The 104,642-nt window shown below is 36.5% G+C and carries 93 protein-coding genes and 1 other RNA gene; 47 read left to right on the forward strand and 47 right to left on the reverse strand.

Annotation, left to right across the window (positions count from 1 at the left end):
• Positions 1 to 50: 50 nt before the first annotated feature.
• Complete coding sequence (gene pyrR / locus B3C16_RS11740) at positions 51 to 584, reverse strand: bifunctional pyr operon transcriptional regulator/uracil phosphoribosyltransferase PyrR (RefSeq protein WP_291131891.1); 534 nt, start codon at positions 582 to 584, stop codon at positions 51 to 53.
• Between the two features lie 350 nt (positions 585 to 934).
• Between pyrR and B3C16_RS11745 the strand changes: the two genes are divergently transcribed.
• The gene (locus B3C16_RS11745) at positions 935 to 3,157 is read left to right on the forward strand and encodes a S41 family peptidase (protein WP_291131893.1); all 2,223 of its coding nucleotides are present in this window, start codon (positions 935 to 937) and stop codon (positions 3,155 to 3,157) included.
• 79 nt (positions 3,158 to 3,236) lie between these two features.
• On the opposite strand, the gene B3C16_RS11750 is transcribed toward B3C16_RS11745, so the two are convergent.
• Positions 3,237 to 3,488: a DUF6266 family protein gene (locus tag B3C16_RS11750; RefSeq protein WP_291131895.1), complete on the reverse strand. Its 252-nt coding sequence runs from the start codon at positions 3,486 to 3,488 to the stop codon at positions 3,237 to 3,239.
• 283 nt (positions 3,489 to 3,771) lie between these two features.
• On the reverse strand, positions 3,772 to 4,056 hold the full coding sequence (locus B3C16_RS11755; protein WP_291131897.1) for a helix-turn-helix domain-containing protein: 285 nt from the start codon (positions 4,054 to 4,056) through the stop codon (positions 3,772 to 3,774).
• Positions 4,057 to 4,355: 299 nt separating this feature from the next.
• Here B3C16_RS11755 and B3C16_RS11760 point away from each other — a divergent pair, with 299 nt between their 5' ends.
• From B3C16_RS11760 to B3C16_RS11795, 8 genes are all read left to right on the forward strand, one after another.
• Positions 4,356 to 4,766, forward strand: coding sequence for a helix-turn-helix domain-containing protein (locus B3C16_RS11760; RefSeq protein WP_291131899.1), 411 nt, complete (start codon positions 4,356 to 4,358; stop codon positions 4,764 to 4,766).
• Between the two features lie 243 nt (positions 4,767 to 5,009).
• Positions 5,010 to 6,017, forward strand: a complete 1,008-nt coding sequence (locus B3C16_RS11765; RefSeq protein WP_291131901.1) for a toll/interleukin-1 receptor domain-containing protein — start codon at positions 5,010 to 5,012, stop codon at positions 6,015 to 6,017.
• A gap of 210 nt (positions 6,018 to 6,227) precedes the next feature.
• On the forward strand, positions 6,228 to 7,211 hold the full coding sequence (locus B3C16_RS11770; RefSeq protein ID WP_291131902.1) for a hypothetical protein: 984 nt from the start codon (positions 6,228 to 6,230) through the stop codon (positions 7,209 to 7,211).
• Positions 7,212 to 7,332: 121 nt separating this feature from the next.
• Positions 7,333 to 8,640, forward strand: a complete 1,308-nt coding sequence (locus B3C16_RS11775; RefSeq protein ID WP_291131904.1) for an AbiH family protein — start codon at positions 7,333 to 7,335, stop codon at positions 8,638 to 8,640.
• A 247-nt stretch (positions 8,641 to 8,887) separates the two neighbouring features.
• Entirely contained in the window at positions 8,888 to 9,943 is a 1,056-nt protein-coding gene (locus B3C16_RS11780; RefSeq protein WP_291131906.1) for an ABC-three component system protein, read from the forward strand.
• The gene (locus B3C16_RS11785; protein WP_291131908.1) at positions 9,940 to 10,404 is read left to right on the forward strand and encodes an ABC-three component system middle component 2; all 465 of its coding nucleotides are present in this window, start codon (positions 9,940 to 9,942) and stop codon (positions 10,402 to 10,404) included. Before B3C16_RS11780 ends, B3C16_RS11785 begins: the two co-directional genes overlap by 4 nt.
• Positions 10,401 to 12,257 (forward strand): hypothetical protein, encoded by a 1,857-nt coding sequence (locus B3C16_RS11790; RefSeq protein ID WP_291131910.1) that lies wholly within the window; start codon positions 10,401 to 10,403, stop codon positions 12,255 to 12,257. Before B3C16_RS11785 ends, B3C16_RS11790 begins: the two co-directional genes overlap by 4 nt.
• A 133-nt stretch (positions 12,258 to 12,390) precedes the next feature.
• Complete coding sequence (locus tag B3C16_RS11795; protein WP_291131912.1) at positions 12,391 to 13,224, forward strand: hypothetical protein; 834 nt, start codon at positions 12,391 to 12,393, stop codon at positions 13,222 to 13,224.
• 119 nt (positions 13,225 to 13,343) lie between these two features.
• Here B3C16_RS11795 and B3C16_RS11800 read toward each other — a convergent pair whose 3' ends face one another.
• Complete coding sequence (locus B3C16_RS11800; protein WP_291131914.1) at positions 13,344 to 14,963, reverse strand: ABC-F family ATP-binding cassette domain-containing protein; 1,620 nt, start codon at positions 14,961 to 14,963, stop codon at positions 13,344 to 13,346.
• 239 nt (positions 14,964 to 15,202) lie between these two features.
• Here B3C16_RS11800 and B3C16_RS11805 point away from each other — a divergent pair, with 239 nt between their 5' ends.
• On the forward strand, positions 15,203 to 16,612 hold the full coding sequence (locus B3C16_RS11805; RefSeq protein WP_291131916.1) for a TlpA family protein disulfide reductase: 1,410 nt from the start codon (positions 15,203 to 15,205) through the stop codon (positions 16,610 to 16,612).
• A gap of 114 nt (positions 16,613 to 16,726) precedes the next feature.
• Here B3C16_RS11805 and fsa read toward each other — a convergent pair whose 3' ends face one another.
• From fsa to ffs, 5 genes are all read right to left on the reverse strand, one after another.
• Positions 16,727 to 17,383, reverse strand: coding sequence for a fructose-6-phosphate aldolase (gene fsa, locus B3C16_RS11810; RefSeq protein ID WP_121313461.1), 657 nt, complete (start codon positions 17,381 to 17,383; stop codon positions 16,727 to 16,729).
• Between the two features lie 244 nt (positions 17,384 to 17,627).
• Positions 17,628 to 17,834, reverse strand: coding sequence for a hypothetical protein (locus B3C16_RS11815; RefSeq protein WP_121313460.1), 207 nt, complete (start codon positions 17,832 to 17,834; stop codon positions 17,628 to 17,630).
• Between the two features lie 3 nt (positions 17,835 to 17,837).
• Positions 17,838 to 18,641, reverse strand: coding sequence for an SDR family oxidoreductase (locus B3C16_RS11820; protein WP_291131918.1), 804 nt, complete (start codon positions 18,639 to 18,641; stop codon positions 17,838 to 17,840).
• Between the two features lie 45 nt (positions 18,642 to 18,686).
• A complete protein-coding gene (locus B3C16_RS11825) occupies positions 18,687 to 19,685 on the reverse strand; it encodes an enolase C-terminal domain-like protein (RefSeq protein ID WP_291131920.1) in 999 nt (332 codons plus the stop codon).
• A gap of 49 nt (positions 19,686 to 19,734) precedes the next feature.
• Positions 19,735 to 19,832: signal recognition particle sRNA small type (gene ffs / locus B3C16_RS11830), an RNA gene on the reverse strand.
• 85 nt (positions 19,833 to 19,917) lie between these two features.
• On the opposite strand from ffs, the gene B3C16_RS11835 reads away from it, so the two are divergent.
• The 3 genes from B3C16_RS11835 to B3C16_RS11845 all read left to right on the forward strand — a co-directional run bounded on the left by B3C16_RS11835 (position 19,918) and on the right by B3C16_RS11845 (position 22,404).
• On the forward strand, positions 19,918 to 20,967 hold the full coding sequence (locus B3C16_RS11835) for a glutaminyl-peptide cyclotransferase (protein ID WP_291131922.1): 1,050 nt from the start codon (positions 19,918 to 19,920) through the stop codon (positions 20,965 to 20,967).
• Positions 20,968 to 21,030: 63 nt separating this feature from the next.
• Positions 21,031 to 21,714, forward strand: a complete 684-nt coding sequence (locus tag B3C16_RS11840) for a carboxypeptidase-like regulatory domain-containing protein (protein ID WP_291131924.1) — start codon at positions 21,031 to 21,033, stop codon at positions 21,712 to 21,714.
• Positions 21,715 to 21,720: 6 nt separating this feature from the next.
• Positions 21,721 to 22,404, forward strand: a complete 684-nt coding sequence (locus B3C16_RS11845; RefSeq protein WP_291131927.1) for a carboxypeptidase-like regulatory domain-containing protein — start codon at positions 21,721 to 21,723, stop codon at positions 22,402 to 22,404.
• A gap of 34 nt (positions 22,405 to 22,438) precedes the next feature.
• Here B3C16_RS11845 and B3C16_RS11850 read toward each other — a convergent pair whose 3' ends face one another.
• The 5 genes from B3C16_RS11850 to rho all read right to left on the reverse strand — a co-directional run bounded on the left by B3C16_RS11850 (position 22,439) and on the right by rho (position 28,867).
• Positions 22,439 to 23,053 (reverse strand): hypothetical protein, encoded by a 615-nt coding sequence (locus B3C16_RS11850; protein ID WP_291131929.1) that lies wholly within the window; start codon positions 23,051 to 23,053, stop codon positions 22,439 to 22,441.
• Between the two features lie 147 nt (positions 23,054 to 23,200).
• Positions 23,201 to 25,087, reverse strand: a complete 1,887-nt coding sequence (dnaK, locus tag B3C16_RS11855; RefSeq protein ID WP_291131931.1) for a molecular chaperone DnaK — start codon at positions 25,085 to 25,087, stop codon at positions 23,201 to 23,203.
• 186 nt (positions 25,088 to 25,273) lie between these two features.
• Positions 25,274 to 25,909 carry a hypothetical protein gene (locus B3C16_RS11860; protein WP_291131933.1) on the reverse strand — a complete coding sequence of 212 codons (636 nt, stop codon included), beginning with the start codon at positions 25,907 to 25,909 and terminating at the stop codon, positions 25,274 to 25,276.
• Between the two features lie 85 nt (positions 25,910 to 25,994).
• Positions 25,995 to 26,894, reverse strand: coding sequence for an EamA family transporter (locus tag B3C16_RS11865; protein WP_291131935.1), 900 nt, complete (start codon positions 26,892 to 26,894; stop codon positions 25,995 to 25,997).
• A gap of 128 nt (positions 26,895 to 27,022) precedes the next feature.
• On the reverse strand, positions 27,023 to 28,867 hold the full coding sequence (gene rho / locus B3C16_RS11870; RefSeq protein ID WP_291131937.1) for a transcription termination factor Rho: 1,845 nt from the start codon (positions 28,865 to 28,867) through the stop codon (positions 27,023 to 27,025).
• Positions 28,868 to 29,054: 187 nt separating this feature from the next.
• Here rho and B3C16_RS11875 point away from each other — a divergent pair, with 187 nt between their 5' ends.
• Positions 29,055 to 29,462: a DUF4293 family protein gene (locus B3C16_RS11875; RefSeq protein ID WP_121313450.1), complete on the forward strand. Its 408-nt coding sequence runs from the start codon at positions 29,055 to 29,057 to the stop codon at positions 29,460 to 29,462.
• A gap of 173 nt (positions 29,463 to 29,635) precedes the next feature.
• On the opposite strand, the gene B3C16_RS11880 is transcribed toward B3C16_RS11875, so the two are convergent.
• Complete coding sequence (locus B3C16_RS11880) at positions 29,636 to 30,130, reverse strand: metallophosphoesterase family protein (protein ID WP_291131939.1); 495 nt, start codon at positions 30,128 to 30,130, stop codon at positions 29,636 to 29,638.
• Positions 30,131 to 30,264: 134 nt separating this feature from the next.
• Here B3C16_RS11880 and truA point away from each other — a divergent pair, with 134 nt between their 5' ends.
• The 3 genes from truA to lpdA all read left to right on the forward strand — a co-directional run bounded on the left by truA (position 30,265) and on the right by lpdA (position 34,290).
• Positions 30,265 to 31,032 carry a tRNA pseudouridine(38-40) synthase TruA gene (truA, locus tag B3C16_RS11885; RefSeq protein ID WP_291131941.1) on the forward strand — a complete coding sequence of 256 codons (768 nt, stop codon included), beginning with the start codon at positions 30,265 to 30,267 and terminating at the stop codon, positions 31,030 to 31,032.
• 1 nt (position 31,033) lies between these two features.
• The gene (locus tag B3C16_RS11890; RefSeq protein ID WP_291131943.1) at positions 31,034 to 32,788 is read left to right on the forward strand and encodes an ABC transporter ATP-binding protein; all 1,755 of its coding nucleotides are present in this window, start codon (positions 31,034 to 31,036) and stop codon (positions 32,786 to 32,788) included.
• Positions 32,789 to 32,901: 113 nt separating this feature from the next.
• On the forward strand, positions 32,902 to 34,290 hold the full coding sequence (gene lpdA / locus B3C16_RS11895) for a dihydrolipoyl dehydrogenase (protein WP_291131945.1): 1,389 nt from the start codon (positions 32,902 to 32,904) through the stop codon (positions 34,288 to 34,290).
• Between the two features lie 70 nt (positions 34,291 to 34,360).
• Here lpdA and B3C16_RS11900 read toward each other — a convergent pair whose 3' ends face one another.
• Together B3C16_RS11900 and gyrA are read right to left on the reverse strand one after the other, a co-directional pair.
• On the reverse strand, positions 34,361 to 35,677 hold the full coding sequence (locus B3C16_RS11900; protein ID WP_291131947.1) for a tetratricopeptide repeat protein: 1,317 nt from the start codon (positions 35,675 to 35,677) through the stop codon (positions 34,361 to 34,363).
• A gap of 16 nt (positions 35,678 to 35,693) precedes the next feature.
• Complete coding sequence (gyrA, locus tag B3C16_RS11905; RefSeq protein ID WP_121313438.1) at positions 35,694 to 38,261, reverse strand: DNA gyrase subunit A; 2,568 nt, start codon at positions 38,259 to 38,261, stop codon at positions 35,694 to 35,696.
• 267 nt (positions 38,262 to 38,528) lie between these two features.
• Here gyrA and B3C16_RS11910 point away from each other — a divergent pair, with 267 nt between their 5' ends.
• The 4 genes from B3C16_RS11910 to B3C16_RS11925 all read left to right on the forward strand — a co-directional run bounded on the left by B3C16_RS11910 (position 38,529) and on the right by B3C16_RS11925 (position 43,527).
• A complete protein-coding gene (locus tag B3C16_RS11910; protein WP_121313437.1) occupies positions 38,529 to 41,072 on the forward strand; it encodes an ATP-dependent Clp protease ATP-binding subunit in 2,544 nt (847 codons plus the stop codon).
• 94 nt (positions 41,073 to 41,166) lie between these two features.
• Positions 41,167 to 42,534, forward strand: coding sequence for a 30S ribosomal protein S6--L-glutamate ligase (gene rimK, locus B3C16_RS11915; RefSeq protein ID WP_121313435.1), 1,368 nt, complete (start codon positions 41,167 to 41,169; stop codon positions 42,532 to 42,534).
• 37 nt (positions 42,535 to 42,571) lie between these two features.
• Positions 42,572 to 43,153 (forward strand): TMEM175 family protein, encoded by a 582-nt coding sequence (locus B3C16_RS11920; protein WP_291131952.1) that lies wholly within the window; start codon positions 42,572 to 42,574, stop codon positions 43,151 to 43,153.
• A gap of 2 nt (positions 43,154 to 43,155) precedes the next feature.
• Positions 43,156 to 43,527 (forward strand): DUF1304 domain-containing protein, encoded by a 372-nt coding sequence (locus tag B3C16_RS11925; protein ID WP_291131954.1) that lies wholly within the window; start codon positions 43,156 to 43,158, stop codon positions 43,525 to 43,527.
• Between the two features lie 86 nt (positions 43,528 to 43,613).
• Here the strand turns inward: B3C16_RS11925 and B3C16_RS11930 are convergent, their stop codons facing one another.
• The 9 genes from B3C16_RS11930 to B3C16_RS11970 form a co-directional block, all read right to left on the reverse strand.
• Positions 43,614 to 43,844: a YdcH family protein gene (locus B3C16_RS11930; RefSeq protein WP_121313433.1), complete on the reverse strand. Its 231-nt coding sequence runs from the start codon at positions 43,842 to 43,844 to the stop codon at positions 43,614 to 43,616.
• Positions 43,845 to 43,890: 46 nt separating this feature from the next.
• Positions 43,891 to 44,592 (reverse strand): sulfite exporter TauE/SafE family protein, encoded by a 702-nt coding sequence (locus B3C16_RS11935; protein WP_291131956.1) that lies wholly within the window; start codon positions 44,590 to 44,592, stop codon positions 43,891 to 43,893.
• A 37-nt stretch (positions 44,593 to 44,629) separates the two neighbouring features.
• Positions 44,630 to 45,076, reverse strand: coding sequence for a FixH family protein (locus B3C16_RS11940; protein ID WP_121313429.1), 447 nt, complete (start codon positions 45,074 to 45,076; stop codon positions 44,630 to 44,632).
• An 11-nt stretch (positions 45,077 to 45,087) separates the two neighbouring features.
• Entirely contained in the window at positions 45,088 to 46,509 is a 1,422-nt protein-coding gene (gene ccoG / locus B3C16_RS11945; RefSeq protein WP_291131958.1) for a cytochrome c oxidase accessory protein CcoG, read from the reverse strand.
• Between the two features lie 30 nt (positions 46,510 to 46,539).
• On the reverse strand, positions 46,540 to 47,478 hold the full coding sequence (locus B3C16_RS11950) for a cbb3-type cytochrome c oxidase N-terminal domain-containing protein (protein ID WP_121313426.1): 939 nt from the start codon (positions 47,476 to 47,478) through the stop codon (positions 46,540 to 46,542).
• 25 nt (positions 47,479 to 47,503) lie between these two features.
• The gene (locus tag B3C16_RS11955; protein ID WP_121313425.1) at positions 47,504 to 47,671 is read right to left on the reverse strand and encodes a CcoQ/FixQ family Cbb3-type cytochrome c oxidase assembly chaperone; all 168 of its coding nucleotides are present in this window, start codon (positions 47,669 to 47,671) and stop codon (positions 47,504 to 47,506) included.
• Between the two features lie 5 nt (positions 47,672 to 47,676).
• Positions 47,677 to 49,848 carry a cytochrome-c oxidase, cbb3-type subunit I gene (ccoN, locus tag B3C16_RS11960; protein ID WP_121313423.1) on the reverse strand — a complete coding sequence of 724 codons (2,172 nt, stop codon included), beginning with the start codon at positions 49,846 to 49,848 and terminating at the stop codon, positions 47,677 to 47,679.
• A gap of 2 nt (positions 49,849 to 49,850) precedes the next feature.
• Entirely contained in the window at positions 49,851 to 50,045 is a 195-nt protein-coding gene (ccoS, locus tag B3C16_RS11965; protein WP_121313422.1) for a cbb3-type cytochrome oxidase assembly protein CcoS, read from the reverse strand.
• 73 nt (positions 50,046 to 50,118) lie between these two features.
• On the reverse strand, positions 50,119 to 52,494 hold the full coding sequence (locus B3C16_RS11970) for a heavy metal translocating P-type ATPase (RefSeq protein ID WP_291131963.1): 2,376 nt from the start codon (positions 52,492 to 52,494) through the stop codon (positions 50,119 to 50,121).
• A gap of 105 nt (positions 52,495 to 52,599) precedes the next feature.
• Between B3C16_RS11970 and B3C16_RS11975 the strand changes: the two genes are divergently transcribed.
• Positions 52,600 to 53,280, forward strand: coding sequence for a Crp/Fnr family transcriptional regulator (locus B3C16_RS11975; RefSeq protein ID WP_121313418.1), 681 nt, complete (start codon positions 52,600 to 52,602; stop codon positions 53,278 to 53,280).
• A gap of 22 nt (positions 53,281 to 53,302) precedes the next feature.
• On the opposite strand, the gene B3C16_RS11980 is transcribed toward B3C16_RS11975, so the two are convergent.
• Complete coding sequence (locus B3C16_RS11980; protein ID WP_121313416.1) at positions 53,303 to 53,716, reverse strand: DUF6691 family protein; 414 nt, start codon at positions 53,714 to 53,716, stop codon at positions 53,303 to 53,305.
• A 3-nt stretch (positions 53,717 to 53,719) separates the two neighbouring features.
• Entirely contained in the window at positions 53,720 to 54,277 is a 558-nt protein-coding gene (locus B3C16_RS11985; RefSeq protein ID WP_291131966.1) for a YeeE/YedE family protein, read from the reverse strand.
• A 95-nt stretch (positions 54,278 to 54,372) separates the two neighbouring features.
• On the opposite strand from B3C16_RS11985, the gene B3C16_RS11990 reads away from it, so the two are divergent.
• The 5 genes from B3C16_RS11990 to B3C16_RS12010 all read left to right on the forward strand — a co-directional run bounded on the left by B3C16_RS11990 (position 54,373) and on the right by B3C16_RS12010 (position 65,203).
• Positions 54,373 to 54,864 carry a DUF4199 domain-containing protein gene (locus B3C16_RS11990; protein ID WP_121313412.1) on the forward strand — a complete coding sequence of 164 codons (492 nt, stop codon included), beginning with the start codon at positions 54,373 to 54,375 and terminating at the stop codon, positions 54,862 to 54,864.
• 41 nt (positions 54,865 to 54,905) lie between these two features.
• The gene (locus tag B3C16_RS11995; protein ID WP_370453642.1) at positions 54,906 to 55,439 is read left to right on the forward strand and encodes a 2-dehydro-3-deoxyphosphooctonate aldolase; all 534 of its coding nucleotides are present in this window, start codon (positions 54,906 to 54,908) and stop codon (positions 55,437 to 55,439) included.
• A 66-nt stretch (positions 55,440 to 55,505) separates the two neighbouring features.
• The gene (kdsA, locus tag B3C16_RS12000) at positions 55,506 to 56,324 is read left to right on the forward strand and encodes a 3-deoxy-8-phosphooctulonate synthase (protein WP_121313410.1); all 819 of its coding nucleotides are present in this window, start codon (positions 55,506 to 55,508) and stop codon (positions 56,322 to 56,324) included.
• Positions 56,325 to 56,339: 15 nt separating this feature from the next.
• Positions 56,340 to 57,185 carry a hypothetical protein gene (locus B3C16_RS12005; RefSeq protein ID WP_121313409.1) on the forward strand — a complete coding sequence of 282 codons (846 nt, stop codon included), beginning with the start codon at positions 56,340 to 56,342 and terminating at the stop codon, positions 57,183 to 57,185.
• A 35-nt stretch (positions 57,186 to 57,220) separates the two neighbouring features.
• The gene (locus tag B3C16_RS12010; protein WP_291131972.1) at positions 57,221 to 65,203 is read left to right on the forward strand and encodes a choice-of-anchor L domain-containing protein; all 7,983 of its coding nucleotides are present in this window, start codon (positions 57,221 to 57,223) and stop codon (positions 65,201 to 65,203) included.
• Positions 65,204 to 65,237: 34 nt separating this feature from the next.
• Here the strand turns inward: B3C16_RS12010 and B3C16_RS12015 are convergent, their stop codons facing one another.
• From B3C16_RS12015 to B3C16_RS12025, 3 genes are read right to left on the reverse strand one after another with little or no spacing between them, the layout of a single operon-like run.
• Positions 65,238 to 65,588, reverse strand: coding sequence for a DUF1801 domain-containing protein (locus tag B3C16_RS12015; RefSeq protein WP_291131974.1), 351 nt, complete (start codon positions 65,586 to 65,588; stop codon positions 65,238 to 65,240).
• A 34-nt stretch (positions 65,589 to 65,622) separates the two neighbouring features.
• Positions 65,623 to 65,841 carry a hypothetical protein gene (locus tag B3C16_RS12020; protein ID WP_291131976.1) on the reverse strand — a complete coding sequence of 73 codons (219 nt, stop codon included), beginning with the start codon at positions 65,839 to 65,841 and terminating at the stop codon, positions 65,623 to 65,625.
• A gap of 10 nt (positions 65,842 to 65,851) precedes the next feature.
• A complete protein-coding gene (locus B3C16_RS12025) occupies positions 65,852 to 67,225 on the reverse strand; it encodes a M28 family peptidase (protein ID WP_291131978.1) in 1,374 nt (457 codons plus the stop codon).
• 86 nt (positions 67,226 to 67,311) lie between these two features.
• Between B3C16_RS12025 and B3C16_RS12030 the strand changes: the two genes are divergently transcribed.
• The 7 genes from B3C16_RS12030 to creD are packed head-to-tail and all read left to right on the forward strand — an operon-like array spanning position 67,312 to position 71,765.
• Positions 67,312 to 67,935 carry a hypothetical protein gene (locus B3C16_RS12030; protein WP_291131980.1) on the forward strand — a complete coding sequence of 208 codons (624 nt, stop codon included), beginning with the start codon at positions 67,312 to 67,314 and terminating at the stop codon, positions 67,933 to 67,935.
• 3 nt (positions 67,936 to 67,938) lie between these two features.
• The gene (locus B3C16_RS12035; RefSeq protein ID WP_121313400.1) at positions 67,939 to 68,601 is read left to right on the forward strand and encodes a YiiX family permuted papain-like enzyme; all 663 of its coding nucleotides are present in this window, start codon (positions 67,939 to 67,941) and stop codon (positions 68,599 to 68,601) included.
• 2 nt (positions 68,602 to 68,603) lie between these two features.
• Positions 68,604 to 68,900, forward strand: a complete 297-nt coding sequence (locus B3C16_RS12040) for a winged helix-turn-helix domain-containing protein (RefSeq protein ID WP_121313399.1) — start codon at positions 68,604 to 68,606, stop codon at positions 68,898 to 68,900.
• Between the two features lie 53 nt (positions 68,901 to 68,953).
• Positions 68,954 to 69,409, forward strand: a complete 456-nt coding sequence (locus B3C16_RS12045; RefSeq protein ID WP_291131984.1) for a Coq4 family protein — start codon at positions 68,954 to 68,956, stop codon at positions 69,407 to 69,409.
• Positions 69,410 to 70,054 (forward strand): DUF1361 domain-containing protein, encoded by a 645-nt coding sequence (locus tag B3C16_RS12050; protein WP_291131986.1) that lies wholly within the window; start codon positions 69,410 to 69,412, stop codon positions 70,052 to 70,054.
• Between the two features lie 11 nt (positions 70,055 to 70,065).
• Positions 70,066 to 70,380 carry a hypothetical protein gene (locus B3C16_RS12055; RefSeq protein WP_291131989.1) on the forward strand — a complete coding sequence of 105 codons (315 nt, stop codon included), beginning with the start codon at positions 70,066 to 70,068 and terminating at the stop codon, positions 70,378 to 70,380.
• Between the two features lie 20 nt (positions 70,381 to 70,400).
• Positions 70,401 to 71,765 (forward strand): cell envelope integrity protein CreD, encoded by a 1,365-nt coding sequence (gene creD, locus B3C16_RS12060; RefSeq protein WP_291131991.1) that lies wholly within the window; start codon positions 70,401 to 70,403, stop codon positions 71,763 to 71,765.
• Between the two features lie 41 nt (positions 71,766 to 71,806).
• On the opposite strand, the gene B3C16_RS12065 is transcribed toward creD, so the two are convergent.
• The 7 genes from B3C16_RS12065 to B3C16_RS12095 form a co-directional block, all read right to left on the reverse strand.
• Entirely contained in the window at positions 71,807 to 72,853 is a 1,047-nt protein-coding gene (locus tag B3C16_RS12065) for an o-succinylbenzoate synthase (RefSeq protein WP_291131993.1), read from the reverse strand.
• Positions 72,854 to 72,857: 4 nt separating this feature from the next.
• Positions 72,858 to 74,060: a tetratricopeptide repeat protein gene (locus B3C16_RS12070; protein WP_291131995.1), complete on the reverse strand. Its 1,203-nt coding sequence runs from the start codon at positions 74,058 to 74,060 to the stop codon at positions 72,858 to 72,860.
• A 66-nt stretch (positions 74,061 to 74,126) separates the two neighbouring features.
• Entirely contained in the window at positions 74,127 to 74,804 is a 678-nt protein-coding gene (locus tag B3C16_RS12075) for a metal-dependent hydrolase (RefSeq protein ID WP_291131997.1), read from the reverse strand.
• A gap of 15 nt (positions 74,805 to 74,819) precedes the next feature.
• Positions 74,820 to 75,749 (reverse strand): 1,4-dihydroxy-2-naphthoate octaprenyltransferase, encoded by a 930-nt coding sequence (gene menA / locus B3C16_RS12080; protein WP_291131999.1) that lies wholly within the window; start codon positions 75,747 to 75,749, stop codon positions 74,820 to 74,822.
• A 71-nt stretch (positions 75,750 to 75,820) separates the two neighbouring features.
• Complete coding sequence (locus B3C16_RS12085) at positions 75,821 to 77,323, reverse strand: PH domain-containing protein (RefSeq protein ID WP_291132001.1); 1,503 nt, start codon at positions 77,321 to 77,323, stop codon at positions 75,821 to 75,823.
• On the reverse strand, positions 77,323 to 77,838 hold the full coding sequence (locus tag B3C16_RS12090; protein ID WP_291132003.1) for a PH domain-containing protein: 516 nt from the start codon (positions 77,836 to 77,838) through the stop codon (positions 77,323 to 77,325). The genes B3C16_RS12085 and B3C16_RS12090 overlap by 1 nt, the downstream gene beginning before the upstream one ends.
• A gap of 115 nt (positions 77,839 to 77,953) precedes the next feature.
• Entirely contained in the window at positions 77,954 to 78,796 is an 843-nt protein-coding gene (locus tag B3C16_RS12095; protein ID WP_291132005.1) for a 1,4-dihydroxy-2-naphthoyl-CoA synthase, read from the reverse strand.
• Between the two features lie 125 nt (positions 78,797 to 78,921).
• On the opposite strand from B3C16_RS12095, the gene B3C16_RS12100 reads away from it, so the two are divergent.
• The gene (locus B3C16_RS12100) at positions 78,922 to 80,013 is read left to right on the forward strand and encodes a C1 family peptidase (RefSeq protein WP_291132008.1); all 1,092 of its coding nucleotides are present in this window, start codon (positions 78,922 to 78,924) and stop codon (positions 80,011 to 80,013) included.
• Positions 80,014 to 80,026: 13 nt separating this feature from the next.
• Here B3C16_RS12100 and ygiD read toward each other — a convergent pair whose 3' ends face one another.
• The gene (gene ygiD, locus B3C16_RS12105) at positions 80,027 to 80,905 is read right to left on the reverse strand and encodes a 4,5-DOPA dioxygenase extradiol (RefSeq protein WP_414655265.1); all 879 of its coding nucleotides are present in this window, start codon (positions 80,903 to 80,905) and stop codon (positions 80,027 to 80,029) included.
• A 123-nt stretch (positions 80,906 to 81,028) separates the two neighbouring features.
• On the opposite strand from ygiD, the gene B3C16_RS12110 reads away from it, so the two are divergent.
• The 5 genes from B3C16_RS12110 to B3C16_RS12130 all read left to right on the forward strand — a co-directional run bounded on the left by B3C16_RS12110 (position 81,029) and on the right by B3C16_RS12130 (position 86,511).
• Complete coding sequence (locus B3C16_RS12110) at positions 81,029 to 81,688, forward strand: MFS transporter (protein ID WP_291132010.1); 660 nt, start codon at positions 81,029 to 81,031, stop codon at positions 81,686 to 81,688.
• 78 nt (positions 81,689 to 81,766) lie between these two features.
• Complete coding sequence (locus tag B3C16_RS12115) at positions 81,767 to 82,273, forward strand: hypothetical protein (RefSeq protein ID WP_291132012.1); 507 nt, start codon at positions 81,767 to 81,769, stop codon at positions 82,271 to 82,273.
• Positions 82,274 to 82,362: 89 nt separating this feature from the next.
• Positions 82,363 to 83,232, forward strand: coding sequence for a lipoyl synthase (gene lipA / locus B3C16_RS12120; RefSeq protein WP_121313373.1), 870 nt, complete (start codon positions 82,363 to 82,365; stop codon positions 83,230 to 83,232).
• A gap of 77 nt (positions 83,233 to 83,309) precedes the next feature.
• A complete protein-coding gene (gene gap, locus B3C16_RS12125; protein WP_291132015.1) occupies positions 83,310 to 84,296 on the forward strand; it encodes a type I glyceraldehyde-3-phosphate dehydrogenase in 987 nt (328 codons plus the stop codon).
• Between the two features lie 46 nt (positions 84,297 to 84,342).
• Positions 84,343 to 86,511 (forward strand): tetratricopeptide repeat-containing hybrid sensor histidine kinase/response regulator, encoded by a 2,169-nt coding sequence (locus B3C16_RS12130; RefSeq protein ID WP_291132018.1) that lies wholly within the window; start codon positions 84,343 to 84,345, stop codon positions 86,509 to 86,511.
• Here the strand turns inward: B3C16_RS12130 and B3C16_RS12135 are convergent.
• Complete coding sequence (locus tag B3C16_RS12135; RefSeq protein WP_291132020.1) at positions 86,508 to 87,320, reverse strand: purine-nucleoside phosphorylase; 813 nt, start codon at positions 87,318 to 87,320, stop codon at positions 86,508 to 86,510. The genes B3C16_RS12130 and B3C16_RS12135 overlap by 4 nt on opposite strands.
• Positions 87,292 to 88,311, reverse strand: coding sequence for a tetraacyldisaccharide 4'-kinase (lpxK, locus tag B3C16_RS12140; RefSeq protein WP_291132042.1), 1,020 nt, complete (start codon positions 88,309 to 88,311; stop codon positions 87,292 to 87,294). The genes B3C16_RS12135 and lpxK overlap by 29 nt, the downstream gene beginning before the upstream one ends.
• 57 nt (positions 88,312 to 88,368) lie before the next feature.
• Here lpxK and B3C16_RS12145 point away from each other — a divergent pair, with 57 nt between their 5' ends.
• The 7 genes from B3C16_RS12145 (at position 88,369) to B3C16_RS12175 (ending at position 97,366) form a co-directional block, all read left to right on the forward strand.
• Positions 88,369 to 88,938, forward strand: a complete 570-nt coding sequence (locus B3C16_RS12145) for a hypothetical protein (RefSeq protein WP_121313363.1) — start codon at positions 88,369 to 88,371, stop codon at positions 88,936 to 88,938.
• Positions 88,939 to 88,998: 60 nt separating this feature from the next.
• A complete protein-coding gene (locus B3C16_RS12150; protein WP_291132046.1) occupies positions 88,999 to 90,093 on the forward strand; it encodes a Nif3-like dinuclear metal center hexameric protein in 1,095 nt (364 codons plus the stop codon).
• 3 nt (positions 90,094 to 90,096) lie between these two features.
• Entirely contained in the window at positions 90,097 to 90,876 is a 780-nt protein-coding gene (locus B3C16_RS12155; protein WP_121313359.1) for a zinc ribbon domain-containing protein, read from the forward strand.
• A 31-nt stretch (positions 90,877 to 90,907) separates the two neighbouring features.
• A complete protein-coding gene (locus B3C16_RS12160; RefSeq protein ID WP_121313357.1) occupies positions 90,908 to 91,753 on the forward strand; it encodes an alpha/beta hydrolase in 846 nt (281 codons plus the stop codon).
• Between the two features lie 267 nt (positions 91,754 to 92,020).
• Positions 92,021 to 94,645, forward strand: coding sequence for a cyanophycin synthetase (cphA, locus tag B3C16_RS12165; protein WP_121313355.1), 2,625 nt, complete (start codon positions 92,021 to 92,023; stop codon positions 94,643 to 94,645).
• Positions 94,646 to 94,714: 69 nt separating this feature from the next.
• Positions 94,715 to 95,176 (forward strand): DinB family protein, encoded by a 462-nt coding sequence (locus tag B3C16_RS12170; RefSeq protein ID WP_291132050.1) that lies wholly within the window; start codon positions 94,715 to 94,717, stop codon positions 95,174 to 95,176.
• A gap of 57 nt (positions 95,177 to 95,233) precedes the next feature.
• Positions 95,234 to 97,366 (forward strand): S9 family peptidase, encoded by a 2,133-nt coding sequence (locus tag B3C16_RS12175; RefSeq protein ID WP_291132052.1) that lies wholly within the window; start codon positions 95,234 to 95,236, stop codon positions 97,364 to 97,366.
• A gap of 87 nt (positions 97,367 to 97,453) precedes the next feature.
• Here the strand turns inward: B3C16_RS12175 and B3C16_RS12180 are convergent, their stop codons facing one another.
• The 6 genes from B3C16_RS12180 to tgt form a co-directional block, all read right to left on the reverse strand.
• Positions 97,454 to 98,713, reverse strand: coding sequence for an asparagine synthetase B (locus tag B3C16_RS12180; RefSeq protein ID WP_291132054.1), 1,260 nt, complete (start codon positions 98,711 to 98,713; stop codon positions 97,454 to 97,456).
• 85 nt (positions 98,714 to 98,798) lie between these two features.
• Positions 98,799 to 100,346, reverse strand: coding sequence for a replicative DNA helicase (gene dnaB, locus B3C16_RS12185; protein WP_291132057.1), 1,548 nt, complete (start codon positions 100,344 to 100,346; stop codon positions 98,799 to 98,801).
• A 140-nt stretch (positions 100,347 to 100,486) separates the two neighbouring features.
• Complete coding sequence (locus tag B3C16_RS12190) at positions 100,487 to 101,440, reverse strand: acetyl-CoA carboxylase carboxyltransferase subunit alpha (protein ID WP_121313344.1); 954 nt, start codon at positions 101,438 to 101,440, stop codon at positions 100,487 to 100,489.
• Between the two features lie 101 nt (positions 101,441 to 101,541).
• On the reverse strand, positions 101,542 to 102,477 hold the full coding sequence (locus B3C16_RS12195) for a DMT family transporter (protein ID WP_291132060.1): 936 nt from the start codon (positions 102,475 to 102,477) through the stop codon (positions 101,542 to 101,544).
• Positions 102,464 to 103,549, reverse strand: a complete 1,086-nt coding sequence (locus tag B3C16_RS12200) for an LptF/LptG family permease (protein WP_121313340.1) — start codon at positions 103,547 to 103,549, stop codon at positions 102,464 to 102,466. Before B3C16_RS12200 ends, B3C16_RS12195 begins: the two co-directional genes overlap by 14 nt.
• A gap of 75 nt (positions 103,550 to 103,624) precedes the next feature.
• Positions 103,625 to 104,642 (reverse strand): tRNA guanosine(34) transglycosylase Tgt (gene tgt, locus B3C16_RS12205; RefSeq protein ID WP_291132063.1); only part of this gene is annotated, 1,018 nt, incomplete at its 5' end.

The following is a 104,642-nucleotide window of genomic DNA, read 5'->3' on the forward strand; positions in this document are numbered from 1 at the left end:
CTTATCCCTTTTCCCTTTTCCCTTTTCCCTTATCCCTTATCCCTTATCCCTTATACTAAATAAACCGCATCTTCTCCATCCTTTTCTTTCCAAGACACGATTACTTTTTCATCATTAATGACATCTACCTGACGTCCGCGGTAATCGGGTTGTATCGGTAAATGGCGGCTGAATCTTCTGTCAATCAGTACCAAAAGTTCTACTTCTGAGGGTCTTCCGAAGGATTGAATGGCGGTTAAGGCCGCATTGATACTTCTTCCGGTGAATAGCACATCGTCAATAAAAACCACTTTTTTATCTTCTACCAAAAAATCGATTTGAGTTTTGTTGGCTTCCAATTGTTTTTCGCCCCGACGGAAATCATCGCGGAAAAAAGTGATGTCTAAGAAACCTAATTGAACGTCTTTGATTTGGTAGTCTTTCTCCAACAAAGCCTTGACACGGTTGGCCAAATAAGTGCCTCGCGGTTGTATGCCTATTAAAACGGTATTGGAAAAATCGAGGTGGTTTTCGATTAACTGACAAGCCAAACGATGGAGTATGATATTGACTTCTTTGGAAGTGAGCAATACTTTTTGACTCATGGTAGTGTTGTTTGGGTGGTAAAAGTAGCGTTTTTTTTTAAGCAAGGCAAATTAGTTTTTAGTGGTCAGTGGTCAGTGGTCAGTGGTTAGTGGTCAGTAGTTAGTGTTCAGTGGTCAGTTGCTTAGTTGATAACCGAGAAGCTTTGTTGTATGACAGTTGGGAGTTGCAAGCTTGCAAGTATCTTTGATGCTTTATCCACATTTTGAGACTTTTGCATTAATAGATACTGTGCAAAATGATACCATAAATTAAAATCTTTCCTATTTTTTTGTTAAAGGGAAAACAACTTACCGAGGAAACTCCCAATTTTAAAACCTGAAATACTATCCATTTAAACCCAGTTCCATACATGAAACATTTTTTCTCTTTACTGTTTACTTGTTGCCTCACCTTAGCGATTAACGCGCAAGCACAACCCAAAAACACGATATTAAATTTAGACATTGAAACGGTCGTCGATGGTAAAGCGGTTGGCTGGACGCTATTTGGTAATGAAAAATTCACTGCCGTTGTTGACTCGACCATAGTGCATGGCGGCAAATATTCTTTATCGATTAGCAATGACAGCGATGTTGCCAATTTTAGGGCTTGGAACTTTACTTTACCCGCAAATTATGAAGGCAAAAGAATAAAACTCAGCGGTTATTTAAAAACGGAAAATGTTACTACCGGATTTGCCGGTTTGTGGATGCGAATTGATCCATCGATAGATTTTGACAACATGCAAAACAAAGGCATTAAAGGCACCAACGATTGGCAGAAATTTGAAATAACACTTCAAATGAATCCGCAAGAAACTACACAAATCGTATTAGGCGGTTTATTGGTGGGCAAAGGCAAAATTTGGATTGATGATTTGGAAATCCACATTGACCGAAAGGAATTGAAGAATGCCAAAATCTTTGAAAAGGAAAAATTACCCGCCGATTTAGATACTGAGTTTGCCCAAGGTTCTGCCATCGCCGATTTTACGCCGAATGCTACCCAATTGGAACACCTAAAAACGCTTGGTCTGATTTGGGGTTTCTTAAAATACCATCATCCGGCAATAGCGAAAGGCAATTACAACTGGGACTTTGAGTTGTTTAGAATTACCCCTAAAATACTGGCCGCCAAAACCGCTACAGAAAGAGATATGGCTTTGTTGGAATGGATTAAAAAATTGGGCGAAGTAAAAGAAGGAAAACCCGAAACCTTTAAACCGGACGAAGTCAAAATAAAACCCGATTTAGATTGGCTCACCCAAAGCGGCTTTTCGGCGGAACTGCAAAACCAATTGTTGAAAATCAAGAATGCGGACAGAAGCAACAAGCATTATTATATTGATTTTTATGCCGGTGTTAAAAACCCTATTTTTCAAAACGAAAATGCTTATGATGATAGGGAATATCCTGATGCCGGTTATCGCTTATTGTCGTTGTACCGTTATTGGAACATGATACAATATTATTTTCCATATAAAAACCTAATCGAAGAAGATTGGAAAAATGTATTGCAAGAGTTTATTCCGAAAGCAATAGCCGCCAAAGACAAAACCGACTACACGCTGACGATGTTGGAATTGATTGCCCGCATTCATGATACCCATGCTAATATTTGGGGTGGTAACAAAATCCTGAGTGACTTTTGGGGTAAAAATTATACGGCGTATAAAGTTAAATTTATAGAAGAGCAAGCCGTCGTAATTGATTACTATGATGAGACTTTGGCGAAGGAAAACCCACTGCAAAAAGGAGATGTTATTCTGAAAGTGAATGACAAAGAAGTCACCCAAATAGTCAAAGACCTTTTAAAAAGAACTCCGGCGTCCAATTATCCGACACAGTTGAGAGACATTGGTCCCAAACTTTTGCGCAGTAATGACAGCTTGGTTACTGTGACTTACCAACGCAACAACGAAATCCTGACGCATACCATTAAAACCTATCCGAGGAGCAAAATGAACTTTAACAATGCGGCCGAAAGTACTGAGCATAGTTTTAAATGGTTAGACCAAGACATCCTATACATTCACAACGGCGATTTAAAGAAAAATGAGTTACCTGAAATTGGGAAACAAATGCAAAAGGCCAAAGCAGTGATTATTGATGACCGAAATTACCCTTCGGATTTTCCTATTTTTGAATTGAGCAAACTTTTACTTCCTCAAAGGAATCTCTTTGTCAAGTTCTCTAATAGCAGTTTGAAAACCCCGGGCTTGTTTACCTATTTCGGTGAAGGCACTTACGTAGGCTCCAACAACAGCGATTATTTTAAAGGAAAAGTAATTATACTGGTTGATGAAACCACGCAAAGTTCAGCCGAATACCATGCCATGGCGTACCGAACTGCACCAAACGCCACCGTTATGGGTTCTACCACAGCCGGTGCGGACGGAAACGTATCTTCTATCAAACTTCCGGGCGGTATTATGACTATGATTAGCGGTATTGGGGTGTATTATCCTGACGGCAAAGAAACCCAGCGCATTGGGATAGTTCCTGATATAGTGGTCAAACCTACTATTGAAGGTTTTAACAAGGGCAAAGATGAAGTGCTTGAGAAAGCTTTAGCGTTTATAAGAAAGGATTGATTGGGGTGGATTGTAGTTAGTGGTCAGTGGTCAGTAGTCAGTGGTCAGTTAGTTTGGTTGATAACAGAAACCTTTGCGTTCATTGCGCCTTCTTTGCGTGCTTTGCGGTTAAGTTTTTAGTGGTCAGTTGGTTTAGTTTAAACCGAAATACTTTGTGTTCCCCCGCTACCGTTGTAAAGAGCTGTCGTTTCAGCAGCTGTGTTTCGGTTGGAGTTCTGTTTGTTTTTTTGGGCAGCGAACGCATGATGTCCTTGCCCCTCCAGTTGGCACCAACCACTGTGCCAACCTTTCCTGAAAATGGGCCCAATATGCCCTTGTTGTATGTTCCCATAGTTTTAAGTATTTGGGATTAGTAATTTAATTCCCAGCCCATTAGGTAACTGGTAAAGCAAAACTATTTCCTGTTTTCCAACACGGCAAGCAGCGCGAAGCAAATGATGTAAATTGAGTCTTAATGAATCAAATTGAGTTCCAAAGAGGCTCAATGAGACTGATAGCTACACAAAAAGCCTTTTTTTAACCCTTTGTTCGGGTGTGGTTCGGGTGTTGTTCGCAAGCTGTTCGCAAAATGACCTGTTTTTGCGAACAACACCCGAACATAATACGAAAAAAGGTTATCGATCATCAAACGCTTTTGAGGGGTCATTTGTCTTGATGCTGCTAATTAGTTCCTTTGTAAAAAAGCCTTTGGGATAGTAGTAACTTTTTCCAACCTTGGTGCAGGGAATGCTTCCATTGTCTCTTAATCTTTGCAGCGTTGCGCGGCTACATTTTAACAGTGCCATCATCTGAGCACTGTCGAGCAATACTTCATCTGTTGCTGCTTTAGGCATGGCATCAAATTTGGCATGAAGTGCCTGAATGGCTTCATATAAAATTGTGAACTCTGTGCTTTTCATTGATTGTTATATTTATGGGTTTATAGGCACGAAGTAAAAAAATTAGCGGTTCTATTGGAGACCATCTGCTATGCGATTCTTGAATTGATAGTGTTTAATTCTTGAATCTAACACTACAAAAAACCTTGTAAACCCTTTATTTTATTACCTTTTTTTAAAATGAAACTTTTATGCAATGCCTTTTTCCCGATTTGATTACTACCCAACCATTAAAAAAGTATATTTTTGTGTTGGTACATTACATCCTTTATTGGTGATATACAAACCAACTGACAAACCTTAAACCATTATCTTTACTTATGGAAACCAATAACAAACCAAAACACCTAGGAAGAAACATCAGCCGCATCCGCGAACTCCGTCAAATGAAACAAGAAGCATTGGCGATGGCTATAGGCGTTAGCCAACAAACCATTTCTACCATTGAAAACAGCGAGACTGTTGATGACGATAAATTAAAGCTCATAGCAGAAGCCTTGGGTGTTAGTGTCGTAGCTATTAAAAATTTTACTGAGGATGCAATGATTACATATTTTAATAATTTCAATGACCATAGTGTTAACAATGGACAGTTTAGCCCTACTAACTGTACGTTCAACCCATTGGATAAATTGATGGAAGCTCATGATGAAAATAAACAATTGTATGAACGATTGTTGCAAGCGGAAAAAGATAAAGTAGCTTATTTGGAAAAGTTGCTTGATAAATAAGACCACAATTATAGCACCAATTATGTTTAGGAAGCCTTTCGAAAGAGAGGCTTTTTTTGTTAGCTAAGTTGTTGATAATTACAACTACAAATATTATAAATATTGAATATTTGTAGTATTTTTACATATAGCTGTTTTAATTAAAAGCTATTTAATTAGTCATATTATATATCCAAATTTGGATAGAATGGTACCAAAGAGTGATACAAATAAAACAGTTATGCGCAATTCAAAGCAAACCACATGAAAAAAAAGACTTTCATTTCATATTCTTGGGATAATGAAGAACATACAGAATGGGTTTTAAACTTAGCCGATGCTTTAGTAAAATATGGGCTTGATATCATTCTTGACCAATATGATTTATCTGTTGGACACGAAATGACACACTTTATGGAGAAAGCAATGTTAGCAGATAAAATCATTGTAATAATGACACCAAATTATAAGATTAAGGCAGACAATCGTCAAGGTGGTGTAGGTTACGAATATTCAATGCTTACAAAAGAATTATTTGAACAAGAACCCGACCAAACAAGGATAATTCCAATATTGAAATCTGGCAATAAGGAAAATAGTTGTCCTTCATTCCTTCAAACTCGAATATTTCACGATATGACCATTGATGAAAAATTTGACGCTAAATTTTTTGAGTTGACAAAATTAATTCAGGATAAACCGTTGGTTAAAAAGCCACAATTGGGAATTTTAAAAGAAGATGAAGATTCAATTCCTGACCTTGAGAAAAAAATCACCGACTTTCAGGCAAAAGAAAATCTAATTAGACGTAAAAAGATGTTTTTAAATAGCTCTGAAGGGGTTAATTTATTTACCACGACAGCGGAAGAAATTATTTCAAAAATATTGCAAATCGTAGAAAACTATCGCACAAATTTTGGTTTTCATTTTCATGTTAAAACCAATAATATCAGTAATATTCTTATATCTACTGTTAATTATACTTTCTACTTTCAATCAAATCAAGATGCTTCAAATAGTGCTGAATATGCTTCAATTCAAACAAACTTCTTCCAAGGACCAGTTGGTTTAGATTATGGTATAGATTACCGAGGTCAAACTGAAGTTATTTACAGGCATAAGTACAAATTCTCTTTAGACGAGAATTTAAAACCTATTTTTATTCGTGAAGACAACCCAAATATTATTATTCTACCAGAAGAAGTTTCTACAATTGGTATAAGGGATGTAATTACAAAAGAAATTAATTTGCGTGAAAAAAGATTGGAATGAACTGCGCATAACAGAAGTTTTTAATAATTGCGAGGCTTGGGTTTCTCACCGGATTTTCTGCGAAAATTCAAAGCCAAGTTTAGTACTTGGAATCATTAGTAATAAATCGTCGCAGCTGTTGCAAGCGGTGGAACTTAAAAGGCAATGACTTGAAGAATATTGCACAAAACAATCATCTGAAATTATGAGTTTAATTGGTAACTTAAAAAAATGAAAATAACATATTTATTCGGAGCTGGAGCATCTTGTGAAGCATTACCAATTGTCAATCAAATACCCAAACGATTAGATGGATTAATTGAGAAGATTAAAAAAAATGAGTTTGAATTTACTAATCAAGAAACTTATAATGAAATTAATAAATCTAAAATATTAGAGTTAATAGTAGAAGATTTAAGATGGCTGAGAGACAGTACAGAAAATCACGCAAGCATTGATACACTTGCAAAAAAACTTTACTTAAAAGAAAAACGCAGTGAGTTAAATAAATTAAAATCAGCTCTTTCAATATTTCTTATTTTAGAACAGATTATAAATCCTGCTGATAAAAGATATGATGCTTTTTTTGCATCAATCCTAGATGAGCATTACAGTGAACTTCCTACAAACATTAGAATACTAAGTTGGAATTATGATTCACAATTTGAAAAATCTTATGCAGAATATACCGATTCGCCTGAATGGGATCAGAATAGAACTTCTTTACGTGTAACAACTAAAAGTTCCACACGAAGACCAAGAGCTGACGGATTCAATATTATTAAACTTAATGGTTCACATAATGTTATTGGAGATGCTGGACATAGTGTTTACGAATTTTGTCCAACGGGAAAAGGATATAACAAACAAATAATGGAGTCGATATTAAAGACCTACATGGATTTAAAGAAAACTGAAAATCGATTATATTCTGGATTGTCATTTGCTTGGGAGAAAGAAGAAAATATTATTGAGTTCGCAAAACAGCAAACTATTGATACAGAAATACTTGTTGTTATTGGATATTCATTTCCCTATTTTAATCGAAATGTTGATAGAGCAATTATTAAAAATATGGAAAAACTTAGTAAAGTTTATTTCCAATCACCAGAGGCAGCTGCTTTAAAAGAAAGGTTTGCAACTATAAGGACAGACATTAAAGATTTAGTGTCAATTTCTGATGTAAAACAATTTTATTTACCAGATGAATTATAAAATATAATTTCTTGTTAAAGCAGTTTGCAATAATTGCTAGGCTTGGGTTTCTCACCGAATTTTTCTGAAAATTCAAAGACAAGTTTTGTGCTTGGAAACATTTCACGAACCATAGAGAAAAATGATGAATAGAATTATACTTATTGGAAATGGATTTGATTTAGCTCATAATATTAAAACTAGCTATGATCACTTTATCAATGATTACTGGGAGAAAGTAATGCATAAATTGCGAAATGAAGTTAATGGCAACATTACAACTTACCTAAATATATTCGAAACTGAGGAAATTAAAATTGATGATGTTCCTGGGGGGATTTATAATGCTGGAGATTGGGTTAAAGGAGAAACATATGAAGATTTAATAAATATCTTAGAAAATAAAAATCTTGAATTAATTTTTAAAAATCAATTTTTAGAAATGCTTACAAAGAAGAAAAAAGAACAAAATTGGGTAGATATTGAGATTGAATACTACAATTTATTGAAAGAATCTTTTAAAAATAAAAATTGTTCGTATGGAATAACTAAGCTTAATAAAGATTTTGAAGGAATAAAAATCTTGTTGGAATCATATTTAAAAGAAGTCGAGAACAAATTTGTTGAGGATTTCGGCAAAAAAAATAGCGACTTAAGTTTAAGAAATAAGATTGGATCTAAAATTTATTCACCTTTTAAACTAAAAGATTTTACAGAGAATGCAATTAATAGAAAGGCTCAAAATGAATTTCATATATTTCAAAATAATCTAAATGCGTTAAATTCTAATTTGATAACTTTGGACGAATTAAGCGATGAAAGTCGACAATTAATTTCAAGAATAGGTAAAGATGGAACTGAAAAAGAAATTAGAAAATTACTTATTTCAGATAGCTCAGTTAATTACTTCGAATTGATGCCCGATGAGATTTTATTCTTAAACTTCAATTATACATTTACAGAAACATTGTATTCTAATCACACTTCATATTATTCTCTCACTTCAAAGAAAGATATAACAAAACAATATATACATATTCACGGTACAACAGATAAACATGATAGAAACGATGTTATATTTGGATTTGGTGACGAGATTGACGAAGACTACAAATCAATTGAAAATCTAAACGATAATGTTTATCTCGAAAATATAAAATCAATTAAATATTTAGAAACTGATAATTACAAGCAGCTGTTAGAGTTTTTGAATAGTGCCGAATATCAAATCTTCACTTTTGGACACTCTTGCGGTATTTCAGACAGAACTTTATTAAATACTCTTTTTGAGCATAAAAATTGTTCCTCAATAAAGCCGTTTTATTATAAAAAAGATGATGAAACAGACAATTATAGTGACATAGTTAAGAATATTTCTAGAAACTTTAATAACAAATCCATAATGAGAGACAAGGTTGTGAATAAAGATTATTGCGAGCCATTATCTTAAAAAATGCCAGCAGCTAACAGCCGTATGTAAGTACTGCGCGCTAGCACTATCTCCTAATTTTTTCTAAAAATTTAGAGCCGTGTTCAAGCTAGCTAGAGGAAAGTCATAAAACGACGAAAACCCTAAAAAACCCGATAAGCGGGTTATTTTTATAAGAAATGGAAGGGATTGGTGGGGATTATTTATATTTGGGGGAATGGGAGTTATACTTATCATCCTGTTAGCTGAAATGCAAAAAAAATATCTTATGACAACATACCAAACATCTACACGAATAAATTATGGAAAACAAATTTTACCTATTAAGATGGTTGAACTTTTTTCGGCAGATGATTGGGAAATTTTCATCGAAGAATGGATTGATTTAAAGAAAAGTATTTACGTCACTGTAGATAGGTTTGGTGGAGCTGGTGACAAAGGTCGCGATGTAGTTGGCTACATTACCGATAATAAAAATCCAAATTATGTTTGGGACTGTTATCAATGCAAACATTATGATAATGCCCTGCATCCTACACAAGTGTATGTTGAGTTCGCAAAAATTATATACTATTCATTTTTAAAAGAATATCCTGTTCCAAAATCTTATCACTTTATAGCTCCAAAAGGTTGTGGGACGGCATTATCCAAACTTCTTTCAAGTTCAGTTAGTCTACGAGATAAACTCATAGATAATTGGGACAAATACTGCAAAGATTTCATTACCTCGACACCAATTGAACTAAAAGACGATTTATTAAAGTATTTTATGGATTTTGACTTTTCGATTTTCTCCAAAATTGCTATCAAAGATATTATCGCCGAACATTCTAAGCATCCTAATCATCTTCTATGGTTTGGTGGAGGTCTTCCAGATAGACCAAGACTTGATGAGGACACGATTCCTGTAGATGTCCAAGTAAGTGAAACAGTTTACGTGAATGAGCTTCTAGCGGCATATGGTTCGGAAACTAGTACGGTTTATAAATTCCCATCAGATTTGGCAGGCATAGACAAATACATAAATCATTTTTCTAGAACAAGAATAAATTTCCATTATGCAGAGCAATTGAGGAATTTCTCTAGAGACAGTTTGCCGGTTGGAACTTATAATGATTTCCAAAAAGAAATTTACGATGGCATCGTTGATATAATTGAAGATGATCATGGAAATGGATTTATAAAAGTAAAGGAAGTTGAAAGTGAAGCGCGAAAGATAAATATAGCATCAAATCCGTTGAAAGAAGTCAGCTTAATCAATGATAGAGCAGGAATTTGTCACCAATTAGTAAATGACGGGAAATTTAAATGGCTAAAAAAATGATAGTAAATGCGTTCAACAATAATATTGAAACTGGACTCCGAATCCTTTGTATTCTAAATCAAAATTATCCAAAAACTTTTGATTTACAAACCTTACTGTATCTAGACTATTTTGCAGTTCATTCAGGCGATATCTCAGATATCAAAAGTTTACATGCTCCAGTACCTTACAGAACAGGCGAACTTCTAGTTAAGCGCTCATTAATTAAAGATGCAATTGAATTATTTTGTATTAGAAATTTGATTTCAGTTTCTTATACGCCAAGCGGATTAGAATATTTTGCCTCTGAACTGTCATCTCCATTCATTGAGTCATTACAAGAAGAATACACAATAGAACTTATTAAAAGAATAAATTGGCTAACGGATAACATTAATCTAGAAAAGGAAAATCTTCAATCTCTTTTTGAAAGTAAAATTGAAAGTGTGAACAGAGAATTTAATTTAGGAATTTTAGAATGAAAAATAGTGGATTTTATCTAACAGAACTGAGACTTTCTGGAAATAATCTAGAGAATGCTTCAATCCAATTTGAAAAAGGCTTAAATGTGATTACTGGTCCAACAAATACCGGAAAAAGCTTTATTTATCAATGTATTAATTACATGCTCGGCGGTTCTACACCTCCAAAGAACATTCAAGAAGCTAGAAGTTATAAAGAAATTTACCTAGAGTTACAAAGTAACGACGGTAATTTTTACACTCTTAAAAGTGATCTAATTGGAGGTAAGTTTCAATTATTTAATTCAAAAATTGACAAGATAAGCATAGGTTCTAATCCTAAATATTTAGATCGAAAGCATAGCCCAATTAATGAAGATAATGTGTCGGCCTTTTTACTTTCGCTGAACAAGCTCTCAAACAAAAAAATTAGAGTTAATGAAAGTGGTAAAACAAGAAATGTATCATATCGAGATTTAATCAAATTTCTGATGGTCAGTGAAGAAAGAATAATTACCCAGGAATCCCCTATTGTTTCACATTACACAAAAAAAACAGAAGAATTAAATACATTAAAACTTCTTTTGACTGAAAGAGATGACAGCGGAATAAGCATACCACTTTCATCAAAAGAGATAACTCACAGAAAAGGCAAAATAGAACTGTTGACTGAACTGATAAACAACTCTGAATCTGTTCAAAGTCGTGAAATATCGAATACTCAATTGCTCGAATCTCTAGATAAGGTAAATTCAAGCATTAATGAAATTGCATCAAACTTTAATACAAAAAAACTCTTATACCTATCGATAGAAAAAGAGCATATTACGAAGCTTGAAGTATTACAAAAAAATCTAAGTGAAAAAAATATTTTAGGCGAATTATTGAAAAGATCCAATATTTTAAAACAACAATATGAAACTGATATATCAAGGTTAAATGCTACTATTGAAGCTAGTTATTTGTTATCCAACAATTCAGTGGAAGGCGAATCATGTCCTTTGTGTCATAACAAAATATTGCATAGTTGTAACCAAGAAAGTATAGATGAAATTATTGAATCATGCAAAGCCGAGATTACGAAAATTATCAAGTTACAAAATGAATTGAGTGCGTCTGTAATTTTGATGAATAATGAAATAGGAACTTATAATTCAAAAGTATCCACTCTCGAAATGGAATTAAGCACCTTAAAATATGAGCTTGAATCTGGAATCGGAAAGGAAATCGATCAGCTATTAAATAAAATGACTGAATTGAACAATAGAAAGAGTTACTTAATAGGAATAAAGGACATATCAGAGCGGGTTGCCAGTTACAAAGAACAAAAATCAATAATAGAAAGTTCCATATCGACAAATGCCACCAAAACAGATTTTAGCAAATTTACAACATCAACAGCAACAAAGCTTTGCAGGGAAATGCTCGAAATATTAAATTCTATTAAATATCCAAATGCAAAATCCCTTGAGTATAGCGAATATACAAACGATTTTGTAATTTCAGGAAATGACAGAGGTTTAGCTGGAAAAGGATATCGAGCAATTACATTCGCAACTTTTATTCTTGCTCTTCAAAAGAGAGTTGAATTAAAAGAATATAGTATTGGCATTCCTGTCTTAGATTCGCCATTTGTAACTTACAGGAAGCCTAAAGTCCAAGAAGGTGAAGCTATATCTATCGACTTGGCAATGGATTTTTATCGTCATTTGGCGAATGATGAAAAAATAACGCAATTTATTATTATTGAAAACGAGGAACCGCCAGCAGATATACAATCTAGAATAAATCATATCAACTTTAGTGGTGTTAAAAATATAGGAAGATTTGGTTTCATTCCCACACCAGCCATTAACAGCGGTTATCAGCTATAGCTGGTTTTTCTTGAATTCAACTCTGTTTTTACAAAAATATTTTACTTAGCAAACAGTACGCATTTCGCCGGCATCACAACAGACGAAGACGCGGACCGCTAGCTATCAACCAAAAAAACCGAAGTTAAACAATATGTCAGAAATCTGTCTTCTTTGTAAAGAAAGAAAAGTTTATCAAATCAAATCTCATTTAACTCCTGCTGGTATAACTGAAAATACTTATGGAGAAAGAAATAAAGAGGTTATTTACACTATTGACCCAAAAAATAAAAATGTTGATAAATATTACGGTCGAGAATATCCTCAAGAAGAAACTACTGAAATCAAGGATGAACCAAACGCAAGAAGAGGAATATTTTGTAAAGTTTGTGAAACAGATTTTGGTACATATGAATCTGCAGTACAAAACAAATTAAATGAGTTTATAAACAGCATCGGTCATACAGCAGGAATAAAAAGAACTGGCTTCTATATTAAATATTCAAATCTTGATTTTCACCCAAATGTTTTAATAACATTCTTTCTAAGTATTGTATGGCGTCAATGCATTGAACAAATTCTTGACGAAATGGATAATCCAATCAGTGAAGAAGAACTTGAAAAATTAAGAGTGTTAGTATTACTGAAAATATCGACACCGATAAACGAAATAATAAAACAAGACGTAATCCAAAGTCCCAAAATGTCAATTTTTACGACTTACGATACAAAAATTCAACCTACTTGGGCTAACCCACATCCGAAGGAAACAAATCCGCAGATATTTTTTATCGGTCCAATCGTTTTACTATACTGGGTAAACCAAAATGTAACAGATAATTTTAATAATCTAACACTAATTGATAAAGGTCTATTAGATGATAATATTTCGTTAAAGACATCAAGAATTGGAATAATCCATCCAAATCAATGGACAAAGATTTCCAACAAAATGGCTCAAAATTTAGTACGTGATTTTATGAGATAATTGGAGAATAACCAACAGTCGTTTGGCAAGATTGCGAATTTTGTGATAAATCTAGATTAAATACCACTAAAATAACCAATAAAAAAACCGCCCAATTAGGCGGTTTTTTATTTAGTATATTAATTATACATCTTCTTCCTCAACTCCTTCACCTTCTCATCATCCAAATACTCATCAAAAGTCATGTATCTGTCAATAACACCATTTGGTGTAATTTCTAAAACACGGTTGGCAACGGTTTGTGCAAACTCGTGGTCATGCGTGGTGAATAATACTGAGCCTTTAAAGTTTTTCAACGAGTTGTTGAACGCGGTGATCGATTCCAAATCTAAGTGATTCGTTGGTTCGTCCAACATCAACACATTGGCACGAATCATCATCATGCGCGATAACATACAACGTACTTTTTCGCCTCCTGATAATACCGTACATTTTTTTAACGCTTCTTCTCCTGAGAAAATCATTTTCCCTAAGAAGCCACGAACGTAAACTTCATCTCTTTCTTCTTCGGTTTTTACGAACTGGCGCAACCAATCTACTAAGTTCAAACTGCCATCGGTAAAGAACTGGCTATTGTCATTCGGTAAATATGATTGATTGGTGGTAATTCCCCAATCATAGGTTCCGGCATCGGCCGTTTGGTTACCGTTTAAGATTTCGTAGAAAGCGGTGGTCGCACGGGAATCTTTTGAGAACACTACTACTTTATCGCCTTTGGCCATATTCAAATCGACATTCTTAAACAATACTTCGCCGTCTACTGAAGCGGCTAAGTTTTGCACATGCAGGATTTGGTCTCCGGCTTCTCTTTCTACATCAAATATAATCGCAGGATATCTTCTACTCGACGGTCTGATTTCGTCCAAGTTTAATTTTTCAATCATCTTTTTACGGGAAGTCGCTTGCTTAGACTTGGCCACATTCGCACTAAAACGACGGATAAATTCTTCCAACTCGGCTTTCTTCTCTTCCGCTTTTTTGTTTTGTTGTGCTTTTTGGCGTGCCGCTAACTGACTTGACTCATACCAAAAAGTATAGTTTCCGGAATAGTGATTGATCTTAGAAAAATCGATATCCGAAATATGTGTACAAACCGAATCTAAAAAGTGACGGTCGTGAGACACCACAATTACGGTATTTTCATAATTGGCTAAGAAATTCTCTAACCAAGTGATGGTTTCAAAATCCAAGTCGTTCGTAGGCTCATCCATCACCAAGACATCCGGATTTCCGAAAAGCGCTTGTGCCAAAAGCACACGTACTTTCATCTTTCCTTCCATTTCGCCCATCAACGTATAATGTTGGTCGGCAGAAATGCCTAAATTGGACAACATCGCTCCCGCATCGGATTCTGCGTTCCAACCGTTCATTTCTTCAAACTGCACTTGCAACTCGCCTATTCTGTCGGCATTTTTATCATCATAATCGGCATACAACGCATCCATTTCTGATTTTACGGCAAACAATACTTTGTTCCCCATCATCACGGTTTCTAACACGGTATGCTCATCGAACATATTGTGGTTTTGATTCAACACCGACATACGTTTGCCCGGTTCCAAAAATACTCTTCCTGAAGTTGGGTCGATATCGCCGGCTAAAATTTTAAGAAAAGTAGATTTTCCGGCACCATTGGCACCAATCACACCGTAGCAATTGCCTTGGGTGAAGGTTGTATTTACTTCGTCGAATAAAATTCTTTTACCAAATTGAACCGATAAATTAGAAACTGTAAGCATATTGTAGTTTTATAAAATTTTTGCAAAAGTAGTGAATAGTGTTCAGTGTTCAGTTAATTAGTGGTCAGTTTTTTATCTAACTTAGTTTTCAAGATGAATGAAAAGCATTAGCCAAAACGTCTCAAAAAATATTGGATAATTGATAATAAAGCCACATATTTACGGCGATTTACATTTAACTAATGCTTAACAGTATAATCCAAATCATCTGAATATTTTTGTTTACTAGTTTCTATTCAATGCACAATTACAGAAATTTAAAAGTTTTTGCTTTACTTATCCCTATCCTTACGCTTTTGAGTTCGTGTAAAAACGAATTTAAAGGGAATGACTATGTCGCTTATTTTGGCGGTGAAATTGTAAATCCAAACAGTCCGTATGTACTTTTTTGCAAAGACAATGAAGTAATTGATTCGATAAAATTGGATAAAAACAATCGCTTTTTTGTACAATTTGATTCTTTAGCGCCGGGTTTATACACTTTTAAACACGAACCGGAATACCAATACATTTATTTTGACAAGAATGACAGTTTGATGGTGCGTGTTAATACCCGAGATTTTGACAATTCGGTTGTATTTTGTGGTCGTGGCGATCAGAAAAATAACTTTCTCATGGAGCAATATTTGAAAAATGAGAAAGACAAGAACAGGCTGTTTGAAGCTTTTGATTATGACATTGAAAAATTCACCAAAGCCATCGATTCCTCCTATAAAGTAGCGACGAAATTCTACACCAACAAAAAAGAAGAACTCAAATGGAATGAGAGTTTTGATGTTTATGCCAAAGCGGCCTTAGACTTTCCGTATTATTCGCGTAGAGAGTTGTATCCGATGGTGCATAAAATCAGAACCGGAAATGATGTGTATGAAAAAATCCCAACTGATTATTACAATTTCAGAAAGAGTGTCGATTGTAATAATGTGGCACTTTCCTCCTATTCACCTTTTGTGATGTACTTGTCGCACATGTTGAACAATATGGGTTCCATCAATTACCACAATCATTTTACCGAAGTTGATTTGGAGCTGAAAACCAATGTCAACAAAATGAATATCGCCGATACTTTGATTAAAAACGAAAAGGTTAAAAACACGATTTTAAACAACATCGCCTTTACTTATTTGTTGGAAGATCAAAATATGGTGAACAACCAAACCTTTTTAGACACTTATCACAAGATATCGACAGATAAGAGTCAGAAAAATGAAATCACCAAAATAGGTAACGCCATACAATTGCTAAAAGCCGGAAGCCAACTCCCGGAAGTAACGCTTATAGATCGCAATGGTCATAAAATAAGCTCTACCACTTTTACCAATAAAAAAACAGTGCTTTTCTTTTGGACCGCAAACGCCGTTTCGCATCTTGAAGGAGTTCACAAAAAAATACTAAGCTTTCAAAAAGCCCATCCGGAATATCAGTTTATAGGCATCAATATTAATGATACGCAAGACGAATGGAAAAACTTATTGAAGAAATATAAGTTCGACACCATTACTGAATTGCGCTGTGTTGATTTTGAAGACATCAAAGCCAAATGGGTTATTACGAAAATCCACAGAACTATTATCTTAGGAGATAACGGAGCGATTAAAAACGCTTTTACGAATATATTTGAGTTGAACTTTGAAGAAGAACTCAAATAATAGTGGTCAGTTGGCAGTGGTCAGTGGTCAGTATAAAAAAAGCGTCCCGAAAAAATCGGGACGCTTTTTTTATGGTTATGGTTCAACTGCTCACTGAACACTGAACACTATTAATTACTGGTTTCCTTTAGCGTAATCGGCTAAGAATTGTGCCAAACCTAAATCGGTTAAAGGGTGTTTTAATAATCCTGTGATCGATGATAATGGTCCGGTCATTACGTCGGCACCAATTTTAGCACAGTTTACCACGTGCATGGTGTGACGAATAGAAGCCGCTAAGATTTGTGTTTCAAAAGCGTAGTTGTCATAAATATCACGAATCTCTTGAATCAAAGCCAAACCATCGGTAGAAATATCATCCAATCTTCCTAAGAATGGCGATACATAAGTCGCTCCGGCTTTGGCAGCCAATAAAGCCTGACCTGCAGAGAATACTAAAGTTACATTGGTTTTAACGCCTTTGTCTGAGAAATATTTACAAGCTCTTACACCGTCTTTAGTCATTGGCAATTTCACTACGATTTGCTCGTGTAAATCGGCTAATTCTTCTCCTTCTTTGATCATCCCATCATAATCGGTTGCGATTACTTCGGCACTTACGTCACCGTCAACAATGTTGCAAATGTCAACGTAGTGTTTTAAGATGTTGTTTTTTCCAGTGATTCCTTCTTTAGCCATCAATGACGGATTAGTCGTTACGCCGTCAAGAACGCCAAGTCCTTGTGCTTCTCTGATTTCGTTTAAGTTGGCCGTGTCAATAAAAAATTTCATAGTGTACTGTTTATGTGTGTAAAAAGTTGTGTTTTCAAATGTTGGGCGTTTCCCTCGGCAGTCGGCTTTCAGCCTCGCGTCCCTTCGGGTCAGGCTGTGCGCGGTGCATGATTTGATATTAAGAGGAAAATGTCAGGTGGACATTCGGTTTTTCTGACTTCCTAAAGTAAATACCTGACTGCCGCTGGCAGTCCTCCTTTTAATTTCAAATTTAACGCAAAATCTGTGCAAAAGTACAAATATATTACATCTTTTGGGAGTTGTTTTTATTCAATTCTTTCAGTTCATCACGTATTTCTTTTAACGTTCCAATCATTTCATTGTGCTTGTCATCATAGATAGCCTTGTTAGCCGCTTGCGCTTTCTTAAATATTGTCCTTATAAATATCAATAATGCGATAAAAATAAAAAGGGGTAATAAGCTAATTAAAATTTCTGTCCAGTTTGTCATTGTTTATAGTTTATAATGATTCATCAACATGCTTTCGTAAACTCTATCCGGCAAAATTCTCTTCAAAACGATAGAGAACTTTTGCATAAATGCGCCGATTTTATAATGCAATTTCGGGTTTTTAGCATTGATAATTTGGTATATCGCCATCGCCATTTCGTCGGGATTGCTGCCACTGTCTACGTGTTCATCCATTTGTTTCAACGTATTGCCATAAGTGGTTTCATAAGCTGAACCTGCAACAACGGGCGCGTGATATCTGCCTGAAGCAATATTGGTAGCAAAATCGCCCGGAGCCACATTTACGACATTGATACCGAATGGTTTTACTTCCATACTAATGGCTTCCGTAATAATTTCTAAAGCGCCTTTGGAAGCCGAATAAATCCCACGATAAGGCAATCCCATATAACCGGCTATGGAAGTAATATTGATAATTAAACCCGATTTTTGTTCGCGCATTTGAGGCAAAACCGCTTTGATAACTTCGATTGGGCCAAAGAAATTGGTTTCGAAATTGTTCTTGATTTCCTCAGTTGGAATTTCTTCCAATGGTCCGGTAATGCCAACGCCGGCATTGTTGATGACCACATCAATTCGTTTAGAAATTGAAATCACTTTTTCAACGGCATGTTTGATACTTTCAGTATTGCGAACATCTAAAGCAATTAATGGAAATAACGAATTGGTGATTTTATCAGGATTTCTGCTGGTGCCATAAACGGTAAAACCTTTGTGGAAGAGGAATTCGCCTATGGCTTTGCCTATTCCGGAGGAACCTCCTGTAATCAGTACTACTTTGCTCATTAAATATTAAATTTCAAATATTAGATATAAAACTTATAAAGATAATTAGTTTATTTTGATGCCCAATCCGTGATTTTCGCTTAACTGAATTTTTCCATTCTCAATCTGAGTTCCTTTGGCGATATCATTGGCTATTAAATTGGCTCCGTCTAAATCGGCGTAATCACATAATGGTGCTAAAACGGCTCCGGCAGAAATACCAACCGTTGACTCCGTCATGCAACCAATCATGATTTTGAAACCTAATTCGCGAGCCGCTGAAATCATTTCTAACGCCGGTGTTAATCCGCCACACTTTACTAATTTAATATTGATGCTTTTATAATGTGGAACCAAGTCTTTTAAAACCGAACTCTCCTGACAATCTTCGTCCGCCATCCAATTGGCGAACTGATTGGAATGCAAAGTAGAATACTGCTCTACTCCTGTTTTCATGGGTTGTTCTAAATAGGTGAAGTTTGAAATTGCCTCATTATTTTCCAACCAAAAACATTCTTCAGCAGTAAAACTTCCGTTGGAATCTAAAGCCAAACTTTTATTCAGTTGCAGTAATTTGGTGATGTTGCTTTCGCTAAAATGGTTACATTTCACTTTAAATTTTGTCCAAGCCGATTGTTTAATTTTCTTGATTTGGTTTTCGACTGAATCTACACTTATGGTAATGGATGATTCCGGAAGTTGGTTGTAATTGATTTGGTTGAGTGCTAAAAAACTTTGCTGCTCGAGTTTACCGAATAAATCCCAATAAGCACAATCGAGTGCTGAACGCAGAAAACTTGGAAGATTTAAGCTGACCAAAAAAGAATAAAACTCGAATGGAGGAACTGTTTTTTGGCTTTCTATTTGGGACTTGACTTTGGCTAAGGCAGTTTGAAAATCCTCTAAGTTAATGTGGTAATAATCTATCGAAGTACATTCGCCAAACCCTTTTTCACCATGACTTTGAAGGGTAACAATTAAGGCTTCTCTGAACGTGTAATTTCCATAGGCAATGGCAAAGGTTTCTTTGAGTTGGAACTTTACTATTTGCCAGGATAAAACCATAAGGTGTAAAAATAAAAAATCCCGATACTTTCGGGACACTTTTTGAAAAAAATGGCAAGCGACCTACATCGCACCGCTCAACCACATACCTTTGCTATGTTCCCATCCTGGAGGATTTTGCAGGAGCTGGTCGTGTAGGACTTGCCGGTGCAAATATACAATCTTTTTATTTTTTTGCAAGAATTTAAGAGCAATATAAATATATTTGTGAGTGAAAAATTAATTAAAAAAAATGAGAGTTCATAACCTATTCATAACCACTTTTTTAGCTTTAAACATCGTTGGTTGCGGTGATAGTCAAAAAGACAAAGAAAGCTATTTCGGCTTTGATAAAAGCGCTATAAAATCAATATACAGTGCCACAGATAAAGTAGATTTTACTTTATTGAACAATAATAGCAAAACCATAGACAGTGTGGTTTACTTTGCCAATAACGAGAGAATTACTTCGGTAAAAGGCAATGGTAAATTCAGTTTTGATTTGAACGGAAAAAAATTGGGTTACCAAAACATTAAAGCTTTGGTGTATTTTGAAGGCGATACCATTTCGACCCAAACCCGTATAGAAGTCGCTGCGGCGATTGCTCCCAAACTATTAAAGTATACCGTTGTCAATACTTATGACCATGATGTTAATGCCTTTACGCAAGGTTATGAGTTCTATAAGGATACTTTAATGGAAAGCACAGGACGAGAAGGAACATCGTATGTTGCAAAAACCGATTATAAGACCGGAAAAACATATCAGAAAACGGATTTAAATCAGCAATACTTCGGCGAAGGGATTACGGTTCTTAACGATAAAATTTATCAGTTAACTTGGCAAAATGCTGAAGGCTTTATTTATGATGCCAAAACGTTAAAGCCAATCAAATCATTCCCCTATGACAAAAAAATTGAAGGTTGGGGTTTGACTAATGACGGAAAATATCTTTACCAATCAGATGGTACAGAAAAAATTTGGAAAATGGATCCGGAAAGCCAAAAGCTTATTGATCATGTAAACGTTTATACCAATGACAGTAAAATAAAAAGTGTCAATGAAATAGAATGGATTAACGGAAAAATTTATGGTAATATTTGGCAGAAAGATGCGATTGCTGTAATTAATCCGCAAACCGGTGCTGTGGAAGCAGTATTGGATTTGACAGCTTTGAGAGCGAAAGTAACCAATAAAGAAGCGGAAGTTTTAAACGGAATTGCTTTTCGCAAAACCACTAACACGATATTCGTGACCGGTAAAAACTGGAATAAAGCTTTTGAAATTAAAGTAACTGAATAATTTTTTTATTCCGTTTCCAACCTTTTTGTCAAAAATAGTCTCTTGTAAAGAAAGGCAATTACGATGACAAACAAAATTAACATTTCTATTCCACAACCTTGCCACGAAAATTGGGAAGCAATGACGGCTGTTGACAAAGGAAAATTCTGTGCTTCTTGTCAAAAAAAGGTACATGATTTTAGTAAGGTAAGCGACCGTGAAATCGTAACAGCTTTCCAACAAAATAAAAACCTATGTGGTCGATTTTTGAATACACAACTCGAACGAGATTTGGTTAAACCAAATGAAAAAAGTTCGATTTGGTTAGCCACGACAGTTGCTGTCATTAGTTTGATTGGTATTGGAACGAATGAAGTTAATGCGCAAGAAGCGGTAAAAACGGAGCAAACAGACAGAAGGATTTTAGGAAAATTTATCGTTGAGCCAAAACCAGAAGAAATTGAAGTTTCCGGGATTGTAAGCGATGAGACTGGTCCTTTACCAGGAGCGAATGTTACCATCAAAGGAACAACCTTTTCCACACAAACCGATTTTGACGGAAAATATTCGATTAAGGTTCAAAAAGATAGTACACTAATAATTTCTTTTACAGGTTATGAGCAAACAGAAGTAATCATAGCCGACAAATATGATTACAATACACAATTACACATAGAAACCAAACTCAAATCATATGTTATGGGACTTTTGAAAAGGAGAACCTTCTTCGGACGTACCTTTCACGCTATTGGCAATTGGTTTAGATAAATAATTATGAGTAACAAAATCAATATATCAATTCCACAACCTTGCCACGAAAATTGGGAAGCAATGACGGCTGTTGACAAAGGAAAATTCTGTGCTTCTTGTCAAAAAAAAGTACATGATTTCACCAAAGCCAGCGACCGAGAAATTGTAACTGCTTTTCAGCAAAATCAAAATCTTTGTGGACGATTTTTGAATACACAACTCGACCGTGATCTGGTCAAAACTCATGAAAAGAGTTCGATTTGGTTGGCTACGACTGCTACTATAATTAGTTTAATTGGATTAGGAACACAAGAATCCTTTGCCCAAGGCAGTGCTAAAATAGAACAAACGGATAAAAAAGTTTTGGGAGATAGAGATGTTGTTGCTAAAAATGAAGAAATTGAGATTTCAGGGATTGTTAGCGATAGTATTGGACCATTACCCGGAGCTAATATTGTTGTTAAAGGAACTAAAATCAGTACTCAAGCTGATTTAGAAGGAAAGTATACCATTCTTGCAAAAAAAGGAGATATTTTGATTTTTAGTTTTGTAGGATATACGAATGTAACTTTACCTATTACTGGTGAAATGAAAATCATTAATACAAAAATGAAGGATAGTGTTACTCTTCAAGGAGAAGTAATCTTCATCAAAAAGCGCACTTTCTTCGGACGCATCTTCCATTCTATTGGCAATTGGTTCAGATAAAAAAACCTCTCGTTTTTTTGCGAGAGGTTTTTATTTATTTCTTGGCTACAAACTCCATTTTGGCGGCATCATAAACCAATTTATTTTCCTGCTTCTTACTTTTTTGAGTAACTGAACCATCCGGATTTAGGATCAACTCAAAACCATCTCTTCTCATTTTTTCCTGTGTTTCCGTAGCGGCTGTTCCGCCCAAAGAAACTATTTCAGTAATGTGATTGGTTGTTTGTGTATTCGAAAACACTTGCTTCTTGTTGGTAATTTCGTAAATCACCGAATAAACATTGGTAATGTCTTCTGTTTTTTTGGGGGTTTTAATTTGTGCGGTTTCTGTCCAAGTCAGTAAGTATAATTTGGTTCCTCCAGCGGTGAACGAAGTCAGTTTGCAATTGGTTGGCTTAAAACTAGCATCAACCGCTTTGACAATCATGGCGTCTTTTTCTTTACCGTTTTCATTAATGGTAACTTGAAAACTTCCTTTCTTCACTTCGGCTACCAAGTTATCTACTTTGGCTAATCCTGATGCAGCCGTTGTTGTTGCTTTCTTCACTACGGGTTTAGCGCTCCGTTCGGCTTCGCCTCGGGTCTTCTTCTGACTGTAAGTATTGACACTCAACATAGCGATTAACGCCAATAGAACGATTCTTTTCATTTGATACATTTTTTGGTTTAAACAAGAATCGAATATACAAAATAATCAATTCGATGTGTGTTAAATAAAAAAACCGCTCCAAAAAATGGAACGGTTTTTTTATTCAATTGTAAAGACGCGATTAATCGCGTCTCTACGGGAATTATATTATTTTACCTCTTCGAATTCTACATCCTGAGTATTATCGCCTTGCGCTTCAGCTTGCGGTTGTGCTTCTTGAGCCTGACCAGCGTCACCTTGAGCATACATGGCTTCTGTAGCTGTTTTCCAAGCGGCATTTACATTGTCTAACCCTTTTTGAATAGCTTCTAAATCTTGTGATTGGTGTGCCATTTTCAATTCGGTTAAAGCAAATTCGATAGCGGTTTTGTGATCGTCAGATAATTTCTCACCCAATTCTTTCAATTGACTTTCTGTTTGGAAAATCATACCGTCAGCTTCGTTTAATTTATCTGCTTTTTCTCTGGCTACTCTGTCGCTTTCTGCGTTCATTTCGGCATCTTTTTTCATTCTTTCGATTTCTTCCGGAGTCAATCCTGAAGACGCTTCGATACGAATATCATGAGATTTTCCTGTTCCTTTATCAGTAGCTGAAACTTTGATGATACCATTGGCATCGATGTCAAAAGTTACTTCAATTTGAGGAACACCTCTAGGTGCCGGTGGAATTCCTTCTAAGTGGAAACGACCGATTGTTTTGTTATCTGCAGCCATCGTTCTTTCTCCTTGAATCACGTGGATTTCAACACTTGGTTGGTTGTCCGCAGCCGTAGAGAACACTTGTGACTTTTTAGTTGGAATAGTCGTATTTGACTCGATTAATTTAGTCATTACGTTACCCATAGTTTCAATTCCTAATGATAAAGGCGTAACATCTAACAACAATACATCTTTTACATCACCGGATAAAACGCCACCTTGAATCGCAGCTCCAATCGCTACCACTTCATCAGGATTAACTCCTTTTGATGGTTTTTTACCAAAGAATTTTTCTACTTGATCTTGGATAACCGGGATTCTTGTAGAACCACCAACCAAGATTACTTCGTCGATATCTGAAGTCGTTAAACCTGCATCTTTCAACGCTTTAACAACCGGTTCCATAGAACGTTTTACTAAAGATTCAGCCAATTGCTCGAATTTAGCACGAGTTAAAGTTTTCACTAAGTGTTTTGGTCCTGAAGCCGTAGCCGTAACGTATGGTAAGTTGATTTCTGTTTGTGTTGAAGACGACAACTCGATTTTAGCTTTTTCAGCCGCTTCTTTTAAACGTTGCAATGCCATTGGGTCTTTACGCAAATCAACACCTTCTTCGGTATTGAAATCGTTAGCCATCCAATCGATGATTACTTGGTCAAAGTCATCTCCACCTAAGTGAGTATCTCCGTTTGTAGACAATACTTCGAAAACACCATCGCCTAATTCAAGTACAGAGATATCAAAAGTTCCTCCACCTAAATCGTAAACGGCAATTTTTTGGTCTTTTCCTTGTTTGTCTAATCCGTAAGCTAATGCCGCAGCGGTTGGCTCATTGATGATACGCATTACTTTAAGACCTGCAATTTCTCCTGCTTCTTTCGTAGCCTGACGTTGTGCATCGTTAAAGTAAGCCGGAACAGTAATCACTGCTTCGGTAACCGTATGACCTAAATAGTCTTCAGCAGTTTTTTTCATTTTTTGAAGTGTCATCGCTGACAATTCTTGTGGCGTATACAATCTTCCGTCGATGTCAACACGTGGTGTGTCATTATCGCCTTTCATTACTTTGTACGCAACAGTTGATGCTTCTTTAGCACTTTCTGTGTACTTGTTTCCCATAAAACGTTTGATTGACGCAATGGTTTTTGTTGGGTTTGTCACCGCTTGTCTTTTCGCAGGATCACCTACTTTAATTTCTCCACCTTCTACAAAAGCAATTACAGATGGCGTTGTTCTTTTACCTTCTGCGTTAGCAATTACAACTGGTTCTCCACCTTCCATAACGGCCACACAAGAGTTGGTTGTACCTAAGTCGATACCAATAATTTTTCCCATTTTTATTTTCTCCTTTTAATTTATTCTTTGATTATTCCTCTACGAGTGAATAGTACTTTGTGTTGTACGATTTCGAGAATGACAACTATTGTGCCAAGCGCCCATTAGGAATAAATTGTCAGTTTTGGGTAAATTAGGCTGACAAGATGACATTTTAGTTGGGAGTTTGGAGTTGGAAGTAGGAAGTTATGTCTTGATTTTATTGGGTTTTGAATAATAGAAAAGGAGTAAATTAGTTATGATAAAAGCGTAGTAACCCCATTTGATTTGGCGGATATCTTCGAATAAACCTTCTAGAAAAATACAAATTATAGTAATTGCCAATAAAACTAAGTTTGTAATTGACAATTTATAAATCCAATTTGTCTTTTTGGAAAAGGAAAACAACAAGCCCATTATTGTAACAAGAACAATAAAACTAAAGCACAAATTCTTAAGTTGAAAGAAAATAACTTTATATCCTTCTTTTTTTAGTTCGGTTTTAAATTCATTATAATCAAACTCAAAAAAAGCATTAATATTTGTTTTGGTAAACTCAAAAGCATTTTCAGAATCATCGTCATCTATGAACTCATATGCTTCATAAAAAATAGATGGTTCATAATTCTCAACCGAATTACTTATCGTGTCAATTTGAACTTTACTAATCTCTGTTGTATCAATTTTTACAGTGTCAACTTCTACCACTGTTGTATCAACTGATGCTGCATCCACAGATTCAATTTGCTTCATTCTTTGACCATTGCACGAATCATAAAACGGCGCCAACAATAATAAAAAACCTAATAAGGATAACAAACGGAGTGTTCTGGTAGTTTTCATAAAAGAGCGCAATTGGGGTTCTTAAGCCAATCTTAAGAAAGCTTACCAAAGCTTGTGCCAAAAAATCTAACGCTTAAGTTTAGTATTATCTCTCATCCACCATTTTCCTCTTAAACAAGATTCTTTCATTAAAAATAACGATCGATATCAAAATTAAGCTGAAGGAAATAATATGCGCCGTTGTCATTTTTTCATGGAAATAAAATATACCCAACAAGAAGTTGATTAACGGATTGGTGTACATCAATATTCCAACCGCCGAGGAATTCATGCCTTTTAAAGCATACAAATTCAGAAACAACGGAATGATGGTAAACAATACTACAATTACAATCATCAGTATATAGAATATCGATTCGTTTGGTGTGGTTCCGCTATACAGTGGAAAAAACGGTGCTAACACTACGGAAGCAATGGTCATTTGAATAGACAACACGATGAACTTATCAAACAGGTTATTCTTTCGTTGACTGATTAAATACAAAGCAAACGTAACGGCAATAATCAAGCTGTAAATCAATCCCGTTAAATCACCATAGGATAAAATCGTGCAACTTATTAAACACAAAACCACCGAAAACCATTGCCAGAAACTCAGCTTTTCTTTTAAGATAAAAAAAGCCAAAATAGTAGTGATAATGGGGCAAATCAGGTAAGCAAAAGAAGCCGAATTCAGACTCACATGGTTAAGGGCGAACATAAAAAGATACCAATTCAGCACCAATAAAAATCCGCCTACAACCGTTAAAGTCAAGAACTTTCTTTTATCTTTTTGACTCAATGACCTAAACACTTTTACATTTTCTTTGACAACATCATATCTAAACGAAACATTAATTAACAATAGTAAAGCCGTAGCTAAAAAAACTCTGTAAAATAAGATGTCCAACGACGGATAATCGTGAAGCGGTTTTAGTGCCAAACTAAAAAATCCCCAAATAGTAAAAGCGGATAAAGCAGACAGGTAATATTTATTGATTTGCACGAAGTAAATTTTAATTTCATTCCGTTCGACCTTCGGTCTCGGGTGCTGTAAAAGTAAAGAATGAAAATGTTGCATTATGATAAATATTTGCTAAAAAAAATCCCAACCGTTAAGTTGGGATTCAATATTTAATCGTTCATCGAAATGAGGAACTCATCGTTATTTCGGGTCTTCTTAATCTTATCATTAATGGTATCCATCGCTTCTACCGGATTCATATCAGCTAAGAACTTGCGCAAAATCCACATTCTTTGTAGTGTTTTTTCGTCTAACAATAAATCATCACGACGCGTACTGGATGAAGTCAAATCGATAGCCGGGAAAATTCTGCGGTTCGCAATTTTTCTGTCCAATTGTAACTCCATGTTACCTGTTCCTTTAAATTCTTCGAAAATTACTTCGTCCATCTTAGAACCGGTTTCCGTTAAAGCAGTTGCGATGATACTGAGTGAACCACCGTTTTCTACGTTACGAGCCGCACCGAAGAAACGTTTTGGTTTTTGTAACGCATTCGCATCAACTCCACCCGAAAGTACTTTACCGGATGCCGGTTGCACCGTATTGTATGCTCTGGCCAAACGCGTAATCGAATCCAACAAAATCACTACATCATGACCACATTCTACCAAACGTTTTGATTTCTCTAAAACAATATTGGCAATTTTTACGTGTTCCATCGGTTCTCTGTCGAAAGTAGAAGCAATTACTTCACCACGAACACTACGTTGCATATCGGTAACTTCTTCCGGACGTTCGTCAATTAGTAACACTATCAAATAAACTTCAGGATGATTGGCCGCAATGGCATTGGCAATGTCTTTTAACAACATTGTTTTACCTGTTTTGGGTTGGGCCACAATCATACCGCGTTGTCCTTTACCGATTGGCGAAAACAAATCGATTACTCTGGTGGAAACGCTGGCTTGTTTATCGGCTATATTGAATTTTTCTTTTGGAAAAATTGGCGTTAAGTGTTCGAAGGAAACTCTATCTCTAACGACTTGCGGATCATGTCCATTGATTTTTAAAACGCGAACCAATGGGAAGAATTTTTCACCTTCTTTAGGCGGACGTACTACTCCTTTTACGGTATCACCGGTTTTCAAACCAAATAATCTGATTTGAGAAGTCGATAAATAAATATCATCCGGAGAAGCTAAGTAGTTATAATCAGAAGAGCGCAAGAAACCGTAGCCATCAGGCATCATTTCTAAAACACCTTCACTTTCAATAATGCCGTCAAATTCATAATCTGAATCGCGGAAATTACTATGTTTTTTCCCTTTAAAATTAGGGTTGTTATTGTTTGCATTACCGTTACCGTTACCGTTACCATTTTGGTTTACTTCGTCAGTTCGCTTGCGCTCGTGTGGATTTTGGTTTGGGTTTTTAGGCTTTTGCAGACGGTTACCATCCTTATTTTGGTTTGGATTGGCTTCCGATTGCTGCGCCTGTTCGCTATCGCTTGGGACTTCAACAGCCGGTTGCTTTTCTTCAACTTCACTATCGCTTGATTGCTGTGAAGATATATTACCGGGTTTAGCTTCGTTCTGTTCGGCTCCGCCTCGAGTTTTTTTATCGAAAGGTTTTTTAAACTTAGGGTTTTTGCTTTCAAAAGCCGGCTTTTGCTCCGCCCGTTGGCTATCGCTCGGGGCTTCGGCTACGACCACTATCGGTTCCTCATTGGCAAACAAATCATTTTGATTGGTTTCAGGTGCTTTTTTGGTTTCAGGCGTAATTCGGGCGCGTTTACTTTTATTATCAACTGCTGCTTTTTGCTTAGCCAATTCGCTATCATTCTGGTCTGAAGTAACTTTGGGTTTCTCTTCGGTTACAGTATTGTTTTGGTGTTCCAAAATTTTTGCAATTAGCGTATCTTTTTTGGCACCGGTGACTTTAATGGTTTTTGCCAACTTGGCAATGTCTTGAAGCTCAGAAAGCTTCATTTCTTTTAAGGCGGAAATATCAAACATCAATATTGTTTTGATTTAAATTTGTTTTTTGGAAAATACTACAAATGTGGGTAGAAAATATTGGTATAGAAAAGTCCGAAGATGAAGTACTTGCGGATTTGTTATGCAATAATACAAATAAATTTTTACCATGCAATAGTATTTTTTAAAAAGAAACTATATTTTTGTACAACATTTTTCAAGAACTATGTTTAGAATACAGACTTATTATTTGATAGCTTGCCTAATCGTAACTGGTGTTTTACCATTTGTGTTTCCTTTGTGGAATGACGCATCGGGTAAATCAATCTATTTTATGATGGATATTGCTTACACCGCGCTATTCGGATTGAGCAGCACGCTGTCATTATTGAGCATTTTATCACACGCAAAAAGACAACAACAATTTGTCATGGGCAGATTGAATATCATATTGAATTTAATTTTATTAGGATTATTTGTGTACCGAACACTAACTGCATCTGGAGAAGCTATTGTTTCTGAGAAAGGTGTTGGGATGTTCTTACCTATTCTTTCTATCGTACTTTTGGTTTTGGCCAACAAAGCCATCAAAAAGGATGAAGATCTCGTAAAATCTGTGGATCGATTGCGATAAACCTATAAACTTAGTTTTTTAGTGCTGCGAAAAACCCGTCTCGTTAAACAGACGGGTTTTTTATTGAATCATTTATATTAAACACAGATTACACACCCGAGCGAAGCGAACTGACGAAGTAAATTTTTACAAATTAATAATTAAACAGAAATCTGTGAAATCTGTGTTTAAAACTACTTCTTCCCTATTTCAATAATCTCCAAATTCTGAATTTTATCGCCATCAATTTCGAAACGCAACATCGTTCGCACCTGATGAAATCCATAAATCCCACATGCACCGGGATTCATATGTAATAAATTGAGTTTTTTATCAAATTGGACTTTTAGTATGTGCGAATGCCCACAAATGAATAGCTTCGGTGGATTGGTTTGAATTTCAGTTCGAATGGCCTGATTGTATTTTCCGGGATAACCGCCAATATGAGTTATCCAAACGTCAACACCTTCACAAAAAAAACGATTGTTCAACGGAAATTCCATTCGGGCTTTGTCATCGTCTATGTTGCCGTAAACCGCTCGTAAAGGTTTTATTGCTTTGATGGTATCTGTCACTTTCAAATCACCAATATCTCCGGCATGCCAGACTTCATCAGCTTGGTGAATATATTTCAAAATAGTATCATCAATATGACTATGGGTATCGGAAAGTAATAGGATTTTTTTCAAGGTAAAAGGTACTGAGGTGCTGAGGCACTAAGGTTTTGAGGTTACAAATATAATCAATGAAATTATGAAAACTTTAAACATCCAATTTAAAATCCTTTGTACCTTTGCACCTCATAAAACTAGGAACATCCACATTGAGATATTTTATTGAATTAGCTTATAAAGGAACAAATTACCACGGTTGGCAGTACCAACCCGATGCAAGTTCCGTACAAGAAACACTCAATAAGGCTTTATCCATCATTCTAAAAAAAGAGATTGATATTGTTGGTGCAGGCCGAACCGATACCGGCGTTCATGCCAAAAAAATGTATGCGCATTTTGATTATGAAACCGATATCGACAGTAAACTCATAGTTCACAAACTCAATTCTTTTTTACCCAAAGACATAGTCATTTTTGATATCCTAAAAGTACACGATGATGCTCATGCCCGTTTCGATGCTACGAAACGAACTTATGAATACCACATTCACACTTTCAAAGATGCTTTTGAAAACGACGGGAGTTGGTTGCACCAATTGCCTTTGGATGTAGACAAAATGAACAGAGCGTGCCAAATCCTTTTCAAGTATACTGACTTTGAATGTTTTTCTAAAACCAATACAGACGTCAGAACGTTTAATTGTGTTATTTTTGAAGCACACTGGCAACAACTCGAGCCAAAGGCGAACAGGACGGAGTCAAACGGCAACAAATTAGTTTTCACCATTGCCGCTGATCGCTTTTTACGCAATATGGTTCGTGCCATTGTCGGAACCATGATTAATATCGGTTTGGGCAAAATAAACTTAGAAGATTTTGAAAAAATTATTGAAAGTAAAGACCGAGGTCAAGCGGGATTTTCTGTGCCTGCGCACGGTTTGTACCTAACCCAAATTGATTACGACTATATAAAATAATATGCAAGCAAAAGCATTCGATACTAATTTATTCAAACGCATTTTAAAATACACCAAGCCTTATAAAAAAAGGTATTACGGTGTGATTTTGTTTGCCGTATTGCTTTCCGTTTTTGCAGCACTTCGTCCTTATTTGTTAAAACAAACCGTTGATGAATATATAGCACCGAAGGACGAACACGGTTTATTGTTTTATGTAACCATTATGGGTGTTGTGTTGATTTTAGAAACCCTATCCCAATTCTATTTTGTGTATTGGGCGAATTGGTTAGGACAAGATATTATTAAAGACATTCGAACCAAGTTATTCAAGCACATGCTCAGTTTCAGAATGAAATATTTTGACCATGCACCTGTCGGACAATTGGTAACCCGTTCTGTATCTGATATTGAACAAATTGCTCGTATTTTTAGCCAAGGTTTATTCATGATCATCAGTGACATGTTGAAAATGATTGTGGTACTGATTTTTATGTTTTATATGAACTGGCGACTGACCTGGATAGTGATTTTGGCGATGCCAATTTTAGTCTATATCACTAGAATCTTTCAGCGAAAAATGCAAGTGGCTTTTGAAGATGTTCGAAATCAGGTGGCCAATATGAATACGTTTGTACAAGAGCGCGTTACCGGAATGAAAATCGTTCAGCTTTTCAACCGCGAAGAAATCGAATACGAAAAATTTAAGGAAATCAACCAAAAGCACAACAAAGCTTGGATTAAAACCATTTTATACAACTCCATCTTCTTCCCTATTGCCGATATCATTTCGTCATTAACGTTAGGCGCCGTGGTACTTTATGGCGGTTTTCATATTTTAGATGGTGATAAGTTTACCACTTTTGGTGATTTGTTTTCCTATACAATGTTCATCGGGATGTTGTTTAACCCATTGCGTCAAATTGCAGATAAATTCAACGAGATGCAAATGGGAATGATAGCCGCCAATCGTGTTTTTGACATTTTAGACACCGACAAAGACGTTCAGGAAGACGGAAGTGTTGTGGCCAGCCATTTCAAAGGCAATATCCGATTTGAGAATGTTCGATTTGGTTATAATGATAAAGAAGAAGTATTAAAAGGTATCAATCTAAACGTTAAAGCAGGTGAAACTATCGCTATCGTTGGTGCCACCGGTGCCGGAAAATCTACCATTATCAATTTGCTGAATCGTTTTTATGAAATTAATTCGGGGACAATTTATGTCGATGACCAAAATATTAACGACTTCCAATTGGAAAGCTTACGCCAACAAATTGCCATCGTTTTACAAGATGTTTTTCTTTTTGCCGATACGATTCACAACAACATTACGCTGAACAATCCGAATATTTCACGTGAAGAAGTTGTTGAAGCTGCGAAAAAAATCGGCGTTCATAAATTCATCAAAACACTGCCCGGTGGTTATGATTATGACGTTAAAGAACGAGGTGTGATGTTGTCTTCCGGCCAACGTCAATTGATTGCTTTTCTTAGGGCTTATGTGAGTAATCCGAGTATTTTGATTTTAGACGAAGCGACTTCATCCATTGATACGTATAGCGAGGAGTTAATCCAAAAAGCGACTGAGCGAATCACCCAAGGCAGAACTTCTATCATCATTGCACACCGTTTGGCTACCATTATAAATGCAGATAAAATCATTGTGATGGACAAAGGCCAAATTGTAGAAGAAGGAACACATCAGGAATTGGTCAACAAAGCACAAGGTTATTACAAAAATTTATACGATTCACAGTTTGCCGTAGAAAGCTAAATTTTCAAAATAATTCCGTAAATTCGCAATCTCAAATAATCAAATAAATTTTATAAAAATAGCAAGAACATTAGCGACTGCATTTTTACGTTAAATAAATAATTACAAAAAAAATGAAATACGATATTATTGTTTTAGGAAGTGGTCCGGGCGGTTATGTAACTGCAATCCGTGCATCACAATTAGGCTTTAAAGTAGCCGTTATCGAAAAAGAAAACCTTGGTGGGATTTGTTTGAATTGGGGTTGTATTCCAACGAAAGCACTTTTAAAATCGGCTCAGGTTTTTGATTACCTAAAACATGCTTCAGATTATGGTTTGACCGTAAAGGAATTTGACAAAGATTTCAACGCTGTTATCGCTCGTTCTCGTGGCGTTGCTGACGGCATGAGCAAAGGTGTTCAATTCTTAATGAAGAAAAACAAAATTGATGTAATCGATGGTTTTGGAAAAGTAAAACCGGGTAAAAAAGTTGATGTAACGGCTGCAGACGGAAAAGTAACTGAATATACTGCTGACCATATTATCATTGCCACCGGAGCTCGTTCCAGAGAATTGCCAAATCTTCCGCAGGATGGTGTAAAAGTAATTGGTTACCGTCAAGCAATGACTTTACCAACACAACCAAAGAAAATGATTGTAGTAGGTTCAGGCGCCATTGGTGTTGAATTTGCTCACTTTTATAACTCGATGGGAACCGAAGTTACTATTGTGGAGTTTATGCCCAATGTAGTTCCGGTTGAAGACGAAGACATCTCAAAGCAATTTGAGCGTTCGTTAAAAAAATCGGGCATTACGGTAATGACGAATTCCTCTGTAGAAAGAATTGACACTACAGGAAAAGGTGTAAAAGCCTTTGTAAAAACAGCTAAAGGCGAAGAAGTTTTAGAAGCTGATATTTTACTTTCTGCGGTTGGGATCAAAACCAATATTGAAAACATAGGATTAGAAGAAACCGGAATTAAAACCGATAAAGATAAAATTTTAGTCAACGATTTTTACCAAACTAACGTTCCGGGTTACTATGCTATTGGTGATGTAACGCCAGGACAAGCTTTGGCTCACGTTGCTTCAGCAGAAGGAATTCTTTGTGTGGAAAAAATCAAAGGTTTGCATGTTGAGCCCTTAGATTACGGCAACATTCCGGGTTGTACTTATGCAACGCCTGAAATTGCTTCTGTAGGTATGACTGAAAAACAAGCCAAAGAAAAAGGATACGAATTAAAAATTGGTAAATTCCCTTTCACTGCTTCAGGTAAAGCGAAAGCCGCCGGAACTCCGGATGGTTTTGTCAAAGTAATTTTTGATGCCAAATATGGCGAATGGTTAGGTTGTCACATGATTGGTGCCGGTGTAACCGATATGATTGCGGAAGCAGTTGTAGCTCGTAAATTAGAAACTACAGGACACGAAATTTTAAAAGCGGTTCATCCACATCCAACGATGAGTGAAGCGGTGATGGAAGCGGTAGCCGATGCTTATGGAGAAGTGATTCACTTATAGTATTCGAAAAAATAAAGCATAAAAAAACCATCCGATATTGGATGGTTTTTTTATTAAATCAATTGAAAGATTACATTTTAGCTTTCAAAGCTTTGTACTTATCAGTCATTTCCAAAGCATTGTAAACACTTAACAATGTCTTTTTAGCCGGTTCATTGGTAGGCTCTAATTCTACCGCTTTTTCAAGATGAGGCAAAATCAATTTGAAATTATCTTCTCTTAATTTTTTAATCACTTCGTAACGTTTGTTGTCTTTTTCAGAAGTACCTAATTTGTTTAATTCAGTAACCCATTTTTCGTCAGCTCTTAATTTTAATTCGGCTAAATTCAAATGAGCATTGAAATAATTAGGGTTAATTTCTAAAGCTCTTTTATAGTGTTTTTCAGCTTCGTCTGACTTATTCGCATTGGCACTGATTACGCCTAAATTGAATACCAAATCTACATTATTAGGATTCTTACTAAGTGCTTCATTAGCTAATTTTGAATAGGTTTCAAAATCATTCATTTTTAAATACAAATCGGCTTCCGTCAATATCAAAGATGTGTCTTCCGGATTGGCCTGACGTGCTTCTTGAACTGCAGCTTTAGCTTCTTCTACTTTGCCTTTTTGCACCAATATCAACGCAATATTTTTGAAAATTTCACCACGTTTTGATTCGGTTTTCTCATCTCTAGGTTTTGAATGCGTTTTTGTAGTATTTACAGAAATATCACGAAGGCTTTTGTTATTTCCAAAATTTTCTTCTTGCTTTAAAGAATTGTTAAAGGCATAATAAAGAGTCCCTTCACCAGTATAATTAAGGGCTTTTAATTCACTGTAGTATTGGAAAGCTTTGTCATAATTAGCAGCACTAACAGCATAACTCGCAGCGAAAAATAATTTGTCTGCATCTTTTTTATCTAAAAGGTACAAAGAGTACAATACATCCGAAGCTTCTTGGAATTTTTGTTGTTGACCCAAAGCAATCGCCAAATTGATAATATCAGATTTATACAACTCTACTTTTTTCAAAATATCATCAGTATAAACTTTTTTACCGGTCTTTTTCTCATATTCTAAAGTACCATTCAGTCCTTTCTCAATATCAACAACCGTTTTGGCACTCACTACTTGGGCTTTTTGAGCTTCTGTAACAGTTGGTCCAAAAGACATAATCTCTACCAAAGGCAACATGGCTTTGTAAAATCCGGCTGAAACTTTATCGCCTTCTTCAGTAGCCAATCCTTCAAGTCTTGCCAAAGTACTTTTATACTCTATGACATCACCCGGTTTAGGCGCTTCTTTGGTATAAATTTTCTTTAACGTCTTAAGCTCGTCTTTTTGAGCAAAAGCGGAAACAGAAACTAGTATTGTTGAAGCCAATACAATGTGTTTAATTTTCATGTGGTATTATTTTAAATTATTCTTGAGTTTCTTCCTGACTGTCTTCAGAAGTTTCGGCATCGTTACTTTCTTCGGCCTCAACACCGTCAACGATTTCTCCTTCTACATCTTCCACTTCGTCTTCTTTCATTACTTTGGTTACTGCTGCAATCGAATCATTTCCTTTGATATTAATCAAACGAACTCCTTGTGTAGCTCTTCCCATAACTCTTAAATCAGACACTTCCATTCTGATGGTCAATCCTGATTTGTTGATAATCATCAAATCATCTTCATCAGTCACGGCATTAATAGAAATTAACGCTCCGGTTTTTTCAGTGATGTTTAAGGTTTTAACTCCTTTTCCACCTCTGTTGGTGATACGGTAAACATCTTCTCCATCTTCATCTACCAACTTCGTTCTTTTTCCGTAACCATTTTCAGTTACTACTAAAAGTTGCGTATCATTGATGTCATCTTTGTTGACAGAAACCATACCAATTACTTCATCTTTATCGTCAGCTAAGGTAATTCCACGTACTCCGGAAGCGGTTCTTCCCATTGGACGCGTTTTCCCTTCTTCGAAACGAACCAACTTACCTGATTTCACCGCCACTAAAACTTGGCTTTCTCCATTGGTCAATTTGGCTTCCATTAATTCATCATCTTCTCTAATCGTAATGGCATTGATACCATTTTGACGCGGACGTGAATATTGTTCCAACGGTGTTTTCTTCACTTGACCTTGTTTGGTCGCCATGATTACATAATGACTATTGATGTATTCTTCGTCTTTTAAGTCTTGCGTGCAAATGAAAGCTTTTACTTTATCATCACTTTCGATGTTGATTAAGTTTTGAATCGCACGACCTTTGCTCGTTTTGCTTCCTTCAGGAATTTCGTAAACGCGCATCCAGAAACATTTTCCTTTTTGCGTGAAGAATAACAAGTATTGGTGATTGGTTGCCACGAATAAATGTTCCAAAAAATCTTGGTCACGAGTACCGGCACTTTTTTGTCCAACGCCACCTCTATTCTGCGTTTTGTATTCTGATAAATTAGTACGTTTGATATAACCGGCGTGAGAAATTGTGATTACTACATTTTCATCGGCAATCAAATCCTCGATACTCACATCGCCACCGGAATATTCAATTACAGAACGACGAGCATCACCATATTTATCTCTTATTTCTACTAATTCATCTTTAATCAATTGCATTCTTAATTCTTTACTTGCCAATAAATCTTTCAAGTGTTGAATTAACTTCATGATTTCATCGTATTCCGCTCTTAACTTGTCTTGTTCCAGACCGGTTAATTGACGCAAACGCATTTCAACAATCGCACGCGCTTGGATTTCAGATAAAGTAAAACGCTCAATCAATTTGGTTCTTGCTTCATCACCGTCTTTCGATGAACGAATCAATGCAATTACTTCGTCAATATTATCTGAAGCAATGATTAACCCTTCTAAAATATGCGCTCTTTCTTCCGCTTTGCGCAATTCAAAATTCGTTCTTCTGATGACAACATCATGACGGTGTTCAACGAAATAATGGATTAATTCTTTTACGTTCAACATTTGAGGCCTTCCGTTTACCAATGCGATATTGTTTACACTGAAAGAAGACTGCAATGAGGTAAATTTGTAAAGTGTATTTAAAACCACATTTGGAACCGCGTCACGTTTCAATTCGTAAACGATACGCATTCCGTTTCTATCCGATTCGTCACGAATATTGGAAATACCTTCAATCTTTTTGTCATTGATCAAATCGGCAGTTTTTTTAATCATGTCTGCCTTGTTGACTTGGTATGGAATTTCAGAAACAATAATTGCTTCTCTTCCATTGGATTCTTCAAAAGCAACTTTGGCACGAATCACAATTCTACCACGTCCTGTTTTGAAAGCTTCACGAACACCTTCATAACCATAAATCACACCTCCGGTTGGAAAATCCGGTGCTTTGATATGTGTGATTAATTCGTCAATTTCTATATCATTATTGTCAATGTACGCTAAAGTACCATCAATTACTTCTGTTAAATTGTGCGGCGCCATATTGGTCGCCATACCAACAGCAATACCGGATGCTCCGTTAATCAATAAATTCGGAACTCTGGTTGGCATTACCTTTGGCTCATATAAAGTATCGTCAAAGTTCAATTGGAAATCAACTGTCTCTTTGTCGATATCTGCCATAATGTCCTCTGACATTTTTTTCATTCTGGCTTCCGTGTAACGCATCGCTGCAGGACTATCGCCATCAACAGATCCAAAGTTACCTTGACCGTCAATTAATAAATAACGCAAACTCCATTCTTGTGCCATACGAACCATGGCGTCATAAACTGAAGTATCGCCGTGCGGGTGATATTTACCCAATACTTCTCCAACAATTCTTGCGGATTTTTTGTGAGCTCTATTTGAAAAAACGCCTAAATCATACATTCCATATAACACTCTTCGGTGTACCGGCTTTAAACCGTCACGCACGTCAGGTAGCGCTCTTGAGACAATTACAGACATCGAATAATCGATGTAAGCTGATTTCATTTCATCTTCGATGTTAATAGGAATTAACTTTTCTCCGTCAGACATATTTTATAAATTATTAATAAAAAATTAGTTTAAATTCAAAACGTGCTAATATAGAATATTTATAGCTTTTAGTACTAATTTTAGCCCACAAATTTCAATGATTTATTAACAAAATAGGCTCTTTTTTTGGTTAATAAAATAGTTACACCACTACTTTTATTATTGGCTTTTTTTTTGTCAATTAGCTGACAGTACATTTAGGCGGAATGATTTTTGTTAGAACCATTCATAATAACTAAATTTACATTACCAACAACCCTAATTTATATGGATGATAATTTTTCACCAAGAGTCAAAGATGTTATAACCTACAGCAAGGAAGAAGCATTACGTTTGGGCCATGATTTTATTGGCACTGAACATTTGATGCTGGGTATCCTCAGAGATGGAAATGGTAAAGCAATTGCCATTTTAAATAACCTGTCTATAGATTTAGAGCATTTGCGAAAGAAGGTCGAAATCTTAAGCCCGGCAAATCCAAACGTTGAAATAAGCAACGAAAAAAAGAATTTACACTTGACACGTCAGGCCGAACGTGCCTTAAAAACAACATTCTTAGAGGCAAAGGTATTCCAAGCGACTTCCATAAGTACTGCACATTTGCTTTTGTGTATTCTAAGAAACGAAAATGATCCTACAACCAAACTATTGCATCGTCTGAAAATAGATTATAACGTAGTTAAAGAACAGTATTTGAATATGACACCAAACGAAGAAGATTTTACAGATAACCTGCCTAGAAATGAGTCATTCAATGATGATTCTGGTCAAGATGACAGTTTAAAAGAAGGTAGTTTCAATAATCCGGCTAATAAGACTAATAAAAAATCGAAAACTCCGGTATTGGATAATTTTGGTCGTGACTTAACCGAATTGGCTGAAGAAGGCAAACTCGACCCGGTAGTTGGTCGTGAAAAAGAAATTGAGCGTGTGTCTCAAATTTTAAGCCGAAGAAAGAAAAACAATCCGTTACTCATTGGTGAACCGGGTGTTGGTAAATCTGCCATCGCCGAAGGTTTGGCTTTGCGTATTATTCAAAAGAAAGTATCGCGTATTCTTTTCAACAAAAGAGTCGTAACGCTTGATTTGGCTTCGCTTGTTGCCGGTACAAAATACCGCGGACAATTTGAAGAAAGAATGAAAGCCGTGATGAACGAATTGGAGAAAAACGACGATATCATTTTATTCATTGACGAAATCCATACCATTGTTGGAGCCGGTGGTGCCACAGGTTCGCTAGATGCATCGAATATGTTCAAACCGGCGTTAGCGCGTGGCGAAATACAATGTATCGGTGCTACAACACTTGATGAATACAGACAGTATATTGAAAAAGATGGTGCGTTAGAAAGACGTTTCCAAAAAGTAATTGTAGAGCCTACTTCGGTGGAAGAAACGATTACCATTTTGAACAACATCAAAAACAAATACGAAGACCATCATAACGTGATTTACACCGATGAAGCCATCGAAGCGTGTGTTAAATTGACCAACAGATACATGTCTGAGCGCTTCCTTCCGGACAAAGCGATAGATGCTTTAGACGAAGCCGGTTCGAGAGTTCACATTACTAATATTGATGTTCCGAAACAAATTTTGGATTTGGAACGCCAGTTGGAAGAAGTGCGCGATTTGAAAAATTCTGTCGTTAAAAAACAGAAATACGAAGAAGCAGCAAAATTACGCGATGACGAAAAACGCTTAGAAAAAGACTTAGCCATTGCGCAAGAACAATGGGAAGAAGATTCAAAAAATAACAGAATTCGGGTAACCGAAGACAATGTAGCCGATGTAGTATCGATGATGACCGGAATTCCGGTGAATCGTATTGCCCAAACGGAAAGCAACAAATTGGCTCATTTACCTGAATTGATTCAAGGAAAAGTGATTGGTCAAAACGATGCGGTTTTGAAAATATCCCGTTCTATTCAACGCAATCGCGCCGGATTAAAAGATCCGAATCGCCCGATTGGTTCGTTTATTTTCTTAGGTCAAACCGGTGTTGGTAAAACCCAATTGGCGAAAGTGTTGGCCAAAGAATTATTTGACTCAGAAGATGCTTTGATTAGAATCGACATGAGTGAATACATGGAAAAGTTCGCGATTTCAAGATTAATCGGTGCGCCTCCAGGATACGTTGGTTATGAAGAAGGCGGACAATTGACGGAGAAAGTTAGAAGAAAACCATACTGCGTAGTGCTTTTAGACGAAATCGAAAAAGCGCATCCTGATGTGTTTAATATGATGTTACAAGTGTTAGATGATGGTTATTTGACGGATAGTTTAGGCCGAAAAATCGATTTTAAAAATACGATTATCATCATGACTTCGAATGTTGGAGCACGCCAATTGAAAGACTTCGGACAAGGCGTTGGTTTTGGTACGGCTGCGAAGGTAGCACAAGCCGATGATCATTCGAAAAGTGTCGTAGAAAACGCTTTGAAAAAAACTTTTGCGCCTGAGTTTTTAAACAGAATTGACGACGTAATCGTATTCAACCCGTTAGAAAAACACGACATCGATTTGATTATCGAAATCGAATTGAAAAAATTGTTTGCTCGTGTAGAAGAATTAGGTTATAAATTGAACCTTTCTGATACTGCCAAGGCATTTATCGCTGAAAAAGGTTTCGACAAACAATTTGGAGCTCGTCCATTAAAAAGAGCGATTCAAAAATATGTAGAAGATGCTTTAGCCGAAGAAATTATCACTTCTAAAATAGCGTCAGGCGATGAAATTTTTATGGATTTAGACGAAGCTTCTCAAGAGTTGACCGTTACGATTCAAAAAGCTGAAAAGCCAACAAAATAAGATAATTTTAATCTTTAAAAGCCACAAATTATTCAAATTCACGCCATTTAATCAGTGAGAATTTGAGTAATTTGTGGCTTAAATTTTTTATCAAATGCCAATAAACAAAATCATATTAGGTTCCGAAGAATGGTGTTCTTTTCCCGAACTCGGAATTCCTGCTATCAAAGCCCGTGTTGATTCGGGTGCGAAAACTTCGGCACTACACGCCATCAACATTGCTCCATTCCTGAAAGATGGTGAAAACTGGGTAAAATTTGACATCAACCCTATTCAGAATAACCTCAAAACCGTGATTCATTGTGAAGCCAAATTAGTCGACAAAAGAATTGTCAAAAGCTCGAGTGGCTTTCGCGAACAACGGTATGTAATCAAAACCAATTTATCTATCGGAACCGATATTTGGGAAATCGAAATGACTTTAACCAACCGAGATTCCATGGGTTTCCGAATGTTGTTAGGTCGGGAAGCGATGAGCGGCAGAATATTAGTCGACCCGGAACAAAAATATTTATTGGGACATACCTCAATCGAAAATTTAAAGGATTTATACCAAGATGCTATCGCCATTAAATCAGGTTTGCGTATAGGCGTTTTAGCCAGTAATCCCGAATTGTACAGCAACAAACGTATCATGGAAGCCGGCGAAATGCGTGGTCACGAAATGCGCTTTTTGAACATCAAGGAATGTTATATGAAACTCGATGCTGATAAACCCGAAATACATTATCGCGGCGGAAAAATATTAGACAATTTCGATGCGATAATTCCGAGAATTCGCCCGAGCATTACCTTTTACGGTTGTGCTTTGACACGCCAATTTGAAGCGATGAAAGTCTTTTGTTTAAATTCCGCGGCAGCGATAACCCAATCACGAGACAAACTTTTTTCGCTTCAATTGTTATTACACCACGGCGTAGATATTCCCACAACCGGATTTGCAAATTCACCATTGGATACAGACGATTTGATTAAAATGGTTGGCGGTTCGCCATTAATCGTAAAATTATTGGAAGGCACTCAAGGAAAAGGCGTTGTTTTAGCCGAAACCAAAAAAGCAGCCGAATCGGTAATCAATGCGTTCAAAAGTTTAAATGCCAATATTTTGGTACAAGAATTTATTAAAGAAGCCAACGGAAAAGATTTGCGCTTATTTGTTGTAGATGGCAAAGTCGTAGCCGCAATCCAACGTGAAGCCGCCCCGGGAGAATTTAGAGCCAACATCCATATGGGCGGCACTGCTTCGGTGATTAAACCAACAGTTGAAGAAAAGAAAATAGCCATCAAGGCTGCTAAAGCCATGGATTTGAAAGTGGCCGGTGTTGACATTATTCGTTCGTCCAAAGGTCCGTTATTGTTAGAAGTAAACTCTTCACCCGGATTAGAAGGTATAGAAGGCGCTACTAATAAAGACATTGCCGGAGAAATGATAAAGGCGATTGAGAAGAACTTTAAGAAGTAGGCAGAAATCAGAACACAGACAAAAGAAAGCAGAAATTATGAATAAAAACAGACTCGAAGCCTTTAGCGATGGTGTTTTAGCGATTATCATCACCATTATGGTATTGGAATTTAAAGTTCCGAACAGTGTCAGTTACGAAGCTATAGTTCCGTTACTACATAAATTTTTGAGTTATGTTTTGAGTTTTATATATGTTGGAATTTATTGGAATAACCACCATCACATGATGCATACCGTTAAAAAAGTTAATGGAAAAATTCTTTGGGCCAATTTGCATTTGTTATTCTGGTTGTCATTGATTCCGTTTGCGACAGCTTGGATTGGTGAGCATAAATTTGCTCCTTTCCCGATGATGTTTTACGGATTTATTCTTCTTATGAATGGTTTGGCCTACTTCATTTTACAAAATTTAATCCTAAGTCACCACGGTAAAGACTCTTTATTGTCAAAAGCATTGGGCAAAGATTACAAAGGAAAATCTTCTCCGATTTTGTATTTAATTGCTATGCTTTGCGCTTATAAATTCCCTTCTATCGCCGGTGGAATCTACATTTTTGTAGCATTGATGTGGTTAATACCTGATAAAAGAATTGAACGGATTTTTAACGAAAATGACTAACCATGAATTTACCATCACAGATTATCATTGGATTTATAGCGGCATTACACCTTTACATTCTATGGCTGGAAATGTTTGCTTGGACGACTCGCGGACGCAAAGTTTTTAAAACCATTCCCGCAGACCAATTTGAAAAAACTAAAGTCATGGCTGCCAATCAAGGTTTATACAACGGCTTTCTCGCCGCCGGTTTGATTTGGTCACTAATAATTACTAATGCTGATTGGAGTAAAAATATAGCATTATTTTTCTTAAGTTGTGTACTTGTAGCCGGAATTTACGGAGCATTAACCGCTTCTAAAAGAATTTTTTACGTACAAGCGGTTCCTGCGATATTAGGATTAGCGAGTTTATTTTTATGGGGAAGTTTTTGAGTTTAAAGTTGGTGTTAGGAAAAGAAAAATCAACATAAAAAAACCACGTCTTTCAACGTGGCTAACAACTCAATTAACTTATCAATCTATTTATTCAAATGGGCGTAAAGTTCGTCTTTGAGGAATAACAATTTGGCCTTTAATTCATGCACAAAATTGTCGTTGGCTATTTCCGAACCCATATTGATTCGGTGAATTTGGTGTTCAATTTCGTGATACTCATCAAATAAAGTTCTGAAGTGTGCATCTGAAATTTTCAGTTCGTGAATTCTATCTTTAAATTCAGGAAATTCATGTAATAAATCGTGTTTTTCCATGGGTTGGGAGTTTAATTGTTAATTATTGTTTAAAGTGGTTTGTTTACTAATGACAATTGGCATTTGCTTGGACAAATAAATTTAAATTGCTGGGTGAAACATAAGCGATATCTAAACCCATGCCTCGCAATACAAATAAAAGGCCTATAATAACGGTTATTAAAGGTACTATTTTTTGCAATTTGTTTCTAAATGGTAACGACAAAATTGTGCTTACATAAACCACTGCGCTCATTAACGGAATAGTTCCTACCCCATAAAGTACCATATAAGTTACTCCTAAAGTCACATTTTGCATCGCTATAGCGCCAAACAAAGCTGCATAAACCAATCCGCAAGGCAATAAGCCGTTGAAAATACCAATAGTAAAAAAAGCATCAGGTGTTTTGCGTTTGAATTGACTTCCTAAACTACTTTTTACTTTAGATATGACTTTATAAATTGGTTTAGAAAAATTGTATTGGGCAAATATTTTTTCCGGAATTATCGCAATTAAAATCATCAGAACACCTAAGACAATTGAAAATCGTTGTTGCATTCCCGCGAGATACAATCCTTTTCCCAATAATCCGAAAAGCAATCCTAAAGTCGCGTAAGATGTCAATCTTCCGGTGTGATAAAGTAGAATTTGGAATGCTTTTTTTGTTGAATCATTTCTGTCTACCGGCAACATCATAGCAATCGGTCCGCACATGCCAATACAGTGCAAACTGGAAATTAAGCCGAAGATAAGTGCGGTGTAAAGCATTTTTTAGATTATTAGACTTCTTAGATGGTTAGACCTGTTAGAAATAGATTTCTTCCTTATTCAAATAACTTTTCCCTTCGTATTCCCACGCGACAGTAATACCCCAAAGACCGTCAACCAGATTGTTTTTAGGTATGAGCAAATCAAAACCGGACAGAGAAATAGGGATTTCAAAATCCAGTTTTTGGTTAGACGGTCTATATAGGGATACTTTTCCTTTAATTTTTGAATAGTCTAAATTCTTGGGGAAATTGACTGTTACTCCTGCAGCGTTTTTATCAATAGCTACTTTCTCTGTTAGATTGTTGGCATTTTGAATGCTTTCAATATTACCCTGAACCAGTTTCTCTTTTTTATAATATTGCTCAGTAACCATTTCGTTATCATACTGACTGTCTGATTGTACTTTGACCACAAAGTATAAAATGAAGCCCATGAATAGTGCAATAGCTATGACAATTCCTTTTCCCCAATTGATTTTCATGACTCTATTTTTTAGTTGAAATTTCTCGGACCCACAAAATTGGTCGTCGCCGTTTCGATTAATTTATTGTTATTGTAAACCTCAATTTTCAATTCAACTTTTTCGCCTTGTAAATTGCTTTCCAGGATTTTGACGAAGAAAGTTCCTTTGGTCATCCCTTGTTTTGGCACTTTAGCAAATGGACTACCTACGAGTTTGATTTCGCCTTTGGGCTCTACTAACTTGAAAGTGACATGCTCAAATTCCTTTTCGGTTTTATTGATAATATCGTAATTATAAATGTTGCTAATCTTGTCGCCATCATGTTGGAACATTTGTCCCGGCGCATGTAAAATAGTGGCCTCGACATCATTTCGCAAAAATAACATTCCGATAAAAACACCAATTAAGATAGTCAAAACGGCTATGTAACCTTTCATCCTAGTCGTTAATTTGAACGGTTCTTTCTTTACGATTTCATCTTCACTTGCATAACGAATCAACCCTTTCGGCAAACCAACTTTTTCCATAATGGAATCGCATTCATCAATACAAGCGGTGCAATTGATACATTCTAATTGTACGCCGTTTCTAATGTCAATTCCGGTTGGACAAACATGCACGCAGACTTTGCAATCAATGCAATCACCTTTGCCTAAAGCTTTTCGGTCTTCATTTTTATTGAATTTGGCCCGACCGATTTCTCCTTCGCCACGAACATGGTCATAAGCGACATTGATGGTTTTATTATCCAATAAAACACCTTGCATTCTACCATAAGGGCAAGCAATTATACAAACTTGCTCTCTGAACCAAGCGTAAATGAAGTAGAAAACCCCTGTAAAAATCAATAAAGCAATGAGCGTACCGGTATTTTGCGCCGGTCCTTCTTTGATGAATTCAATTAGTTCATCACTTCCGATTAAGTAGGCCAAAAACACATTGGCAATGACAAACGAAATGATGAAAAATACTATCCATTTGGTTACACGCTTTCTGATTTTTTCAGCATCCCAAGACTGTTTTGACAAACGCATTTGCTGTGCTCTATCACCATCAATCCAGAACTCAATTCTGCGAAAAACCATTTCCATAAAAATAGTTTGCGGACAAAACCAACCGCAAAAAATACGTCCGAACGCTACGGTAAATAAGGCCAATCCCACTACTCCAATAATCATGGAGATTACGAAAAGGTGAAAATCTTGTGGCCAAAATGGGAAACTGAAAATATTAAACCTTCTGTCGATTACATTAAAGAGTAAAAACTGATTGCCATTGATTTTGATAAACGGTGCTGATAGCAAAAAGGCTAACAATAAATAGCTGACTATTTTTCGTTTATTATAAAACGGCCCCGAAGGTTTTTTGGGATGGACATATACTCGCTTCCCTTTCTCATCAATAGTGGAGATACTGTCTCTAAAACTTTCATCCGGTATATTATTTTCCATTTTGTTTTTGAATTAAAGATTTAATTCGAATTATTTTGCCACTACAGTAGTACTGTCGGTTGTTACTGCTGCTTCCGCTTTTGGCGCTGCTTCTTCTACCCATTTTTCTCCTTCGGCTGCTTTACCTCCAGCAGGTTTTGTACCTTGTAAACTAAGTACATAACTCGCTACTTTTTGGACTTCTTTAGTACCAAGAGTTTTTGCCCAGCCTACCATAGTTGGGTTGTTTTTACTTCCTTCGGATATTAATTTGAAAACGTTTTTAATTCCGCCTCCATTTATCCAATGGTCATCAGTTAAATTTGGCCCAACAACACCACCACCGTCAGCTTTGTGACATGCGGCACAAGCATTAGTATAGATTTCTTTTCCTTTAGCCAAACTCTCAGCATCGGTTAGTAAAGTTACTTTGTCAAAAGTAATCTCCTCTTTAGGCGAATTGAGCTTATTTTTTTCAATTTCAATATTGGCTGCAGCTACTTCCTGATCGTATTCCTGAGCTTGAGTGTAGTCATCCATTACATGGAATCTCACCAAATAAATCACTCCGAAAATAATGGTTGCATAGAACAAGTTCACCCACCAAGGCGGCAACACATTGTCCAATTCTTTGATACCGTCATAATCATGATCGAGCATTACATCAGCTTCTTGTTCGATAGATTTAGAACGGGTCATGCTTTTCATGATGTTTTGCACCCATTTGCTTTCGGTAAAAGAAACCGATTGAGCTTCTTCCAATTGCTTGCGTTGTTCGTCAGTCAGCATGTGATAAGTTACATTATCAACTGCACTAACTACAATCTCGATGGCAACCAACAAGAACAAGAAGACTACTAGAAATAGAGAAACCATTGGGAACTTAATGAAAGCCGGACGGTCTCCTGAGTCTATGAAATATTCCAAAGCACCAAAAACAAAGGCGAAAATCAGTGGAACTCTTACGTATGATGGAAATAATTTTTTCATTTTTATACTTTTAAAGTTGGAATAATTAGTCTTCCAACGGAAGGTTACTTACTTTTTTGATAGTTTCCTTGCTGTAGGTCATTGCCCAAACGGTGAACAAGACAAAAGCGGTAAAGAAAATCGTCAGAGAAATAATTGGGTAGATTTCTACACCCGCAATCGTTTCTAAATTGTGTTTTACATATTTCAACATGACGCTTATTTTTTAGATTTTACTTGTGTGTCTGTTCCTAATCTTTGCAGATAAGCAATCAAGGCTACAATTTCTCTGTCTTTCAACGGAACCGTTGCATTTCCAAAAGATTTTTTGATATCCGGATTTGCTAATAATTTGGCTTCTATTTTAGACGCTTGTTCATCAGAAATTTTAAGAGCATTTGCCACTTCTTCTTCAGAATAAGGAACTCCTAAAGTTACCATCGCTTCCAATTTAGCTTGTAATGTTGAATTGTCTAATTTGTCTTTAATCAACCATTGGTACCTTGGCATAATTGATCCCGGAGAGATACTTTGCGGGTCATACATATGATTGAAATGCCAAACATCATCTCTACCTCCATTGAATGGTTTTCCTGGAACACCTTCTCTTGCTAAATCCGGACCGGTACGTTTAGAACCCCAAAGGAATGGATGGTCATAAACATTTTCACCTGATTTAGAATATTCACCATAACGTTCAACTTCTGAACGGAAAGGACGAATCATTTGAGAGTGACAGCTTACACAACCTTCTCTGATATACAAATCCCTACCTTGTAATTCAAGCGGCGTATATGGTTTTACAGCGGCAATCGTTGGAATATTTGATTTTACTAAAATAGTAGGCAGAATTTGAATCAAACCACCAATTAAAATAGCTATGGTAGTGTAAATCATAAATCTTACCGGTTTTCTTTCTAACCAAGCATGCCATTTTTCACCTTTCAAACGGTTTGGACTAATGACAGCTAGTGCCGGAGCTTCTGCTGGTTCGTCTTGAATTGCTGAACCTTGTTTTACTGTTTTCACAATGTTGAAAACCAAAACAATTACACCTATTAAATACAAAGTACCACCGATAGCACGCATCCAGTACATTGGCATAATTTGAGTCACCGTTTCCAAGAAGTTACCATATTGTAAAGTGCCGTCCGGTTTGAATTGTTTCCACATTGAAGCCTGAGTAAATCCGGCTACATACATTGGCAATGCATAAAGAATAATCCCTAGAGTACCAATCCAAAAGTGGAAGTTGGCTAATTTTTCAGAATATAATTTCGATTTAGTCATTCTTGGAATCAACCAATAAATCATACCGAAAGATAAAAATCCGTTCCAAGCTAAAGCTCCAACGTGTACGTGGGCAATAATCCAATCGGTAAAGTGGGCAATAGCGTTTACGTTTTTCAAGGAAAGCATTGGGCCTTCAAAAGTTGCCATACCGTAACCGGTAATCGCTACTACGAAGAATTTCAATACTGCATCAGTTCTTACTTTATCCCAAACCCCACGAAGGGTTAATAATCCATTAATCATACCACCCCAAGACGGTGCAATCAACATTACTGAGAATACGACACCCAAGTTTTGTGCCCAATCAGGTAAAGAAGAGTACAATAAATGGTGTGGTCCTGCCCAAATATAGATGAAGATTAGTGACCAAAAGTGAATGATAGAAAGTCGGTATGAATAAACAGGTCTATTAGCCGCTTTTGGCACAAAATAGTACATCATTCCCAAGAATGGCGTAGTTAAGAAAAAGGCAACAGCGTTGTGTCCGTACCACCATTGTACCAAGGCATCTTGCACTCCGGCATAAACAGAGTAAGATTTCATGGCAGAAACAGGTAATTCAAAACTGTTAAATATGTGAAGGACGGCAACAGTTACGAAAGTCGCAATGTAGAACCAAATGGCCACATAAATATGACGTTCTCTTCTTTTGATAATTGTACCAATCATATTGATACCAAATACAACCCAAATCAAAGCAATAGCGATATCAATCGGCCATTCTAATTCGGCGTATTCTTTTGAAGTTGTATAGCCCAACGGTAACGTAATCGCCGCGGCTACTATAATTAATTGCCACCCCCAAAAGTGAAGTTTGCTTAACAAATCGCTAAACATTCTGGCTTTTAACAAACGTTGCATTGAGTAGTACACTCCGGCAAACATGGCATTACCCACAAATGCGAAAATCACTGCATTAGTGTGTAAAGGTCTAAGACGCCCAAAACTTAAAAAGGAAACTCCGCTGGTTAGGTTGGGAAATAAAAACATAAATGCTAATAATAGCCCAACTAGCATACCTACAATACCGAAAACGATACTGGCGTAAATGAAGTTCCTTACAATTTTGTTGTCATACTGAAATTGTTGCATTTCCATAATTATAATTGTTTTTCTTCGGTTATATTAATTTGATTTTTGTTAGTTTCTTTTACTAGCTCGTCGTCAAAAAGCATTCTGACGGATGGTGTATAGTCGTCATCATATTGACCGCCTCTTACAGCTTTGATAAAAGCGTAGAGAAAGAATACAGCGACTACAATACTTATCGAGATTAACATATAAATGACACTCATACCTCTAATTTGTGTTAGACAAAATTACTTCTGCGATTATTCTTAAAATATGACATTTGTCATACTTCGGGTTTTATTTTCTGTTGGCAAAAACATTACTCATAATGGTTACAAAACTTACTATGGTTATCGTACTCAAGGGCATTATGATGGCAGCGACAATTGGCAATAAATTACCGGTTACGGCATAGCTTAAGCCGACTACATTATAAAGCAATGACAATCCAAAACTCAAGTAAATGGTTATCATAGCGTTTTTAGAATATTTCAAAAAGAAATCAATCTTTTCAAACTGACTTGCATCTAAAATTCCGTCACAAGCCGGTGAAAACACATTCACATTTTCAGAAATAGAAATCCCAACATTACTTTGTGCCAAGGCACCGGCGTCATTGAGACCATCGCCTATCATTAATACATTTTTACCTTCTTTTTGAAGGTTATCGATGTAAGCTAATTTCTGTTCGGGTTTTTGGTTAAAGGCCAAAGTAGTTTTTTTGGGAAGCATTTTTTCTAAAATGCTGCGTTCGCCGTCGTTGTCTCCTGATAATACAATTAAATTGTACTTTTTGTCCAAATTCTCAAACAATTGTTCTAATCCTTTTCTGTATTGATTGTTAAAAACATAACTACCTTTATATAAGCCGTTGATTTCAACATGGACTTTGGTTTTCTTATGGGTGTTTTCACTCATGTGCTGCAAAAACTGTGAGGAACCTAATTTGATCGTATCCTGTCCGATTTCGGCGAAAATTCCTTTCCCAATGACCTCTTCAAAAGAAGTTGTTTCCATTTTATCTTGTGGTGGAATGAAATCATATAATCTTCTGCTCAACGGATGATTGGAACCTCTTAGTACATTCTTTAATAATTTCATTTCGAAATCATTTAAAGCGGTACCTTCATAGGTTATCGATGTCTTTTCATTGGTGGTAATGGTTCCGGTTTTGTCGAAAACAATGGTATCTACTTTTGCCAATTGCTCTATGACAATGGCATTTTTAAGGTATAATTTTCGGTTACCCATAATCCTTAATACATTGCCTAAAGTAAATGGTGCCGTTAAAGCCAAAGCACATGGACAAGCCACAATTAGTATGGCGGTAAATACATTAAAAGCAGTGGAAACATCAATAAAAATCCAATAAATAAAAGACACTACAGACAATAACAACAAGGCTGGCGTAAAATAACGACTGATTTTATCGGTAATGGATTTGTGTTTTTGGTCGACTTTCTTCTGGAAAACATCGTTGCTCCACAATTGGGTTAAATAACTTTGGGACACCGAAAACAAGACTTCCATTTCGATGACTTTACCCAATTGTTTTCCGCCGGCAAAAATCTTATCGCCTGATTTTTTATCAATAGCAACTGCTTCTCCGGTTACAAAACTGTAATCTATGGAAGCTTTTTCAGAAATCAGAATTCCGTCTACCGGAATTAATTCTTGGTTGCGAATTAATAGCCTATCGCCTTTTTTTATATCGTAAACCTGAACTGCTGTTTCTTTTCCATCGGGTAAAATTTTAGTGATTGCGATTGGAAAATAAGATTTATAATCGCGCTCAAAAGAAAGAAAATCATAGGTTTTTTTCTGAAACAATTTTCCCAACAACATAAAGAAAATCAAACCACACATACTGTCAAAAAAGCCTTGACCATAACCAAATGCGATGTCTACTGTACTTCGAATAAACATCACTACGATTCCTAAAGCGATAGGAATTTCGATGTTTAACATACCTTGTTTCATACTTTTCCACGCCGCCACATAATAGATAGAAGCCGAATACAAAAATGCCGGAAGTGACAAAGCAAAAGTCAGCCAGCGGAAAAATCCCTTGTATTGCTCAATCCAAAATTCATTGACTTCAAAATACTCGGGAAACGATAACAACATGATGTTTCCAAAACAAAAGAATGCCACTCCTAACCTATAAATTAGGGAACGGTCAATTTTCTTTTTGCCTTCGTCAAAATTTTCTAAACTGATGTAGGGTTCGTAGCCAATAGAACAAAGTATCTCAACAATTTGTTTGAGATTGGTCTGTTCAGGATTGTAAGTGATTCTGACTTTCTTATGGGGAAAATTAACTTGAGAAGCACCTATTCCCGGCTGAAGCCTTTGTAGATTTTCCAGAATCCAAATACACGAACTACAGTGAATATGAGGAATGTAAAGTGAAACAATAGCTGTTGTACTTTCTTGGAATTCGAGAAGTTTGTTGACAATTTCTTCATTGGCTAAAAAATCATATTTGCCTTTAATATCTTGTGGTGTAGCGCCCGGCGCCGATTGAAAATCATAATAACAAGACAAGTCATTTTGACTAAAGATTTCGTAAACTGTTTTACAACCGTTACAACAAAAACTTCTGTCGTCAAAAAGAATCTCATCTTTTTTTATAACATCATTACCACAATGGAAACACTGTGATGTATTCATAATTTGCTCATTTTACCTTGGACAAATGTCAAGTAAATACTAAAATTAAAATATGATAATTGTCATACTTTCAATATATTTGTAAAAAACAAACCCAAAATCAATATGAGTAAATGTGAACAATGTATCGTGAGGCAATTTAGTTCTCTAAAGGCATTGACAAAAGATGAGTTGCTCAAAATGGCCGACTGTAAAACTTCTTATACCATTAAGAAAGGAGATCCTATTTTTGAAGAAGGCGAAGTGACTAATGGTATTTATTGTATAAAAGACGGTGTTTGTAAATTGTCCAAATTGAGTTCCAATGGTAAAGATCAAATTGTAAAATTGGTCAAACCCGGAGAATTGTTAGGACAACGTTCCATGATTAGCGAAGAACCGGCAAACTTAAGTGCTGTAGCTTTAGAAGACATGGAAGTTTGTTTTATTCCGAAAAACGAGATTATTCAGTTCTTCAATCAAAACAATCAGTTTTCAATGAATTTAATGAAAACCATTTGTGGTGATTTGAAAGATGCTGATGATCACATGGTTAGTTTGGCCCAAAAGAATGTAAAAGAGCGTTTAGCCGGAACATTAATTTATTTAGATGAAAATTTCGGTAATGATACTGACGGTGCGCTTAGGCTTCAACTATCTCGTGAAGAATTGGCCGGAATTATTGGTACAGCTACGGAAAGTTGTATTAGATTACTTTCTGAACTTAAGAAAAGTGGCTTGATTGATTTGATAGGTAAAAAAATCAAAATTGTCGACAAAAACAAACTCCGTCGTATAGCCGATTAATTTTCTCTTCTAGCAAAATCTATTAATGAGGCAACTTATCTTTTATAAGTCCGTATAAAAATGTCCCAAAAATTGCCCCTAGTAAAATTAAACCCACACTTATAAATCCGGCACCAAGAAGGATAAAAATTGGTCCGGGACAAGCACCAACCATAGCCCAACCTAAACCAAAAAGAGTGCCGCCAATCCAATAACGGATATTGCCTTTTTCTTTGTCCTGGATATAAATTGAGTTGCCATCAATGTCTTTCAATTTTTTTCTTCTGATAATTTGAATACCAATCAAACCTGTTACCACAGCCACTCCAATTATACCATACATATGAAAAGATTGGAAATGGAACATTTCATAAATTCGGTACCACGAAACAGCTTCGGCTTTGGTCAAAACAATTCCGAAAATAAAACCAACGATTATATATTTTAATAATTTCATATCTTAGAAAATTAGAGGTAAAATAAAATGAGCCATAATTAAGCCACCAATAAAAAAGCCCATCACGGCTTTTAAAGATGGTAATTGCAGATTACTCAATCCCGAAATGGCGTGACCCGATGTACAACCTCCGGCATATCGCGAACCAAATCCAATCAAAATCCCACCGATAATTAAAATCGCTATCATTTTAGGGGATTGGAATATTGCATTTCCGAAAAGTGCGTCAGGTAACAATTTACCATTGGGTGCCTCAATTCCCATTGCTGTTAATTGTTCAATAGTTTTTGGATTCAAATCAACATTCGAAGCATCACTCAAAAAATGTACTGCAACAAAACCACCAAGCATTGCTCCGGCAACTACAGCCAAATTCCAGCGTTGTGATTTCCAGTCCCAATCGAAAAAAGCTATTTTTTTTCCAATTCCGGTCATCGAACATAACGAACGTAAATTAGAAGACATACCGAATACTTTTCCAAAATAATTAAGAGTCAGCATTATCATTCCGATAAGGAAACCGGAAACAGCCCAATGCCAAGTATGTGTGATCAATTCCATGCACCTATTTTTTTACAAAAATAGAAATATTAAAGTGTTTCGTGACATAAAATTTATTGAAATAAAGTATTTTTGACTTTAAATTAAATAAGACAATGAAAAACTATTCCATAGAGATAAAATGGACACTTCGCTTTATATTATTGGTATTGGCTTGGGCAATTGGAGAAAAATTTACCGGATTACATGACCAACATATCGATCAATATGCGCTTTATACTAATCTTTTTGCTATTCCTGCTTTGCTGTTTTATTATTTAGCCCTAAAAGAAAAGAAAAAATATGTTTACAACAACAATATCACTTGGTCTCAAGGTTTTGCAAGTGGTGTTGTGTTATCATTTTTTATTGCCTTATTGATGCCCATTGCACAATTTGTGATTTACAAAAGTATCAGTCCCCATTTTTTCGAAACCATCATTGAGTACAAAACCAAAAGTCCTTTATTATCACGTCACGTCACTTTGAAAGATGCTCAAAGTTATTTTAACTTAAAAAGTTATATGATTCAAGGCGTCTTCAGTGGATTGTCAATGGGAATTATTACCGGAGCTCTTGTTTCATTACTCTTGCGAAACAAAAAATAAAATTGCACGGTTATTGTATTACCGAAAAAAAATAATCAACCATGAAATCAAAGATTACTACGTCAGTTCGCCTTTTAGGCTCGGGTCACGAATACCAAAAAAAAAATAATTTATTAATGAGTAAAAAAATAGTTCATTTTACCCTTTTAGCTGTATTCATTTCACTTTGTTCTTCTTGCGTAAGCACACGTTCAACCTTGAAAAACGTGGATAATACTGCGCCTAACCCAACATTAAAAGAAAACGTCTTTGTTTTAACTGAATACAGTAAGGATAAAAAATACGGATATGACCCGGATTATCCTGTAAATGTTTTCTATAAAAGTGCTAAAGACGAAAACCTCAACGCAGAAAGATATCTCAAAGCTTTAACAGGCCCAAATGGAGAAAAAATAACCTTTACTAAAATAGAAAGTTGCTGTCCGTTTCCGACCAAAAGAACTGAAGTGGGTGCCGGTTTTCTGGACATTTACGAATTGCAGTGGGAGGGTCAAAAAAAACCAATAAAACTTTACATAAACATTTATGAAAGAGGTTATTTGCTTGTTCCTATTGGACTTTCAACCCAAAAATAACTTGACAAAATAACTATAAAAATTACCAAATTATTCATAACTTAGCGATTTTTAAATCCAAAATTTATGAATATAAACACCATTCCACAAATCAAAAATACCGATAGTGGAAATTTCTTCGTATTAGCTGGTCCTTGTGCCATCGAAGGAGAAGACATGGCGATGAGAATTGCCGAAAAATTAGTTGCTATAACTGATAAATTAGAAATCCCATACGTTTTTAAAGGGTCATTTAAAAAAGCAAATCGTTCCAGAATTGACAGTTTTTCGGGAATTGGCGATGAAAAAGCTTTAAAAATCCTTAGAAAAGTTTCAGAAACATTTCATATTCCGACAGTTACCGACATTCACACCAATGAAGATGCCGATATGGCGGCGCAATATGTGGATATACTACAAATCCCTGCTTTTTTAGTTCGCCAAACCGATTTGGTTGTAGCTGCAGCCAATACCGGAAAAGTGGTCAACTTGAAAAAGGGACAATTCATGAGTCCGGAAAGCATGAAGCACGCCGTTCAAAAAGTCTTAGATTGCAACAACCAAAACGTAATGGTTACTGATAGAGGAACTATGTTTGGCTATCAAGACATGATTGTTGATTTTCGTGGTATTCCAACGATGCAACAGTATGCTTCAACCGTACTTGATGTTACCCATTCTTTACAACAACCAAATCAAACCACGGGTGTAACCGGCGGAAGACCCGATATGATTGAAACAATTGCCAAAGCAGGAATTGCCGTTGGCGTAGACGGGATTTTTATTGAAACGCATTTTGATCCGGCGAATGCAAAAAGTGACGGAGCGAATATGCTACATTTAGACTATTTTGAAGGTTTAATGACCAGATTGGTAGCCATCAGAAAAACAATTAATTCTTTTTAATTTTAATTACAAGCCTTGAAAAAGACATTTTTATTTTCATTCGTGACATTATTCGCGTTGATACAAACTGTTTCTGCGCAGGAAAAAATAGCCAACCCAGATAAATATACTGCCCATAACAAAGGAAAGTTTTATGTGTTTTGGGGTGGAAATCGAGAAAGCTTTTCAAAATCAGATATCCATTTTAAAGGAGACAATTACAATTTTACCTTACACAATGTTGGTGCGAGTGACAAACCTAAAGGTTGGCAAATTGATTATATAAATCCAGCCCGAATGACCATCCCGCAAACCAATTTAAGAATTGGCTATTTTATTAATGACCATTATAATATTTCAATTGGATTTGACCACATGAAATATGTTATGGATCAAAATCAATTCGTAAATATAACTGGTGAAATTAACGACGGAACTGCTTTTGATGGTACTTATAACAATGAACTTATCCAGCTCACAGAAAGTTTTTTAACTTTTGAGCATACTGATGGTTTGAATTATGTAAATACTGAATTTTCAAGAGTTGATGATATTTCGAAGTTGCTTAATATTAGCAATACCGATAAATTTCAGCTGAATATTACAGAAGGAATTGGAGCCGGTTTTTTATATCCCAAAACAAATGCCATGTTATTAGGCAAAGAAAGACATGACGATTTCAATGTTGCCGGTTACGGACTTTCTGCTAAAGTGGGACTAAATTTTACCTTTTTTAAACACTTTTTTATTCAAACTGAATTAAAAGGAGGATATATTGATATGAATAACATTAAAACAACACACAATGATTCAGATAAAGCTTCGCAGCACTTTTTCTTTTTACAAAGAATTATAGCTTTTGGAGGCATTTTTAAAGTATAATTTTTCTATTGACAACCGACCAAAAAACCACCATTATGAAAAAAATTACCTTACTACTATTAATCTTTTTCTTTTCACTCCAGGGTTATTCTCAATTAGCCTTGGAAGGATTTGAATCCACAACAGGACCTGAAGCTCTTCCTGGCACAACTTGGACATTAGGAACAGGAAATTGGGCTGTCTTTGACAATGGCATTGGAACAGCACAACGTTGGGGAATCAACAATACGATCAACGATCCTCCGATAGTATATCAAGGCACAAACTCGGCTTACATCAATAGAGAAACAATGAATATTGGAGACATTTCCGAGGACTTTTTAGCTACTCCTTTAGTTACTATTCCTGTAAATGGACAACTTCATTTTTATACCCGTTCATTTGCTTCGGGAAATCAAGGAACCGTTTATCAGATTAGGGTTGCGCCGGCTACGGCATCACAAACTGATCCGGCAGCTTATACCATAATTCAACAATGGACAGAAGCAGATTTAACTGCAACTTTTAATTTATACGAAGAAAAAGTGGTCAATTTTCCGGCCATTTATCACAACCAACAAGTTTATGTTTCCTTTGTTAAAGTACATAACCAGCAAGTAGCCGGTCTAACTGGCTCTGGAGATCGTTGGTTAGTGGACAATGTTAGTATTAATGAACAGTGTTTAAATCCAACAACATTAACAGCAACAGTAACTTCAGAAAGTACTGTAAGTTTAAGTTGGGGGAATCCAAGTGGTGCCACTTCATGGGAAATTGAAGTTGTCCCAGCAGCCGGAACACCAACCGGTGTTGGAGTCGTTTATACAGGAACTCTTCCTTATGTAGTCAACGGATTACTTCCTAATACTTCCTATAAATTTTATGTTAGAGCAATTTGTTCAACTGGATATCTAAGTGAATGGGTTGGTCCATCTACTATTTTTACAACTTCTACTGCACCACCGATATGTGGCGGTAATTTCGTGGATGAAGCCGGACCAACGACAAATTATGCCAATAATTCAGATTCAACGGTTATCATTTGTCCCACAATTCCGGGAGAACAAGTTACAGTAACTTTTACTTCATTCAATACTGAAGCCACTTGGGATGCTTTGTATGTATTTGATGGAAATTCAATTACAGCACCACAAATTGCCAGTACAAATCCTGCCGGAAACGTTCCAGGAGGTTTAGCAGGAGGTTATTGGGGAACAACAATTCCTGGACCTTTTACTGCTTCAAGTCCGAATGGTTGTTTAACCTTTAGATTCAGAAGTGATGGTTTTGCAAATAATCCGGGATGGATATCCAATGTTACATGTGCTCCACCACCCATTTGTCAGCAACCAACTGCATTAACTGCAAATGATATTACTCCAAACTCCGTTTCGTTTGGTTGGACTAATGTTGGAATTGGTACTTCATGGCAAGTCTTAGCTTTACCGTGTAATGCTCCGGCACCAACAGCAGCTACAACAGGTTGGACAGAAACAACTTCAAATCCTTTTATAATCACAGATTTAACTTCTGCCACTTGCTATAATTTATATGTAAGAAGCAATTGTGATACTGATGGTGTAAGTTTATGGGCTGGTCCAAGAAGTATAACAACATTAGTTGCGCCACCGGTTTGTGGCGGAAATTTTGTTGACACAGGAGGTCCAACTGCTAATTACCCTAATAATTCAGACTCAACCGTTACCATTTGTCCAACTATTCCGGGTGAATTGGTAACCGTAACCTTTACTTCATTTAACACTGAAACCAATTGGGATGCCTTATATGTATTTGACGGAAATTCGATTACAGCACCTCAAATTGCCAGTACCAACCCTGCCGGAAATGTTCCCGGAGGTTTGGCCGGAGGTTTTTGGGGAACAGCTATACCTGGTCCTTTTACTTCTTCAAGCCCGACCGGCTGTTTAACCTTCAGATTCAGAAGTGATGGTTTTGCAAATAATCCGGGTTGGATAGCTAACATAACCTGTGCACCTGCTCCGGTTTGTCAACAACCAACAGGAATAACGGCTACTACAGTTACTTCAAATTCAGTTATAGTGGGCTGGACAAACGTAGGTATTGCCACTTCTTGGGAAATAATAGCCTTACCGTGTAATTCACCTGCACCGACAGCGTCATCAACAGGATGGATAGCTACAGATACCAACCCATTTACATTAACGGGATTGAATCCTACAACATGTTACGACATATACGTAAGAGGCAATTGCGGAACTGATGGGGTAAGTTTATGGGCTGGTCCTAGAACGATTACTACTCAAGTAGCACCACCAATTTGTGGAGGTACATTTGTTGATGCTGCAGGACCAAATGCTAATTATGCTAACAATTCAGATTCTACAGTTACCATTTGCCCAACCAATCCCGGTGACCAAGTGACCGTTACTTTTACTGAATTTGATACAGAAACCAATTGGGATGCCTTATATGTTTTTGACGGAAATTCAATTACAGCCCCTCAAATAGCAAGTGATAATCCAGCGGGGAATGTTCCCGGTGGTTTGGCCGGAGGTTATTGGGGAACAGAAATACCTGGTCCTTTTACCTCATCAAGTGTTGATGGTTGTCTAACTTTTAGATTTAGAAGTGATGGATTATTTAACAATCCTGGATGGATTGCTACTATAACTTGTAATCCTCCTCCAACTTGTCCAAAACCTACAGCATTGGTCGTTTCAAACGTAACCCAAACAGGTGCTACAGTAGCTTGGACTGAAAATGGTTCAGCTACATCATGGCAAGTTTTATTTTTACCGGCTAGTGCGCCAGCTCCGGATGCTTCAACCCCTGGTTGGGTAACAGCAACAACTAATCCTTTTGTTTATGACGGATTAAGTTCAGGAACACTTTATAAAGTATATGTAAGGGCTTTTTGTAGTGATGCCGATATTAGTTTATGGTCAAATTCGGTAACTTTTGCCACTTTAATTTCTAATGATGAATGTGACAATGCAATTATGGTGCCGGTAAACCCAGATACTTCATGCGCACAATTTGTTTCGGGAACAATTATAGGAGCCACAGCTTCAGCTGAGCCGAACAATTGTGATGGTACAAGTGATGACGATGTTTGGTTTTCATTTACTGCCACCGCTACTGATCATTCTGTTACTTTAAACAATGTTTTAGGTAGTGATACCTTTTTATTACATACAGTTTATAGTGGAAATTGTAACCTTTTAAATCAATTGTATTGTAGTGATAGTAACCAAAGCATTGCCAATGGCTTAGTCATAGGTCAAACCTATTATGTCAGAGTATATTCATGGACAGCAACTCCCGGACAAACTTCTACCTTTGATGTTTGTATCGGAACAATTCCTCCGCCAATTTCAACCAATAACACAACCTATACAACACTTCAGTTGGTAGAAGATGTGTTCTTGAATTCTACTTGTGCCAGTGTTTCAAACGTGACCTCTTCAACAGGTAATAATTTTGGTTCTACCAATGGTATTGCCTATTTTAATCAGAATGGCTCAGGATTTCCTTTTAGTGAAGGAATCGTTTTGACAACAGGAAATGCCATGAGTGCGCCAGGTCCAAATACAACCGGACTTGGTGATGGTAATGAAGCTTGGACAGGAGATGCTGATTTAGAGGCTATTGTTTTAGCAGCAACAGGCAACCCAATGAATTCAAGAAATGCCACCAAACTGGAGTTTGATTTTGTTCCTTTGGTAACTGAAATTAATTTTAATTTCATTTTTGCTTCAGAAGAATATGGAATATTCCAATGTGATTACTCCGATGCTTTTGCCTTTTTACTAACGGATATTTCAACCGGTGTAACTACTAATTTAGCAGTTATCCCTGGGACACCGACTCCGGTTTCAGTAGTAACCATAAGAGATGAACTCTATAATGATGCCTGTGGTTCGGTAAACGAGCAATATTTTGATGCCTTTTACGGATTTGGAGGATTAGATCCTTTGGGCTCCCCGACCAATTTTAATGGGATTACAGTTCCTCTTGTAGCAACTTCTCCTGTTATACCTGGTAATCAATACCATATTAAATTGGTTATAGCAGATAGATTGGATAACAGTTTTGACTCTGCCGTTTTCCTTGAAGGTGGTAGTTTAGATATTGGAAATATTGAATTGGGCGAAGACTTTCTTCAAGCTAATAATACTGCTTTGTGTTCAGGGACAAGTTACACTATTACATCAGGTTTGAATCCTGCTCTTTATAGTTTTGTATGGACCAATGGAGTGGATATTATTCCTAATGAGACAGGACCAAACTTAACAATTACCCAACCTGGTGTTTATGGGGTTACCATACAATATACAGGGACAACTTGTACCTCAAGTGATTCAATTACTATCGAATATTATGATCCAATTGTACCGGGAACTCCTAACAATTTAGTGGTTTGTAATGCTTCTGGTTTTGCTCAGTTTGATTTGGGTGAAAATAATAGTGCAGCTTTAGGTGGTTTAGATTCCGGTACGCACAATGTAAATTATTATGCAACCAATGAAGACGCAATAGCTGAGACAAATGTTTTACCATTATTATATACCAATACTACAGCTAACTCTCAAATCATTTATGTTAGAATAGAAAATAATGTAACCGGTTGTTATGCTATTAGAACCTTTAATTTAATTGCAAATTTAACCGTTACTCCAACATTCCTTTCTCCGGCACCAATTTGTAGCGGAGATTCAGCGCCAACATTACCAACAACCTCATTGAATGGGATTACGGGAACATGGTCGCCAGCATCTGTAGATAATACTCAAACTTTAACTTACACCTTTACGCCTAACGAAGGACAGTGTGCTAATCAAACAACATTAGTCGTTACCGTTTATCAGAATTGTGCTTTTGGAAGTTACGCCAGTGCGATATGGTTAAACAATTGTGAAACCGATAACTTCTTTAATACTGTCGGTTCAGGATCTTCTATTATTGGACCAGTTCAAAATATTTTCCCTAATACTGATTTTGGAACCTATCTTTCCAATTCAAATACCTTCAAATTAAGAGGTGGCGAATTAAAAACATTTAAAAGTGCTACTGCAAATGTTTGTAGCGCACGATTAAATTATAGAATTTATCCAGCTTCAGGTACTCCGGGAACGTTTACCGTAATAAACTTACCATTCCTTGATGAATGCGGTGGCGGTTCATTCCCAAGTGGTGGTCCATGTAATGCAGGTGATCAAAAATGGCAAAGAATAGTAACCGATGCTGAATTGCCGGTTGACTTGACAGCATTCCCTGCTGGTGATTATGTGATAGAAGTGTTTTATGACATTACCGGTGATGTAAATTCAACATCTCAATGTGATGACACCATTTTGATTAATAACAATGGTGCTAATTTTATAGCTACTTATACTTTACAAGCCAATCCAACCTTCATATTCACGAATCCATCTGATTGTACTACTGCTGACGGAACTATTACAATAGGAAGTTTGGCTCCAAATACAACGTATTCATTAACGTATTCTGATGATAGTGCACCAATTGGACTAATTACAATTATAACTGATAATAATGGTACCTATACCTTAACCGGATTAAATAATGGTAGTTATTCAAACTTTAATTTGACTGTTAACGGTTGTGCAATTAATACCACGAATGTAATTAGTTTAAGCGGCTCTTCAACAGCTCTGACAACAAGTACAAATCCTTTGACTTGTGGCGGAAATACAGGTACAATTACCATTGGTAATTTAGTTCCAAATCAAACTTACGTTGTTACTTATACAGATGACACTGTCTTAGTCGGCCCTACAAATTTGACTTCAGACTCGAATGGATTAATTGTATTAGCCGGACTTAATGCCGGTGTTTACAACAATTTTAACCTAGGCAATACCAATTGTACTTTTAGTTCAACGCAAGCAACAACATTAGTTGATCCTGGAGCTCCTATAATTACAGTGAACAGTGAAAGCATTTGTAACGGTCAAAGTACAACTATCACTGCCACACCTCAAGTACCGGGAACTTATAGCTATGTTTGGACTGTTCCTACCGGATTTGCAAATCCGGGTAATGTTGATACTTTCACTACATCAGTTCCGGGCGATTATACAGTAGTTGTTACACCGTTAGTAACCACTTTTTGCAATGGTAGTTTTGAGAACCCATTGGCTACAGGTCAGTTCCCGAATATGCTCAATGAAAATGCAGTTCCTTGTTGGGATACAACAGCCGCTGACGGAATTTTGGAAGTATGGCCGGCAGCCGGATTTGAAAATGTATTTGCGTACCAAGGCAGTCAGTTTATAGAAATGAATGGAACTACCACAGCCACAGTATTCCAAGATTTTACCACTTCACCGGGCACTCAATTACAAATTTCTTTTGCACACAGAGGTCGTCAAGGCAATGACACCGTTGGTGTTGAAATTGGTCCCGTTGGCGGTCCTTATATAAATATTGGGAATTTCACTGACGGTAACACAGCATGGGTTTTACACAATTTAACGTATACTATACCTCAAGTAGGTGGAAATAATTATACTTTACGATTTGTATCGGTATCCAGTGCAGGTTTTGATCCGTCTGTGGGTAATTTCCTTGATGCTGTAAATGTAACTTCATCAGGTTGTAGCACATCTCCTGTAACAGGAACTGTAAGTTTATCACCTGCTGTGAGTTTGAATTTGACTTCGGCCAATAACGAACAAACAGTTTGTATAAATACCCCTATTTCAACTATTAGTTATGCTTCAACTAATGCAACTGATGTTACCGTTACAGGCCTTCCTTCAGGTGTAAGCGGAACATTTGACTCAGGAACAGGTGCATTTACTATTAGTGGAACTCCTACAGTAACCGGTACTTTTAATTATATTGTTACATCTTCTGTTAGTTGTAATACTGTAACCTTAAATGGAATTATAACCGTTAATCCATTAGCTGCTTCGACCTTTACTCCTATTACCATTTGTAGTGGAGATGCTGTAGTGTTACCAACCCTTTCAATAGAAGGATTTAGCGGTTCATGGAATCCGGCGACAATTGATAATACACAAAACGGCACTTATATATTTACGCCAACTTCAGGTCAGTGTGCTGCTCTGGGTGCTGTAACTGTAACTGTAAATCAACCTATACTTCCAACATTCGACCCAATTGCGGCAATTTGTAATGGTGGACAATTGAATCCGCTTCCAACGACTTCCAATAATGGCGTTACAGGAACGTGGTCACCGGTTTTGAATAACACACTAACTACTACTTACACATTCACACCAACTACCGGTAGTTGTGCATTGCCAACAACTTTGACGATTACTGTCAATCCGAATGTTCTACCAACATTTAATGCAATTGCTCCTTTGTGTATAGGAGAAACAGCACCCTCATTACCGCTTACCTCTCTCGAGGGAATAACCGGTACATGGACACCGGCGGTGATCGACAATACAACTTCTGGAACTTATACATTTGTTCCTAGCGCAAATCAATGTGCTACCAATGGAAGTTTAACTGTAACGGTACAAAGTGGTTTTGATTTTGAAATCACCGGAAATTGTGTCGATAATGATTTCGTACTTGAAGTAACAGCAATAAATGACACCTTTGATGTTGACACCGCTAGTTTTAATTGGTTTACCAATGACCAACAATTAGTAGGCACCAATTCAAGTACCTTTAATATTAGTGAATACCTTAATTCAACAACAATTGTTGAAGAGTTACCAATAACATTCTCTGTAACTGTAACTGATGCTAACGGTTGTACCAAAAATGAATCTATCACATTAGACAGAATCTCTTGTAGTATTCAAAAAGGTATTTCAGTAAACAATGACGGTAAAAATGATTTCTTTGATTTGACCCAATTGAACGTTAAAAACCTTACTATCTTTAATCGTTACGGAATGAAAGTTTACAGTAAAAACCAATACCGAAACGAATGGAAAGGTCAGTCAGAAAAAGGAGATGAATTACCGGATGGCACTTATTATTACGTAATCGAATTTAATAGCGGTGATGCTGCAAAAACAGGTTGGATTTATGTCAATCGTGAACAATAATCAATTAAAAAGCCCCGAAATTCGGGGCTTTTTTTTAATATAATGCCTTGGCTTCTTCAATTACTGAAATCAAAATAGCATTGTCAATCTTTTCTAAATTATAATAACGCAATGACTTAATCGTATTTCGACCTTTGTCAGCAATCAAATATTCTTGATTGTCTTTCAATTGAAAACCTTTGGCAAAACCAACATCCACAAATTGATGCTTATGACTTGCATTCAGATAACAGAATGGCTTCTTCTTATAATAAAAATAAGGAATTCCCCATTTGTATTCCAAAGTAACTTCGGGTAAAGTATGCTCGACAACCGCGACAATATGAAGTAAAATATCTCGGTACTTTGCAGGTTGCTTAAGTATGTATAATTCCGTTGGTTTCAATTACTTCTTTTGACAATAATTATTTTCTCAGACACTAATTGTTTTTATTAAGTGAGGCATATTTATACAATCTTATATTAAGCCAAAACAACAAACTAAAAATCAAAACAGCTCCAAAACCATAGCCAATATTGAAGAGCATTTCTTCTTGACTGACGATTAACTTTTTAAATGTACTGTAAACACCACTTAATAAAACAACAAACAAAAACAAACTAAGTATTTGCAAAACATAAAATAAAAATTTCTTCATCGTTTAAGAATTAATCGATTCCGTATTGATCAAACAAATAAACCAAAGCAGTCATCGTTGCGGCTCCTAATTCCAATTCTCTTTTATTGATAGCGTCAAAAGTATCATTAGCCGCATGATGGTAATCAAAATACCTTTGCGAATCAGGTTTCAAACCGGCTTTTACAATTTTGGCAGAAGTCAACGGACTGATATCGGAACCGGTTCCGCCTTTGACAAAACTGTGAATGAGATAGGGTTCAAATAATGTTTTCCAATTCATAATCTTATCAAAATTATGGTCATCACATTCAAAGAAAAATCCTCTTGGTGTAAATCCGCCGGCATCGCTTTCTAATGCAAAAATATGGTTTTCCTTATTCGTTTGAGACAATTCTTGGTAACGCTTTCCTCCTTTTCCACCGTTTTCTTCGTTCATAAAAAGAACTACTCGGATGGTATTTTTAGGTTTGTAATTCAGTTTTTTGAAAAGTTCCACCACTGCCATGCTTTGCACACAACCAGCGCCATCATCATGAGAACCATCTGCTAAATCCCAAGAATCCAAATGTCCGCCAACAACCATAATTTTTTCCGGATGCACTGAACCGGTGATTTCTCCAATGACATTATAGGAAAGCACGTCGTCATATTGCTGGCAAGATTGTTTAAAATAGAATTGCAGTTTGCTGTTTTCTTTAAGTTTTTGACTCAACAATTCGGCACCATTCGTACTGATTGCAGCCGTTGGAATGTACTTTTCTTTTGGCAAATCACCATAACTTTGCGTTCCGGTATGTGGAAAATCATCTAATCTTAAATTCATCGAACGCACAATCGTCGCAACCGCGCCAAACTTAGCTGCTTCTTTAGCTCCGGCATATCGTTGGTCTACACAATGTCCGTAAGATTTAAAGGTTTCAATATTTTCGGGTTCCATCGGACGATTGTAGAAAACTATTTTACCTTTGATTTTGGCTTCGCCTAACGTTTCGAGCTCTTCCAAACTTTGTACTTCGATAATTTCTGCTGTTAATCCATTTTTCGGCGTGGCAACAGAACCACCTAACGCACAAATCGGAACGCTGATTTTACTCTTTTTGTCCAAAATATAAGCCGTTTCCTTTTCACCTCTAACCCATTTTGGCACCATCACTTCTTGCAAATAGACTTTGTCTAAACCCAAAGTTTCCAATTGCTGCTTGGTGTAAACCACACCTTTCTCAGCTCCTACAGAACCCGACAAACGTTGTCCAATTTTATTTGACAGATCATCCAACCAAGCATAACATTTCGAATCCGTTAAAGCCGATGTGTAAATATCTTTAAGCATTTGCTCGTCTTTGCTTTGAGCAAAACCTGAAACTGTGATAAAAAATGCAACACCGAAAAGAAGCTTTTTCATAGGAATAATTTTTATCAAAAATAAATGAAAAAACATTTGGTCAACGAAAAAATATTCATTTACTTTGTTTTTCAAAGTACTTTAATATGGAAACTAAAGATTATTTAAAAGACATTCAGGACATCAAACAAATGATGACGCAATCTTCGCGATTTATATCCTTGAGTGGATTGTCAGGTGTACTCGCGGGCGTGTATTCTTTAATCGGCGCTTGGTTAGCCTATAAGACCATTTACTTTGACACTTCGACTGGCGGTTCTTATAGAGATTTAGTCATTTCCTATGATGCGGTTTACCGATTATTGATTATTGGCACTTCAGTTATGATTTTATCTATTTTAACCGGACTATTTTTAAGTCTGAGAAAAGCGACAAAAGAAAAAGAAGCATTTTGGAATCCAACCTCAAAAAGATTGTTAATTAATTTTTTAATTCCGTTATTAACCGGTGGCTTTTTTATAGTTTTCCTGATAGAAAAAAACATATTGGAACTTGTTGCACCTCTAACCTTAATTTTTTATGGATTGGCCTGTGTGAATGCGAGTAAATATACCTTAGGAGATGTTCGTTACCTAGGCATTTCACAAATATTGATAGGCTTGCTTTCTACTTGGTTTTTAAGTTATGGTTTGCTGTTTTGGGCTTTAGGCTTTGGTGTTTGCAATATTTTATACGGAAGCATTATGTATTTTAAATATGATAGAAAATAAGTAATGAAAAAAGCAATTGTAATAATCGCGGGTTTGTTGATTGCCTTTTTTGTTTTGGCAAAGGTTAACGCAACACAAGTTGAAAAAACGTTAGTCAAATTAGACCAAAATATCCAAGAGTCATTGCGTGACGGCGACATCATTTTCCAAACTTCACAATCTAAACAATGCGAAGCAGTCAGAATTGCGACCAATTCAAAATTCTCGCACTGCGGAATTATTTATGACATTAAAGGCGAAAAATATGTTTATGAAGCCGTTCAGCCGGTTAAAATTACACCCTTAAAAGAATGGATTTCACATGGTCAAGGCAATGCTTATTTGGTTAAAAGATTAAAAAACGCAAGCGCTATACTAAACACTTCAGTTCTTGAAAAAATGAAAGCCTATGGCAGTCAGTTTAAAAACAAAAATTACGATCTGTATTTTGAATGGACCGATGATAAAATCTATTGTTCTGAATTGGTTTGGAAAATCTATAAAAATGGTGCCGGAGTAGAACTTTGTGGATTGGAAAGTTTGAAGAGTTTTAATTTGGATAACCCAAAAGTAAAAGCCATATTGCAGGAACGTTATGGTAATGAAATTCCTTTGGAAGAAAAAGTAGTTGCGCCATCACAATTAGTTGATTCACCCTTATTAGAAACTGTAATTGACACTTATTAATTTTGAAAAACATCATCCAAAATATCAACAAAGCTTTTGATCATCGCATACGCCTTGGCATTATGTCAATATTGATGGTGAATGAAAGTGCCGATTTTAATATGCTTAAAGAACTTCTTGGTGTCACTGACGGGAATTTAGCCAGTCATACCAAAGCCTTAGAATCCGAAGAATACATCATGATTGAAAAACAATTTATCGGTAAAAAACCAAATACCAAATACATCGCCACAGCAGCCGGAAAAAAAGCTTTTCAAGATCATATTGAAGCGCTTGAAAAATTAATATCAAAAAGCTAAACCTATTTTTTTATCTATTTACTTTGAAAAACAAAGTACTTTTAATTTTATTTATGAAAGATTTAATCATCGAAAAAATGTATGAGTGGAGCAAAAAGCCCTACCAAAAATTCTTCAAAAAAAATGAACCTTGGAATGTTACGCCTAAAGAGCTGATTTTGTATCCTCAAGAAAGTCTGGGATTTCATATGGGTTGCTTTCTACTAAAATACAATTTCGAAATGCAACCCAAACTCGAAGATCACGATGTCATTCATGTATTGACCAACACCGGCGTTTCAGTTATTGAAGAGATTGGGATGCAATATTATTTATGGGGCAACGGTAAAAAAAGCGCCTATCTGTATATGGTGATTTTCATCGGCACGCTCTTCTATCCTGCTCAATTTAACACCTTTTGGGATTACTACAAAAGAGGTCAGAAGGCACATCATTTCTACGATTTAGATTTTGAAAAAATGCTTCATATTCCGGTTAAAACCATTCAATCCACTTTTAACATCAAATAAATGAACATAGTTTTAAAACTTTTCAATCAAAACAAAAAAACCAACCAATTGTTGCTCCTTTATAGTATTTATTGTCTTTCACTATTACTGGTCAGAGCCAAATTAACCAATTCTATTTACTTGTTCTTCCTGATTTGGAATCTATTCCTTGCCCTTATTCCCTATGTGATTTCTTCGCATTTATTGACTTTAGACTTAAAAAAAGTTTCAAAACTCAAAGTCTTGGGTATTTCAGCTATTTGGTTGGCTTTTATGCCGAATGCGTTTTACATCATTACCGATTTAGTGCATTTGGCCAAATCTGACGGACACATTTTTTGGCTCGATTTAATTATTTTAAGCTCTTACGCTTTGATTGGCTTTGCCTTTGGAATATTTTCTCTATTCGATTTTCAAAAAATTGCGAAACAATTTATCGGAATAAAATATACCAATTTTATCATTCCCATCATTTGTTTTCTCTGCGGTATAGGGATTTATATCGGACGAATTCTTCGTTATAACAGTTGGGATATCATCAGCAATCCTATTGACTTAGCTTTTGATTTATTTCAAATAATCATTTCAATTAAATCTATACTATTCTCCATTCATTTTGGCGTATTCATCTATTTCTCCTTTTTAATCAAAAAGAATTTAACATAAACTATTTACTCATGGAAACACAACTCCTTAACAAAACCGAAACTCCAGGCCGATTTTCAACCTACCTGGCCATTGGTTCTTTTAGCATTGGCACCTTTCTTTTTCTAATTCATTTCATTCTTCCGGAATTTGGATTACTTTATTTGATTGGTTATTTCTATTTGCTTTTCGCTTTTTTGGTAAATCTACTTGTCTTTCTGAATTTGCTCTTTCAGTTTTTGATAAAACCCGAAGAACGAGAAGCTTTAGCCATCAAAATGCTGATTATGTTAGCTAATATTCCAATTGCATTACTTTACCTCTGCATCGTATTTCACAAATTTTAACCCTATTTAAACGCAACATCATGGAAAACCAAGAATTTCAAGAACACCCAATTACAGAAGCAAAAACATTCTTTCAATCGGCAACCGCCAAAATGATTATGGTGGGTTTACTCACACTCTTTTTACTGATTCCGCTTTTTTTTGTACAAGATTTGATCTCCGAACGTTCCCAACGAAAATCGGAAGTCGTCAAAGAAATCTCCAATCTTTGGGGAAGTGATGTGGCATTTTACGGACCGATTTTACGAGTGCCATACAATACTTATGAGAATTTAAATGTCATCGACCAAAAAACCGGAACAGCAACACTTCAAAGAAGAGCCACCACCAATTACGCCTATTTCTTTCCGAATGAATTAGCCAATATTTCCAAAGTAAAGAAAAATGAATCTTTAAAACGAGGTCTTTTCAATCCGGTGGTTTTCACCGCTGACATGAATTTTAAAGGGAATTTCAGTACGCCGAATTTTGCCAAACTCAATATTCCGGAAGAAAGTATTCAATGGGATAAAGCGGCCATTATCGTCAAGACCACCAATCTCAAAAGCATCAAAAGCGAGCTAAAGATTCAGTTAAATAATGAAAAACTAACTTTTGAACCACAACCGGATGACAAAAGTAATTACAGCGTTTTGGCCACCAATATTTTTAATTACAAAGTCTTAGCTACAAATAATCAAATTAATTTCAACTTTGGTATCACTTACAACGGAAGCAACAGTATCAATTTCATTCCAATTGGAAAAGTGACCAATGTGGCCATCGACTCCGATTGGGAATCACCAAGCTTTGAAGGTTCCTTCGCCGCAAATGACACTACCAAAATCATAAACAAAGAAGGCTTTCACGTCGATTGGAAAGTTTTAGACATTAATCGCACGTTTTCTCAGCAATACGCGAATGTTTTACCGAATTTGGATGATTACCTCTTTGGTGTAAAATTAATCGATACAGTCGACGAATACCAGCAAAACGAAAGGGTTTCCAAGTATGGCTTTCTTGTAATCGGTTTGACGTTCTTGATTTTCTTCTTAATTCAGTCGATAAGCAAAATCAACATTCATATTTTTCAATACTCGATGATTGGAATCGCCTTGATTATGTTCTACACGCTTTTGATATCCATTACCGAACACAGTAGTTTTAGTTTGGCGTATGCCATTTCGGGAATTGCGGTAGTGGTTATGATTACGCTCTATTCGATTTCGATTTTGAAAAACAGAAAATTCCCGATGTTTATCGCAACGTCACTTTCTGTTTTATACACCTTCATTTATGTGATAATCCAAATGGAAGATTATGCTCTTTTGGTGGGAAGTATTGGCTTGTTTTTCATCCTTGGTGCCGTGATGTATTTCTCCAGAAAAATTGATTGGGGAAAGTAAATTTTTAAACTAAAAAACCTGTTCATTTGAGCAGGTTTTTTTTATTTAAAATTGTCGAAATTTATTTCCCAATCAAGCCCTTTTCGATACCAAAGTTGCCCTTGCGAAACTTCCAGCGGACAATCAAAATTATTAGTATATAAACTTCCCGTTCCTAAACCTTGAGGCATCAAATTATTTTGCAAAAAAGTAAACTGGGCAATCGCGTTCAAACCCACATTACTTTCTAAAGCGGAAGTAATCCACCAACCGATATTCAATTTTTCGGCAATGGAAATCCATTCCAATGTACCGCGAATTCCACCGATAAAACTCGGCTTTAAAATGATGTATTGCGGTTGGATTTTTTGCAATAAAGCTTCCTTATCTTCAAAAGAAAACACACCGATGAGCTCTTCGTCTAAAGCAATAGGCAAATGCGTCTTTTTACACAAAACTGACATCATGTCAGTATTGTTTTTTTGAATCGGTTGTTCTATGCTATGCAACTTAAAACCAGTTATTTGATTTATTTTATTTAAAGCTTCATTTTCAGAAAAAGCACCATTCGCATCGACTCTAATCTCAATAGTATTTTCATCAAAATTTTGACGAATAAAGCGCAATAAAGCCAACTCTTTGTCGAAATCTATGGCGCCAATCTTTAATTTTATACACGTAAAACCTTGGGCAATTTTCTCTTCAATTTGATGCTTCATGAATGCTTCATCACCCATCCAAACGAGTCCGTTAATAACGATAGCTTTTTCTCCGTTAGTAAATTTTGACGGAAATAAAACAAACGGATTTTCACTTTTCAAAGACAGAAAAGCCATCTCAATTCCGAATTGAATCGACGGAAATTCGATTAACTCCTGCCACAATTTCGCTTCTCCCAGATGAATATTTTCACAAACCCATTGCAATTTTTCTTCATAATCGGGACGATCATCTGCTGACAATCCACGTAAAATTCCACACTCACCTATGCCTTTTTTACCGTCTTTTTCGAGCACAATAAACCACGTTTCTTTGTCGATCAAAACACCTCGAGAAGTCCCCGAAGGTTGTTTGAAATGAAGGATATATTTTGAGCAAGTGGCTTTCATTTTTTTAGTCTAAAACGCGTAAAATCTTCTTAAAATTGTCGGTAGCAAAACCATTATTTTTAAACTGTTCGAAATCAATTTTGGTCTGTTCTGTCCAGCTTTTATTCTTTGCCAAATTGTTTTGTTGGTACTTTTTATGAATGTCTTTGGCCTTATTAACTCTGTCTGTAAACATGTAAATATGCGCCAATTGCAATTGGTAACTCAACTCGGTTTTGTTCAGTGCTATAGCCTTTTGATAAGCTTCTTCCGCTTTTACAAATTGTTTAGATGACAAGTACAAACTTCCCAACAAACCATAGTCAAGGGCTGTAGCTCGGTTTTTTTCAACAATCTCTTTTTGGACTTTGTCAATTCCTTCTTGTGTTTTGTTGCTAAAATTGAGCTTTTGAGCTTCTTCTCTGACACTTATAAGATAACTCTCCAGTTGTCCTGACTTTACCAGACTTTCTTCTGCAAAACTATCGACAGCCTTTACCTTTTCTGCTGTTAAAAGTTTTTTGTAATCACGATACGAATATTTTGCAATGAAAGCTTCCAGAAAATTTCCTAAAAACAAATCCTTATTGGTTACTCTTTTGGTCATATCCAATTTTACAACCATTGCAAGGAGTTCTAGTTTCTTTTCCGATGTCCAACCACTTCTCAAACTGTAATTTACCCACGGCACGACTTCTAAAACGATTCTTTCCTTCATCACCAAATTATCACTTTGAAACCCGAACCAAAGATTTTGTGTGCCTTGTGGCATGCATTTTGATTTTTCTGTCAGGAGTTTGGCGGCTTTGTTTACCGGTTCTTCTTGAGACACACAAGCATTTTTGACAACACCGTTTTTCTCGTATTGCAAAGCGTCATTTTCATTGGTAAACACATAAAATTTGCACTTGTCATCACCTGAAATAGTAGAAAGTAAAAATACCGTTCCTGCAGCACCTTGACTAATTCCTGTGGGATCCGGAATGGCTTTTAATACCGAAACCAAACTCGAACTGATTTTTTGATTGTCATCTAAAAGCGAAATGCGATAAACTACTTCGGTTGTACCAACAGGAAAATCCGCTGTTTTAATAGCTTTTCGATTTCCGGCATTGAGAATAATGGTTTCATTGGTCGTTCTGATATTGTCCCAAAAACCCTCATTGCTTTGCGCAAAAGCTAGAGTTGAACAAACCAATAGTAATCCTAAAATTGAAAATTTCATCATATGTTTTTTGTTCCTAAAACAAGAAGAGTGCCAAAACTGGCACTCCCATTTTCTTTGTGAATTTTATTAAAGAGAAATACTTTCTCCTATTTCGAGTAGCATCAAGTCTTTTCCGGCATCGAAGAATTTCTTTTTGGCTTCATCGTGATTGATTACAATAAATCCGAAGGTATCAAAATGACAACCCAAAATCTTATCGCAATCGACAAAATCAGCCGCCATAATTGCATCTTCAACATCCATGGTAAAACAATTCCCGATAGGAAAAACAGCTAAATCGAGTTTGGTTCGCATCGGAATCAACTTCATATCCATGGTCAAAGCCGTATCGCCTGAAATATAAATATTTTTATGTTCGCCTTCGATTACAAATCCGCCCGGATTGCCACCGTAAGTTCCATCGGGAAACGAACTGGAATGCGCAGCGGCGACATATTTCACTTTACCAAAATCAAACTGCCAACTTCCACCATAATTCATCGGATGGTATGGCAAACCTTTGTTTCCAAAATGTGTCGCAATTTCCCAATTGGAGATAATTACTGCATTATTATTTTTTGCAACAGTTTCAACGTCTAAAATATGGTCGAAATGAGCGTGAGTAATTAGGATGTAATCTGCTTTCAAAGCAGTAATATCAATATGAGCGGCTTTTTCATTTCCGGAAATGAAAGGATCAACGAGTAAATGTTTTCCTCCAACTTCAATTCCGATGCATGAATGACCGTAAAAGGTAATTTTCATAGCTGTACTTTTAAATTAAACATAATTTATCACCATATCTGAAATAAAGAAAATCAGACATAACGCTAATAGAATAGAAAGCAGAAACGTACTGATAGCCAATTTCTTCAATTCGGGATCTAATAGTTTCGGGTTTCTGTTTTTATAAACGGTAATCAAGTGACTTATCAGAGGAAAATAGGCAACCACGAAGATATATTGGTCAATATGGAAGTCATTTAAAAAAGCAAACAACAATACCAAAACCATAGCCGAAACCACTAAAAAGAAATGATACTTCTTTGCCGTTGCGCCACCCATTTTTACAACAAGGGTGTTTTTCCCGGCTTTTCTATCGCTTTCTTCATCGCGCATGTTGTTTAGATTTAACACGCCCACGCTCAAAAAACCAATAGCCGTTGCTGGCAAAAGCAGTAACCAATCGATTGTTTTAGAAAACATAAAATACACTCCGAAAGCACTTACCAATCCAAAGAAGATAAATACAAAAAAATCGCCGTAACCCCGATAACCATAAGCGCCTTTTCCTACGGTATAACGAATTGCCGAAGCTATGGCCAGAATTCCTAAAATCAAAAAGATAAAAGAGTACTTCAAATAACCTTCTTCAAATTTAAAGGCAAAATAAATCAAAAGCATCGCAAAAACGAGCGTAATCAAAGAAGTTACCACCATAGCTTTTTTCATGGCTTGCGGCGTAATATTACCACTTTGAATGGCGCGTTTTGGCCCAACTCGATCATTGTTATCCGTACCTTTTACACCATCGCCATAATCATTGGCAAAATTCGAAAGAATTTGCAGTCCCAAAGTTGTCAGTAAAGCAAACGCCACAATATACCAATTGAACATTCCTTGTGACATGGCATAAAAACTCCCAACAATAATTCCCGATACGGAAAGTGGTAAAGTTCTAACTCTTGCAGCTTCAACCCAGTGTTTCATATAATTCAGATTTTTAGACTTCTTAGATTTTTAGACTTCTTACTTTACATTTCTAAAAATCATTTATTTATTTACATCCAATTGCTGTTTGACGTTTCAATTTCATACAGCCAAAGATTTACATACTTGTTTATTTGATCAAACTTCCCTAACTGAAAAGTAATATTTCCGCCGGCGGTATGCATCGTCAGCGAACCTATGTTTAAGCTTTTGTGCCAAAACAACTGCGAAGTCGTAATAGCTTGAATTTTTTCAATTTGTATGATATCATTATCAATATCCCAAGCGCCGCTTTGTTTTATAATGTGGTTGTGATTGACAAACAATCGGTAATTTCTAAAAGCGAAAAACAAGACAATCAACACAAAAACCGAATAAAAAACAGCAACATTAGCGTAATCAAATACTTGTGATTCAATATAATTACCAAACCATAAATAACCAGTTAAAGGTAATACAATTATCAGAAAAATTGAAAACACCAATTTCCGAAAATTGGGCTGCATCATGGCGCCTTTTTCCGGCAATTCCTTGAACAATAACTTTAGAATTTCGTCTCGTTCAAAAGCATTACAACCCGGAATTTCAATGAGTGTTTTATTGTCCTTTTTTTCATTACTGATGGCTTGTCTTATCTTTATTTCGAGCACATTCAGCTTTTTTTGAAGATAATTTCTTGACACTTTGACAATCTGAACTTTCTCGGGTTTCAATATAGTACTTTGGGTGTTAATCAAGCCATAGGTCAACATTAACGAGCCTTTTTGTTGGGCTACCGTGTAATCAAAAAACTTAATGAGTGTTCGCCCGATATTGATTAAAAAGACAATACTAAACATAATCAGCACAAATACCAAACCCGAATACCAAAGCGAATTATTATCAACAAAACCTTCCAAGCGATCGGTATTGATTACATCTTCTGCTCCGGCTTGATGCAGGTTTTCATAAATCGTGAAAAAGAAGGTTAAAATCAATCCAACGCTTTTCACATAATTGGAGGTAATGCCTATTTTAAGTAAACTCACCAAATTAATTTTAAGAAACGGAATGGCATAGTTTTCTACTTTTTCTTCTGTCTGTTCACTTTCATAAAAAAAAGCTTTCTTGCCTTCATTTTCAAGCAATCTCGATTTTAAAGCAATCGCCATTTCATGAGAAACCGCTTTAATATTCCCTTCTTTTTTATCACTTCCGGCGGTGTCAACATCTAAAGCATAGACACCGATTAGCCTTTGAATCAAATTTTGCTTAATATTAACCTGTTGTATTTTATGGAGTTGTATACTTGTTTTTGTTTTATTGATTACACCGTCACTAATGACGAACTCATCGTTTTCATCATCAATATAAAAAGTAAAATTTCGGTATTTTAAAAAAGAATAAATTCCTAAAAAAACCATCGGTATACCGACAGAAAAGAAAATATAAACTAAAAATTTAGATTCTGACTTAAATAATGTAATTACAATAATCGGCCAAGTGGCTTTTATTACCTGAAAAACCATCTCCAGGAAAATTACTAAAATCCCAACCAAAGACTGGCGTTGTGGCTGATTGAAATTGGTTTCCATTACAATTGCTTTTGAATTTTGCCCATTAGTAATTGTTTGATATTTTCAGCTTCTTCTTTGGCAATGCCCGGAATCTCTAGGTCACTGGAAACGCCGCCTGCAGTGAAAATTTCTACTTTGGCTAAACCAAAAAAGCGAGCAATAAAACCTTCATGAAGCGCGACATGTTGGACACGATTATAGGGAATCACCATCGTATTGGTAGCGATAATGCCACTTCGAAAAATCACATCGTGGTTTCTGAAAGCGTAGGCCTTTTTCTTAAAAGCAACATACGAAAAGAACAGAAAAACCAAAACGAATAGTACATAAATTGAAACTACAAGTAGTTTATCGTCTGCCAATTCTTCAATAAAAATAAGGCCTAAAGTAACGGCAATACCTATTAAAAAAAGCAATAAGCCTTTAGAAACCAATACTTCTTTCCAATAACTCGGATGCAATTTTGTTAATTGAACTTCTTCATACCTTGGCAAGTTTGAAGTGTCAATGGTTTCATTTGTAAAGTTTTCCATGTATATTCTAAAGAATTATTATTTTCTAAAATCAAGACTAAAACTGGACACTATAAACTGTCATCCCCGAGAAGTCGGAAACTGAGCACTAAATACTGAACATTGAACACTTATCTTAAGGAATCCATTTATTCTTTCCGAAATTCGGTTTTCTTTTCTCCAAAAAGGCGTTTCTTCCTTCAATCGCTTCGTCTGTCATATAAGCCAAACGCGTAGCTTCTCCGGCAAAAACTTGTTGGCCTACCATGCCATCATCGGTTAAATTCATAGCAAATTTCAACATTTTAATCGACGTTGGAGATTTCTCCAATATTTCTTGTGCCCATTGATAAGCGGTGTCTTCCAATTCTTCGTGCGGAATTACAGCATTTACCATTCCCATATCATGCGCCTCTTGTGCGGAATAATTTCGGCCTAAAAAGAAAATCTCACGGGCTTTCTTTTGCCCAACCATTTTGGCTAAATATGCCGACCCGTAACCACCGTCAAAACTTGTTACATCGGCATCGGTTTGTTTGAAAATGGCGTGTTCTTTACTGGCCAATGTCAAATCGCAAACGACGTGCAAACTGTGTCCGCCACCAACAGCCCAACCCGGAACAACCGCAATTACGACTTTTGGCATAAAACGAATCAAGCGCTGAACTTCCAATATATTCAATCGGTGATAACCATCTTCGCCTACGTAACCTTGATGACCACGCGCTTTTTGATCGCCGCCGCTACAAAAGGACCAAACACCATCTTTGGTACTCGGACCTTCGCCGGAAAGTAAAACCACTCCGATAGAAGTATCTTCCATGGCGTCGTAAAAAGCGTCGTATAATTCGCTAGTAGTTTTTGGACGGAAAGCGTTACGAACATTTGGTCGGTTAAACGCGATTCGGGCAACACCATCACATTTTTTATAAGTGATATCTTCAAATTCTTTGGCGGTAATCCAATTGATTGTGCTCATTTAAAATTTGGTTTAATAGGATTCATATATTTTAGTTAAAAATAAACGTTAGCAAACTAAAACTATTATTTTAGCGTAAAAATAAATCATTTTTTGACTTTAACGTCATCACAAATCAGATTCTTATGAATAAAACATTGCTCCTTTTTTTATCCTTTTTTTTTAGTTTAAATACATTTTCTCAAAAATATGATTTTCAAATTATTACGAACATTGAAGTTACTCCAGTCATCACCCAACAAAACACCGGAACTTGTTGGAGCTTTTCTTCTACTTCCTTTTTAGAAGCAGAAATCATTCGTGCAAAAGGCATAAAAACAGACTTATCTGAAATGTACAATGTGAGAAATATTTATTTGGACAAAGCAGATAATTATGTCATGCGTCAAGGCAAAGCCCAATTTGGCGAAGGCGGATTAAATCATGATGTAATCAATAGCGCTCGAAAATATGGTATTGTTTTGCAAAGTGATTTTTTAGGCAAATTAAACCCTGAAGACAAATATGACCATTCTAAAATGGTTATAGAATTGGAAGAAATTCTTAAAAAAACAGTTGCAGAAACGCCAGCAAAATACCCAACTTGGAAAGCTGATTACATTGCTGTCTTAGACAAATACATGAGCAAGTCTGAAAATGTAAATCCAATTAACACCAAAACATTTTTAACCCATTACAAAATCGATCTAAACGATTATGTAACTATTACCTCTTTTACTCACGAACCTTTTTATTCTAAATTTATTCTGAACATACCCGATAATTTTTCCAATGGTTATTTTTACAATTTGCCTTTAGATGAGTTTGTTCAAAATATTGATTATGCGCTTGAAAAAGGATTTACACTTGCGATTGACAGTGATGTTAGTGAGACGACCTTTTCCGGTCTCAAAGGCATCGCAGCCATTCCCGAAAAAACGGAAGACGCTACAGCCATTTTGGACGAAATTAAACCCGAGAAAACGATTACTCCTGAATTTCGCCAAGCGGAATTTGAAAATTACAATACGCAAGACGACCATTTGATGCATATTGTGGGCAAAGTCAAAGACCAAAAGGGAAATGTGTATTACAAAGTCAAAAATTCTTGGGGAAATCAATCGGGCAAAGATGGATTTGTTTACATGAGTGTTTCCTATCTGCGATTAAAATCCATCTCTGTTTTACTGCACAAAAGTGGTTTAATGCCGAAAACCAAAAAATTATTACGATTGTAAATTAACTATTCTTTTATCCGAATTTAACCGAAGTCATAGTTAACGAACCACCAACAGCTTTGTCATTAAAGAAACTCACTTCATCCGTTTTATCCTGTAATCCCAAAGTATACAATAAAGGATAATAATGATCGGGTGTTGGTATAGCTAATTTGGCGGCACTTCCTAATTTTTCATAAGCTATAAGTGATTTCGCATCACCTGAAGTTATTTTCTCTTTGAAAACTTGGTTAATTTCATTAGCCCAATCATAACCAAATTCAGATTCATTGAGTTTATCCCAAGCGACCATTCCCAAATTATGAACCATATTACCACTGCCGATTATTAAAACGCCTTTTTTTCGTAATGAAGTCAATTCTTTTGCTAAATCATAATGGTATTGTGGTGGTTTACTGTAATCAATACTCAGTTGCAACACCGGAATATCAGCATCAGTATACATATGCCTTACAACGGTCCAAGTACCGTGATCTAAACCCCAATCGTGGTCGAGTTCAACCTGAGTAGAGGTAATTAATTTAGAAGTTTCCATAGCCAATTCAGGATTGCCTTTTGCTGGGTATTGCACCTCAAATAAAGCTTGAGGAAAACCTCCGAAATCGTGAATGGTTTGTGGATTTTCCATAGCCGTAATATGTGTTCCTTTGGTCAACCAATGCGCAGAAACTACTAAAACCGCTTTTGGTCGAGGAATTTCATTTCCGTATTTCGTCCAAGTTCTTGAAAATTCATTGTCCTCAATTCCGTTCATGGGTGAACCGTGACCTATAAACAAAACCGGAAGTTTAATATCCGTTTCCCTTAAGTCTTTTGTCCAATTGTATAAAGGGTTTAGTGCCATCATTGTAGTTCCTCCTATCGTTAATTTTATAAAACTGCTTCGTTTCATTATTACAACATTTGTATATACAAATGTAAAACATCTGATTAACAACCAATCCTCATTACAGAAAAATTAACACTACAAACCCAAAAAATTATATATTTGGTTGCTACTATCTAAACCAAACAAATGCAACAATTTACCCGTCAGGAAAAACTAAAACACTTATTCGGTTTTCCTGTTATCATTGCCTCTTTGGGCTATTTTGTGGATATTTATGATTTATTGTTATTTGGAATCGTTCGAATTCCCAGTTTGAACGACATGGGTTTGGAAGCTGATACAGTTGGCACCATGATTCTCAATTATCAAATGGTCGGTTTGGTTTTAGGCGGTATTATTTGGGGTATCTTCGGAGATAAAAAAGGCAGGCTTTCTGTTTTATTTGGTTCCATAATCGTTTATTCTTTAGCCAATATTGCCTGTGGGTTTTTACCTCAAATGGATTTTGCTGACAAAGGAGTAATTTATGCTTGGTTGCGATTCATTGCCGGTATTGGTTTGGCAGGAGAATTGGGTGCCGGAATCACTTTGGTTTCCGAAACTTTACCCAAAGAATTACGTGCTATCGGAACTTCTATAGTAGCCGGTTTTGGTGTTTTAGGTGCTGTTGTAGCACAATTTACAGTCGAACTCGCCGGAAGTTGGACCACCGCATATTTCATTGGTGGTGGATTAGGGTTAATGTTACTCGTACTTAGAATTAGTGTGGCTGAAAGTGGTATGTTTAAAATCGTCAAAGAAAATAGTTCGATTAAAAGAGGCGATTTTTTAGCTTTTTTTGGGTAAAAAAAGCTTTTTGTCAAATACATAAAGTGCATTTTGATTGGTGTTCCCATTTGGTATTGCATTGGAATTTTAGTTTTTATGGCCAATCAATTTGCCCCTGAAATGGGCATCACATCCATCGATCCGGGAAAAGCCATTATGTGGACTTATATTTCAACTTCTGTTGGTGATTTCTCTTGTGGTTTTATTTCACAAGCATTGCATTCGCGAAAGAGAACTATTCTATACATGTTGCTATTTACTTTTGTTGGTGTTGCTTTGCTCCTTTTTAGTGGTAATAAAACCGAAAACATGTATTACTTTTATTGTGGTTGGATTGGTTTAGGTTGTGGCTTTTGGGCGATGTTTGTTACGGTTTCCGCAAAGCAATTCGGAACCAATATGCGAAGTACCGCAACCACTAGTGTTCCGAATATGGTTCGTGGCACAGTGCCAATTATGTTGGTAGGTTTCGATTATTTAAAACAAAACAATACCGTAATTTTTTCCGCAGCCATCATAGGTTTGATTGCCTTTTCTTTGGGAATTTATGCTACTTTAACGATCAGTGAAACTCATAACAAGCATATGGATTTTGTGGAGTAAAAAAACTCGCTTTTAACAACAATTTCTGAATTCAAAATCCCAAATTCTAAATCCAACCTTTGTATCTTTGCATCTCGCAAATTGCAATTATGGAATCAGTACTCGAAAGCAACCAACCGGTCGGTAAACCAAAATGGCTAAAAGTAAAATTGCCTATCGGTCAAAAATACACTGAACTTCGCGGTTTGGTCGACAAATACAAACTCAACACGATTTGTACTTCCGGCAGTTGCCCAAATATGGGCGAATGTTGGGGCGAAGGCACAGCAACCTTTATGATTTTGGGAAATATCTGTACGCGTTCGTGTGGTTTTTGTGGTGTAAAAACCGGAAGACCGGAAACGGTAGATTGGGACGAACCTGAAAAAGTAGCGCGTTCCATTAAAATCATGAAAATCAAACATGCCGTAATTACCAGCGTTGACCGCGATGATTTGAAAGATATGGGTTCCATCATTTGGTTCGAAACTGTACAAGCCATTCGCAGAATGAATCCCGAAACAACTTTGGAAACCTTAATTCCCGATTTCCAAGGTGTAGAAAGAATTATCGACCGAATCGTAGAAGCCAATCCGGAAGTAGTTTCGCATAATGTAGAAACAGTACGCCGATTGACTCGTGAAGTTAGAATTCAGGCAAAATATGACCGAAGTTTGGCCGTGTTGAAATACTTAAAACAACAAGGAATCAAAAGAACCAAATCGGGTATCATGCTTGGCTTAGGCGAAACTGAAGAAGAAGTAATCCAAACCATGCAAGACTTGCGCGACAATGATGTAGATATCGTAACTATCGGACAATATTTGCAACCGAGCAAAAAACACTTGCCCGTAAAAGAATTCATCAGACCCGAACAATTCGAGAAATACGAAAAAATCGGAAAGGAAATGGGATTCCGTCATGTGGAAAGCGGTGCTTTGGTACGTTCTTCTTATCACGCTGAAAAACATATACTATAGTCGAAAATCGTAAAGTCAAAAGTCGAAAGACATAAAAATTGACTTTAACACTTTAAGACGTTAAGACTTTAAGACTTATGACAAAAATTGCCATCAACGGTTTTGGAAGAATAGGACGCAACTTATTCCGATTACTTTTAAACCATCCTAGTATTGAAGTTGTTGCCATTAATGATATCGCCGACAATCGAACGATGGCGCATTTAATCAAATACGACAGCATTCACGGGGTTTTGCCTTATGACGTTTCTTTTGATGAGCAATCGATAATTGTTGGCGGAAAACATTACACTTTTTTCCACGAAAGAGAAATCAGTAAGCTCCAATGGGAGAACATCGATTTTGTAGTAGAAAGTACCGGCAAATACAAAACTTTCGATGAAATCAACCAACATATATCGGTCGGTGCCAAAAGAGTAATCCTTTCCGCACCAAGTGAAGTGCCCGAAATTAAAACCGTAGTTCTTGGCGTCAACGAAAATATTCTTGATGGGACAGAACTCATTGTTTCCAATGCGAGTTGCACGACCAACAATGCTGCGCCGATGATTAAAGTCATCAATGAATTATGCGGTATTGAACAAGCCTATATTACAACGGTTCACTCCTACACTACTGACCAAAGTCTTCACGATCAACCGCATAAAGATTTGCGTCGCGCTCGTGGGGCAAGCCAGTCAATTGTACCAACCACAACCGGTGCAGCCAAAGCCTTAACCAAAATTTTCCCGGAAATGGAAGGCAAAATCGGTGGTAGCGGTATTCGTGTTCCGGTTCCTGATGGTTCACTAACTGATATTACTTGTTATGTCAAAAAACAAGTGAGTATTGAAGAAATCAATTGGGCTTTCAAAAATGCAGCGGCTACTAACTTAAAGGGAATTCTCGCTTATACAGAAGATCCAATCGTTTCCGTAGACATATTGGGCAACCAAAACTCTTGTTTGTTTGATGCGCAACTTACTTCTGTCATTGGTAAAATGGTCAAAGTTGTAGGTTGGTATGACAACGAAATAGGTTATTCTTCACGAATAATTGACCTGATTATTTTGTTGGAAAAATAATTTCGTTACATTTATACATCTAAATCCTTTCTAAACCCGGAAATCTATGAGATGGTTATTGTTTATATTACTATTTCAAACACTTGGCTTTAGTCAAAGAAAAGTCGCAATACCTACAGACAGTACGGCTTATTACATAGAATTAGCCGATTTTAATAAAAAAATCAACAACTACAAATCTTCGCTCTATTTCTCTCAAAAAGCGATTAATTATGCCAAATTTAAAGGTAATACCCAACAAAAATCTGATGCTTGGTACTCTTTAGGCTCTACTTATTTCGAACTAAAAAAATATGGTGATGCTGTTGAAATTTTTTCAAAGTGCGCAGCTTTATTAAGTTCAATTCCACCAACAAGCCAACAAGCAATTTGCTATTACAATATGGGAATGTGCTACATGAATTTGGATGATTTTACCAAAGCTGAACTCAACTTCAACAAAGCACAAGCTATTTATAATCTTTTAAAAATAGATGCTTCCGAACCTTTGAAACTTCAAAAAGGAATTTTATATAAAAACAAAGGTAAAACCGAATTGGCTTCTAAATTATTTAATGAAATTATTTCAAAATCCGATCTTGAAGATATTTATAAATCAAAAGCTGAAGCTTTGTACCAAATGGGCACTATTGAAGAAAGCTTAAACCATAACAATCTTGCAGTTAACTATCTAAACCGAGCGCTGGTTCTGAATGCCAGAGATACCAATTTAGACCAAAAAGCAGCTATTTTATTGTCACTAAGCAGAACCAATGAAAAATTATTAAATCTAAAAAAGTCTCATGACTATTTAAAAGAGCATCTTGTAATAAAAGACAGCCTTTCTTTTTTAAGCAACCAAAAATTAGACGCCAACGATTACCAAGAGTTCAAAGAAAGTGAGCGAATGAAAGCCGTTGAGCAAATGACGAAAGAAAATGAAGCCCAACAAAAAACCAATAAGTTTGTAAAATTGATTAGCATTTTAGCAATCGCCTTAATCTCTATCTTATCGCTTTTAAGTTTGTCTTTATATAAAAACAATATCATTCGAAGCAAATCAAACGAACTGCTGCAAGAAAAAAATATCGAACTACAAATGGCCAAAGAGAAAGCCGAAAAAGCGTCTAAAGCCAGAGCCGAATTTCTTTCTACCGTAAGTCACGAATTAAGGACTCCTTTGAACGCAATTAATGGGATCACACATTTGCTGATTGAAGAAAATCCGAAGCAAACCCAATTACATTACCTCAATTCCTTAAAGTTTTCAGGGAATTATTTAATGACTTTCATCAATGAAATTTTGGAAATCAACCGAATTGATTCGAGTAATATAGAAATTGAATATATTCATTTTAACCTGAAGCAATTGCTGACCAACATTCAAAATTCGATGAATGAAATCGCTTCTAAAAACAACAACAAATTCACTTTAGAAATTGACCAAAACATCCCCGAAATTTTACTTGGTGACCCAACAAAATTATCTCAAATATTTATCAATTTAATCAATAATGCTTTGAAATTTACCCAAAACGGAGAAGTAAATGTGATTGCTAAATTGATTGATCAAGGCAGTGATTTTTCCCGAATTAATTTTGAGATACGCGATACAGGAATCGGAATACCGGAAGAAAAGCAAGAAACCATTTTTGACAGTTTTTCCCAAGGTTCTATCGAAATCAACCGAAAATATGGCGGCACCGGTTTAGGCCTGACTATTGTAAAAAAACTGGTTGATTTATTAGGTGGCGAAATCGGGCTGAAAAGTGAAGTTGGCGTAGGAACTTCATTCGCCTTCGAACTTAATTTACTCAACGGAAATCAAGAAATTCAAGTCGAAAAACCACTTCTTTATTCTGATGATATTTTAGTCGGTAAAAATATTTTGGTTGTAGAAGACAACAAAATCAACCAAATGGTAACCAAAAAAATGCTCGAAAACAAACGCATGAAATGTAAAATCGTCGACAACGGTGAAGAAGCCATTAATGTCATGCGAGCCAAAAATGATTTTGATTTAGTACTGATGGATGTCCACTTACCGGGAATCAACGGAACAATTGCCACGCAACACATCCGTGAGTTTGAAACCCAAATACCAATCATCGCTTTAACCGCAATTTCGTTAAACGAAAACCGAGAAATGCTCTTGTCTTTCGGAATGACTGATGTCATTACGAAGCCTTTCGAGCCTGAAAATTTCTACCGAGTAATTGCGCTGAATTTGATTTAATACTGCAAAATCAGTTCCTTAATCAACTGTCTTACTTTAGGTTCAGCCTCATTAGCCGCTTTCAAAACTTCTTCATGGGTAATGTTTTCCAAATGCTCTTCACTGCCAATATCAGTAATCACCGAAATCCCAAATGTCTCTAATTCCATGTGACGCGCAACGATAACTTCAGGAACAGTCGACATTCCGACACAATCTGCACCAATCACTTTGACCATTTTGTATTCATGCAAGGTTTCAAAGGTTGGTCCTTGCAATCCCATATAAACTCCGTCTTGTACTTCAATATTCGAAGCTTTGGCGATTTCTTTAACTTTGGCAATCATTTTTGGACTATATGGCTCGTTCATGTTCACAAAACGCGGTCCAAAACGGGAATCGTTTTTCCCTCTTAGCGGATGTTCCGGCATCATATTCACATGATCGGTAATAATAGCGATGGTTCCTACTTTATAATTTGGATTCACACCGCCGGAAGCATTAGAAACAATCAGTTTTGTTACACCTATATATTTCATCACTCTTACCGGAAAAGTAACTTCCTGCATCGAATAACCTTCATAATAATGAAATCTTCCTTGCATTGCCACCACTTTTTTATCGCCTATGGTTCCAAAAACCAAAGCGCCTTTGTGACCTTCAACGGTTGATACCGGAAAATTAGGTATTTCATTATAAGGCAAAGTAAATTCGACTTTGATATCATCCGTAAAACTGCCCAATCCGGAGCCTAAAATTACGCCGTATTCCGGAGTAAAATTGGTTTTATCTTTAATATAATTAACAGTTTCTTGTACAAGTTCCCACATAGTTTAAAATAATTTGGTCAAAAGTATCGCTGTTGTTTATCAGCTGACTTTTAATTGGTAAATAATATAATTGCGCTGCGAAAATATCAGCCTCCAAACGTACAAAATCCTTTTCGGTTGTGACGATAATTTTATCCACAGCTTGACTTTTTATGTTTAAAATATCGCTTTCTGTAAAATGATGGTGATCAGAAAAAGTCATAACAACATCATTTTCAGATTGTAAATGATTAAAGAAAGGCTTTGGCTTAGCAATTCCGGCTAACAATAATTTTTCTTGCAATTTGACTTCAGTAACAGCTAAACTTACATTTGAGTTGTAAACCTTATCATCATATTCAACATAGCTGAAAAAAATTGGTAAATCCAAACCTATCTTTCTCTTAATTTTTTCCTGCGCAATTTCAGTAATATTCGGCGGACATTTGGTGACAATTATCATATTGGCTCTCTTAGCACCGTTTCTACTCTCGCGAAGATTTCCTGTTGGCAACATAAAATCGTCACAAAACAACTCATCATAAGCCGTCAAGAGAATATAAAACCCGGCTTTTACTTTTCGGTGTTGAAAAGCGTCATCAAGTAAAATAACTTCCGGCTTTTCGCTTTGAGCCAATAATTGAGTGATACCGTTATGCCTGTCGGCATCGACTGCGACTTGTATCTGCGGAAATTTTTTGTAATATTGAAACGGTTCGTCACCGAGAATTTCCGCAGTAGCATTGGCATCAGCCAAAATAAAACCTTCCGATTTTCTTTTGTAACCGCGACTTAAAGTTGCCACTTTATATTTAGGAGAAAGCAACCGAATCAAATATTCAATCTGAGGCGTTTTTCCGGTGCCGCCAACACTGAGATTTCCAACAGCAATGACCGGAATGTCGAAAGAATACGATTTTAGTATACCTTTATCGTAAAGATAATTTCGAATAGAAGTGATAAAGCCATACAGAATGGCCAAAGGGAAAAGTAATTTTCGCAACAAAATCATAGCACGAAAGTAACGATTTTTTATCTTTGAATGAAAATTTTACAGTTCCAATAACTAATGAAACTACTCAACCTGCATTTTCTTTTAGGCTTTCTGTTCATCTCGCCCTTGACTTTTTCTCAGGAAGCCGACAACACGGCTATTCTTAAAATCATTTTTACCAAATACTATAAAAATGAAAAAGTCATCGCCAAAGGCAGATTACAACTTTTAAGTTTTTATTGTGGCAAAGCACCGAATAACGAAGAAGTACTGGAAGTCATCTCGAAAAACGATTTACTGAAAAAGAATGCAACCGAAATCAAAAAACAGATTATCATTGGCATAAATGAAGATTGGTCAAAGGAATACAACCTGCTGTTTGACAACCAACACCAATATTTAAAAAGCAAAGTCAATGCATGTTTGTCTTTGGATGAATTTCAAGAAATTTCAAAGAAACACAGTGAAAATAACCAACGCTTGCTCATTGTCAACAAACCGATTTACTTTGCTAAAAACCAATTTGCCTTAGTCAAAGTAGCCTTTTACAGAACTATCGAACACAACAGTGGCCGATTTTTATTACTCGAAAAAGTAAATGGCGAATGGATTATTAAAGAATACTTAAACGAATGGGCAACTTAATTACTGTTCAGTCCCGAAGCTTCGGGACAGTTGGCAGTGTTTAGTTAGAAAAACAAAATTATGAAGATTAAAGAAATACTCAATACTTTAGAAGAAATGGCACCTTTGGCTTATGCCGAAGACTTTGACAATGTTGGTTTACTGGTTGGTGATGCCAATACTGTAGCCACCGGAATTTTGGTTTGTCATGATGCCTTAGAAAGCGTAATCGATGAAGCCATTGCTAAAAAATGCAACTTGGTCGTTTGCTTCCATCCAATTATCTTCTCAGGTTTGAAGAAAATTATAGGCAAAAATTATGTGGAACGCGCCGTACTCAAAGCCATTAAAAATGATATTGCGATTTATGCGGTTCACACGGCTTTGGACAACCACAAACACGGTGTGAATAAAATATTTTGTGATGCTTTGGGGTTGACCCAAACCAAAATTTTAGTGGCCAAAAAGAATTTCATTCAAAAACTCATCACTTATACCATTCCTGAAAATGTTGAAACTTTACGCAACGCGCTATTCGACGCTGGTGCCGGAAAAATAGGCAACTACGAAGATTGTAGCTTCAATTCAAAAGGCATCGGAACTTACATGGGCAATGAAGACAGCAATCCTGAAATCGGTAATCGCTTCGAATTTGTGGAAAACGAAGAAATCAAAATCGAAGTCACTTTTGAAAAACATCTGCAATCCAAAGTATTAAAAGCCTTATTCTCCAATCACGTTTACGAAGAAGTGGCTTATGAAATCTACGAATTGCAAAATCACCACCAAAACATTGGTCTCGGTATGATAGGTGAACTTGAAAAACCAATGAGTGAACCTGACTTCTTAGCTTTCGTTAAAGATAAAATGCAATGTGGCGGCATTCGACATAGCGCATTGTTGGGAAAACCAATTAAAAAAGTAGCCGTACTTGGTGGTTCGGGAAGTTTTGCTATCAGCAATGCCAAACAAGCCGGAGCTGATATTTTTCTGACGGCCGATTTGAAGTACCACAACTTTTATGAAGCTGAAAATCAATTGGTTTTAGCCGATATCGGACACTTTGAAAGCGAAAGATTTACAAAAAATTATATTGTTGATTTTCTTAAGAAAAAAATCCTTAATTTTGCAATCATTTTTTCGGAAGAAAATACAAATCCAGTTAAGTACTTATAAAATATGGCGACTACAAAAGAACTAAGTGTTGAAGACAAATTAAGAGCTATCTACGACCTGCAAATCATAGATACCAGAATTGATGAAATCAGAAACGTTAGAGGAGAATTACCTTTAGAAGTGGAAGATTTAGAAGATGAAGTTACTGGCTTAAGCACTCGTTTAGACAAACTAAAAAGCGATTTGGTTGCAATCGAAGAGCAAATCAAAACTAAAAAAAGTGCCATCGAAGAGCATCAGGCGGCTATCAAAAAATACACCGAACAACAAAAAAATGTTCGCAACAACAGAGAATTCAATTCTTTAACTAAAGAAGTAGAATTCCAAGAATTGGAAATCCAATTGGCGGAAAAACAAATCAAAGAATTGAAAGCTTCTATTGATCACAAAAAAGAAGTGATTTCTAACTCTAAAGAAAAATTAGACCAAAAATCTTCTCACTTAAAACACAAAAAAGCAGAGTTGAACGACATCATGGCGGAAACCCAAAAAGAAGAAAGCTTCTTAATGGAAAAATCAGCTGAGTATGAAGCCCAAATCGAAGAAAGATTATTGGCTGCTTACAAAAGAATTCGTTCAAGCGTTCGCAACGGTTTGGCCGTAGTGTCTATTGAGCGTGGTGCCTCGGCAGGTTCGTTCTTTACGATTCCACCTCAAACCCAAGTAGAAATTGCGGCTCGCAAAAAAATCATCACCGATGAGCACTCAGGAAGAATCTTAGTTGATGCTTCTTTAGCAGACGAGGAAAGAGAAAAAATGCAAAAATTATTTGCTCACCTATAATAATTAATCCCGACTCGCTCGGGATTTTTTTATGAAGAAAATACAATACTTTCTCATTACAAAATCGGTTGGCTTATACATCAACCTAATCAGCTATTTCCGTCCGGAAAAGGCCAAACAAATCGCCTACGAAATTTTCAGCCAACCCAGAAAAGGAAAAATAAAAAACGGCAAACTTCCTAAAACATTGCAAAACGCCCAACAGGAAACTTTGCATTACGACGGCGAAGATTTTCAAACCTACCTTTGGCAAGGCTCCGAAGACATTATTTTGTTACTTCACGGCTGGGAAAGCAATGCGTCTCGTTGGAAAAAATTACTAAATCACCTCAAACCCTTAGGCAAAACCATCATCGCCATCGATGCGCCCGGTCACGGATTGAGTTCCGGAAAAGAATTCAATGCACCGAGATACGCCGAATTCATTCACGTTTTGTCTCAAAAATACAACCCAAAAACCCTTATCGGTCACTCGATTGGCGGCGCAGCGATTACTTATTATTTGCACAAATATCCCAACGACCACATCGAGAAAATCGTATTACTTGGCGCTCCATCAAGTTTCAAAAAATTAAGCGACAACTTTGTGGACATTTTGAGCCTGAACAACAAAATGAAAAACCTTTTGGAGAAACATTATCAGGAAAAATTCAACATCCACATTAATGAATTTGCCGGACATCTGTTCGCCAAAAACTTCCCGCAAAAAGCCATCATCGCTCACGACATTCACGACAAAGTCATCCTCGTAGAGGAAGGCAGAATGTACGCCTCCAATTGGAAAAATTCGACTTACATCGAAACCCAAGGCCTAGGTCACAGCATGCACGACAAGGATTTGTACCAAAAAATAGCCGATTTTATTTCAGAAGCATAAAGGTCAGCGCTTTCTTGTTGTCCTTATTCCCGCTTTGCATTACAATATCCCGATAAATCGGGATGATTTCCATTACAATCGGGGCTAATCAGGATTTGCCTTTTGCATCATTCACTTTAAAAACCTGAAAATCAACACTCCAAAAAATAAAATTTCAGGATAATGCTATCTTTTTAGCTTTTCTGCAAAAAAAGTAGCAACCAAAAACAAATATTTCCTATTTTTAACAAAATCATTACCTATTAACATTACAAATTATTCCTAATCATGAAGATTCTAAAAGTACAAGCATTACGCGGACCTAATATCTGGAGTGTACAACGCAAAAAATTAATCCAAATGCGATTGGATTTAGAGGAAATGGAACAATTTCCAACAAATAAAATCGAAGGTTTTCGCGAACGCATTGAAGCCATGTTTCCTACCATGATTGAACACCGTTGTTCAGAAGGAACGCGTGGTGGATTTTTCTCCAGAATCGAACGTGGTACTTGGATGGGACACGTGATTGAACACATCGCTTTAGAAATTCAAACCTTAGCCGGAATGGAAACCGGTTTCGGAAGAACCAGAGAAACTAAAACACCCGGAATATACAATGTTGTGTTTAGTTACACTGAAGAAAATGTTGGCATGTTCGCCGCCGAAAGTTCCGTAGCCATAGCCGAAGCTTTAATAGCCGGAACCGATTACGACGTAGAAGCCGATATCCAAAAAATGCGTGAAATTCGCGAACAAGTGCGTCTCGGACCTTCAACCGGAAGTATCGTAGACGAAGCCGTAGCCAGAGATATTCCTTGGATAAGATTAGGAACTAACTCCTTAGTACAATTGGGTTACGGTGTAAACCAAATGCGTTTCCAAGCCACAATCACTTGCAAAACGAGCAGCATTGCAGTAGATATCGCATGTAATAAAGAACAGACGAAACGCATGCTCGACTTAGCTTCAATTCCTGTAGCGAATGGCGGAATTTGCGTAGACGAAGTAGATTTAGAAACTACCATTAAAAAAATCGGCTACCCCATCGTAATCAAACCCTTAGACGGAAACCACGGAAAAGGCGCTTCTATTAATGTGGTAACTTGGGAAGATGCTGTTTCAGGTTTGGCTTACGCTCAAAAATACAGCCGCAGGGTAATTGTAGAAAAATTTATCACAGGTTTTGACTTTAGGGTTTTGGTGATTGACAATAAATTGGTCGCTGCCGCCAAAAGAGAACCGGCTCACGTAGTTGGAAACGGAAAAGATACTATTCAACAATTAATTGAAGAAACTAATAAAGACCCGAGACGCGGTTACGGACACGAAAATGTTTTAACCCAAATCGACGTCGACAGAGATACGTTAGACTTACTGGAAAAACTAAACTATACCGTTGATTCTGTGCCAAAGAATGGAGAAATCGTTTATCTAAAATCGACTGCCAATCTCAGTACAGGAGGAACTTCCATCGACGTAACCGATATGATGCATCCCGAAAATATCTTCCTTTGCGAACGCATTTCAAGAGTAATCGGATTAGACATTTGCGGTGTTGATATCATGGCTGAAAATTTAACCCAACCGTTGAAAGACAATGGCGGTTGTATCTTGGAAGTCAATGCGGCTCCGGGTTTCCGCATGCACTTAGCACCAAGCGAAGGTTTACCGAGAAACGTTGCTGCTCCGGTAATCGACATGTTGTATCCACCGGGAAAACCAAGTCGCATTCCGATTATAGCCGTAACCGGAACTAATGGTAAAACCACCACTACCCGATTATTGGCACATATAGTGAAAAATAACGGCTACAAAGTTGGTTTCACGACTTCCGACGGCATTTATGTCCAAAACCACATGATGGAGAAAGGCGACACGACCGGACCACTTTCTGCCGAATATATTTTAAAAGATCCAACGGTCGAATTTGCCGTATTGGAAACCGCTCGCGGTGGAATTTTACGTTCCGGTTTAGGTTTCAGCCGTTGTGATATTGCCATTATTACCAACATACAGGAAGACCATTTAGGTTTGGCCGACATTCATACTTTAGACGATTTGGCACGCGTAAAAGCAACGGTTGTTCGCGCTGTCAAAAAAGACGGTTGGGCAATTCTAAACGCGGAAGACGAGCAATGCTTGAAAATAGCCAACGAATTGAGTTGTAACATCGCCTATTTCAGTATGGACGAAAACAACCCAAAAGTACAACAATTTGCAAAAGAAGGAAAGACAGTAGCGGTATACGAAAACGGATACATCACCATCAAAAAAGGTGAATGGAAAATCAGAGTCGAACGCGCCACTCACGTTCCGTTGACTCTAGGCGGAAAAGCCAAATTCATGATTGCCAATGCTCTTGCTGCCACTTTAGCTGCCTATTTACAAGGATTTAAAACAGAAGATATTAGTTTGTCATTGCAAACGTTTATTCCAAGTGCGGCGCAAACTCCGGGTCGTATGAATATTTTTGATTTTAAAAAATTCAAAGTTTTGATTGACTTTGCACACAACCCTTCGGGATATAGAGGTGTGGAAGAGTTTTTAACTTCCGTAGATGCGACCAAAAAAATCGGAATCATAGCCGGTGTTGGAGATCGCCGTGACGAAGACATCAGAGAATGTGCTACCATTGCCGCTCGCATGTTTGACCACATCATCATTCGCCAAGAAAAATACTTACGCGGCCGAACAGAAGAAGAAATTATCGGACTAATTATGGAAGGTATTAACGCTTCAGGAAGAACCGTAACACACGAAATCATAGCCAAAGAAGTTGAAGCCATCAAACACGCTATAAACAGTGCACAAGAAGGAACTTTCATTACCGCTTTGAGCGATGTAGTAACCAACGCCATTGACATCGTTCAGGAATATTTGGACAAAGAAAATGAAGATGGTAATATTTAGAAATTAAAATTCCAAATAATAAATCCCAAATTCCAGCAGGTTTTTGGGATTTTTTCAAACCACAAAGCAATGAACCAACTCCACAAGCTCTTAAATCAAATCGAAAGCCACATTCCCAATCTCGAAAAGGTAAATCCTTCTGTTTCTCAATCTTGTATTGGTTGGCAATTAGATCATAGTTTGATCGTAATTAATAGTGTTGTAACACAAATAAAAAGCTCCAATCCTGAAAATTACAAATGGAAATTCAAATGGATTCGAACCTATATCCAAATCACCAATAAGATTCCAAGAGGCAAAGTAAAAGTACCAAAATCTGTTAGTCCTGTTGACGTTGCCACAGCGGAAGCATTAAAAGCCAAATTGGAACAAGCCCGAAAAGGTATTGCCGATTTGGAAAAACTTCATCCCAACAGTTATTTCACGCATCCGTTTTTTGGAGATTTGAACTTAAAGACCACTATTTGGTTCCTGAAACTGCACACCAATCACCATTTAAAAATTGTCACTGATATTATAAGCAATGGATAATTTTAACAAAATAGATTGTCCTTTTTTTATACATTTACGGCGCTAAATTTCAACCTTATGAACAATAAAATATGGGTGGCTTTACTATGCTTTGTAGCCACAACTGCTGTAGGTCAACTTAAGAAAATCACACTCGAAGAAGCTGTTTTACAACAAGGTCGCGCTTTCAGAGCTGACGGCTTAACCGGTTATCAATGGATTCCAAATACCAATAGATATGTATTCTACACCGATGCTTGGACCAAAATGAAAACGGCATCTGCTGCTAATGATACAGCAACAGAACTAGTTACTTTGGCTGACTTGAATACCGCATTGGGAACCAAATTGAGAAACTTCTTTGGTTTACAATGGGTTGACACCAACAACTTCTTGATAACAGAAAATGGTAAATATTACAGTTACAACCTAACCACAAAAACCGGCAAATTAATCCTTCAAGCACCTGAAACTGCTGAAAACAATACTTTCGACAGCAATAAAGTGAACTTGGCTTTTACAGAAGGAAATAATCTGTACTTCTTGAACAATAAAGGAGAAAAAGTTACGGTAACCAACGAAAGCAATAAAGGAATCGTATCCGGACAATTTATTGCTCGTAATGAATTTGGCATTAGCAATGGTATTTTTTGGTCACCAAAAGCATCATTTTTAGCTTTCTACCAAAAAGACGAAACCGAAGTAGCCGATTATCCTTTATTAGATATAAACGAAACACCGGGAAAATTAGTCAACATCAAATACCCAATGATTGGTCAAAAAAGCGAGAAACCTAGAGTTGGAATTTACAATTTGACTACTCAAAAAACTGTTTTCATTACGCCAAGAGGCAATCAAGATGACTATTTGACCAACTTGTCTTGGACACCCGATGAAAAATACGTTTTGATTGCCGAATTGAATCGCGGACAAAATGATATGAATCTGAATCTGTATGATGCCAACACAGGCGCTTTTATCAGAACCATTTTAAACGAAAAAAATCCTCGTTGGGTTGAACCGGAACACGATGCTTTTTTCCCGAATTCGAAATCCAATAACTTTGTTTGGTTCAGCGAAAAAGACGGTTTCCCTAATCTGTACTACTACGCTATCGAAGGAAAATTAATCAAACAATTGACCAATAACCAATTCGTCGTGCGCGATATCATTGGCACCAATACTGCCGGAACCGAAATTTATTTCAAAGCGACCGGACCAAATCCAACAAACATGTTGGCTTACAAAGTCGATTTAAAAGGCAAACAAACTTTAATCACCAAAGACCAAGGTATTCACAATGTAATTCCGAGCAGCGATGGCAATTGGTTTTTTGATGAATTTTCAAACCACGATACGCCCTCAAAATCATTGTTGTATGACAAAAGTTTGAAAGCCAAAACACTTTTGGTGAGCAAAAACAAATACGATGGTTACGAAATCGGAACAGCCGAAATCAAAACCATCAAATCAGCTGACGGAACAACCGATTTATACACACGTTTGATTAAGCCGAGTAACTTTGATCCAACCAAAAAATACCCGGTATTAGTCTACGTTTACGGCGGACCACATGCGCAAATGATTACCAATTCGTTTTTAGATGGTGCCAATTTGTGGATGTATTGGATGGCAGAACAAGGTTATTTGGTTTTCACGGTTGACAATCGCGGTTCGGACAACAGAGGTTTTGCTTTTGAAAGCATCATTCATGGAAATTTAGGTGTAAACGAAATGGATGACCAATTGAAAGGTGTCGATTATTTAAAATCGCTTCCTTTTGTTGACGGAAATCGCTTGGCGGTTCACGGTTGGAGTTACGGCGGATTCATGACCACTTCTTTGATGTTGCGTAAAGCCGATACCTTTAAAGTAGGCGTTGCCGGCGGACCGGTAATCGACTGGAAATGGTATGAAGCCATGTACGGCGAACGTTATATGGACACACCAACTGAAAACCCTAAAGGTTTTGAAGAAACTACCGTATACAATTACGTAAAAAACCTAAAAGGCAAACTGCTTTTAATTCACGGAACAAACGATGATGTAGTAGTAGAACAACACAATTTGTCTTTGGTGAAAAAGTTCGTAGAAGCCGGAAAACAAATCGATTATTTCCCTTATCCAATGCACAAACACAATGTAACCGGTAAAGACCGCGTGCATTTGATACAAAAGGTTTTAAACTACGTGATTGAGAATAATAAATAGCAGAACCCAGATTTTAGAACACATATATAAAAAAAACCGAAAGTAAACTTTCGGTTTTTTTATAGTTTTATTTGAAAATTAAAACCGTTAAGTTTTCTGTGGTTTCTTTCTCGCCGCCGGAAATAAAACATTATTCAAAATCAAACGAAATCCCGGGGATGTTGGATGTAAGTCTAGCACTGTTGGCTCATCACCTACTCGATGTTGGTAATCTTCCGGATCATGACCGCCATAGAAGGTGAAAAATCCTTTTCCTTTTTGACCGTGGATATAACGCGCTTCGTCGTTCAATTCGTTTTTACCTAAAGTCAACACATTGGATTTAATCAAATTGCTGTCAAATGCTGTTGTTTGTCCCATAAAACCTTTGACCAATTGGGTATGATTTTGGCACAACATACTCGGAATCACATCCCATTTGGCTGAAAATTCCATTAAAGTAAAATAGTCTTTTTCAAAAGGAATACGACGTTTCTCGGTCATATCAATATCCGAGAACTCATAGTGTTCCGGCTTTCTATCTAAAATAAAATTCTTAAAGGCAAAAGTTTTGCTATAATCTATTTGCGATTGGTAATTAGCATCGCTGTTGTCGCCGTCAAACATGGGTTCACAAATATCAACACCTTCGGCAGAAAGTGCAATATCAAAACTATCTGTTGCCGAACACATCGCAAACATAAAACCGCCTCCGATTACAAAGTCACGTATTTTTTTGGCTACTCCTAATTTGGCCTGAGACACTTTTGGGAACCCTAATTTGCCCGCCAAAGCTTCAGCGGATTTCTTTTGTTCGATATACCAAGGTGCGTTTCGGTACGCTCCATAAAACTTACCATATTGTCCGGTAAAATCTTCGTGGTGCAAGTGCAACCAATCGTATAAAATTAATTGGTCACTAAGCACTTCTTCATCATAAACTACTTTAAACGGAATCTCGGCATAAGTCAACACCATCGTTACCGCATCGTCCCAAGGTTGTTTTCCCGGTGGCGAATAAACCGCAATCTTTGGGGCTTTTTCTAAAACAACGGTTTCCATATTCTGCGACGGACTCGCGATTTCGGCTAAAATATTCTGCATTTCTCCATCGGATACCACTTCAAAACTTACGCCTCGGATTTGACATTCTTTGCGAATTTCAGCCACATCGGGTAACAAAAATGAACCACCGCGGTAGTTCAGTAACCAACTCGCTTTGTATTGCTTGTCTAAAGCCCAATAAGTAATTCCGTAGGCTTTTAAGTGGTTTTTCTGTGATACTTCATCCATTGGTAACAATAAGAAATTCGCCTTTACAGAAAAGGAAATCAGTATTAGAAATATATAGAGTGACTTTTTAAACATTTGTAGCCATATTTAAATTCAAAGATAACAGAATTACTGTGAAGAAAAACATAAAAAAAATCCCGATTACTCGGGATTAATATTTTTAGAATGGAACGTCGCTGTCGTCATCGTTTCGGTTGATATTGCTACCGAAAGCTTCGTTGGGTGATGGTAAATTCTTCGTCATAAACGGATTGTCATCGTGGTTCATTTTCGAAGGCAAATCGTCAAATCCGCCGCCATATTCTTCTAAGTTATCGAACTTACCAAGGTTTCCAATGAATTTCAGTCTGATATTTTCCAACGAACCGTTACGGTGTTTTGCGATAATAAATTCGGCCTGACCGGCAGTTGGCGATTGTTCGTCATCATCCCATTCGTCAATTTTATAGTATTCCGGACGATAGATAAACGATACGATATCGGCATCTTGCTCAATCGCACCGGATTCACGTAAGTCGGACAATAAAGGTCTTTTACTCGAGCCACGAGTTTCCACGGCACGGGACAACTGTGATAACGCAATTACCGGAACTTCTAATTCCTTGGCAAGAGCTTTTAAGTTTCTCGAAATGGTTGAGATTTCCTGTTCACGGTTTCCGCCGCCTTTACCATTACTTCCGCCTGCAGTCATCAATTGAAGGTAATCGACTATAATCATCTTGATGCCGTGTTGTGACGACAGACGTCTTGCTTTGGCTCTTAAATCGAAGATAGAAAGCGATGGCGTATCGTCAATATACAAAGGTGCTTTTTCTAAATCTTTTACTTTGGTAGACAATTGCTCCCATTCGTGTTTTTCCAGTTTTCCGGTTCTTAGTTTTTCCGAAGACAGACCGGTTTCTGAGGAAATCAAACGGGTGATTAACTGTACCGATGACATCTCTAATGAGAACAAAGCTACCGGATGACCGAAATCAATGGCTATGTTTCTCGCCATCGACAATACAAAGGCGGTTTTACCCATACCCGGACGAGCCGCGATGATAATCAAATCGGATGGTTGCCAACCGGAAGTCACTTTGTCCAGTTTTTCAAAACCGGTTGCGATTCCGCTCAAACCTTCTTTATTAGCGATTTCTTCGATTCTTTTCTTGGCTTGGATTACCAAACTTTGGGCAGTTTCTGAGCTTCGCTTGATATTCCCTTGGGTAACTTCGTATAATTTGGATTCGGCTTTGTCTAACAAATCGAATACATCGGTTGATTCATCATAAGATTCTTCGATGATTTCCGAAGAAATTTTGATTAAGCTTCGTTGGATGTATTTCTGAAGAATAATTCTCGAGTGGAATTCAATGTGTGCGGAAGACGATATCTTTTGCGTTAGCTGGATTAAGTAAAAATCGCCACCGGCTAAATCCAACTTCGCACTTTTTTTTAATTGAGCCGAAACTGTTAATAAGTCAATGGGTTGAGAATCTGTGAATAACTGAAAAATCGCTTCAAAAATGTGTTTGTGAGCGTCTTTGTAAAAAGCATCGGGTTGGAGAATATCAATTACCTCATCGACACCTTTTTTATCAATCATCATCGCGCCCAACACCGCTTCTTCCAAATCCATCGCTTGTGGCGGGAGTTTTCCTTTTTCTAAGTTGATGATGGTAGTTTTATCTACTTTGATAGGGTTAATATTTCTGAGATTTTCCATGAAACGAAAGTAGCAATTTTAGCCAAATTTTAGGGATTGAGTTATTCAAAGCCAATGTTTATAAGTTTGTGTTTTTTGTTAACAACCAAAAAAAAATCCGAAACCATTGGGCTCCGGATTAAGATATATTTTGTGAGAATTTATTCCTTGTATTCGCCCATCTTGCTGTATTTGTCCATCCTTTGAGACACTAATTCTTCTGTTGATAAATCTTTCAATTCGTTAAACGCTTTCATGATATATTGTTCAACAGTTTTAAATGTAGTTTCTTTATCGTAATGAGCACCACCTAATGGTTCCGGAATCACATCATCAACTAGTTTCATCTTTTTCATGTCGGTTGAAGTCAGTTTCAAGGCTTCGGCTGCTTGTTCTTTATATTCCCAGCTTTTCCATAAAATAGATGAACAAGATTCAGGAGAAATAACAGAATACCAAGTGTTTTCCATCATCAATACTCGGTCACCAACGCCTATTCCTAGAGCGCCACCTGAAGCACCTTCTCCAATAATTACACAAATAATCGGCACTTTTAAACGCACCATTTCCAAAATATTTCTGGCAATCGCTTCTCCTTGTCCGCGTTCTTCAGCTTCCAATCCTGGGAATGCTCCCGGAGTGTCAATAAGGGTTACTACAGGAAGATTAAATTTTTCCGCCATTTTCATCAAACGCAACGCTTTACGATATCCTTCAGGACTAGCCATACCGAAATTACGCAACTGACGCATTTTAGTATTGATTCCTTTTTGTTGTCCAATTAACATGAAAGATTGACCGTCAATTTTGCCTAAACCACCAACCATGGCTTTGTCATCTTTGAAATTTCTGTCGCCAAACATTTCTAAGAAAGTGCCTTTGGTTAAATTAGTAATATGCTCTAAAGTATAAGGTCTGTTAGGATGACGTGATAATTGTACACGTTGCCAAGCGGTTAAATTTTTGTAGATTTTCCTTTTGGTTTCCTCTAACTTTTTTTCAATTTGTTTACAAGTAGCGGTGACATCAACATTGGATTCGGCACCGATGATTTGACATTTATCGAGTTGATCTTCTAATTCCTTGATAGGAAGTTCAAAATCCAAATATTCCATAGGGTTGTTTGTTTTGTTTAATCGAATAGCAAATATAAAATTTTAAATTGTGATAAAAAGCAATTCTGCCGGATTAGTTTTAAACAAAAATTAACCTTTGACTAACCTTTATTTAATGACGACTTTCTACTTTTTAGAATAGCATTTAAAATTACGGTTAATAAAATAATAGCGGCTCCGATATAAAATTCGAAACTCATTTTTTCTTTTTCTTCGAAGATTAATACGGCTAAAATAATTCCGTAAATAGGTTCCAAATTGATAGTCAGCATTACTGTATACGGACTTAAAAACTTCATTACTGCGGTTGAAGCAATAAAAGCATAAGCGGTACAAACCGAACTCAATATCAATAAGTACATTAAATCTTTAGCGGAAAGTTGAAAGAATTCAGGTTTGAAACTGCCAAAAAATAACAAGAGAAAAGAGAAAAACACTACGCCACCACTGAGTTCATAAAAGGAAATCACGGTGGCATCATAAGATTTGACTAATCTACTGTTTATTACTGCAAATAAGGCAGAAAGGAAGGCAGAAATCAAAGCAAATCCGATTCCAAATAGGTATTTATTTCCACCATTAAATATGGCTTTAAGTAATCCCTCTGTTCCGGTATCCGCGGAAATAGCGACGAAATACAATCCTATTATCGCAACAAGTCCGGATAGCAATTCGTACCAAACTATCTTTTTACCATATAAAATCGGTTCGAGTACAGAAGCAAATAAAGCGCCGGTGGAAAGACAAGCCAAAGTAATGGAAACATTGGAGATTTTAATCGCATGAAAAAAGGTAAACCAGTGCAAAGCAATAATCAATCCCGAAAAAAGGAACTGCATCAAAATCTTCATCGGTACTTTTAACGGCAACTTTTTGTAGTAAATATAAATGGCAATAAAGCCAACAGCAAAAAGCATTCGGAACCAAACCAAAGGCAAAGCATCAAGGGTAATTAAGGCACCAAGTATGGCTGTAAATCCCCAAATGAATACAATCAAGTGAAGATTTAAATAGCTTTTTAGATTATCGTTTGGCATTTCTTAAAAGATAAATCGCTAAGAGTCCGAAAACAATATTGGGTGTCCAAACCGCCAACATTGGTGGTGCTGTTGATTTTTCAGCCAAAACCCCAAAGACTTTATCTAAGAAGACAAAAGCAAAAGCCAATACAATTCCGATAGCCAAATTGGCTCCCATTCCGCCACGTCGTTTCATGGCCGAAACTGCTACCGCAATAATGGTTAAAATAAAAGCGGAAACCGGAATACTGTACTTTTTGTAAAGCACTACCATATAGGTGTTAATATTTGACGAACCACGGGCTTTTTCTTTGTCGATGAACTTGTGCAATTCATTTAGCGGTAACGTTTCCGCTATGTAAACCACCGGTGTTAAATCTTCTAAATCAAAGTTAAAAACGGTATCCTTTTTTTCGCCTCTTTCAATGATATCGCCAAATTCACCTACTTTTCTTTTACTGTAATTGAACAAGGTATAGTTTTTGGTTTTTGGATTCCACTTGATTCTGTTGGCGACCAATTTGTATTTTAATTTGTCTCCTTCAAATTTCTCCAGAGAAAAGTTGAATGCCATTTTAGACAAGTCATTGAAATTAGTCACAAAAAGATATTCGTCTTTGCTTATTTGGCGAAACACATCTGAATTGTCTCGAACCTCATTGCGTCCGTTACCAATTAAGTATTTATACCTGAAATTCTTAAATCCGGCACTGGCACTTGGCACTAAAAAAATACTCATAATCAGTGCAAATATGGATATGATAGTAGCACCGACTATATAAGGGCGCAAAAATCGAGAAAAAGAAATCCCAGAGCTTAAGATGGCAATAATCTCGGTGTTGTTGGCCAATTTTGAGGTAAACCAAATCACCGAAAGAAATAAAAATATAGGAAATAATAAATTGGCAAAATAAATCGTGAAGTCAAGATAGTACCAAGCAATTTCTTTGAAAGGCACTTTGTTTTCAATCATTCTGTTGACTTTCTCCGAAACATCAATCACAATTCCGATAGGAATAAACATTAGCAACATCACGGAGAATGTGACTAAGTAACGTTTTAGGATGTATTTGTCAATTATTTTTAGCATAGTTATATGTTGTGAGTTGTATGTTGTAAGTTGCTGTTCTTTTAACCAAGAACCTACAACTTAGAACCTACAACTTTAAAGCCTTTGGCTCATTTGTTTTACCATCATGTCTTTCCAAGTTCTGAAATCTCCGGCTAAGATATGTTTTCTGGCTTCACGAACCAACCACATATAGAAACCTAAGTTGTGTATGGTTGCAATTTGCTTTCCAAGATATTCATTGGCAGCGAACAAATGACGTAAATAAGCCTTTGTATATTCGGTATCAACAAAAGTATGTCCCATTTCATCTACCGGAGAAAAATCGGCTTCCCATTTTTTATTCTTAATATTGATAGAACCATGAGCCGTAAATAACATTCCGTTACGAGCGTTACGTGTTGGCATCACACAATCGAACATATCAATCCCTAAAGCGATGTTTTCCAAAATATTAATTGGCGTTCCAACACCCATTAAATACCTTGGTTTGTCTTGGGGTAATATAGCGGTTACGACTTCGGTCATTGCATACATTTCTTCGGCAGGCTCGCCAACAGACAAACCACCGATGGCATTTCCTTGTGCACCGGCATTGGCAATATATTCTGCTGATTGTTGGCGTAAATCCTTATAAGTACTTCCTTGAACTATTGGAAAAAATGTTTGTTCGTAGCCGTATTTAAAAGGCAATTTTTCCAAATGATTGATACAACGGTCTAACCAACGGTGTGTCATGTGCATCGAGCGTTGTGCGTATCTGTAATCACATGGATATGGCGTACATTCATCAAAAGCCATAATGATATCGGCACCAATGGTACGTTGGATTTCCATCACATTTTCAGGAGTAAACACGTGATACGAACCATCGATATGCGATTTGAATTTTACGCCTTCTTCCTTAATTTTTCTGTTGGCGGAAAGTGAATACACCTGGTAACCACCGCTATCGGTTAAAATATTCCTATCCCAGTTCATGAACTTGTGCAAACCACCGGCTTTTTCAAGAATTTCGGTTTGCGGGCGAAGGTATAAATGGTAGGTATTCCCTAGGATAATATCGGGATTGATTTCTTCTTTTAATTCGCGTTGGTGTACTCCTTTTACCGAA

The organism is Flavobacterium sp. UBA7682 (assembly GCF_002482945.1).
Lineage (GTDB): Bacteria > Bacteroidota > Bacteroidia > Flavobacteriales > Flavobacteriaceae > Flavobacterium.

What these genes read in the sequence shown, in the direction of transcription:
- pyrR (WP_291131891.1), bottom strand. Translation starts at nt 584, where the DNA reads ATGAGTCAAAAAGTATTGCTCACTTCCAAAGAAGTCAATATCATACTC.
- B3C16_RS11745 (WP_291131893.1), top strand. Translation starts at nt 935, where the DNA reads ATGAAACATTTTTTCTCTTTACTGTTTACTTGTTGCCTCACCTTAGCG.
- B3C16_RS11750 (WP_291131895.1), bottom strand. Translation starts at nt 3,488, where the DNA reads ATGGGAACATACAACAAGGGCATATTGGGCCCATTTTCAGGAAAGGTT.
- B3C16_RS11755 (WP_291131897.1), bottom strand. Translation starts at nt 4,056, where the DNA reads ATGAAAAGCACAGAGTTCACAATTTTATATGAAGCCATTCAGGCACTT.
- B3C16_RS11760 (WP_291131899.1), top strand. Translation starts at nt 4,356, where the DNA reads ATGGAAACCAATAACAAACCAAAACACCTAGGAAGAAACATCAGCCGC.
- B3C16_RS11765 (WP_291131901.1), top strand. Translation starts at nt 5,010, where the DNA reads ATGAAAAAAAAGACTTTCATTTCATATTCTTGGGATAATGAAGAACAT.
- B3C16_RS11770 (WP_291131902.1), top strand. Translation starts at nt 6,228, where the DNA reads ATGAAAATAACATATTTATTCGGAGCTGGAGCATCTTGTGAAGCATTA.
- B3C16_RS11775 (WP_291131904.1), top strand. Translation starts at nt 7,333, where the DNA reads ATGATGAATAGAATTATACTTATTGGAAATGGATTTGATTTAGCTCAT.
- B3C16_RS11780 (WP_291131906.1), top strand. Translation starts at nt 8,888, where the DNA reads ATGACAACATACCAAACATCTACACGAATAAATTATGGAAAACAAATT.
- B3C16_RS11785 (WP_291131908.1), top strand. Translation starts at nt 9,940, where the DNA reads ATGATAGTAAATGCGTTCAACAATAATATTGAAACTGGACTCCGAATC.
- B3C16_RS11790 (WP_291131910.1), top strand. Translation starts at nt 10,401, where the DNA reads ATGAAAAATAGTGGATTTTATCTAACAGAACTGAGACTTTCTGGAAAT.
- B3C16_RS11795 (WP_291131912.1), top strand. Translation starts at nt 12,391, where the DNA reads ATGTCAGAAATCTGTCTTCTTTGTAAAGAAAGAAAAGTTTATCAAATC.
- B3C16_RS11800 (WP_291131914.1), bottom strand. Translation starts at nt 14,963, where the DNA reads ATGCTTACAGTTTCTAATTTATCGGTTCAATTTGGTAAAAGAATTTTA.
- B3C16_RS11805 (WP_291131916.1), top strand. Translation starts at nt 15,203, where the DNA reads ATGCACAATTACAGAAATTTAAAAGTTTTTGCTTTACTTATCCCTATC.
- fsa (WP_121313461.1), bottom strand. Translation starts at nt 17,383, where the DNA reads ATGAAATTTTTTATTGACACGGCCAACTTAAACGAAATCAGAGAAGCA.
- B3C16_RS11815 (WP_121313460.1), bottom strand. Translation starts at nt 17,834, where the DNA reads ATGACAAACTGGACAGAAATTTTAATTAGCTTATTACCCCTTTTTATT.
- B3C16_RS11820 (WP_291131918.1), bottom strand. Translation starts at nt 18,641, where the DNA reads ATGAGCAAAGTAGTACTGATTACAGGAGGTTCCTCCGGAATAGGCAAA.
- B3C16_RS11825 (WP_291131920.1), bottom strand. Translation starts at nt 19,685, where the DNA reads ATGGTTTTATCCTGGCAAATAGTAAAGTTCCAACTCAAAGAAACCTTT.
- B3C16_RS11835 (WP_291131922.1), top strand. Translation starts at nt 19,918, where the DNA reads ATGAGAGTTCATAACCTATTCATAACCACTTTTTTAGCTTTAAACATC.
- B3C16_RS11840 (WP_291131924.1), top strand. Translation starts at nt 21,031, where the DNA reads ATGACAAACAAAATTAACATTTCTATTCCACAACCTTGCCACGAAAAT.
- B3C16_RS11845 (WP_291131927.1), top strand. Translation starts at nt 21,721, where the DNA reads ATGAGTAACAAAATCAATATATCAATTCCACAACCTTGCCACGAAAAT.
- B3C16_RS11850 (WP_291131929.1), bottom strand. Translation starts at nt 23,053, where the DNA reads ATGAAAAGAATCGTTCTATTGGCGTTAATCGCTATGTTGAGTGTCAAT.
- dnaK (WP_291131931.1), bottom strand. Translation starts at nt 25,087, where the DNA reads ATGGGAAAAATTATTGGTATCGACTTAGGTACAACCAACTCTTGTGTG.
- B3C16_RS11860 (WP_291131933.1), bottom strand. Translation starts at nt 25,909, where the DNA reads ATGAAAACTACCAGAACACTCCGTTTGTTATCCTTATTAGGTTTTTTA.
- rho (WP_291131937.1), bottom strand. Translation starts at nt 28,867, where the DNA reads ATGTTTGATATTTCCGCCTTAAAAGAAATGAAGCTTTCTGAGCTTCAA.
- B3C16_RS11875 (WP_121313450.1), top strand. Translation starts at nt 29,055, where the DNA reads ATGTTTAGAATACAGACTTATTATTTGATAGCTTGCCTAATCGTAACT.
- B3C16_RS11890 (WP_291131943.1), top strand. Translation starts at nt 31,034, where the DNA reads ATGCAAGCAAAAGCATTCGATACTAATTTATTCAAACGCATTTTAAAA.
- lpdA (WP_291131945.1), top strand. Translation starts at nt 32,902, where the DNA reads ATGAAATACGATATTATTGTTTTAGGAAGTGGTCCGGGCGGTTATGTA.
- B3C16_RS11900 (WP_291131947.1), bottom strand. Translation starts at nt 35,677, where the DNA reads ATGAAAATTAAACACATTGTATTGGCTTCAACAATACTAGTTTCTGTT.
- gyrA (WP_121313438.1), bottom strand. Translation starts at nt 38,261, where the DNA reads ATGTCTGACGGAGAAAAGTTAATTCCTATTAACATCGAAGATGAAATG.
- B3C16_RS11910 (WP_121313437.1), top strand. Translation starts at nt 38,529, where the DNA reads ATGGATGATAATTTTTCACCAAGAGTCAAAGATGTTATAACCTACAGC.
- rimK (WP_121313435.1), top strand. Translation starts at nt 41,167, where the DNA reads ATGCCAATAAACAAAATCATATTAGGTTCCGAAGAATGGTGTTCTTTT.
- B3C16_RS11920 (WP_291131952.1), top strand. Translation starts at nt 42,572, where the DNA reads ATGAATAAAAACAGACTCGAAGCCTTTAGCGATGGTGTTTTAGCGATT.
- B3C16_RS11925 (WP_291131954.1), top strand. Translation starts at nt 43,156, where the DNA reads ATGAATTTACCATCACAGATTATCATTGGATTTATAGCGGCATTACAC.
- B3C16_RS11930 (WP_121313433.1), bottom strand. Translation starts at nt 43,844, where the DNA reads ATGGAAAAACACGATTTATTACATGAATTTCCTGAATTTAAAGATAGA.
- B3C16_RS11935 (WP_291131956.1), bottom strand. Translation starts at nt 44,592, where the DNA reads ATGCTTTACACCGCACTTATCTTCGGCTTAATTTCCAGTTTGCACTGT.
- B3C16_RS11940 (WP_121313429.1), bottom strand. Translation starts at nt 45,076, where the DNA reads ATGAAAATCAATTGGGGAAAAGGAATTGTCATAGCTATTGCACTATTC.
- ccoG (WP_291131958.1), bottom strand. Translation starts at nt 46,509, where the DNA reads ATGGAAAATAATATACCGGATGAAAGTTTTAGAGACAGTATCTCCACT.
- B3C16_RS11950 (WP_121313426.1), bottom strand. Translation starts at nt 47,478, where the DNA reads ATGAAAAAATTATTTCCATCATACGTAAGAGTTCCACTGATTTTCGCC.
- B3C16_RS11955 (WP_121313425.1), bottom strand. Translation starts at nt 47,671, where the DNA reads ATGTTGAAATATGTAAAACACAATTTAGAAACGATTGCGGGTGTAGAA.
- ccoN (WP_121313423.1), bottom strand. Translation starts at nt 49,848, where the DNA reads ATGGAAATGCAACAATTTCAGTATGACAACAAAATTGTAAGGAACTTC.
- ccoS (WP_121313422.1), bottom strand. Translation starts at nt 50,045, where the DNA reads ATGAGTGTCATTTATATGTTAATCTCGATAAGTATTGTAGTCGCTGTA.
- B3C16_RS11970 (WP_291131963.1), bottom strand. Translation starts at nt 52,494, where the DNA reads ATGAATACATCACAGTGTTTCCATTGTGGTAATGATGTTATAAAAAAA.
- B3C16_RS11975 (WP_121313418.1), top strand. Translation starts at nt 52,600, where the DNA reads ATGAGTAAATGTGAACAATGTATCGTGAGGCAATTTAGTTCTCTAAAG.
- B3C16_RS11980 (WP_121313416.1), bottom strand. Translation starts at nt 53,716, where the DNA reads ATGAAATTATTAAAATATATAATCGTTGGTTTTATTTTCGGAATTGTT.
- B3C16_RS11985 (WP_291131966.1), bottom strand. Translation starts at nt 54,277, where the DNA reads ATGGAATTGATCACACATACTTGGCATTGGGCTGTTTCCGGTTTCCTT.
- B3C16_RS11990 (WP_121313412.1), top strand. Translation starts at nt 54,373, where the DNA reads ATGAAAAACTATTCCATAGAGATAAAATGGACACTTCGCTTTATATTA.
- B3C16_RS11995 (WP_370453642.1), top strand. Translation starts at nt 54,906, where the DNA reads ATGAAATCAAAGATTACTACGTCAGTTCGCCTTTTAGGCTCGGGTCAC.
- kdsA (WP_121313410.1), top strand. Translation starts at nt 55,506, where the DNA reads ATGAATATAAACACCATTCCACAAATCAAAAATACCGATAGTGGAAAT.
- B3C16_RS12010 (WP_291131972.1), top strand. Translation starts at nt 57,221, where the DNA reads ATGAAAAAAATTACCTTACTACTATTAATCTTTTTCTTTTCACTCCAG.
- B3C16_RS12020 (WP_291131976.1), bottom strand. Translation starts at nt 65,841, where the DNA reads ATGAAGAAATTTTTATTTTATGTTTTGCAAATACTTAGTTTGTTTTTG.
- B3C16_RS12025 (WP_291131978.1), bottom strand. Translation starts at nt 67,225, where the DNA reads ATGAAAAAGCTTCTTTTCGGTGTTGCATTTTTTATCACAGTTTCAGGT.
- B3C16_RS12030 (WP_291131980.1), top strand. Translation starts at nt 67,312, where the DNA reads ATGGAAACTAAAGATTATTTAAAAGACATTCAGGACATCAAACAAATG.
- B3C16_RS12035 (WP_121313400.1), top strand. Translation starts at nt 67,939, where the DNA reads ATGAAAAAAGCAATTGTAATAATCGCGGGTTTGTTGATTGCCTTTTTT.
- B3C16_RS12045 (WP_291131984.1), top strand. Translation starts at nt 68,954, where the DNA reads ATGAAAGATTTAATCATCGAAAAAATGTATGAGTGGAGCAAAAAGCCC.
- B3C16_RS12050 (WP_291131986.1), top strand. Translation starts at nt 69,410, where the DNA reads ATGAACATAGTTTTAAAACTTTTCAATCAAAACAAAAAAACCAACCAA.
- B3C16_RS12055 (WP_291131989.1), top strand. Translation starts at nt 70,066, where the DNA reads ATGGAAACACAACTCCTTAACAAAACCGAAACTCCAGGCCGATTTTCA.
- creD (WP_291131991.1), top strand. Translation starts at nt 70,401, where the DNA reads ATGGAAAACCAAGAATTTCAAGAACACCCAATTACAGAAGCAAAAACA.
- B3C16_RS12065 (WP_291131993.1), bottom strand. Translation starts at nt 72,853, where the DNA reads ATGAAAGCCACTTGCTCAAAATATATCCTTCATTTCAAACAACCTTCG.
- B3C16_RS12070 (WP_291131995.1), bottom strand. Translation starts at nt 74,060, where the DNA reads ATGATGAAATTTTCAATTTTAGGATTACTATTGGTTTGTTCAACTCTA.
- B3C16_RS12075 (WP_291131997.1), bottom strand. Translation starts at nt 74,804, where the DNA reads ATGAAAATTACCTTTTACGGTCATTCATGCATCGGAATTGAAGTTGGA.
- menA (WP_291131999.1), bottom strand. Translation starts at nt 75,749, where the DNA reads ATGAAACACTGGGTTGAAGCTGCAAGAGTTAGAACTTTACCACTTTCC.
- B3C16_RS12085 (WP_291132001.1), bottom strand. Translation starts at nt 77,323, where the DNA reads ATGGAAACCAATTTCAATCAGCCACAACGCCAGTCTTTGGTTGGGATT.
- B3C16_RS12090 (WP_291132003.1), bottom strand. Translation starts at nt 77,838, where the DNA reads ATGGAAAACTTTACAAATGAAACCATTGACACTTCAAACTTGCCAAGG.
- B3C16_RS12095 (WP_291132005.1), bottom strand. Translation starts at nt 78,796, where the DNA reads ATGAGCACAATCAATTGGATTACCGCCAAAGAATTTGAAGATATCACT.
- B3C16_RS12100 (WP_291132008.1), top strand. Translation starts at nt 78,922, where the DNA reads ATGAATAAAACATTGCTCCTTTTTTTATCCTTTTTTTTTAGTTTAAAT.
- ygiD (WP_414655265.1), bottom strand. Translation starts at nt 80,905, where the DNA reads ATGAAACGAAGCAGTTTTATAAAATTAACGATAGGAGGAACTACAATG.
- B3C16_RS12110 (WP_291132010.1), top strand. Translation starts at nt 81,029, where the DNA reads ATGCAACAATTTACCCGTCAGGAAAAACTAAAACACTTATTCGGTTTT.
- B3C16_RS12115 (WP_291132012.1), top strand. Translation starts at nt 81,767, where the DNA reads ATGGCCAATCAATTTGCCCCTGAAATGGGCATCACATCCATCGATCCG.
- lipA (WP_121313373.1), top strand. Translation starts at nt 82,363, where the DNA reads ATGGAATCAGTACTCGAAAGCAACCAACCGGTCGGTAAACCAAAATGG.
- gap (WP_291132015.1), top strand. Translation starts at nt 83,310, where the DNA reads ATGACAAAAATTGCCATCAACGGTTTTGGAAGAATAGGACGCAACTTA.
- B3C16_RS12130 (WP_291132018.1), top strand. Translation starts at nt 84,343, where the DNA reads ATGAGATGGTTATTGTTTATATTACTATTTCAAACACTTGGCTTTAGT.
- B3C16_RS12135 (WP_291132020.1), bottom strand. Translation starts at nt 87,320, where the DNA reads ATGTGGGAACTTGTACAAGAAACTGTTAATTATATTAAAGATAAAACC.
- lpxK (WP_291132042.1), bottom strand. Translation starts at nt 88,311, where the DNA reads ATGATTTTGTTGCGAAAATTACTTTTCCCTTTGGCCATTCTGTATGGC.
- B3C16_RS12145 (WP_121313363.1), top strand. Translation starts at nt 88,369, where the DNA reads ATGAAACTACTCAACCTGCATTTTCTTTTAGGCTTTCTGTTCATCTCG.
- B3C16_RS12150 (WP_291132046.1), top strand. Translation starts at nt 88,999, where the DNA reads ATGAAGATTAAAGAAATACTCAATACTTTAGAAGAAATGGCACCTTTG.
- B3C16_RS12155 (WP_121313359.1), top strand. Translation starts at nt 90,097, where the DNA reads ATGGCGACTACAAAAGAACTAAGTGTTGAAGACAAATTAAGAGCTATC.
- B3C16_RS12160 (WP_121313357.1), top strand. Translation starts at nt 90,908, where the DNA reads ATGAAGAAAATACAATACTTTCTCATTACAAAATCGGTTGGCTTATAC.
- cphA (WP_121313355.1), top strand. Translation starts at nt 92,021, where the DNA reads ATGAAGATTCTAAAAGTACAAGCATTACGCGGACCTAATATCTGGAGT.
- B3C16_RS12170 (WP_291132050.1), top strand. Translation starts at nt 94,715, where the DNA reads ATGAACCAACTCCACAAGCTCTTAAATCAAATCGAAAGCCACATTCCC.
- B3C16_RS12175 (WP_291132052.1), top strand. Translation starts at nt 95,234, where the DNA reads ATGAACAATAAAATATGGGTGGCTTTACTATGCTTTGTAGCCACAACT.
- B3C16_RS12180 (WP_291132054.1), bottom strand. Translation starts at nt 98,713, where the DNA reads ATGTTTAAAAAGTCACTCTATATATTTCTAATACTGATTTCCTTTTCT.
- dnaB (WP_291132057.1), bottom strand. Translation starts at nt 100,346, where the DNA reads ATGGAAAATCTCAGAAATATTAACCCTATCAAAGTAGATAAAACTACC.
- B3C16_RS12190 (WP_121313344.1), bottom strand. Translation starts at nt 101,440, where the DNA reads ATGGAATATTTGGATTTTGAACTTCCTATCAAGGAATTAGAAGATCAA.
- B3C16_RS12195 (WP_291132060.1), bottom strand. Translation starts at nt 102,477, where the DNA reads ATGCCAAACGATAATCTAAAAAGCTATTTAAATCTTCACTTGATTGTA.
- B3C16_RS12200 (WP_121313340.1), bottom strand. Translation starts at nt 103,549, where the DNA reads ATGCTAAAAATAATTGACAAATACATCCTAAAACGTTACTTAGTCACA.